This window comes from Sphingobium sp. FW306-1B-F04DB (genome assembly GCF_058781925.1).
In genome coordinates this window covers 205963-319580 of the sequence record NZ_JBYSXE010000001.1, presented here as the reverse complement: position 1 = coordinate 319580, position 113618 = coordinate 205963, and the positions used below count along the sequence as shown (strand labels likewise).

Annotated in this window: 103 protein-coding genes and 4 tRNA genes (2 of these 107 only partly in view); 51 read left to right on the top strand and 56 right to left on the bottom strand. The window is 64.0% G+C overall.

Translation table 11 applies throughout. From position 1 onward, the window contains the following. The 4 genes in view from AC3WJD_RS01520 to AC3WJD_RS01505 are tightly spaced (at most 55 nt apart) and all read left to right on the top strand, a layout consistent with a single transcriptional unit that may run on beyond the window. A protein-coding gene (locus AC3WJD_RS01520) for a DUF6766 family protein (RefSeq protein ID WP_492743865.1) crosses the window boundary here: on the top strand, window positions 1-454 show its 3' portion. 203 nt of this gene lie to the left of the window's left edge; the window shows 454 of its 657 coding nt (coding positions 204-657); the start codon falls outside the window, past its left edge; it ends in the stop codon at window positions 452-454. Window positions 455-509: 55 nt separating this feature from the next. Beyond that, complete coding sequence (locus AC3WJD_RS01515; protein ID WP_492743863.1) at window positions 510-1679, top strand: bifunctional 2-C-methyl-D-erythritol 4-phosphate cytidylyltransferase/2-C-methyl-D-erythritol 2,4-cyclodiphosphate synthase; 1170 nt, start codon at window positions 510-512, stop codon at window positions 1677-1679. Continuing rightward, window positions 1676-2233, top strand: a complete 558-nt coding sequence (locus AC3WJD_RS01510; protein ID WP_492743861.1) for a hypothetical protein — start codon at window positions 1676-1678, stop codon at window positions 2231-2233. Before AC3WJD_RS01515 ends, AC3WJD_RS01510 begins: the two co-directional genes overlap by 4 nt. A 5-nt stretch (window positions 2234-2238) precedes the next feature. Continuing rightward, entirely contained in the window at window positions 2239-2754 is a 516-nt protein-coding gene (locus AC3WJD_RS01505; protein ID WP_492743859.1) for a CinA family protein, read from the top strand. Here the strand turns inward: AC3WJD_RS01505 and AC3WJD_RS01500 are convergent. Together AC3WJD_RS01500 and lipA are read right to left on the bottom strand one after the other, a co-directional pair. Then, on the bottom strand, window positions 2700-3176 hold the full coding sequence (locus AC3WJD_RS01500; protein WP_492743857.1) for a type II toxin-antitoxin system RatA family toxin: 477 nt from the start codon (window positions 3174-3176) through the stop codon (window positions 2700-2702). The two genes, AC3WJD_RS01505 and AC3WJD_RS01500, sit on opposite strands and share 55 nt — an antisense overlap. A gap of 1 nt (window position 3177) precedes the next feature. After that, window positions 3178-4110 carry a lipoyl synthase gene (gene lipA / locus AC3WJD_RS01495; protein WP_492743855.1) on the bottom strand — a complete coding sequence of 311 codons (933 nt, stop codon included), beginning with the start codon at window positions 4108-4110 and terminating at the stop codon, window positions 3178-3180. 68 nt (window positions 4111-4178) lie between these two features. Here lipA and AC3WJD_RS01490 point away from each other — a divergent pair, with 68 nt between their 5' ends. Together AC3WJD_RS01490 and AC3WJD_RS01485 are read left to right on the top strand one after the other, a co-directional pair. Continuing rightward, window positions 4179-4811 (top strand): carbonic anhydrase, encoded by a 633-nt coding sequence (locus tag AC3WJD_RS01490; RefSeq protein WP_492743853.1) that lies wholly within the window; start codon window positions 4179-4181, stop codon window positions 4809-4811. Window positions 4812-4950: 139 nt separating this feature from the next. Continuing rightward, window positions 4951-5238, top strand: coding sequence for a hypothetical protein (locus AC3WJD_RS01485; protein ID WP_492743851.1), 288 nt, complete (start codon window positions 4951-4953; stop codon window positions 5236-5238). Between the two features lie 79 nt (window positions 5239-5317). On the opposite strand, the gene ettA is transcribed toward AC3WJD_RS01485, so the two are convergent. Beyond that, entirely contained in the window at window positions 5318-6997 is a 1680-nt protein-coding gene (ettA, locus tag AC3WJD_RS01480; RefSeq protein WP_492744081.1) for an energy-dependent translational throttle protein EttA, read from the bottom strand. 222 nt (window positions 6998-7219) lie between these two features. Between ettA and AC3WJD_RS01475 the strand changes: the two genes are divergently transcribed. From AC3WJD_RS01475 to AC3WJD_RS01465, 3 genes are all read left to right on the top strand, one after another. Continuing rightward, the gene (locus AC3WJD_RS01475; RefSeq protein ID WP_492743849.1) at window positions 7220-8575 is read left to right on the top strand and encodes a M20/M25/M40 family metallo-hydrolase; all 1356 of its coding nucleotides are present in this window, start codon (window positions 7220-7222) and stop codon (window positions 8573-8575) included. Between the two features lie 103 nt (window positions 8576-8678). Further along, window positions 8679-8930, top strand: a complete 252-nt coding sequence (locus AC3WJD_RS01470) for a hypothetical protein (RefSeq protein WP_492743848.1) — start codon at window positions 8679-8681, stop codon at window positions 8928-8930. A gap of 242 nt (window positions 8931-9172) precedes the next feature. Continuing rightward, window positions 9173-9460, top strand: coding sequence for a response regulator transcription factor (locus AC3WJD_RS01465; protein ID WP_492743846.1), 288 nt, complete (start codon window positions 9173-9175; stop codon window positions 9458-9460). Between the two features lie 648 nt (window positions 9461-10108). Here the strand turns inward: AC3WJD_RS01465 and AC3WJD_RS01460 are convergent. The 4 genes from AC3WJD_RS01460 to AC3WJD_RS01445 form a co-directional block, all read right to left on the bottom strand. After that, entirely contained in the window at window positions 10109-10738 is a 630-nt protein-coding gene (locus AC3WJD_RS01460; RefSeq protein ID WP_492743844.1) for a hypothetical protein, read from the bottom strand. 90 nt (window positions 10739-10828) lie between these two features. Continuing rightward, window positions 10829-10905, bottom strand: a tRNA-Pro gene (locus AC3WJD_RS01455). A 357-nt stretch (window positions 10906-11262) separates the two neighbouring features. Continuing rightward, a tRNA-Ile gene (locus AC3WJD_RS01450) sits at window positions 11263-11338 on the bottom strand. 80 nt (window positions 11339-11418) lie between these two features. Beyond that, window positions 11419-13071 carry a sensor histidine kinase gene (locus tag AC3WJD_RS01445; protein WP_492743842.1) on the bottom strand — a complete coding sequence of 551 codons (1653 nt, stop codon included), beginning with the start codon at window positions 13069-13071 and terminating at the stop codon, window positions 11419-11421. Between the two features lie 150 nt (window positions 13072-13221). On the opposite strand from AC3WJD_RS01445, the gene AC3WJD_RS01440 reads away from it, so the two are divergent. Next, window positions 13222-13701: an Lrp/AsnC family transcriptional regulator gene (locus AC3WJD_RS01440; protein ID WP_492743840.1), complete on the top strand. Its 480-nt coding sequence runs from the start codon at window positions 13222-13224 to the stop codon at window positions 13699-13701. Between the two features lie 78 nt (window positions 13702-13779). Here the strand turns inward: AC3WJD_RS01440 and AC3WJD_RS01435 are convergent, their stop codons facing one another. After that, complete coding sequence (locus AC3WJD_RS01435) at window positions 13780-15042, bottom strand: hypothetical protein (RefSeq protein WP_492743838.1); 1263 nt, start codon at window positions 15040-15042, stop codon at window positions 13780-13782. Between the two features lie 190 nt (window positions 15043-15232). On the opposite strand from AC3WJD_RS01435, the gene AC3WJD_RS01430 reads away from it, so the two are divergent. From AC3WJD_RS01430 to AC3WJD_RS01410, 5 genes are all read left to right on the top strand, one after another. Further along, window positions 15233-15991, top strand: a complete 759-nt coding sequence (locus AC3WJD_RS01430; protein ID WP_492743836.1) for a YaaA family protein — start codon at window positions 15233-15235, stop codon at window positions 15989-15991. Further along, window positions 15988-16623 carry an SDR family oxidoreductase gene (locus tag AC3WJD_RS01425; protein WP_492743834.1) on the top strand — a complete coding sequence of 212 codons (636 nt, stop codon included), beginning with the start codon at window positions 15988-15990 and terminating at the stop codon, window positions 16621-16623. The genes AC3WJD_RS01430 and AC3WJD_RS01425 overlap by 4 nt, the downstream gene beginning before the upstream one ends. Before the next feature lie 115 nt (window positions 16624-16738). Next, on the top strand, window positions 16739-19471 hold the full coding sequence (gyrA, locus tag AC3WJD_RS01420) for a DNA gyrase subunit A (RefSeq protein ID WP_492743832.1): 2733 nt from the start codon (window positions 16739-16741) through the stop codon (window positions 19469-19471). Next, entirely contained in the window at window positions 19468-19809 is a 342-nt protein-coding gene (locus AC3WJD_RS01415) for a DUF952 domain-containing protein (RefSeq protein ID WP_492743830.1), read from the top strand. The genes gyrA and AC3WJD_RS01415 overlap by 4 nt, the downstream gene beginning before the upstream one ends. A 442-nt stretch (window positions 19810-20251) precedes the next feature. Beyond that, entirely contained in the window at window positions 20252-21058 is an 807-nt protein-coding gene (locus AC3WJD_RS01410) for a cyclase family protein (RefSeq protein WP_492743828.1), read from the top strand. A gap of 6 nt (window positions 21059-21064) precedes the next feature. Here the strand turns inward: AC3WJD_RS01410 and AC3WJD_RS01405 are convergent, their stop codons facing one another. The 3 genes from AC3WJD_RS01405 to AC3WJD_RS01395 all read right to left on the bottom strand — a co-directional run bounded on the left by AC3WJD_RS01405 (window position 21065) and on the right by AC3WJD_RS01395 (window position 22781). Continuing rightward, window positions 21065-21721 carry a lysoplasmalogenase family protein gene (locus AC3WJD_RS01405; protein WP_492743826.1) on the bottom strand — a complete coding sequence of 219 codons (657 nt, stop codon included), beginning with the start codon at window positions 21719-21721 and terminating at the stop codon, window positions 21065-21067. A 224-nt stretch (window positions 21722-21945) separates the two neighbouring features. After that, window positions 21946-22335, bottom strand: coding sequence for a VOC family protein (locus tag AC3WJD_RS01400; RefSeq protein ID WP_492743824.1), 390 nt, complete (start codon window positions 22333-22335; stop codon window positions 21946-21948). Between the two features lie 14 nt (window positions 22336-22349). After that, entirely contained in the window at window positions 22350-22781 is a 432-nt protein-coding gene (locus AC3WJD_RS01395; protein ID WP_492743822.1) for a DUF488 domain-containing protein, read from the bottom strand. A gap of 141 nt (window positions 22782-22922) precedes the next feature. Here AC3WJD_RS01395 and trmFO point away from each other — a divergent pair, with 141 nt between their 5' ends. Then, complete coding sequence (gene trmFO / locus AC3WJD_RS01390; RefSeq protein WP_492743820.1) at window positions 22923-24242, top strand: methylenetetrahydrofolate--tRNA-(uracil(54)-C(5))-methyltransferase (FADH(2)-oxidizing) TrmFO; 1320 nt, start codon at window positions 22923-22925, stop codon at window positions 24240-24242. Here trmFO and AC3WJD_RS01385 read toward each other — a convergent pair whose 3' ends face one another. Further along, window positions 24243-24719 (bottom strand): EF-hand domain-containing protein, encoded by a 477-nt coding sequence (locus AC3WJD_RS01385; RefSeq protein ID WP_492743818.1) that lies wholly within the window; start codon window positions 24717-24719, stop codon window positions 24243-24245. 59 nt (window positions 24720-24778) lie between these two features. Further along, the gene (locus AC3WJD_RS01380) at window positions 24779-25450 is read right to left on the bottom strand and encodes a squalene/phytoene synthase family protein (protein ID WP_492743817.1); all 672 of its coding nucleotides are present in this window, start codon (window positions 25448-25450) and stop codon (window positions 24779-24781) included. Between the two features lie 135 nt (window positions 25451-25585). Between AC3WJD_RS01380 and AC3WJD_RS01375 the strand changes: the two genes are divergently transcribed. From AC3WJD_RS01375 to AC3WJD_RS01365, 3 genes are read left to right on the top strand one after another with little or no spacing between them, the layout of a single operon-like run. After that, window positions 25586-27580, top strand: coding sequence for a pilus assembly protein (locus AC3WJD_RS01375; RefSeq protein ID WP_492743815.1), 1995 nt, complete (start codon window positions 25586-25588; stop codon window positions 27578-27580). A 53-nt stretch (window positions 27581-27633) separates the two neighbouring features. Continuing rightward, a complete protein-coding gene (locus AC3WJD_RS01370; RefSeq protein ID WP_492743813.1) occupies window positions 27634-28167 on the top strand; it encodes a TadE family protein in 534 nt (177 codons plus the stop codon). Then, the gene (locus AC3WJD_RS01365) at window positions 28164-28823 is read left to right on the top strand and encodes a TadE/TadG family type IV pilus assembly protein (RefSeq protein ID WP_492743811.1); all 660 of its coding nucleotides are present in this window, start codon (window positions 28164-28166) and stop codon (window positions 28821-28823) included. The genes AC3WJD_RS01370 and AC3WJD_RS01365 overlap by 4 nt, the downstream gene beginning before the upstream one ends. Here AC3WJD_RS01365 and AC3WJD_RS01360 read toward each other — a convergent pair whose 3' ends face one another. The 4 genes from AC3WJD_RS01360 to eno all read right to left on the bottom strand — a co-directional run bounded on the left by AC3WJD_RS01360 (window position 28824) and on the right by eno (window position 33077). Then, on the bottom strand, window positions 28824-30218 hold the full coding sequence (locus tag AC3WJD_RS01360; protein WP_492743809.1) for a pyruvate dehydrogenase complex E1 component subunit beta: 1395 nt from the start codon (window positions 30216-30218) through the stop codon (window positions 28824-28826). It abuts the gene before it with no gap. After that, on the bottom strand, window positions 30218-31273 hold the full coding sequence (gene pdhA, locus AC3WJD_RS01355; RefSeq protein WP_492743807.1) for a pyruvate dehydrogenase (acetyl-transferring) E1 component subunit alpha: 1056 nt from the start codon (window positions 31271-31273) through the stop codon (window positions 30218-30220). The genes AC3WJD_RS01360 and pdhA overlap by 1 nt, the downstream gene beginning before the upstream one ends. Before the next feature lie 95 nt (window positions 31274-31368). Further along, a complete protein-coding gene (locus tag AC3WJD_RS01350; RefSeq protein ID WP_492743805.1) occupies window positions 31369-31680 on the bottom strand; it encodes an FtsB family cell division protein in 312 nt (103 codons plus the stop codon). A gap of 122 nt (window positions 31681-31802) precedes the next feature. Beyond that, window positions 31803-33077: a phosphopyruvate hydratase gene (gene eno / locus AC3WJD_RS01345; protein ID WP_492743803.1), complete on the bottom strand. Its 1275-nt coding sequence runs from the start codon at window positions 33075-33077 to the stop codon at window positions 31803-31805. 151 nt (window positions 33078-33228) lie between these two features. On the opposite strand from eno, the gene AC3WJD_RS01340 reads away from it, so the two are divergent. The 5 genes from AC3WJD_RS01340 to AC3WJD_RS01320 all read left to right on the top strand — a co-directional run bounded on the left by AC3WJD_RS01340 (window position 33229) and on the right by AC3WJD_RS01320 (window position 35426). Further along, window positions 33229-33810 (top strand): hypothetical protein, encoded by a 582-nt coding sequence (locus AC3WJD_RS01340; RefSeq protein WP_492743801.1) that lies wholly within the window; start codon window positions 33229-33231, stop codon window positions 33808-33810. A 27-nt stretch (window positions 33811-33837) separates the two neighbouring features. Further along, window positions 33838-34194 carry a phage holin family protein gene (locus tag AC3WJD_RS01335; RefSeq protein ID WP_492743799.1) on the top strand — a complete coding sequence of 119 codons (357 nt, stop codon included), beginning with the start codon at window positions 33838-33840 and terminating at the stop codon, window positions 34192-34194. Beyond that, window positions 34191-34553: a hypothetical protein gene (locus tag AC3WJD_RS01330; RefSeq protein WP_492743798.1), complete on the top strand. Its 363-nt coding sequence runs from the start codon at window positions 34191-34193 to the stop codon at window positions 34551-34553. The genes AC3WJD_RS01335 and AC3WJD_RS01330 overlap by 4 nt, the downstream gene beginning before the upstream one ends. A 3-nt stretch (window positions 34554-34556) precedes the next feature. Continuing rightward, a complete protein-coding gene (locus AC3WJD_RS01325; protein ID WP_492743797.1) occupies window positions 34557-35108 on the top strand; it encodes a hypothetical protein in 552 nt (183 codons plus the stop codon). 81 nt (window positions 35109-35189) lie between these two features. Further along, complete coding sequence (locus AC3WJD_RS01320) at window positions 35190-35426, top strand: DUF4170 domain-containing protein (protein WP_492743796.1); 237 nt, start codon at window positions 35190-35192, stop codon at window positions 35424-35426. Between the two features lie 38 nt (window positions 35427-35464). On the opposite strand, the gene AC3WJD_RS01315 is transcribed toward AC3WJD_RS01320, so the two are convergent. The 5 genes from AC3WJD_RS01315 to carA form a co-directional block, all read right to left on the bottom strand. After that, window positions 35465-36094, bottom strand: coding sequence for a rhomboid family intramembrane serine protease (locus AC3WJD_RS01315; protein WP_492743794.1), 630 nt, complete (start codon window positions 36092-36094; stop codon window positions 35465-35467). A gap of 8 nt (window positions 36095-36102) precedes the next feature. Further along, entirely contained in the window at window positions 36103-36579 is a 477-nt protein-coding gene (greA, locus tag AC3WJD_RS01310; RefSeq protein WP_492743792.1) for a transcription elongation factor GreA, read from the bottom strand. A gap of 83 nt (window positions 36580-36662) precedes the next feature. Further along, window positions 36663-40001 carry a carbamoyl-phosphate synthase large subunit gene (carB, locus tag AC3WJD_RS01305; RefSeq protein WP_492743791.1) on the bottom strand — a complete coding sequence of 1113 codons (3339 nt, stop codon included), beginning with the start codon at window positions 39999-40001 and terminating at the stop codon, window positions 36663-36665. A 3-nt stretch (window positions 40002-40004) separates the two neighbouring features. Beyond that, window positions 40005-40547 (bottom strand): hypothetical protein, encoded by a 543-nt coding sequence (locus AC3WJD_RS01300; RefSeq protein ID WP_492743789.1) that lies wholly within the window; start codon window positions 40545-40547, stop codon window positions 40005-40007. Between the two features lie 39 nt (window positions 40548-40586). Then, a complete protein-coding gene (gene carA, locus AC3WJD_RS01295) occupies window positions 40587-41750 on the bottom strand; it encodes a glutamine-hydrolyzing carbamoyl-phosphate synthase small subunit (protein ID WP_492743787.1) in 1164 nt (387 codons plus the stop codon). A gap of 130 nt (window positions 41751-41880) precedes the next feature. Here carA and AC3WJD_RS01290 point away from each other — a divergent pair, with 130 nt between their 5' ends. The 6 genes from AC3WJD_RS01290 (at window position 41881) to AC3WJD_RS01265 (ending at window position 50390) form a co-directional block, all read left to right on the top strand. Further along, window positions 41881-42333: a GatB/YqeY domain-containing protein gene (locus tag AC3WJD_RS01290; protein WP_492743785.1), complete on the top strand. Its 453-nt coding sequence runs from the start codon at window positions 41881-41883 to the stop codon at window positions 42331-42333. 10 nt (window positions 42334-42343) lie between these two features. Continuing rightward, window positions 42344-44197: a DNA primase gene (gene dnaG, locus AC3WJD_RS01285; protein WP_492743783.1), complete on the top strand. Its 1854-nt coding sequence runs from the start codon at window positions 42344-42346 to the stop codon at window positions 44195-44197. Window positions 44198-44216: 19 nt separating this feature from the next. Then, window positions 44217-46250, top strand: coding sequence for an RNA polymerase sigma factor RpoD (rpoD, locus tag AC3WJD_RS01280; protein ID WP_492743781.1), 2034 nt, complete (start codon window positions 44217-44219; stop codon window positions 46248-46250). A 212-nt stretch (window positions 46251-46462) separates the two neighbouring features. Continuing rightward, complete coding sequence (locus tag AC3WJD_RS01275) at window positions 46463-48607, top strand: TonB-dependent siderophore receptor (protein WP_492743779.1); 2145 nt, start codon at window positions 46463-46465, stop codon at window positions 48605-48607. Between the two features lie 156 nt (window positions 48608-48763). Next, window positions 48764-49435, top strand: a complete 672-nt coding sequence (locus AC3WJD_RS01270) for a DUF6975 family protein (RefSeq protein ID WP_492743777.1) — start codon at window positions 48764-48766, stop codon at window positions 49433-49435. Between the two features lie 103 nt (window positions 49436-49538). Next, window positions 49539-50390, top strand: coding sequence for an AAA family ATPase (locus AC3WJD_RS01265; protein ID WP_492743775.1), 852 nt, complete (start codon window positions 49539-49541; stop codon window positions 50388-50390). Between the two features lie 6 nt (window positions 50391-50396). Here AC3WJD_RS01265 and AC3WJD_RS01260 read toward each other — a convergent pair whose 3' ends face one another. Together AC3WJD_RS01260 and AC3WJD_RS01255 are read right to left on the bottom strand one after the other, a co-directional pair. Continuing rightward, window positions 50397-51050, bottom strand: a complete 654-nt coding sequence (locus AC3WJD_RS01260; protein WP_492743773.1) for a glutathione S-transferase family protein — start codon at window positions 51048-51050, stop codon at window positions 50397-50399. Window positions 51051-51138: 88 nt separating this feature from the next. After that, window positions 51139-52548 (bottom strand): methyl-accepting chemotaxis protein, encoded by a 1410-nt coding sequence (locus AC3WJD_RS01255; RefSeq protein WP_492743771.1) that lies wholly within the window; start codon window positions 52546-52548, stop codon window positions 51139-51141. A 107-nt stretch (window positions 52549-52655) separates the two neighbouring features. Here AC3WJD_RS01255 and AC3WJD_RS01250 point away from each other — a divergent pair, with 107 nt between their 5' ends. Beyond that, on the top strand, window positions 52656-53837 hold the full coding sequence (locus AC3WJD_RS01250; RefSeq protein ID WP_492743769.1) for a vWA domain-containing protein: 1182 nt from the start codon (window positions 52656-52658) through the stop codon (window positions 53835-53837). Window positions 53838-53949: 112 nt separating this feature from the next. Next, window positions 53950-54261 carry a hypothetical protein gene (locus tag AC3WJD_RS01245; RefSeq protein WP_492743768.1) on the top strand — a complete coding sequence of 104 codons (312 nt, stop codon included), beginning with the start codon at window positions 53950-53952 and terminating at the stop codon, window positions 54259-54261. Window positions 54262-54319: 58 nt separating this feature from the next. On the opposite strand, the gene AC3WJD_RS01240 is transcribed toward AC3WJD_RS01245, so the two are convergent. The 3 genes from AC3WJD_RS01240 to AC3WJD_RS01230 are packed head-to-tail and all read right to left on the bottom strand — an operon-like array spanning window position 54320 to window position 57331. Then, the gene (locus tag AC3WJD_RS01240) at window positions 54320-55579 is read right to left on the bottom strand and encodes a M24 family metallopeptidase (RefSeq protein ID WP_492743766.1); all 1260 of its coding nucleotides are present in this window, start codon (window positions 55577-55579) and stop codon (window positions 54320-54322) included. Window positions 55580-55592: 13 nt separating this feature from the next. Next, window positions 55593-56795, bottom strand: a complete 1203-nt coding sequence (locus tag AC3WJD_RS01235) for an exo-beta-N-acetylmuramidase NamZ family protein (protein ID WP_492743765.1) — start codon at window positions 56793-56795, stop codon at window positions 55593-55595. 5 nt (window positions 56796-56800) lie between these two features. After that, the gene (locus AC3WJD_RS01230) at window positions 56801-57331 is read right to left on the bottom strand and encodes a DOMON-like domain-containing protein (RefSeq protein ID WP_492743763.1); all 531 of its coding nucleotides are present in this window, start codon (window positions 57329-57331) and stop codon (window positions 56801-56803) included. Between the two features lie 141 nt (window positions 57332-57472). Here AC3WJD_RS01230 and AC3WJD_RS01225 point away from each other — a divergent pair, with 141 nt between their 5' ends. The 8 genes from AC3WJD_RS01225 to AC3WJD_RS01190 all read left to right on the top strand — a co-directional run bounded on the left by AC3WJD_RS01225 (window position 57473) and on the right by AC3WJD_RS01190 (window position 65273). Beyond that, on the top strand, window positions 57473-58264 hold the full coding sequence (locus AC3WJD_RS01225; protein WP_492743761.1) for an SDR family NAD(P)-dependent oxidoreductase: 792 nt from the start codon (window positions 57473-57475) through the stop codon (window positions 58262-58264). A gap of 71 nt (window positions 58265-58335) precedes the next feature. After that, window positions 58336-59571 (top strand): tyrosine--tRNA ligase, encoded by a 1236-nt coding sequence (gene tyrS / locus AC3WJD_RS01220; protein WP_492743759.1) that lies wholly within the window; start codon window positions 58336-58338, stop codon window positions 59569-59571. Further along, the gene (locus AC3WJD_RS01215) at window positions 59568-60398 is read left to right on the top strand and encodes an agmatinase family protein (RefSeq protein ID WP_492743757.1); all 831 of its coding nucleotides are present in this window, start codon (window positions 59568-59570) and stop codon (window positions 60396-60398) included. The genes tyrS and AC3WJD_RS01215 overlap by 4 nt, the downstream gene beginning before the upstream one ends. Continuing rightward, complete coding sequence (locus tag AC3WJD_RS01210) at window positions 60385-61557, top strand: BaiN/RdsA family NAD(P)/FAD-dependent oxidoreductase (RefSeq protein WP_492743755.1); 1173 nt, start codon at window positions 60385-60387, stop codon at window positions 61555-61557. The genes AC3WJD_RS01215 and AC3WJD_RS01210 overlap by 14 nt, the downstream gene beginning before the upstream one ends. 202 nt (window positions 61558-61759) lie before the next feature. Beyond that, on the top strand, window positions 61760-62482 hold the full coding sequence (locus AC3WJD_RS01205; protein ID WP_492743754.1) for a class I SAM-dependent methyltransferase: 723 nt from the start codon (window positions 61760-61762) through the stop codon (window positions 62480-62482). A gap of 146 nt (window positions 62483-62628) precedes the next feature. Beyond that, entirely contained in the window at window positions 62629-64353 is a 1725-nt protein-coding gene (locus tag AC3WJD_RS01200; RefSeq protein ID WP_492743752.1) for a DEAD/DEAH box helicase, read from the top strand. After that, window positions 64350-64793, top strand: coding sequence for a YaiI/YqxD family protein (locus AC3WJD_RS01195; RefSeq protein ID WP_492743751.1), 444 nt, complete (start codon window positions 64350-64352; stop codon window positions 64791-64793). Before AC3WJD_RS01200 ends, AC3WJD_RS01195 begins: the two co-directional genes overlap by 4 nt. 90 nt (window positions 64794-64883) lie before the next feature. Continuing rightward, the gene (locus AC3WJD_RS01190; protein ID WP_492743749.1) at window positions 64884-65273 is read left to right on the top strand and encodes a PilZ domain-containing protein; all 390 of its coding nucleotides are present in this window, start codon (window positions 64884-64886) and stop codon (window positions 65271-65273) included. Here AC3WJD_RS01190 and recG read toward each other — a convergent pair. Further along, window positions 65225-67285 carry an ATP-dependent DNA helicase RecG gene (gene recG / locus AC3WJD_RS01185; protein WP_492743747.1) on the bottom strand — a complete coding sequence of 687 codons (2061 nt, stop codon included), beginning with the start codon at window positions 67283-67285 and terminating at the stop codon, window positions 65225-65227. The two genes, AC3WJD_RS01190 and recG, sit on opposite strands and share 49 nt — an antisense overlap. Window positions 67286-67361: 76 nt before the next feature. On the opposite strand from recG, the gene AC3WJD_RS01180 reads away from it, so the two are divergent. Further along, on the top strand, window positions 67362-67628 hold the full coding sequence (locus tag AC3WJD_RS01180; protein ID WP_492743746.1) for a succinate dehydrogenase assembly factor 2: 267 nt from the start codon (window positions 67362-67364) through the stop codon (window positions 67626-67628). Continuing rightward, window positions 67625-71086 carry a transcription-repair coupling factor gene (gene mfd / locus AC3WJD_RS01175; protein ID WP_492743744.1) on the top strand — a complete coding sequence of 1154 codons (3462 nt, stop codon included), beginning with the start codon at window positions 67625-67627 and terminating at the stop codon, window positions 71084-71086. The genes AC3WJD_RS01180 and mfd overlap by 4 nt, the downstream gene beginning before the upstream one ends. Here the strand turns inward: mfd and AC3WJD_RS01170 are convergent, their stop codons facing one another. After that, the gene (locus AC3WJD_RS01170) at window positions 71087-73105 is read right to left on the bottom strand and encodes a putative bifunctional diguanylate cyclase/phosphodiesterase (RefSeq protein WP_492743743.1); all 2019 of its coding nucleotides are present in this window, start codon (window positions 73103-73105) and stop codon (window positions 71087-71089) included. A 127-nt stretch (window positions 73106-73232) separates the two neighbouring features. Here AC3WJD_RS01170 and moaA point away from each other — a divergent pair, with 127 nt between their 5' ends. The 3 genes from moaA to AC3WJD_RS01155 all read left to right on the top strand — a co-directional run bounded on the left by moaA (window position 73233) and on the right by AC3WJD_RS01155 (window position 75175). Then, the gene (moaA, locus tag AC3WJD_RS01165; protein WP_492743741.1) at window positions 73233-74252 is read left to right on the top strand and encodes a GTP 3',8-cyclase MoaA; all 1020 of its coding nucleotides are present in this window, start codon (window positions 73233-73235) and stop codon (window positions 74250-74252) included. Then, window positions 74249-75025 carry an NAD kinase gene (locus AC3WJD_RS01160; protein WP_492743740.1) on the top strand — a complete coding sequence of 259 codons (777 nt, stop codon included), beginning with the start codon at window positions 74249-74251 and terminating at the stop codon, window positions 75023-75025. Before moaA ends, AC3WJD_RS01160 begins: the two co-directional genes overlap by 4 nt. A 75-nt stretch (window positions 75026-75100) precedes the next feature. Further along, a tRNA-Asn gene (locus AC3WJD_RS01155) sits at window positions 75101-75175 on the top strand. A gap of 9 nt (window positions 75176-75184) precedes the next feature. Here AC3WJD_RS01155 and AC3WJD_RS01150 read toward each other — a convergent pair. From AC3WJD_RS01150 to tmk, 6 genes are all read right to left on the bottom strand, one after another. Beyond that, entirely contained in the window at window positions 75185-75781 is a 597-nt protein-coding gene (locus tag AC3WJD_RS01150) for a retropepsin-like aspartic protease family protein (protein WP_492743738.1), read from the bottom strand. Then, window positions 75781-76545 carry an MBL fold metallo-hydrolase gene (locus AC3WJD_RS01145; protein ID WP_492743737.1) on the bottom strand — a complete coding sequence of 255 codons (765 nt, stop codon included), beginning with the start codon at window positions 76543-76545 and terminating at the stop codon, window positions 75781-75783. Before AC3WJD_RS01145 ends, AC3WJD_RS01150 begins: the two co-directional genes overlap by 1 nt. Then, complete coding sequence (locus AC3WJD_RS01140) at window positions 76542-77318, bottom strand: TatD family hydrolase (RefSeq protein WP_492743735.1); 777 nt, start codon at window positions 77316-77318, stop codon at window positions 76542-76544. The genes AC3WJD_RS01145 and AC3WJD_RS01140 overlap by 4 nt, the downstream gene beginning before the upstream one ends. Window positions 77319-77321: 3 nt before the next feature. After that, on the bottom strand, window positions 77322-78902 hold the full coding sequence (metG, locus tag AC3WJD_RS01135) for a methionine--tRNA ligase (protein WP_492743733.1): 1581 nt from the start codon (window positions 78900-78902) through the stop codon (window positions 77322-77324). A gap of 397 nt (window positions 78903-79299) precedes the next feature. Beyond that, window positions 79300-80283: a DNA polymerase III delta subunit-related protein gene (locus AC3WJD_RS01130; RefSeq protein ID WP_492743731.1), complete on the bottom strand. Its 984-nt coding sequence runs from the start codon at window positions 80281-80283 to the stop codon at window positions 79300-79302. Beyond that, window positions 80280-80954, bottom strand: a complete 675-nt coding sequence (gene tmk, locus AC3WJD_RS01125) for a dTMP kinase (RefSeq protein WP_492743729.1) — start codon at window positions 80952-80954, stop codon at window positions 80280-80282. Before tmk ends, AC3WJD_RS01130 begins: the two co-directional genes overlap by 4 nt. Window positions 80955-81143: 189 nt before the next feature. Here tmk and scpC point away from each other — a divergent pair, with 189 nt between their 5' ends. Continuing rightward, a complete protein-coding gene (gene scpC / locus AC3WJD_RS01120; RefSeq protein ID WP_492743727.1) occupies window positions 81144-82658 on the top strand; it encodes a succinyl-CoA:acetate CoA-transferase ScpC in 1515 nt (504 codons plus the stop codon). Between the two features lie 22 nt (window positions 82659-82680). Here scpC and AC3WJD_RS01115 read toward each other — a convergent pair whose 3' ends face one another. From AC3WJD_RS01115 to AC3WJD_RS01105, 3 genes are read right to left on the bottom strand one after another with little or no spacing between them, the layout of a single operon-like run. Beyond that, the gene (locus tag AC3WJD_RS01115) at window positions 82681-83841 is read right to left on the bottom strand and encodes a D-alanyl-D-alanine carboxypeptidase family protein (RefSeq protein ID WP_492743725.1); all 1161 of its coding nucleotides are present in this window, start codon (window positions 83839-83841) and stop codon (window positions 82681-82683) included. 29 nt (window positions 83842-83870) lie between these two features. After that, window positions 83871-84620 carry a septal ring lytic transglycosylase RlpA family protein gene (locus tag AC3WJD_RS01110; protein ID WP_492743723.1) on the bottom strand — a complete coding sequence of 250 codons (750 nt, stop codon included), beginning with the start codon at window positions 84618-84620 and terminating at the stop codon, window positions 83871-83873. Further along, a complete protein-coding gene (locus AC3WJD_RS01105) occupies window positions 84604-85647 on the bottom strand; it encodes a lytic murein transglycosylase (protein WP_492743721.1) in 1044 nt (347 codons plus the stop codon). Before AC3WJD_RS01105 ends, AC3WJD_RS01110 begins: the two co-directional genes overlap by 17 nt. Before the next feature lie 338 nt (window positions 85648-85985). Between AC3WJD_RS01105 and AC3WJD_RS01100 the strand changes: the two genes are divergently transcribed. Further along, a tRNA-Ser gene (locus AC3WJD_RS01100) sits at window positions 85986-86075 on the top strand. Between the two features lie 142 nt (window positions 86076-86217). Here AC3WJD_RS01100 and AC3WJD_RS01095 read toward each other — a convergent pair. The 9 genes from AC3WJD_RS01095 to AC3WJD_RS01055 form a co-directional block, all read right to left on the bottom strand. Continuing rightward, window positions 86218-87831, bottom strand: a complete 1614-nt coding sequence (locus tag AC3WJD_RS01095; protein WP_492743719.1) for an RNA-directed DNA polymerase — start codon at window positions 87829-87831, stop codon at window positions 86218-86220. 162 nt (window positions 87832-87993) lie between these two features. Next, window positions 87994-88836, bottom strand: coding sequence for a shikimate 5-dehydrogenase (locus AC3WJD_RS01090; protein ID WP_492743718.1), 843 nt, complete (start codon window positions 88834-88836; stop codon window positions 87994-87996). A 145-nt stretch (window positions 88837-88981) separates the two neighbouring features. Beyond that, on the bottom strand, window positions 88982-89656 hold the full coding sequence (locus tag AC3WJD_RS01085; protein WP_492743716.1) for an HAD family hydrolase: 675 nt from the start codon (window positions 89654-89656) through the stop codon (window positions 88982-88984). 23 nt (window positions 89657-89679) lie between these two features. Beyond that, window positions 89680-91137 (bottom strand): hypothetical protein, encoded by a 1458-nt coding sequence (locus tag AC3WJD_RS01080; RefSeq protein WP_492743714.1) that lies wholly within the window; start codon window positions 91135-91137, stop codon window positions 89680-89682. Between the two features lie 74 nt (window positions 91138-91211). After that, window positions 91212-93995: a TonB-dependent receptor gene (locus AC3WJD_RS01075; RefSeq protein ID WP_492743712.1), complete on the bottom strand. Its 2784-nt coding sequence runs from the start codon at window positions 93993-93995 to the stop codon at window positions 91212-91214. Window positions 93996-94154: 159 nt separating this feature from the next. After that, window positions 94155-95666, bottom strand: a complete 1512-nt coding sequence (locus tag AC3WJD_RS01070; protein WP_492743710.1) for a glycoside hydrolase family 32 protein — start codon at window positions 95664-95666, stop codon at window positions 94155-94157. Then, complete coding sequence (locus tag AC3WJD_RS01065) at window positions 95663-97039, bottom strand: sugar porter family MFS transporter (protein WP_492743708.1); 1377 nt, start codon at window positions 97037-97039, stop codon at window positions 95663-95665. The genes AC3WJD_RS01070 and AC3WJD_RS01065 overlap by 4 nt, the downstream gene beginning before the upstream one ends. Beyond that, complete coding sequence (locus tag AC3WJD_RS01060) at window positions 97032-98006, bottom strand: ROK family protein (RefSeq protein WP_492743706.1); 975 nt, start codon at window positions 98004-98006, stop codon at window positions 97032-97034. Before AC3WJD_RS01060 ends, AC3WJD_RS01065 begins: the two co-directional genes overlap by 8 nt. 187 nt (window positions 98007-98193) lie before the next feature. Then, window positions 98194-99288: an ROK family transcriptional regulator gene (locus AC3WJD_RS01055; RefSeq protein WP_492744079.1), complete on the bottom strand. Its 1095-nt coding sequence runs from the start codon at window positions 99286-99288 to the stop codon at window positions 98194-98196. Between the two features lie 239 nt (window positions 99289-99527). On the opposite strand from AC3WJD_RS01055, the gene AC3WJD_RS01050 reads away from it, so the two are divergent. Continuing rightward, a complete protein-coding gene (locus AC3WJD_RS01050) occupies window positions 99528-100799 on the top strand; it encodes a sugar porter family MFS transporter (protein ID WP_492743704.1) in 1272 nt (423 codons plus the stop codon). 73 nt (window positions 100800-100872) lie between these two features. Here the strand turns inward: AC3WJD_RS01050 and AC3WJD_RS01045 are convergent, their stop codons facing one another. Next, on the bottom strand, window positions 100873-101772 hold the full coding sequence (locus tag AC3WJD_RS01045) for a LysR family transcriptional regulator (protein ID WP_492743702.1): 900 nt from the start codon (window positions 101770-101772) through the stop codon (window positions 100873-100875). Window positions 101773-101960: 188 nt separating this feature from the next. Between AC3WJD_RS01045 and AC3WJD_RS01040 the strand changes: the two genes are divergently transcribed. Continuing rightward, window positions 101961-102800 (top strand): type 1 glutamine amidotransferase domain-containing protein, encoded by an 840-nt coding sequence (locus AC3WJD_RS01040; protein ID WP_492743700.1) that lies wholly within the window; start codon window positions 101961-101963, stop codon window positions 102798-102800. 118 nt (window positions 102801-102918) lie between these two features. On the opposite strand, the gene AC3WJD_RS01035 is transcribed toward AC3WJD_RS01040, so the two are convergent. After that, window positions 102919-103842, bottom strand: a complete 924-nt coding sequence (locus tag AC3WJD_RS01035; RefSeq protein WP_492743698.1) for an SDR family NAD(P)-dependent oxidoreductase — start codon at window positions 103840-103842, stop codon at window positions 102919-102921. A 32-nt stretch (window positions 103843-103874) separates the two neighbouring features. Between AC3WJD_RS01035 and AC3WJD_RS01030 the strand changes: the two genes are divergently transcribed. Further along, window positions 103875-104309 (top strand): MarR family winged helix-turn-helix transcriptional regulator, encoded by a 435-nt coding sequence (locus AC3WJD_RS01030; protein WP_492743696.1) that lies wholly within the window; start codon window positions 103875-103877, stop codon window positions 104307-104309. Window positions 104310-104378: 69 nt separating this feature from the next. Here the strand turns inward: AC3WJD_RS01030 and AC3WJD_RS01025 are convergent, their stop codons facing one another. The 7 genes from AC3WJD_RS01025 to AC3WJD_RS00995 all read right to left on the bottom strand — a co-directional run bounded on the left by AC3WJD_RS01025 (window position 104379) and on the right by AC3WJD_RS00995 (window position 112102). After that, on the bottom strand, window positions 104379-107282 hold the full coding sequence (locus AC3WJD_RS01025) for a ligand-binding sensor domain-containing protein (protein ID WP_492743694.1): 2904 nt from the start codon (window positions 107280-107282) through the stop codon (window positions 104379-104381). Between the two features lie 275 nt (window positions 107283-107557). Continuing rightward, window positions 107558-108019: an SRPBCC domain-containing protein gene (locus AC3WJD_RS01020; RefSeq protein ID WP_492743692.1), complete on the bottom strand. Its 462-nt coding sequence runs from the start codon at window positions 108017-108019 to the stop codon at window positions 107558-107560. A gap of 139 nt (window positions 108020-108158) precedes the next feature. After that, window positions 108159-108389, bottom strand: a complete 231-nt coding sequence (locus AC3WJD_RS01015; protein ID WP_492743690.1) for a helix-turn-helix transcriptional regulator — start codon at window positions 108387-108389, stop codon at window positions 108159-108161. Between the two features lie 282 nt (window positions 108390-108671). Continuing rightward, on the bottom strand, window positions 108672-109100 hold the full coding sequence (locus AC3WJD_RS01010; protein ID WP_492743688.1) for a hypothetical protein: 429 nt from the start codon (window positions 109098-109100) through the stop codon (window positions 108672-108674). Window positions 109101-109168: 68 nt separating this feature from the next. Then, window positions 109169-109768: a M17 family peptidase N-terminal domain-containing protein gene (locus tag AC3WJD_RS01005; protein WP_492743687.1), complete on the bottom strand. Its 600-nt coding sequence runs from the start codon at window positions 109766-109768 to the stop codon at window positions 109169-109171. Window positions 109769-109846: 78 nt separating this feature from the next. Beyond that, entirely contained in the window at window positions 109847-111487 is a 1641-nt protein-coding gene (locus AC3WJD_RS01000) for an FAD-dependent oxidoreductase (RefSeq protein WP_492744077.1), read from the bottom strand. A gap of 102 nt (window positions 111488-111589) precedes the next feature. Continuing rightward, window positions 111590-112102, bottom strand: a complete 513-nt coding sequence (locus tag AC3WJD_RS00995; RefSeq protein ID WP_492743685.1) for a Dps family protein — start codon at window positions 112100-112102, stop codon at window positions 111590-111592. 322 nt (window positions 112103-112424) lie between these two features. Between AC3WJD_RS00995 and AC3WJD_RS00990 the strand changes: the two genes are divergently transcribed. Next, window positions 112425-113618: the 5' portion of a sensor histidine kinase gene (locus AC3WJD_RS00990; protein ID WP_492743684.1), read on the top strand. It continues 354 nt past the right edge of the window; the window shows 1194 of its 1548 coding nt (coding positions 1-1194); it begins with the start codon at window positions 112425-112427; the stop codon falls past the right edge of the window.

The following is a 113618-nucleotide window of genomic DNA, read 5'->3' as shown; positions in this document are numbered from 1 at the left end:
GCAGATGTCGGCCTATGTCGTGCTCACCGCGATCCTCGTCCAGCGCGGATCCGCGGAATCGCGCGACCCCGACACGCCACCGCGCGATGCAGGGCTGGCGGCGCAGGCGCGCAAGGCCGGTGCGCCCGCCATATTGCGCGCGGGTGCCTTGTGGCGCTGGCTCTACGCGCGCTCGCTCGGGATCGCGCTCTTCCTGCTCTTCATCGCCTCGTTCATACTGCACTGGACCTACAGCGCGCGTGCCGCCGCCGAGGAAGCGATGCTGCACGGGGCCGCACCCGAGCCGTTTTCCGCCTATCTCTTTTCGGCGCAGCTCTGGTTCGAATCCTTCCAGAACTGGCAGAGCGAGTTCCTGTCCACCGCGATGCTGGTCGTGCTGTCTATCTTCCTGCGCCAGCGGGAATCGCCCGAGTCAAAGCCCGTCGCGGCGCCGCATGCGCAAACCGGGGCATGACCGCCGATGACGCGGAGTGTTTGCAGCGCGGGCAATTTGGCCTAGGCGCGCGAACATGGAAGCGAAGAAGCAGATAGTCGCGCTGATCGTCGCCGCAGGGCGTGGCGAACGCGCGGGCGGCGCGGTGCCCAAGCAGCTGACGGTGCTGGGCGGCAAGCCCGTTGTCGCGCACAGCGTCGACGCCTTTCTGGCGCATTCCGCGATCGACGGCGTCATCGTGGTGACGGGCGCCGGGCACATGGGGGCGATGGAGGCTGCACTCGGTGGACGTCAGGTCGCCGCGATCGTCGCGGGTGGCGCCACGCGCCGGGAATCGGTCCTTGCCGGGCTGGAGGCGATCGCCGCGGCCGGCGGCACGACGCATGTGCTTATCCATGATGCGGCGCGCCCTCTCCTTCCCCATGCGGTGATCGACCGGCTGCTGGCGGTGCTCGACACATCGGCAGGCGCGATCCCCGCCCTCCCCGTCGCGGATACGCTGGCGCTGGGGGATGGGGCGCTGGGCGATATCGTGCCGCGCGCGGGGCTCGTTCGCGTGCAGACGCCACAGGCCTTTCATTTCGATGCGATAATGGACGCACATGCGCGCTGGCCCGCGGAGCAGGAGGCGACCGACGACGCCCAGATCCTGCGCGCCGCGGGTCATGATGTCGCGATCGTCGAAGGAGATCCGATGCTGGAAAAGATCACGCAGCCCGAGGATTTCGCGGGGGCCGAGGCGCGGCTGGGCGCGCGTACGGGGTTTCGCACGGGCATGGGCTATGACGTCCATCGGCTGGTTTCGGGCGAGGAATTGTGGCTCGGCGGCGTGCAGATCCCCCACGACAAGGGGCTTTCGGGGCACAGCGATGCCGATGTCGCACTCCACGCGCTCACCGACGCGCTGCTCGGCACGATCGGCGCGGGCGATATCGGGATGCATTTCCCGCCCTCCGACCCGCAATGGCGGGGTGCCTCGTCGGACCGTTTTCTCGAACATGCCGCCGGGCTGGTGGCGCACGCGGGTGGCGCGATCGAGCATGTCGATGTCACGATCATCTGCGAGGCGCCCAAGATCGGCCCGTATCGGGATGCCATGCGAAACCGCATTGCGGCGCTGTTGCGGGTGGATATGACGAGGGTTAGCATCAAGGCGACGACGACCGAGCGGCTCGGCTTCACCGGGCGTGGCGAAGGCATCGCAGCGCAGGCGGTTGCGACGATCAGGATGGTGGAGGCAGTATGAAGCGTGCTCGGACAGCGATCCTCGGCGGAACGATTGCGCTACTTCTGGCCGGGCAGGCGCATGCCGCCAAATCGAACCAATGCATGACCCCCGCCGAGGTGGAAAGCGTGGCTCTGGTGCTGCTTCCCGACATCCTGCGCGGGATTGCGAAGAGCTGCGCTGCGCACCTTCCCGCCGATGCGTTCCTCGGCGATGGCGACGCGGCAATGCTCGCCCGCTACGATGCCGAGGTCGAGCGTGCCTGGCCGGGCGCGCGGGACGCGCTGCTCAAGATGACGGGGACCGGCGACAAGGCAGCCGTGCAGGCGATGTCCGATGCCAGCGTTGCCCGGCCGTTGCTAGCTGCCTTCATCGTTCCAGGGCTTACCGCGGGGATCAAGCCCGAGCAGTGTGGCACCGCGAGCCATATGATCGAACTGTTCGAGCCGCTGCCCGCGCGCAATGTGGCGGGAATCTTCTCGGCCATCCTGCAACTCGCCGAAGCGGACAAGGGGGACAAGCCGAGCAAGGACGACTTTCCCATCTGCCCGTTGCCAGCGCTGGCGGGAGGATGAGCGGCATGGATTTCCTGCTCCCCGACGAACTCGTCAGCGCGGCGCGCAGGGTGGTCGACGCCAATCGCGCCGCGGGGCGCACGATCGCGCTCGCCGAAAGCTGCACCGGCGGGCTGGTCAGCGCCGCACTGACCGAAATTCCGGGATCGTCCGATGTGTTCGGCGCGGGCTATGTCACCTATTCGAACGAAGCCAAGATGAGCATGCTCGGGGTCAGCCTCGACGTGCTCGACACCTTCGGCGCGGTGTCGATCGCGGTGGCCTGGGCGATGGCGCGCGGCGCGCAGGAGCGCTCGGGCGCTGATGTCGCGGTGGCGATCACGGGCATCGCGGGCCCCGATGGCGGCAGCGAGAAAAAGCCCGTCGGCACCGTCGTCTTCGCGCGCGCCGACAAGGATGGCGATTCGGAAGACGTTGTCGCGGACAAGCGCGAGTTCGGCGATCTGGGCCGCGCAGGCGTAAGGCTTCAGGCGGCGCTCGTCGCGCTCGAACTGCTGATGCCCGGGTCCTCGCCGCCGTAAAGCGCCTTGGCGCGTTCCTCGAACGCCCCGATCATCTTGCGCAGCGCACGGTCGAACATCTGCCCCGCGAGCCGCTCGAAGATCGCCGAGCGAAACGCGAAATCGACGCTGAAATCGACGAGCGTCCCGCCCCTGCCATCGGCGCGGAAGCCCCAATGGTTGTGGAGATGCTTCAATGGGCCATCGACATAGTCGACCTCGATCCGGCTCGGACGCTGCTTGTTGACGCGCGAGGTGAAGCTCTCGCGCAGCGCCGAGAAGCCGACGATAAGATCGGCGACCATCTCGGTCGCGGAGTTTGAACGCACGCGGACCGCGCTCACCCAGGGCAGGAATTCGCCATAGCGGCCGACATCAGCCACCAGGTCGAACATCTGCTCGGGGCTGTAGGGCAGGTTCCGCGTTTCGGTGTGGCGGGGCATATCAGCCTCTCGCGAGCTTGGCCTCGCGCGCCGCGCGCAGGCGCTCGAAATCCTCGCCAGCATGATAGCTCGACCGCGTCAGCGGCGACGAGGCGACGAGCAGGAATCCCTTGGCGCGCGCGATCGCGGCATAGGCGTTGAAGGCCTGCGGCGTCACGAAATCCATCACCTTGGCGTGTTTGGGCGTGGGCTGGAGATACTGGCCCATGGTGAGGAAATCGACATCGGCCGAGCGCATGTCGTCCATCACCTGGTGCACCTCGAGTCGTTCCTCACCCAGGCCCAGCATGATGCCCGACTTGGTGAAGATCGAGGGGTCGTGCCGCTTCACCGATTCGAGCAGGCGCAGCGATGCATAATAGCGCGCGCCCGGCCGGATCGTCGGGTAAAGCCGCGGGACGGTCTCGAGATTGTGGTTATAGACATCGGGGCGCGCCGTGACGATTGCCTCGACCGCGGCTTCCGCCTTGTTGCGAAAATCGGGGGTGAGGATCTCGATCGTCGTCTTTGGCGTCGTACGACGGAGCGCCTCGATCACCTTGACGAACTGGCTGGCGCCGCCATCGGGCAGATCGTCGCGGTCGACCGAGGTGATCACGATATGCTCGAGGCCAAGTTCGGCCGCAGCATCCGCTGTGTGCTGCGGCTCGAGCGGATCGACCTTGCGCGGCATCCCCGTCTTGACGTTGCAGAATGCACAGGCGCGTGTGCAGACGTCGCCCAGGATCATCACCGTCGCGTGCTTCTTGGTCCAGCATTCGCCGATATTGGGGCACGCCGCTTCCTCGCAGACCGTGGCGAGGTTGAGGCGGCGCATCAGCGCCTTGGTCTCGGCGAAGCCGACGCTGGTCGGCGCTTTCACGCGGATCCAGTCGGGCTTGCGCTGGCGTTCAGGACGGGGCTGGGGCACGGAAATGGGATCGGCTTCGCTCATGCACGCGCAGATAGCGATTTACGCGCGCTGTTGCCACCCCTGCCCTGTACGGATTAGGGGACGCGCTCATGGCAGACTTTTCCGATCTGATCGCGGGCTATCGCCGCTTCCGTTCCACCGGCTGGTCCGAGCAGCGCGAGCGCTGGGCCGAACTGGCCGAAGGACAGAGCCCCAAGGTCATGGTGATCGCCTGTTCGGACAGCCGGGTCGATCCCAGCCAGATCTTCGACACCTCGCCGGGTGAGATGTTCGTTGTGCGCAACATCGCGAACCTCGTCCCGCCCTTCGAACTGGGCGGTGGACGTCACGGCGTTTCGGCTGCGCTCGAATTCGCGGTGACGCAGCTCGAGGTGCCCGAGATCATCGTCATGGGGCACGGCTCGTGCGGCGGCGTCCATGCCGCGCTGTCGCGCCGCTTCGAACACGCCCCGCCGGGCGCAGGCGGCTTCATCGCGCACTGGATCGATCTGCTCGACGAGGCACGCGACCGCGTCGAGCACGAGCATGGCGACGGTCCCGAGGCGATCCGCGCACTCGAGCTCGAAACCGTCAAGGTCAGCATCGCCAACCTCAGGACCTTCCCGTGCATCCCCGAGCGCGAGGGCGCGGGCAGGCTCAGAATCCACGGCGCCTATTTCGCGATCGCCGATGGCGTCCTCCACCTGCTCGACGAAGCGACGGGCAACTTCCGCCCGGCCTGACGCGGTCCGCGCGCCGACATTCGAAGCCTGTCCACCGCGATCCCAAGAAAACTTTTTCCGCAGCGCACAATTTTTTACTGTTTGCGTAAACGTCAATCGGGCAAAGGGGCGCGGATTTAATCTGCGAAAGGTCCGTACAATGCGTCTGTTCGTTGCATCCGCCGCCGCGATTCTCGCGCTTTCCGCCCCCGCCGTCGCTGTCGCACAGGACGCTGCCGCTGCGGCCGCGCCGTCGCGTGTCAAGAACGGCGTCACGCTCTATTCGGCCGACGGCAAGCGCCTTGGCAAGATCAATCGCGTCAATGACGACGTCGTGACGATCATCTTCGATTCGCGCTTCGTCCGCTTGCCCGTGAGCTCGGTCAGTGAAGCCGAGGGCAAGCTGGTGACCAGCCTCGATTACGCTGCGGTCCGCAAGATCAAGTAATCGGCCGGCGCGTCCAGCGCTGATACAAAAAGGGCCGGCGCCTCGCGGTGCCGGCCCTTTTCATTTGGGTATAAGAAACTCAGCGCGTGAGCTTCTTGTAGGTCATGCGATGCGGACGGTCGGCCTCGTCGCCAAGGCGACGGCGCTTGTCCTCCTCATAGGCCTCGAAATTGCCCTCGAACCATTCGACATGACTGTCGCCCTCGAAGGCGAGGATGTGCGTGGCGAGACGATCGAGGAAGAAGCGATCGTGGCTGATCACCACCGCGCAGCCCGCGAAGCTCTCCAGCGCCTCTTCGAGCGCGCGCAGAGTCTCGACATCGAGGTCGTTGGTCGGTTCGTCGAGCAGCAGCACGTTGCCGCCCTGACGCAGCATCTTGGCCATGTGGACGCGGTTGCGCTCACCGCCCGAGAGCTGGCCGACATTCTTCTGCTGATCCGAACCCTTGAAGTTGAATGCGCCGACATAGGCGCGGCTCGCGACGTCGTGCTTGCCGAAGGTGAAGATGTCGACGCCGTCAGACACTTCCTGCCAGACGTTGTTCTTGGGATTGAGCGCATCGCGGCTCTGATCGACATAGCCGAGCTTCACCGTGGGGCCGATCTTGAGTTCGCCGCCATCGGGCTGTTCCTGGCCCGTGATCAGCTTGAACAGCGTGGTCTTGCCCGCGCCGTTGGGGCCTATCACGCCGACGATGCCGCCCGGGGGCAGGTTGAAGTCGAGATTCTCGAAGAGCAGCTTGTCGCCGTAAGCCTTGGTAAGCCCCTTGGCCTCGATCACGCTGCTGCCCAGCCGCTCGGGCGTCTGGATGAGGATCTGCGCCTTGCCGGGCACGCGGTTGGCCTGCTTCTCGACGAGCTCGTCGAACGCCTTGATACGCGCCTTGGACTTGGTCTGGCGGGCCTTGGGCGATTGCCGGATCCATTCGAGCTCGTCCTTGATCGCCTTCTGGCGACCGGCCTCCTCGCGGCCCTCCTGTTCCATGCGTTTCGCCTTGGCTTCGAGCCACGCAGAGTAGTTGCCTTCGAAGGGCAGGCCCTTGCCGCGGTCGAGCTCGAGCACCCAGCCGACGACATTGTCGAGGAAATAGCGGTCGTGGGTGACGAGGATGACGTTGCCGGCATAGTCGACAAGGTGCTTTTCGAGCCACTGGACGCTTTCGGCGTCGAGATGGTTGGTCGGCTCGTCGAGCAGCAGCACCTCGGGCTTTTCAAGCAGCAGGCGGCACAGCGCGATGCGGCGCTTCTCACCGCCCGACAGGCTTTCCACGCTCCAGTCGCCCGGCGGGCAGCGCAGCGCTTCCATTGCGATCTCTAGCTGGTTGTCGAGTGTCCAGCCATCGACCGCGTCGATCTTTTCCTGAAGCTCGCCCATTTCCTCCATGAGCTTGTCGAAATCGACGTCCTCCGGCGGATCGCCCATGATGTTGGAGATCTCGTTGAAGCGCTCGACGAGGTCAGCGACGGGGCGGACGCCGTCCATCACGTTTTCCTTGACCGTCTTCTTCGGGTCGAGCTGCGGTTCCTGCGCCAGATAGCCAACGCGGATGTTCTCGCCCGGCCACGCCTCGCCCGAGAACTCCTTGTCGTAACCCGCCATGATCTTCATCAGCGTCGACTTGCCGGCGCCGTTGACGCCGATGATCGCGATCTTCGTGCCCGGGTAGAATTGCAGGTTGATGTTGTCGAGAACGGGCTTGGGCTGGCCCGGGAACGTCTTGGTCAGGCCCTTCATCACAAAACTGTACTGCGCGGCCATCGGCACGTGACTCCGTCTTTAATCGAATGCGGCTGAAATTTGCGCGACGCCCTAGCCGAGCGCCCGCTGCTTGGCAAATATGGGATGCACGCGCGGGCGATTCCAGAGTCCGGCGTGAACCATAAGCGCGGCGTGCCGACCGATAAGGAAAAACCGGGTTTCCGATGCGCGCCGGAATGATACAGCCTGCCGCTCTGTATTCGCAGTCCGGAAAGCAATCCCATGAAAAAATTCGTACTTCTGGCGTCCGCAATCCCCACGCTCGCATTCGCCGCGCCCGAGAAGACCGCCGGGTTGCGCGACGCGGCGCTCAAGGATGAGATCGCCTGGGACATCACGGAGGGGCTGACCACCGAGGTCGGCCAGCGCATGCCCGGCACCGAGGCAGAGGCGCGTGCGCGCGACTGGGCGGTGAAGAAGCTCAAGGCACTCGGCTTCAGCAATGTCCGCGTCGAGCCCTTCGACATGCCCGTCTGGGTGCGCGGCGCCGAGAAGGCCGAGATCACGCCTCCCTACGCGCAGCCGCTCGTGCTGGCGGCGCTCGGCAATAGCGGCGCGACGCCCGAGGCGGGGCTCGAGGCCGAGGTCGTCTATTTCCCTTCGCTTGATGATCTCAAGGCAGCGCCCGATTCGGCGGTGAAGGGCAAGATCGTCTTCGTCAGCCATGCGATGAAGCCGACGCAGGACGGCTCGGGCTATGGCTATTATGGTCAGGCGCGCTTCACCGGCCCCAATATCGCGGCGAAGAAGGGTGCTGCGGCGATCGTCATCCGGTCGATCGGCACCGACGACCACCGCAATCCGCACACCGGCAACACCAATTTCGAGGCGGGCGTCACGCCGCTTCCCGCCGCCGCGCTCTCCAACCCCGATGCCGACAATCTGGAGCGCATCTTCGCGCGTGGCAAAACGGTACGCATGAAGCTGGTCCTAACACCCCGCAATATCGGCGTTCGCCAGTCGGGCAACGTCATCGCGGAGGTTCCCGGCAGCGATCCCGACGCCGGAATCGTGCTGATCGGAGGCCATCTCGACAGCTGGGATCTCGGCACCGGCGCGATCGACGACGCATCGGGGGTCGCGATCACCGCCGCGGCGGCAAAGCGCATCATGGATGCGGGGCGTCCGCGGCGCACGATCCGCGTCGTCTGGTTCGGCGCCGAGGAAGTGGGTGTGTTTGGCGGCAAGGCCTATTTCGAGCGGCACAAGGCCGACAATCACGCGATTGCCGCCGAATCCGACTTCGGCGCAGACCGGATCTGGCGCTTCGAGGTAAAACTGCCTGAAGGCGCGAAGCCCGTTGCGGACAGGCTCGCCAACGCTCTGGCCCCGCTCGGCATCACGCGCGGCAAAGGCGAGGCCGGCGGCGGCGCCGACGTCGGTCCGGTGATCCGTGCGGGGGTCTCGGCGATCGACCTCAATCAGGACGGTACGCGCTATTTCGACCTGCACCACACCCCCGACGACACGCTCGACAAGGTCGATCCCGAAGCGCTGCGTCAGAACGTCGCGGCATGGACCGTGATGCTCTCGATCGTTGCCGATGCGCCTGAGAATATTTCGTTCGGGCGACCGTAAACTTCAATTTATCGTTGACCGTACAGGATTCGCCGCTATCTGAAGGGCTCGCGAACGGCATTCGGGCCGGTACGCGAAATTTTTTTGCTTGGGAGCAAATCGAATGAAAAAAGTCACTTTCGTTCTCGCTGCCGCCGGCCTGATGACCCTGGCCGCCTGCGGTGAAAAACCGGCTGAAACCAACGTTGAGAACGCTGTCGAGAACGTCGAAGCCGCTGCTGAGAACGTCGAAGCCGCTGCTGAGAACGTGACCACCGACGCGACGAACGCAACCCTCAACGCGACCGACAACGCTGCAAACGCTGTCGAGAACGCTGCGAACGCCGTCGAGAACGCGACGACCAACGCGCAGTAATTCGCATCCCTGCCCGCTCCGGCGGTCAGGATGCAAAAAGGAAAACGGACGATCCGCTGCGGATCGTCCGTTTTCTTTTGTCTACCGAATTGGTCGGTGAGTCGCGCAAATTGCTTGAAAAATGGGAAAAATGCGACGTCGCTTCCCTGCAAGCCAAAGCCACCCCTTTCCACTAGCCTTTTTCGCAGTGGCCGTACGATCGGCCGACAGGGTCACATCCTCCTGATGCGAAGAGGGTGTTCATGCAGTTTTCGAGTACGCACAGCCTGACCGCGCGTGAGCGCGAAGTGCTTCAGCTGGTGTCGCACGGCCTGTCGGCCAAGGCGATCGCCCGCAAGATCGCGATCGCGCCGCGCACCGTGGAGCGACACATCGACAATCTCCGCCTCAAGTTCGGCGCGCGCAACCGCGCGCACATGATCACGCGCGCCTGGGCGAGCGGGCTGCTCGTCATCACGCGCCAGAGCCACGGCCACTCCGACGGCGGCAGTCTGGGATCACCGCCGTTGGCGCTGTCTGGCCTGTATTGATCGAAATATGGTCGGGGAGACAGGATTCGAACCTGCGACCCTCTGCTCCCAAACCAAAAAACGTATCAGATTTATCGCGTATTTTCAGTGCGTTATGCGATTTACTGTAGCACTTTTATCGCAAAATGTAGCACTTCTAGCCATATGGCGGGAGCTAAGTGCTTGAAAACCCCGGCGGCACTAAAAAGTGCCGCCGGGACGGCTCAGCGAACGAGCCAAAGCAAAACCACCAGCCATTTCGGCGGCATTGATCTGAGCATTCACCGTAACCTTGCACCGGATCTTCATTGCTGAAACTCCGGGGCGTGGCGCCACAACCCCTAAGAGTCGTGAAACGTTCCTGTGCAACCGTTAAGGGGCGGTTGCGGGCAATCTCCCCACCCTTGGCGTTCTAGAACCACTTCAGGAGGTTGTCGCTTGGCTCCTCGCCAAAGCGGCTTGCCCGTCTCCGGGGCCGCTGAGGGTCAGCGCGACGTGCCGGGTCCTTGCTGGGCCTATTGCCAATAAGCTGCGAGGCTGGTCCGACATCGACATCGTGTGCGTAATGAATTGAGGTGTCGAGTCTTTTTGCGCAGGGTGTGACGCCAATCGAAGGCGCGTTAATCGGCAACCACCTCTCTGTGAGGCCGCAAGCGCAGGAATTATGATTCAATCGCGGGACTTTTTGATGCGCGTGGATGGTAGAGGACTGAGGTTACGCAGCACCAACGGATCGGGTTGCTCCAATTTGTGCGGCAAAGGAAATTTGGCCGGCCATCGCGATTTCTGTGTCCAGTTGTGGCGACGGGAGTGAACGGCGGACTGCATCCGGTCGAGATGTCGGTTGAATCTTTCAAGCGTAGCAACTTGACCTTGCAACGTTCGTAGCGACGCCACGGAATGCGCAGCCTTTCCAGGACTTCTACTGGGCTTCATCCATGTCACCATGGATGGCTTCCCCGCGTAGATGAATCGGGAGTGGACGAGGGCGTTCCGATTCTCATTCAAAATGGAGAAGGCTGGAGTGATCGCCTCGACCCTCTCATCGAGTTCGGGACCAAGCGGAAACTGATTGGCCATATACCGAAGCATGACGACGCGATCACGGTTGGGCAGCTTGGCGATGAGGTTATGGACGGCCCGCGAATTAGGAACTCGCTTATTTTCGCCATCGTCGGTGAGGATAAAGCTCCCGATCAGCATATCCATCTCAAATTCGACGGTGTTCCAAAGGTATGTGATTTGGCCCAAAAGGGAGAAATGCCGTTCCAATTCCGGCAGATAGTTACGTATCGACATGGCATCCCCCCGAGCGACGATACGACAATTGCGCCGCGGCACGTTAAGTGCATACAGCGAAGGGTAATTTTTCCAATGTCTTGATTGAGTTGGTCGGGGAGATAGGATTCGAACCTACGGCCCTCGCGTCCCAAACGCGATGCGCTACCAGACTGCGCCACTCCCCGACGCCGATGTCCTGTATCGCCTTCGTACGGAATTTGCCAACATAGAATGAGCGGCAGTCGCAAGTTATCTGGCTGGCCGGTTTCGAATGGTCGCCCATGACCCGCTAATCGCGAAATCCCCAAAATCGGTAGGGGGCCGCAGTCAGAGTGTAGCACTAGTGTAGCACTTTTGGCGGCATTTATGAGCTTTTGGATGCCCTTAATCGCCGTTTTTGACGACCGTCAATGTGGCCGAAAGCCGCAGAAATGCTAGGGTTTTGGGGTGATTTCGGGGGTCGGTCTTGTATGCTCCCAAAGCAGATGCGCTACCAGACTGCGCTACTCCCCGACATGATCGGCGTCGAACCGTGCCGTCGCTGGTGGGCCCGGCAGGACTCGAACCCGCAACCTAGCCGTTATGAGCGGCCAGCTCTAACCGTTGAGCTACAGGCCCCGCCATGCGTGCGCACCCGATAGCGGACGGAGGTTGCGCATGGCAAGGCCAATGCGACGCCCGCGCGCGACCAAACGAGGTCAGCCGTTCCCCTCGCCCGCGCCCGCGCGCCCTACCGCGCCCGGCAGGATCAGCGCAAAGGCGTCGTTGCGGATGATGAAGCGCCCGCCTGCGGCCTCGGCAAGGTTGCGGACGAGCCGCAGCGCAAAGCCCAGCCCGAGCAGCGGCGCATCGGGCCAGTCGCCATCGGGGCTGTAGCCGGGATCGAGCAGCGCGCGCTCGTCCTGGTCGATCAGCGCCCTGGGCCGCGCGACATGGAGCGCGACCTGCCCGCGCGCCTCCCCGGCGAGCCGGACCGACAGTGCCTCGCCATTTGCGGACACCGCGATCACTGCCGAGAGCAGACGCGAGAACATGCGCTCGAGCGCGATCGGATCGACCGTCATTTCGGGGAGGTCATGTGCGACCGCGATGTCGAGCGACACGCGGCATTCGCCGGTCAGTGGCGCGAGATCGGTGCAGATGCGCGCAAGCATGTCCGAGCCGTCGACATGGCTCGAGCGCAGGCGCAATGCGTTGCTGTCGACGCGCGCGGCGGTATCGAGATCGTCCACCGCGCCGAGCAGCTTGCGCGCCTCGCCCACGATATCCATCGCGCGCGCACGATAGTCCTGTGCCGCGGGGCCAAGCATCTGGCCGTCGATCATCTCGGCAAAGCCCATGATCGCGTTGAGCGGGGTGCGCAGCTCATGGACGAGCTGGCGCAGCGATTCGGGGCGGAGCGCGGATCCGTAGAGGCCATCGGTGCTTGCGGTGCGCGCGATCTCGTCGACGCGCGGTCTGCGCGCTGTGCCGCGATAGCCCGTGAATCGCCCGTCATGCGAATTGAAGAAGGGTACCGCCGAAATCCGCCACTCGCCCGATACCTCCCCGGTGCCGGGAATGGTCAGTCGCGCGTCGCGAAAAGGTGCGCGGCGCCGGAATGCGCCTGCGACATAGCCGTCGACGCCGTGGTCGGGACGGTCGGCCGGGGTCGCGATCGAAAGCCCCACCAGCGGCCCGCGCGCGGCGCCGTCGATCCAGATCAGCACGCCGTCGGTGCCGGTTTCGAAGCGAAAATGGTCAGCCTGTTCCGGTGGGCGTGCCTCGGGCGATGGCGCGAGCGGACGCTGCGCGGGTCGATGGCGGCGATACGCCTCGATACGGTTGACCAGCTCGCGAATCTGCGCGCCGCCGCCCATCGGCGCAGCCTCGTGTTCGGGTACCGGGTGCGGCGCGGCGGGGGCCGCGGCGGGTTCCGGCGCCGCGATCACATGATCCGAGGGGCCGAAGCTGGCGAGCGCGCGCCGGGTTTGCGAATCAAGGTCCTCGCGATGACGCAGCAGCGCGCGCACCGGGATCGGCAGTCGCGGCAGCAGCGCCTGCCATTCGGTGGGCGTGAACCGGGTGCTGCGCACCAGCGGGGCCGCCACCGAAAGCGCATCGCCCGTGAAAAAGGTGAACAGCGCGACGGGAATCGGTCGGCCGACGAGCGATTCGGCGGCGAGCCGACGCCTTTCGATCGGAACGTGCGACCGCCATTTGCGGAGCACCACATAAAGCGCGTCCGGATCCTCGGAATCGCCACGCCGTTGGGCGGCAAGGTCGACGAGCTGGTGCCAGGCGATGGCGCGCGCTTCGGGGCTTGCGCCGGCACGCGCAATCACCGTGGCGGCCATGTCGTCGAAGCGCAAAGCTCTGTCTCCCGGGGTCCTGGTGGCCCTCGATAGCCAAGCCCGCCGGTGATAGGAAGCGCTGAATCACGTGCGTTGCAATGTGGGACAATTGCATTCCGCAGTAATTAAATTATAAGCCGATGCAGTTTTGAGTATGGATGTTCCTACATGGCCCAATTGACCATCGACGATATTGACCGACAAATCCTTGCCCATCTTCAATCCGACGGGCGGATGACCAATGTGGAGCTTGCCTCCAAGATCGGGCTGACTGCTCCGCCCTGCCTGCGCCGCGTGCGCAGCCTCGAGGATGCGGGCGTCATTCAGGGCTATAATGCACGTCTCGATCAGGCGGCGCTCGGCTATGGCATCACGATCTTCGCGATGGTGAGCCTTAAGAGCCAGGCCGAAGCCGATCTCCAGGCCTTCGAAAAGCACATCGCCGAGCTTCCCGAAGTGCGCGAGTGCCACATGCTCAACGGCGAGATCGACTTCCTGCTGAAGATCGTGGCGAAGGATCTGCAGAGTTTTCAGGATTTCCTGACGTCCAAGTTGACCCCCGCACCCAATGTGTCGAGCGTGAAGACCTCGCTGACCATCCGGCGGTCGAAATTTCAGCCCGGCGTGCCGATCGAGGACGTCGAGTAGCGCAACGCAACATCTGGACATGAAAAAGGGCGGCGGTGCCACTGGCCCCGCCGCCCTGTTTCCTTTCGGCTGTGGCGATCAGGCCGCCGGTGCCGCACCCTGGTTGAGGAAGGTCAGCCAGAATTGCGCAACACCCGTGCGGGCCCCCTTCACGTTCGCGAAGGCCTTCTTGGCCTCTTCCTTCTGGCCCGACATGGCGAGCGCAATGCCGAGGCGCGTGTTGACTTCATCGGCGTCGACGCCACCCTTGCTCAGCGCGGCCTGGAGAAGCGGCACTGCCTTGGCATATTCGCCATAGCCAAGATACGCATTGCCGGTGCCCGCGGCGAGCACGCCATTGGGCATCGACGTCGCGCGCTTTTCTTCACCGGAAAGGCTCGCCTTGTCCGCCGAAATCTTGCCGGAGACCTCGGTATAGAGCTCGTTGATGTTGCGGTTGGACACCGCACCCTTGGACTTCAGCAGGTCGATCGCGCTCTTGGCTTCGCCCGGCAGGCCGTCCTGGTTGGCTAGATAGGCATAGTCGTAGAAATCGCGCTCGCCCGCGAGCGATTGGGTCGCGCGCATCAGGCGATAGAGATCGAGCTCCACCTTGCGGCCGAGCTGCGCGCTGTCGCGATAGAGGACGAGCGCCTGGCGCCAGTTCTCGGGCGTGGGGTTGGCGGCGAGCTGCATCGACGACCATTTGGCAGTCGCGGTCATGTCCTTGCTCTTGTACGCTTGGCTGACGCCGAATGCGTACCAGTCCGCGGGAACCGCCTGGCCCGACGCCTTCTGTGCGGCAATCGCCTTTTCGAGCGAGGCGAGCGCCTGCGGCGTCTTGTTCAGCTTCGAATAAACCTGCGCCTGGGTGATGTGGAGCTCGGTCGTGTTGTACCCGCTGGTAGCGGCGGTGTTGAGCGCGGCTTCGGCCTTGGCAAGGTCATTCGCCTGATAGGCGAATTTGCCCGAATAGAACTGGAGCTTGGAAACCTCGCCCGCGGGGACGAGACCGGTTGCGAGCATGCCGTCGACGGCCTTGGACTGTTCGGCGGCGTTCTGCGTCTTGACTGCAGCGTCGAGCCGGTACTGGTTGACGACATATTTCTCGTCGGGGGTGGTCGCGCTTGCCTCGACGCCCGCGAGCGCGCTCAGCACGCCCGCCGGATTGTTTGCCTTGGAAGCCGCATCGACCGGCGCCATCGCGGTGCGGAATTCCTTGCTTAGCTTGAGCGACGGGCCCTTGCTGGCAGCTTCCTTTTCCTTCTTGTCCTTCTGCGCCTGCGCGGGAAGCGCGGCCATCATCGAGACCGAACCAAGCGCGAGCGCAAGACCGAGCGTCGCCTTCGATACCACCTTCATCGATCAATTCTCCTGCTGCAACCGAGGCTTCGCGTTCTGCACGCGCGTTCACGCGTGCCTAGTCGCGCGCGACCCGACACACAAGCCTCACAACCACCGGTGGACCCTGCGGTTCCCGCGCTGAACGCGCGTTTAACGATTTTCCCGCTAACGCTTTGCCTCGCGGCGGGGCTTCGGCTAACGGGCGCCGATGCTTGCCTTTTTGTCCCCCGCCAAGACGCTCGATTACAAGTCCGCAATCCCGCCCTTGATCGAGACTTCGCCCCGCTTCGAGACCGAATCGATGATCATCGCGGGCGCGGCGTCGGAATTGTCGGCCGCGCGCCTGCAGGCGATCATGGACATTTCGGAGAATCTGGCGGTGCTCAATGCCGAGCGCTACGCCAATTTCGAGAATCTGCCGACGCGCGCCGCGCTCTTCGCCTTTGCGGGCGACGTCTATACCGGTTTCGAGGCCAAGAGCCTCCCCGACGAAGCGATCGCCTTCGCGCAGGATCGTGTGCGCATCCTTTCGGGCCTTTACGGCCTGCTGCGTCCGCTGGACGGCATTCGACCCTATCGCCTCGAAATGGGAACGCGCTGGGCGCCTGCGACGGGCGATCTCTATGGCTTCTGGGGCAACCGCATCGCTGACCTCGCGGTCTCCGACCTTGAGGCCGAGGGCGGCGACACGATCGTCAACCTTGCCAGCCAGGAATATTGGGGCGCGATCAAGGGCCGGCTGCCCGAACATGTCCGCGTCATCACCATCGACTTCCGCGAGATCGGGCCCAATGGCGACCTGCGCTTCAACAGCTTCGCCGCCAAGCGCGCGCGCGGGATGATGGCGCGCCATATCTGCGAGCATCGTCTGTCCGATCCGGAATCTCTCAAGGGCTTCGACAGCGACGGCTATGCCTTCGATGCGGAAGGATCCGAAGGCGATCTCTGGCGCTTCGTCCGGCGATGAGCGGCTCTGCGGTCGTCATCGGCGCATCGGGCCGGATCGGCGCGGCGCTCGAGGCGACGCTGGTCGACGAGGGCGCATATGATCGGGTCTATGGCTTCGCGCGCAGCCGCAGCGGCACCGATCATATCGACATCCTCGATGAAGCCAGCATTGCCGCCGCCGCAGCGCGCGTCGCCGCCGGTCCGGCCCCCTCGCTCGTGATCGTCGCGACCGGCCATCGCGACGCCGGCGAGGCGTCGATCGGCGATCTCGATCATGATCGCCTCGCCCGGAATTTCGCGGTCAACGCGATCGGTCCCGCGCTTGTCGCCAAGCATTTCGTGCCACTGCTGGACACAGCGGGCACACCCGTCTTCGTCGCACTTTCGGCACGTGACGCCAGCTTCACCGACAATCGCCTGGGCGGCGCCCCCGCCTATCGCGCGTCCAAGGCGGCGCTCAACATGCTGATAAAGACGCTGGCGATCGAAAACGCGCGTGACAAGCGCCGCGCGGTGATCGTGGCGATCGATCCCGGCAACGCGCCCGATCCCGAGCGCGCGGCGCTGCAATTGCTCGACGCGATCGACGGTCTGGGCGTGCGCGACAGCGGCTCGTTCCTCGGCTGGGACGGCACCGAAATCGCACCCTGAAGGCCGCAATCTCCCGCGTGCGCGTACGCGCGTGCCCGCGCGCGAGGGCTGGCATTGATCGCCCCCATGCTCTAGGGATGTTCGATCATAGGAATCACTTTCTGAAAGCAGCACCTTGAGCACCGACGAGACGATCCTCGCCGATCCTTCGGACATTACGCCCATCAACATCGTCGACGAGATGAAGTCGAGCTATCTCGACTACGCCATGTCGGTCATCGTCAGTCGCGCGCTGCCCGATGTGCGCGACGGCCTCAAGCCCGTGCATCGCCGCATCCTCTATGCCTGCCACGAGGCGGGCTATGTCGCGGGCCGGCCCTATCGCAAGTGCAGCCGCATCGTCGGCGATGTCATGGGTAAGTACCACCCGCACGGCGACAGCGCGATCTACATGGCCCTGGCGCGTCTCGCGCAGGACTGGTCGATGCGCGTCATGCTCATGGACGGCCAGGGCAATTTCGGCTCGATGGACCCCGACGAGCCCGCCGCGATGCGTTACACCGAGGCGCGCCTCGCCAAGGTCGCCAACAGCCTGCTCGACGATCTCGACAAGGACACCGTCGACTTCACACCCAACTATGACGCGTCGGAAAGCGAGCCGCAGGTCCTCCCCGCGCGCTTCCCCAACCTGCTCGTTAACGGCGCCGGCGGCATCGCGGTCGGCATGGCGACCAACATCCCGCCGCACAATCTGGGCGAAGTCATCGCTGGCTGCCTCGCGATGATGGAAAATCCGGCGATCACCACCGAGGAGCTGATCGGGATCATCCCCGGCCCCGACTTCCCCACGGGCGCGACGATTCTCGGCCAGGCGGGCGCGCGCAGCGCCTATCACACCGGCCGCGGCTCGATCATCGTGCGGTCCAAGTACGAGATCGAGGAAGGCCGCGGCGATCGCCGCTCGATCGTGCTCACCGAGATCCCCTATCAGACGGGCAAGAGCGGGCTGGTCGAGAAGATCGCCGAAGCCGCCAAGGACAAGCGGATCGAGGGCATCAGTGACATCCGCGACGAATCCAACCGTCTGGGCGTGCGCATCGTCATCGACCTGAAGCGCGACGCGACCCCCGAGGTCGTGCTCAACCAGCTCTGGCGCCACACGCCCGCCCAGTCGAGCTTCCCCGCGAACATGCTCGCGATCCGCGGCGGCCGTCCCGAGACGCTGGCGCTCCGCGACATCATCGATTCCTTCGTCAAGTTCCGCGAGGAAGTGATCACCCGCCGCTCGAAGTTCGAGCTCAAAAAGGCGCGCGAGCGTGCGCATATCTTGCTCGGCCTGGTCATCGCGGTCACCAATCTCGACGAGGTCGTCCGCATCATCCGCGGGTCGTCGAGCCCCGCCGAGGCGCGCGCCAGCCTGCTCGCGCGCGAATGGCCGGTTTCGGAGATCGCGCCCTATATCCGGCTCGTCGAGGCGGTGGAGCATGAGGTCGAGGGCGACACGTACAAACTCTCCGACGCGCAGGTGCGCGCCATTCTCGATCTGCGCCTGCACCGGCTGACCGCACTCGGCCGCGACGAGATCGGCGGCGAGCTTCAGACGCTCGCCTCCAGCATCGCCGAACTGCTCGCGATCCTCGCCGACCGCGTGAAACTCTACGCAGTGATGCGTGAGGAACTCGAGGCCGTCCGCGACGAATTCGCCACCCCGCGCAAGACGATCATCGCCCCCGCTGCCGACGGCATCGACGACGAGGACCTAATCGAGCGCGAGGAGATGGTCGTTACCGTCACGATGCAGGGCTATATCAAGCGCACTACGCTCGACACCTTCCGCGCCCAGGCACGCGGCGGCAAGGGCCGCGCGGGCATGGCGACCAAGGACGAGGATGCCGTCACCAACCTGTTCGTGACCAGCACGCACACCCCGGTGCTGTTCTTCTCGACACACGGCAAGGTCTACCGCATGAAGGTGTGGCGCCTGCCCGAGGGCGGGCCGGCCACGCGCGGACGCCCGCTCATCAACCTGCTCCCGCTCGCCGCCGGCGAGACGATCTCGACCGTGCTGCCGCTCCCCGAGGACGAGAATGAATGGGGCAAGCTCCACGTCATGTTCGCCACCGCCAAAGGTTCGGTGCGCCGCAACTCGATGGACGCGTTCACCAACGTCCCGTCGAACGGCAAGATCGCGATGAAGTTCGAGGGCGAGGACGAGGACGATCGCCTGATCGGCGTCGCGCTGCTCGACGAGAATGACGACGTCCTTCTCGCCACGCGCCAGGGCAAGGCGATCCGCTTCCCCGGCGACGATGTGCGCGAGTTCCAGAGCCGCAACTCGACGGGCGTGCGCGGCATCCGCCTCGCCGCCGGCGACGAGGTGATCTCGCTCTCCATCCTGCACCGCGCCGGCGTGCAGGATCAGGAGGAGCGCGAGGATTATCTCCGCTTCGCCCCGTGGAAGGCCGAGAAGGAAGGTTCGCCGCAAATGGCGCCCGAGCGCTTCGCCGAGCTTCAGGAGCGCGAGCAGTTCATCCTGACGGTCTGCGCCAATGGCTATGGCAAATTGAGCTCGGCCTATGAATATCGCCGCACGGGCCGCGGCGGTCAGGGCATCACCAATATCGACAATATCGCGCGCAACGGCCTTGTCGTCGCCAGCTTCCCGGCCGTACGCAGCGACCAGCTGATGCTCGTCACCGATCAGGCCAAGCTGATCCGCATGGGGCTGGATTCGCTCCGCGTCATCGGCCGCAACAGCGCGGGCGTCCGACTGTTCAACGTCGCCGACAACGAACATGTCGTCTCGGCCGCCAAGATCGAGGAAAGCGACGAGGAAGAAGCGGAAGGCGAAGCTGGCGCCGAAGCGGTCGAGGGCGCGGCGCCCGAGGCTCCCGCCGCCGACGAATGAGCGCCGTTGCTTACAAGATCCTGACCGCCGATGAGTGGACGGAACTCGAGAGCACCGGCCGCTTCAAGGGCGCGCCGGTGGACCTCGCTGACGGCTATATCCATATGTCGACGGCCGATCAGGTGCGCGAGACCGCCGCAAAGCACTTCGCGGGGCAGGACGGGCTCGTGCTCGCCACGGTCGACCTCGCCGCGCTCGGCGACGGCGTGAAATGGGAACCCTCGCGCGGCGGCCAGCTCTTTCCACACTATTACGGGGTGCTGCCGCGCAGCGCCGTCATTGCAGCAGCGCCTCTGCCGCTCGACGCGCAGGGAAGCCACGTCTTCCCTACGCTTTGAAAACGCGCGATACCGCGGGTATCTTTAGGCGCAAGAACCACAGGACGCGCAAGGGCGGCGGGCAACATGGCGCCTTCCATCTGCCCGACGGCCGCCAGTGCGAGAAATGGGCGCCGTTCCGCGACAAGCAATGCGTCGCGCCCACGGACGAGGTTACCGGTTAGCAGGAAAGTCCAAGGTGGGGTGAGAAGCGGTCGTTCCAGTTCCTCCCCGGCACGGGGAGGGGGACCATGCGAAGCATGGTGGAGGGGCTGGTACGACACCGTCGCTTCAGCGCAGCCCCTCCGTCAGCCCTACGGGCTGCCACCTCCCCGTACCGGGGAGGATTATCGCCCACAACGGGGTCGAAAGCGGACATCGCAAACGGCACGTCCGCTCTCCGCTCCTCCGCTGTCCCTGAACGCTTCGGTCCGCTATTCTCGTCGGATACGCGGAGGCATCGATGAAACTCCGATATCGCTGGATGGGCTGTGCGATTGCGGTGGCCTCGCTTGCGGGCTGCGGCGCCGCTCCTGCGCCGGCCGATGGCGGCACGATCGACGAGAACCGAATCGTCGATCTGACCTACAGCTTCGACGACAAGACGATCTATTGGCCCACCGCCAGGGCATTCACATGGGAAAAGGAAAGCTGGGGGCCAACGCCGTCGGGCTTCTGGTACACCGCCGCACGCTACGGCGCGAGCGAGCACGGCGGCACGCATCTCGACGCCCCGATCCATTTCGCCGAGCGCGGCCAGACCGCGGATGAGATCCCGCCCGCCAAACTCGTCGGGCCCGCGATGGTGATCGACGTCACCGAGGCGTGCCGCGACAATCCCGACTATCTGCTCACGCTTGGCGACATCACGCGATGGGAGGCCCGGCATGGCCCCCTGCCCGACCAGTCGATCCTGCTCGTCCGCACCGGCTGGGGCCGGTTCTGGGGCGATCGCAGGCGTTATCTGGGCACCGACAAGCCCGGGGATACCGCCAATCTGCACTTCCCCGGCATCTCGCGCGAGGCGGCCGAGTTTCTCGTCAACCAACGCAAAATCGACGCGGTCGGCATCGACACCCCCAGCCTCGATCACGGCCCTTCGAAGGATTTTCGCGCGCATCGCGCACTTGCCGCCGCGAACATCTACGGGCTCGAAAATGTCGCCAACCTCGACCGGCTCCCGCCCAAGGGGGCCACGCTGATCGCGCTGCCCATGAAGATCAGGGGCGGCACCGGCGGCCCGACACGGATCATCGCGATCCTGCCATAGGCGGGGTCAGCCCGTCGGCGCCGCCGCGTTCGATTGCAACGTTCGCGCCACCCCAAGGAAGATCAGCAACTGCCCGACATAATAGAGCAGCCAGATTGCCAGCCCGAGCCATGCTGCGCCCTCCAGTGCCCCCATCCGTGCAAAGATCAGCAGGTCCGAGGCGACGAACATCATCGCGCCGATGCCGGTGCGGTAGCGCGGAAAGCGGCTGGTCCATGCTGCCGCCGCCATCGCGGCCACGAACAGCGCATAGACCGCAATGCCCGGCGCCTGCGCGCGGTCGGCAGGGAGTGTCCAGGCGATGAACACCGAGGCGGGGATGACGAGCATCGCCAGCGCCTTCTGGCTCGTCGACAGCGCCTCGCGCCGGTTGCGGAGATAGAGCCAGATCGCGAGCGCATGGCCGATCATGAAGGCGATCGCGCCGATCGTCATGCTGCCCACCAGCAGCACATCGCCCAGCGCGCCGAAGCCGAGCAGCCCGACTAGCAGCCAGCCGTCGCGCCCGCGCGCCTCCATAGCCGCGGCCAGCGCGAGCAGTGCCACGCCCGCGCCCTTCCAGGCGGTGCTCGCCGCCCCGGGCCAACCGAGGTCCCAGACCAGCGGATAGCTCAGTCCGAAGAACAGGCTGGCAATCACCAGCCAAAATGCGGTCCTCCCCAAAATGTACCCCCCTGCCTCATCGTCATTCCGGGGCCTAGACGAACCCGAAAACCGACGGTTTTCGCTGGTTCGGCTTGGAACCCGGAATCCATGAACACCGAGTTTCGATGTTCAGGCTCCGTGTTCATGGATTCCGGATCGCAAGACTTGCCGACGAAAAACCTGGAGGTTTTTCGGTCAAATCTAACGTCCGGAATGACAGTGTTGATCGTTTTTCATTGCTCTCACTCCGGACTATGGCACACCGCCTCGACGTTGATCCCGTCGGGATCCCTCACGAACGCGCCATAGTAATCGGGATGATAATGCGGCCTCAGCCCCGGCGCGCCATTGTCGGTGCCGCCCGCCGCCAGCGCCGCGTCGTAAAAGGCGTGGACCTCGGCGCGGGTCTTCGCGGTGAAGGCGATATGCGTCCCCTCCCCCACGCGCTCATTGTCGCCGATCCAGAAATAGGGCTTGCCGTTGCTGCCGAAGCCGAACGCGGTGCCGCCCGCCTCGGTCAGGTCGGGCCCCACCTCCATGATGAGCGTGATGCCCAGCGGCGCCAGCGCCTTTTCGTAGAAGGCGCGCGAGCGCGTGGCGTCCGAAACCGCAAAGCCGACATGATCGAGCATGGTTCCTCTCCTCTTCAGGCGAAGAGATCAACGACTTCGGCGACGTCCGCAACCCTCTCCAGCAGCACGGTGCGGTGGCAGATCGCGGGATCGCGCTCGAAGCAGAGCAAGGCGCTCGGCTTTTCCGCCGCGAGATCGCGCATCATCGCGGCCTCGGCGATCGCCTCGGGCTGTTCGAGCTGCCCGGCATAGACCGCCTCCATCGTCGCGCGGTCGCCCTTGCGCGCGGCATAGCGCCCTGCGGGCGGCGTTCCGAGCGCGCGTAGATGGACATAGTCGATCCCCGCCTCCTGCAACGCACCCGAGAGCGCGGTCTTGGAAAAGCCCGGCTTGCGCGACAGCGGCACCGCCCGGACATCGATCAGCCGCTCGACGCCCGCCTGCTTCAGCGCCGCAATCAGTTCGACCTGCGTGGCGCCCTGATAGCCGATGGTGAAGATCCGCATGACTGCAAGCCTAGCGCAAAGCCACGGGCTGTCCTACAGCCGCCACTTTCGGTATTCTCGTCGCGAAGGCGTGCATTTCGCTCCCGTGACGGGCGCATTTTTATCGCCATGTGCGAGAAGTTTGTGAAGTTAAGGACCCCAGTGACACATCAGATCCACATCATCGGCGGCGGACTCGCCGGCTCGGAAGCGGCGTGGCAGCTCGCCAATGCAGGGGTGAAGGTCCGGCTGTCCGAGATGCGCGGTTCGGGCACGATGACTCCCGCACACCAGACCGACCATCTCGCCGAGCTCGTCTGCTCGAACAGCTTCCGCTCGGACGACGCCGAGCGCAATGCGGTCGGCCTGCTCCATGCCGAAATGCGGGCATTGGGCTCGCTGATCATGGCCAAGGGCGACGCGCACAAGGTGCCCGCGGGCTCGGCGCTCGCGGTCGACCGTGACGGCTTTTCCGAAGCCGTAACCGCCGCGCTCGCCGCGCATCCTAATATCGAGATCGTGCGCGAACGGGTGGATACGCTGCCCGAGGGGCCCGCGATTATCGCCACCGGCCCGCTCACAGCCGAAGGCCTCGCCGCCGCGATCGGCGCACAGACCGGCGAGGACTCGCTTGCCTTTTTCGACGCGATCGCGCCGATCGTCCACCGCGACAGCATCGACATGGACATCTGCTGGTTCCAGTCGCGCTGGAACAAGGGTGAAGGGCACGACTACATCAACTGCCCGATGGACAAGGAGCAGTATGTCGCCTTCCATCAGGCGCTGCTCGACGGCGAAAAGGGCGAATTCAAGGAGTGGGAGAAGGACACGCCCTATTTCGAGGGGTGCATGCCGATCGAGGTGATGGCCGAGCGCGGGGTCGACACGCTGCGCTATGGCCCGATGAAGCCCGTCGGGCTCGATGATCCGCGCACCGGGCGCTGGCCCCATGCCGTCGTCCAGCTGCGTCAGGACAATGCGCTGGGGACGCTTTGGAACATCGTCGGCTTCCAGACCAAGCTCAAATATGCCGAGCAGATCCGTATCTTCCGCATGATCCCCGGGCTAGAGAACGCCGAGTTCGCGCGGCTGGGTGGGCTGCACCGCAACACCTTCATCCAGTCGCCCAAGCTGCTCGACGGCCAGCTCCGCCTCAAGTCGCGACCCAACATCCGCTTCGCGGGGCAGATCACGGGATGCGAGGGCTATGTCGAATCCGCGGCGGTCGGCCTGCTCGCGGGGCGCTTCGCTGCAGCCGAGCTGCTCGGCAAGGAAATGGACAGTCCGCCGGTTACCACCGCGCTGGGCGCGTTGCTCGGCCACATCACCGGCGGCGCCGAGGTCGAGAGCTATCAGCCCATGAACGTCAATTTCGGCCTGTTCCCGCCGATCGAGGGGCGCACCAAAAAGGCCGATCGCAAGCTGCTCTACACTGCGCGTGCGCGCGAGGCGCTCGACGAATGGGTCAGCGAGCTCGCCTGATCACGCGTCCTCGTCCTCGCCTCTTGGCGCGGGCGGCGGTGGGCAATCGGGTTTGGCCTTGGGCTTGCGAACCGGAGCCGTCGTCGCGAACTCTGCGCGCGACAGCGCCCGTGAACGGTCGGCGTCGGCCTTGGCGAATTTCTCGCGCGTCTTGATCGCCCATTCGTCGAAACTCAGCCGCCCGTCGCCATTGGCGTCGAGCTTGCCGAAGGCCTTGCGGCGGCTCGCAAAATATTCCTCGGTGCTGACAGCGCCGTTCCTGTCCTTGTCCGCACGTCCGAAGCGCCTTTCCTCGCGCGATTGCGCGCTGGCCTCAGGAGGCGCGGGGAGCGGGTCTCCGGGCAGTGGCAGGCCCGCCGACTGCACCGCCGGTGCATTGGGCAGCACGGGCTCGCTCTCCGCCCGGCTCTGCCACCAGAATATGCCCGCCGTGGCCAGCAGCAACGCCGATCCCACGCCTGCCAGGAAACGCCCCATATCGTCCTCCCGCCTCCAATGCGGCGAGGCTAGGCTCGTTTCGCCTCCGATATCAAGTCTCAGCGTCCGGTGAGGCGATGGCGGAGCATCCGCAGCGCCCGGCCCGGCGAACCGGGGCGGCGCGCGGCGTCGAGCCCGGCCTCGGCATCGCGCAACGCCAGATGCGCGAGCATGCCGAGCGGTCGCGCTGCGCGTGGCCAGCGAGTCGACAGCGCTCCTCGCAGCATTGGGCCGGCAAGCGCAAGTGCTGCTTCGGCGGTCTTGCGGTCGCTGCAACGAAATGCGAAATCGACCAGCGCCCAGCCCGCGCCTGCGGTTTCGAGCCCGGCAGTATCGGTCGCGCCCAGCACGCGCCCGATCTCGGCAAAAAGCACCCCGCCGCGCTGCCGCGCATAATCTTCCAGCACGGCGGTCGGGAGCGGCAGCGGATCGAGCAGCGCAATCCAGCCTTCGGCCATGTCGGCGAGCCGCCCCGTGCCCTCTCCGCCGGCAACCAGCGTTTCATGCAGCCGTTGCAGCAGCGGTTCGGCGGGGGGCCCCCCGCCTGCCAGCGCGCCGATCGCATCGCGCCACCAGGTCAGCCGCATCGCGCCGATCATCGGTTCGGTCGTGGAACGAATTATGCCCGCCAGCTGCGCGTCCAGCGCCCATATGGTTTCCAGCGCCGCGCGCCGCGCGGGCGGCGCATAAGCCATCGAAAGCGCGATTTCGGGATCGATCGAAGGCGTCACGCCACTTCCTCGTAAACCAAACTCATTCATGGAAAATGGGCGATTAACCACGCCCCGTCAGCTCTCATTAGCCGCGCCGTGGCACGGTGCAGGCTGTCGCGCAATCTATGCAGCGCTTGGGGGTAAGGCCAGAGCATGAAAACGGGACATAAAGCAAAGGGTTGGAGCCGCGGGCAACTCGCGAGACTCGCCTGTGACACCGCCGGCAACACGATGCTGATGATGGCCGCCGCGATGTTTCCGATCATCGGCATCGCGGGCTCCGCGTTCGACATGGGCCGTGCCTATATGGTCAAGTCGCGCTTGCAGCAGGCTTGCGACGCCGGTGCGCTTGCCGGACGCCGCGCGATGACCGCAGCGGATTTCGATGACGATACTGTCGCGAAGGCCGAAGCGAGCAAATTCTTCAATTCAAACTATCCGCAAGGAAGCTTCGGCTCGACGGGCGCGGCCTTCACTCCGACGGGTACCGACGATGGTCAGGTCACCGCGAGCGCAACCGCCACGGTCCCCATGACGCTGATGCGGCTGTTCAACGTGCCCTCGCTCGCCATGACGGTAGCTTGCGATGCGCGCCTCGAAATCGCCAATGCCGATATCATGTTTGTCCTCGACACGACCGGATCGATGGACTGGGACGCGGCGGGCAACGACGTGAACGGCGGGTCGACGTCGCGCATCGTGGCGCTGCGCTCGGCGGTGATGGGCTTCTACGACGTTCTCGATTCGGCGATGAGCGACACTGCGCGGGTGCGCTACGGCTTCGTGCCGTTCTCGTCGGGCGTCAACGTTGGTGGCTTGCTCCAGGCCAACTGGCTGAAAGATCAAACGAAATATCAATCACGGCTCGCCAACTACAATACGCCAGACTACACCGTCGGTTCCACGGCGACGCTGACCAAGGAGACCTACGCGGACGGATCGGGCAACCCGATCTCGATCTCGCAGAACAATTGTTCGAAATATGGACGCAACGAGAGCTTCAGTGGCTTCAATCCTGCGCAGACGGGGAATCCGGTGCAGACCGGTGGCGGACCGCCGCCTGCAGCAACTACGCACATCACTTATTCGAACGACTCGGATGCGGGCGATGACTGGGGCTGGACGGACACCGGCATTGACAGTTCGGGCGGCGACCGCAGCTGCCGCCGCAAGCGCGTCCAGCACGTGCAGAATTACACGGGAAGGTACAAGTTCACCAACTGGACCTTCAAGAAAGAAGTGCCGTACGACACCAGCCAGTTCAAGACGGGCGGCAGCGTTACGATGGCCTTCGGCAAAGACGGCACGATGCCGGCCGCGGGGCAGTACAACCCGCTGGAACTCGCGCAGCAGGGGACCGGCGTCACAACCACCTCGGTGAACTGGTCCAACAAATGCATCGAGGAGCGCAAGACGCTCGAGGGGCAAGCGACTTTCCCCGACAACGCCGATGATCTCAAGACCTCGCCCTATAACCAGGCATGGGATCTGGACATCGACATGATCCCGACGTCCGATCCGGATACCCGCTGGGCGCCCGCCTGGTCGCGCGTCGTGTTCAACCGCAACAGCTATGCCGATGTGAACAGCTCCAATGACGGGTCGAACCCCACCACCTACTGCCCTGCGGCTGCACGCAAGCTGGACGTGATGACGCGCGGCGATGTGCAGACCTATGTCAACGCACTCAATCCTGTCGGCAGCACCTATCTCGATCTTGGCATCATCTGGGGTGGGCGGCTTGTATCCCCGACCGGCCTGTTCGCGGCTGATAACGCGACCGCACCCAACCGGCGCCAGATCAACCGCCACGTCATTTTCATGACCGACGGCGCCATGCAGCCCAACTCCGCGCTTTATGGCACCTATGGCTATGAAAAGCTGGACCGCCGGATCACCGGCCCCGGCCAGGATCCGGACAATAATGACCTGGCGCTGCGGCACCTCGAGCGTTTCCGCGCCGTGTGCGAAGCGATCAAGGCGCGCAACGTCATGGTATGGACCGTGTCCTTCGCCACTGCGCAGACGCCCGAGATGGTAGCCTGTGCGAGCCCGGGCAAGGCACTGGCAGCCACCACCACCGAGCAGCTCAAACAGCGCTTCAAGGAAATCGCGACGCGCATCGCGGAACTGAGATTGTCCAAATGATCGCCTTGCGCCCCGCCAAGCGGCGTCTCGCGAATGATCGCCAGGGCGCTACCGTGGTCGAGTTCGCGATCATCGCGCCAATCATGCTTGTGCTTACCATGGGCATGATGGAGCTTGGCTATCAGGCCTATGTCCAGACGGTGCTCGAAGGCGCTCTCAACAAGGCGGGCCGGGACTCCACGCTGGAATCGGGCGCGGCTAAGGCATCCGAGATTGATGGAGCCGTGCAAGCCATGGTTCGGGGAATCTCGAAGCAGGCGACCTTCACATCGACGCGCAAGAGCTATCGTTCATTCAGCCGCATTGGTCTGGCAGAGGAATTCACCGATACGAACGCCAATGGCATCCATGATACCGGCGAATGCTTTGTCGATACCAACGGCAACGGACGTTGGGACGCCGAGCAAGGTGCCGATGGCCAGGGCGGCGCCGACGATATCGTCAGCTACAAGATGACCGTGAGCTACCCGCTGCTCTTCCCGCTCGGCAAGTTTCTCGGCTGGCCCAGTCACCGGGAGGTTTCGGCCACCACGATCCTGCGCAACCAACCTTTTGGCGCCCAACAAGCGGAGGCGGTATGCGCATGATCCGACAGCTGCGGCGCGTATGCAACGCACTTCGCCGCGACACGTCCGCGGTCGCCTATGTCGAATTCGCCTACACGTTCCCGGCGGTGCTCGCGATGGGGCTGTACGGCATCGAAGCGACCAATCTGGCACTTTCGCACCAGCGCATCAGCCAGATCGCGCTTGGCATGGCCGACAACACGTCGCGCATTGGCGAGGACAATCCGCTGGCGCTCACCCAGATCCGAGAAGTTGATGTCAACGACAGCCTTGTAGCGGCCAAGCTTCAGGCGGGACGGCTCAAGCTGACCGAGCGCGGCCGCATCGTCATTTCGAGCCTGGAGCGCAATGCGGATGGCGGCCAATGGGTCCACTGGCAGCGTTGCTTGGGCTTGAAGAATTACGATTCAAGCTACGGCGTTCAGGGAACCGGCGCGACGGGGACGAGCTTCCCGGGCATGGGGCCAGCCGGTACGCGCGTTACCGCCCCGGCCAACAACGCCGTGATGTTCGTCGAGATCACGTACGACTATGAGCCGATCGTCAGCTCGGCGCTCTTCGGCACGCCGCGCATCCGCTATACCGCGGCTTATCTCGTTCGCGACGAGCGCGACCTTGCCCAGATATACAATCCGGGCAACGCACCGGTCGCCTCGTGCGCGAACTATACCAGCTGATCAGCGATAGGTGACCTTCTTGACCGCCGTCACCACGCGGTCTGAGTCGATGAGTGCCAGTTTTTCGAGGTTCGCCGCATAGGGCAGCGGGACGTCCTCGTTCGTCACGCGCATGACGGGGGCGTCGAGATCGTCAAAGCCCTGCTCCATTGCCACCGCGACGATCTCGCTCGAGATCGAGCAGACCGGCCAGCCTTCCTCGACCACGACCATGCGGTTGGTCTTCTTGAGGCTCTGCAGCACGGTCGCGGTGTCGAGCGGGCGCAGCGTGCGAAGGTCGATCACCTCGGCATCAATCCCCTCGGCTGCGAGCTTTTCAGCAGCGTCGAGCGCAACGCCCACGCCGATCGAATAGCTGACCAGCGTCACGTCCTTGCCTTCGCGCATGATCCGCGCCTTGCCGATCGGGAGGACGTAATCGTCGAGCTTGGGCACCTCGAAGCTGCGACCGTACATCAGCTCGTTCTCTAGGAAGACGACGGGATCGTTCGAGCGGATCGCGGCCTTCAGGAGCCCCTTGGCATCGGCGGCGTCATAGGGCGCAATGACGATCAGGCCGGGGACCGAGGCGTACCAGGGGCCGTAATTCTGGCTGTGCTGCGCTCCGACGCGGCTCGCGGCGCCGTTGGGACCACGGAACACGATCGGGCAGCGCATCTGTCCGCCCGACATGTAGTTGGTCTTGGCGGCCGAGTTGATGATGTGGTCGATCGCCTGCATCGCGAAGTTGAAGGTCATGAACTCGACGACCGGTCGCAGCCCCGCCATCGCCGCGCCCGTGCCGACGCCCGCAAAGCCATATTCGGTGATCGGCGTGTCAATCACGCGCTCGGCTCCGAACTCCTCGAGCAGGCCCTGCGTCACCTTGTACGCGCCCTGATATTCGGCGACTTCCTCGCCCATCACGAACACGCGTTCATCTGCGCGCATTTCCTCGGCCATCGCGTCGCGCAGCGCCTCGCGCACCGTGGTCTTTACCATTTCGGTGCCCGCAGGGATCGCGGGGTCGGCCACCTGCGCCTTAGCTTCTGACGCCAGCTTCTGCGTACCGCTTTCGGCCTTCTTCGCGCTGCCGGCCTCGCTCTCGGGGAGAGTCGCGGCGGGAGCGGGTTCGGCTGCCGTCGGCGCCGGGGCGGGCGTCGCGGCCTCCTCCCCTTCTCCGCCGATCAGCGCGATCACCGTGCCGACCTTCACGCCATCGGTTCCTTCGGCGACGAGGATCTTCGCGATCGTGCCTTCGTCGACCGCCTCGAATTCCATCGTGGCCTTGTCGGTCTCGATCTCGGCGAGAATGTCGCCCGATTTGACCTCATCGCCTTCCTTGACGAGCCACTTGGCGAGCGTGCCTTCCTCCATGGTGGGGGAAAGCGCGGGCATCTTGAGTTCTACAGCCATCAATATTGATCCACCAGCACGTCGGTATAGAGTTCGGAAGCGTCGGGTTCGGGCGACGTTTCCGCGAAATCGGCAGCCTCGCTGACGACCTTGCGGATTTCCTTGTCGATGTCTTTCAGCGCATCCTCGCTGACGCCGAGCTTCTCGAGCTCGCGCTTCGCCGCTTCGATCGGGTCGGACTTGTCGCGGACCGCCTGCACCTCATCACGCGAACGGTATTTGGCGGGATCGGACATGGAGTGGCCGCGATAGCGATAGGTCTTGAGCTCGAGCAGGATCGGGCCCTTGCCCGAACGAACCCATTCGACCGCCTCTTCGGCAGCACCACGCACGGCGAGCACGTCCATGCCGTCGACCTGGATGCCGGGAATGCGGAAGCTCTCACCGCGGCGATAAAGCTGGTCTTCGGCCGAAGCGCGGTTGACCGAGGTGCCCATCGCATACTGGTTGTTCTCGATCACGAAGATGATCGGGAGCTTCCAGAGCTCGGCCATGTTGAAGCTCTCATAGACCTGGCCCTGGTTGGCCGCGCCATCGCCGAAATAGGCCATCGCGACGCCGCCGTCCTTGGAATATTTGTGCTTGAAGGCGAGGCCCGTGCCCAGCGACACCTGCGCGCCGACGATGCCGTGGCCACCGTAGAATTTATGCTCGACCGAGAACATGTGCATCGAGCCGCCCTTGCCGCGGCTGATGCCCGCCTCGCGCCCGGTCAACTCGGCCATGATCACCTTGGGATCGATGCCATAGGCGAGCATGTGGCCATGGTCGCGATAGCCCGTGATAACGCTGTCGGTTTCCCCGTTCAGCGCCGACTGAAGGCCGACGGCCACGGCCTCCTGGCCGATATAGAGGTGGCAGAAGCCGCCAATCAGGCCGAGGCCGTAGAGCTGGCCTGCCTTTTCCTCGAAGCGGCGGATGAGCAGCATGTCGCGGTAGAACTGGAGCAATTCTTCCTTGCTCGCCTTGTAGCGCTCGGGTTCGCCGGGCCGCTCGCGATTGGTTAGCGGGGCCGGCGCACTCTTGGACGGTTTCGCTGATGATGCTCTTGCCAAGTCGTTCACCTAGGGAGGGAGGAAAGGAACGAGGCGTCTATAAGCGCGCCGTCACGGATTCCGCAACGGCAAGCCGCAAAATCGACCTCAAAAAATCAATTGAGCGGAACGATCACTTCGTCGGGATGCGCAAGCCCGAGTTCGCGACGGATCAACTCGTCCGCCATATCGGGATTGGCCTTCTTCGGATCAAGCAAAGCGACGCGGTTCTGCAGCAGATCGCGCTGCTTCTCGAGCTTGGCGAGCTCGACGCGCTGCTGATCGAGCTGGCGGCTATAATCGCCCCAGGCGAGCACGCCATTCTTCCCCACCACCGCATAGCCGCCGAAGATCGCGATCACGAGCATCATGATCGCAGTCGGTGCGGCCGAACGAAGCAGGGAAAGGGCGGAAATCGCGCGTGTCATCGTGATTCCTTGAATCACAGCCGATTCGCCGACGCAAGCCGTTTTTGTGCCGCCGCACGCCTTTTGCGACGTACGGCGGCACAAAAGCCGATTCCGGGCAGTATCGAGCGGCTTTCGCTACCTCAGCCGAAGATCGCGCGACCCGCATAACGCGCGACGGTGCCCAGCTCCTCCTCGATGCGGATGAGCTGGTTGTACTTGGCGAGCCGGTCCGAACGCGCAAGGCTGCCCGTCTTGATCTGGCCGCAGTTGGTCGCGACCGCGAGATCGGCGATCGTCGAATCCTCGGTCTCGCCCGAACGGTGCGACATCACCGCGGTGTAGCCCGCGCGGTGCGCCATGCTGACCGCCTCGAGCGTCTCGGTGAGCGTGCCGATCTGGTTGACCTTGACCAGCAGCGAGTTGGCGAGATCCTTGTCGATGCCCATTGCAAGGCGCGCGGGGTTGGTGACGAACAGGTCGTCGCCGACCAGCTGAACCTTGCCGCCGATCTTGTCGGTCAGGATCTTCCAGCCCTCGAGATCGTCCTCGGCCATGCCGTCCTCGATCGACAGGATCGGATAGCGTGCGCACAGGTCGGCGAGATAGTCGGCCATCTCGGCGGGCGAGAAGGTCTTGCCCTCGCCCACCATCTGATAGGCGCCGTTTTTGAAGAATTCGGTCGAAGCGCAGTCGAGCGCGAGCACGACGTCGTCGCCGGGCGTGTAACCTGCCTTCTCGATGCTTGCCATGATGAAGTCGAGCGCGTCGGTGGTCGACGCCAGATTGGGCGCGAAACCGCCTTCATCCCCGACCGCGGTCGACAGGCCCTTTTCGGACAGGCCCTTCTTGAGCGTGTGGAAGATCTCGGCGCCGTAGCGCACCGCTTCGGCGATGCTGTCGGCGCCGACGGGCATGACCATGAATTCCTGGAAGTCGATCGGGTTGTCGGCATGCTCGCCGCCGTTGATGATGTTCATCATCGGCACGGGCAGCATGTGCGCCGAAACCCCGCCGACATAGCGATAGAGCGGGAGGCCACGCGAGTCCGCCGCGGCCTTTGCCGTGGCGAGGCTGACACCGAGGATCGCGTTCGCGCCGAGCCGGCCCTTGTTCTCGGTGCCGTCGAGGTCGATCATCACTGCGTCGACTTCGCTCTGGTCCTCGGCATCGAGGCCGAGGATCGCCTCGGCGATCTCACCGTTCACCGCCTCGATCGCCTGGGTGACACCCTTGCCGAGATAATAGCCCTTGTCGCCGTCGCGCTTCTCGACCGCTTCATGCGCACCCGTCGAGGCACCCGAGGGCACCGCAGCGCGGCCGAAGCTGCCGTCTTCCAGATGGATGTCGACCTCCACGGTCGGGTTGCCCCGGCTGTCCAGGATCTGGCGTGCGTGAACGTCGATGATCGCGGTCATGTGTCTCGCTTTCTTGGGTGGGTGGGAAAGGTTGCGGGCCTCCTATCGGGGAAGCCATGCAAAGGCAATTGCCCCGAAAGCCTTGCGGAACCCGTTCGCAATCGCGATTGTTGTAGCTGTGAATCGAATTCCGCAGATGGGAGACATGTTCATGGCTGAAGGCACGACCCCCAAGAAGACCGCGGCAAAGAAGCCGGCTGCCAGGAAACCCGCGGTACCGAAGACGGCAGCGAGCGCTGCGCCGAAGCCCATCGCCAAGAAGGCGGAGCCTGTGAAGAAGGCGGCGACCCGTGCAGCGCCCAAGGCCAAGGCCAAGGCCAAGCCCTCGCCGCTCAAGGCCAAGGCCAATGAGGCGACCGCGGCGGTGAAAAAGGAAGCGAAGGCGCTCAAGCAGCAGGCGAGCGAGCGTGCACACGAGCTTGCGGCACAGGGCAAGGATCGCGCGACAGGCGCGCTCGATAATGTCGCAAAACTGATCGGCGACGCCGCGGGAACAGTCGACGAGCGCGTCGGCGCGCAATATGGCGACTATACGCGCAAGGCGGCTGAAGCGGTGGCCAGCTTCGCGACGACGCTGAAGGGCAAGGATGTCGACGCACTCGTCAAGGACGCGGGAGATTTCGTGAAGAAAAGTCCCGCCGTCGCGATAGGCGCGGCTGCAGCGGTCGGCTTCGTGCTTGCGCGCTTGATCAAGGCGGGTTCGGATGACTCCGGATCGAACAAGAAGGCCTGAACTTCACCGACGTGAGGGGAGCCAGCGGTGAGTGATCAGCGTGTGGAGCAGGAGGAAGAGGGCATCGGCGATCTGCTTGGGCAGCTCGTCGATGACGCCGAAACCTTTGTAAAGGCCGAAATCAAGCTCTATCGAGCACAGGCGCTGCATCGCCTGGCAGGCTATCGCAAATATATCGTCTTTGCAGCGATCGGCGCGCTGCTCGGGCTATGTGCAACGATCTTGCTGCTGATGGCCGCGGTGTTTGCGCTGGCACCCTTTATCGGGGTTGTGGGGGCGGCGCTGCTGATCGCGATCCTGGCGCTCGCCGTCATGGCTTTGTTGTTCAGCATCGTGAGCGAAAAGGTCCGCAACGACCTGGACGAATTCGGGGCGGGCAGATGAGCCGAACCGAACGCGAACTTGTTCTTGCGCGCGAGGAGGCGGCACGTGCACGTCAGCAACTGACCCAGCTGCTTGTAGAGATCCAGGGGCGGCTCAAGCCTAGCGCACTGATCGAGGAAGCCGTGGAGGAACTGCGGGAAAAGGTGGAGGAACTCGCACAGGAAGGCATTGCGCTGGTGAAGGAGCGTCCCGCGGTTGCGGCCGGCGCGGTGGCGGCGGTGATAGCCTGGTTCTTCCGGGGGACGCTGTGGAATGTCGTCGCTTCGGCCTTTTCGCGCCCCGAGGCAACTGCCCCCGCCCCGCAAGAGTTACACCCAGGCACAAGGCGCCCGCCTAGCGCCCGCCGGAATGGAGGATGAAACATGACGAACCCGATCAGCGACAATGCCCGCAAGGTTTCGGCGCTGGCGAGCGAGAAGCTTGGCGTTGCGAGTGAGCAGGTGAAGGAAAGCGCGCACGCCGCACGCGAACGCGCCGAGGCGGCCTATGCCAGCGGCCGCGCCAAGGCGTCCGAAGCCCTGGAAAGCAGTAAGGCGAAGGCACGCAAGGCCTATTCCAGCGCCGAGCAGGGCGCCAGGGCCGCCAAGGCCAAGACGAGCCAACAGGTGCAGGATAACCCCCTCGCCTTCCTCGTCGGCGGCATTGCGCTGGGAGCACTGGTCGGTTCGCTGCTGCCGCGCACCGAGCGCGAGACCAAGGCGCTGGGAGCGACCGGCAAGAAGATCAATCAGAGCGCGTCCACGGCGGCGAAGGCGGCGAAGAGTGCGGGGCAGAAGAAGCTCGACGCGCTTGGCATCAATGCCGACGCAGCCAAGTCACAGCTCGGCCAGTTTGTCGGCGCAGTGGTCACCGCGATCGAAGAAGCCGGCTCGGCCGCGGGCAAGAGTGTCGGCGGATCGGGCAAGAAGGGCTGATTTCCGCTACGTCAAGATTGACGGCGAGGCGCAGCCTGCCTAGGGACCACCGCAAATCCCAACAGATTTGGTGACACCTTCATGAGCAAACTGCACCTCGTCTTCGGCGGTCGCGTCAGCGATCCGCAGACCCTCGATTTCGACGATCTGAAATCGATCGATATCGTCGGCGTTTTTCCCGACTATGCCAGCGCCGAAAAGGCGTGGCGCGCGGCGGCACAGCGCACCGTTGACGACGCCGAGATGAAATATGTCGTCGTCCATCTGCACCGCCTGCTCCAGCCCGACCTGATCGCGCCGGCGAACAAGGGCGCATAAGCATTGACAACGCGCTCGGCGAGAGCCGGAGCGTGCCATCACGCCTTGCGGTAGCGCCAGAGCAGCAGCGGGCGCGCGAGCAGCAGTCCCACGATGAAGCCGCCGATATGCGCGGCGATCGCAATGCGCGTCATCGAACCCCATGTCGCAATGCCGAGCAGTGCCTGAATGACGATCCAGGCGACAGCCAGCCAGGCGATCTGGATCACGCGCGCGGGAATTGGACCCAGCGGCCGGATCCTGTTCTGGCCGAACAGCATCGCATAGCAACCGAAAATCGCGGATATCGCCCCGCTGGCGCCAATCATCGGCGCGACATTGCCCGGATCCCAGAAATATTCGGCGCCCGCCGATACATAGGCGCCGGCGAGATAGAGCACGCCCAGTCCCCAACGACCAATCGCTGCCTCGACGAACCGGCCGCAATAGAACAGCATCAGCATGTTGAAGGCGAGGTGGAACAGATCGGCGTGAAGCAGCACCGCCGAAAGTGGCGTCAGCCAGGCGGGCAGCGCCCCTTCGAGCGCTAGCGCCCCCGACAGTCGTGCGGGGAAGAAACCCCCGATGCCAACCGCCAGATCCTCATAACCCGTCAACGTCAGCAGCAACCAGATCGCGCTGGTGGCGATCACCAGCGCGTTGGTCACCTTACCCTGCGGGATACGCATCCCGGCGATCAGATGAATTCGATCTTGGACACCAGATAGTAGCGGTCGCCCGAGGGCACCGAAACCTCGACCTCGTCGTCGACCTGGCGCCCGATCAGCGCGCGGCCGAGCGGCGAGTTGTACGAGATGCGGCCCACCTTGGCGTCCGCCTCGGTCTGGCCGACAATCTGATACCTGACGGGCTTTTCGTCCTCGTCGAGCAGCGTCACGGTCGCGCCGAAGATCACCTTGTCGCCCGACAGCGTCGTGGGATCGATGATCTGCGCGCGGCTGAGGCGGTCCTCGATATCCGCGATCGACGCCTCGATCTGGCCCTGCCGTTCCTTGGCGGCGTGATATTCCGCGTTTTCCGACAGGTCGCCGTGCGCGCGCGCTTCCTCGATCGCATCCACGATCTCCGGGCGCTCGGCCTTGAGGCGGCGGAGACCTTCCGTCAGCTTCTCATAGCCCTCTGCCAGCATCGGCAATTTTTCGACGGTCGCCATCCAACTGTCCTTTGTCAAAGCTTCCCCCAAGCGGCTTCACCCCTGAAGTGAAAAGCCGCCCGCCACGCTATAATTTGTCGGGATCAGGCGTGTGAGGCTGAATAATAGGATTGCAGCGACCGCACTTCAAGGCTCTGGTTCCGAAGCGCTTCGATCGCGCGTGCCGAAGCGACGCTCGCCGTCGCCGTCGTATAGTATGGAACCTTGCCCAATAGTGCGGATACGCGGATCGACTGCGAATCCTTGTGCGACTGCCAGCCCTCGGTGGTGTTGAAGATCAGGTCGACTTCGCCATCCTTGATCCGATCGACGATATTGGGGCGCCCCTGCGCCACCTTGTTGACCCGTTCGACCGCGATACCGGCGTCTTCGATGAAGTCGGCGGTGCCGCCCGTCGCGAGAATGCTGAACCCCATTTCGGAAAGCAGGCGCACGCCCGGCAGCACGACGAGCTTGTCGGTATCCTTGACCGACACGAACACCGTGCCTTCGAGCGGCAGGTCGTCGCCCAGGCCAAGCTGCGACTTGGCGAAGGCGATTGCGAAATCCTTGTCGATTCCCATCACTTCGCCGGTGGATTTCATTTCTGGTGACAGCACCGGATCGACGCCGGGGAAGCGCGCGAACGGGAAGACCGCCTCCTTCACCGCGACATGGTTGATCGCGTGACGGTCGATCGTCGGCAGGTCCTTCAGCTTCTCGCCCGCCATCACGCGCGCGGCGATCTTGGCGATGGGCTGGCCGATCGCCTTGGCCACGAAGGGCACTGTGCGGCTGGCGCGCGGGTTGACCTCGATCAGAAAGACCTTGCCGTCCTTCACCGCGAACTGGATGTTCATAAGGCCCTTCACCTCGAGCGCGTGCGCAAGCAGCTCGGTCTGGCGCTCGATCTCGCTGATGATGTCCTGCGGCAGGCTGTAGGGCGGGATGGTGCATGCGCTGTCGCCCGAATGGACGCCCGCTTCCTCGATATGCTGGAGCACGCCCGCGACCACGACATCGTCGCCGTCGCAGATCGCGTCGACGTCGACCTCGATCGCGTCGCGCAGATACTGGTCGATCAGGACAGGGCTGTCGCCCGACACCTGCACCGCGGTCTGGATATAGTCCTCGAGCTGCTGCTGGCCGTCGACGATCTCCATCGCGCGCCCGCCGAGCACATAGGAGGGGCGGATCAGCACGGGATAGCCGATGCGCTCGGCGACCGCGATTGCTTCCTCGCGGCTGCGTGCGATGCCGTTGGCGGGCTGGAGGAGCTTGAGCTTGTTTACGAGCGCGGCGAAGCGCTCGCGGTCTTCGGCAAGGTCGATCGCGTCGGGGCTGGTGCCGAGGATCGGGATGCCCGCATCCTCAAGCGCCTGGGCGAGCTTCAGCGGCGTCTGGCCGCCGAACTGTACGATTACGCCGGCAAGCGTGCCGTTCTGCTGCTCGACATGCAGGATCTCGAGCACGTCCTCCGCGGTCAGCGGCTCGAAATAGAGCCGGTCCGAGGTGTCGTAATCGGTGGAGACCGTCTCGGGATTGCAGTTGATCATGATCGTTTCATAGCCCGCCTCATCGAGCGCGAAGCACGCGTGGCAGCAGCAATAGTCGAACTCGATCCCCTGCCCGATCCGGTTGGGGCCGCCGCCGAGGATGACGACCTTCTTGCGGTCCGTGGGCTGGGATTCGCACTCGGGCTCGCCGAAGGCGGGCGCCTCATAGGTCGAATACATGTAAGGCGTCTTCGCCTCGAACTCGGCGGCGCAGGTGTCGATGCGCTTGAAGACGGGGCGCACGCCGAGCTTGTGGCGCAGCTTGCGCACCTCCTGCTCGGTCACCCCGCCCGTCATCGCGACCACCGCCTCGCGGATCAGCCCCGACCCGCGCGCGACCGCACGGTCCATGCCCTTGGCCAGATGCGCCGATTGCAGCGCAAGCCAGGCGAGCCGCTTGTCCGAGAAGCCCATCGCCTTGAGGCGGCGCATGCTCTTCGTCTCACGCGGCAGACCGTTTTCGATCACCTCACGCTCCGCGGCGATGATCTCGGCCATGCGCTCGAGGAACCAGCGATCATATTTGGAAATCTGATGGATTTCCTCGACGGTCAGCCCCTCGCGCAGCGCCTGCGCAGCGATCAGCAGCCGGTCAGGCGTTGCGCGTGACAGCGCCGCCACGATGTCGTCCTTGGGCGCGCCGATCAGGTGGTCGATGGTGTTGAAGCCCGAAAGCCCGGTCTCGAGCCCTCGCAGCGCCTTCTGTATCGATTCATGCATGTTGCGTCCGATCGCCATCACCTCGCCCACCGACTTCATCGCGGTCGAGAGGATCGGCTCGGAGCCCTTGAACTTCTCGAAGGCGAAGCGCGGGATCTTGGTGACGACATAGTCGATCGTCGGCTCGAAACTCGCGGGCGTCGCGCCGGTGATGTCGTTGTCGATCTCGTCCAGCGTGTAGCCGACCGCGAGCTTCGCCGCGACCTTGGCAATCGGGAAGCCCGTCGCCTTGGAGGCGAGCGCCGAAGAGCGCGACACGCGCGGGTTCATCTCGATCACGATCAGGCGGCCATCCTTGGGATTGACCGCGAACTGCACGTTCGAACCACCTGTTTCGACGCCGATTTCACGCAAGCAGGCGATGCTCGCGTTGCGCATGATCTGGTATTCCTTGTCGGTCAGCGTCAGCGCGGGCGCGACGGTGATCGAGTCCCCGGTATGAACCCCCATCGGATCGACATTCTCGATCGAGCAGATGATGATCGCGTTATCCTTGCGGTCGCGCACCACCTCCATCTCATATTCCTTCCAACCGAGGAGCGATTCCTCGATCAGAACCTCGGTCGTCGGCGAGGCTTCGAGCCCGGTCGTAACGATGTGGACGAACTCGTCCTTGTTATAGGCGACGCCGCCGCCGGTGCCGCCCAGCGTGAAGCTCGGGCGGATGATCGCGGGCAGGCCGACGAATTCGAGCGCGGCCATCGCGTCGTCCATCGAATGCGCGATCCGCGAGCGCGCGCTTTCAAGGCCGATCTTGTCCATCGCGTCGCGGAATTTCAGTCGGTCCTCGGCCTTGTCGATCGCCTCGGCATCGGCGCCGATCATCTGGCAGCCATATTTTTCGAGCGTGCCGTCGTTGAACAGCGTGAGCGCGGTGTTGAGCGCGGTCTGCCCGCCCATCGTCGGCAGCAGCGCGTCGGGGCGCTCCTTCTCGATGATCTTGGCGACGATCTCGGGGGTGATCGGCTCGACATAGGTCGCGTCCGCCAGATCGGGATCGGTCATGATCGTCGCGGGGTTCGAGTTGACGAGGATGATGCGATAGCCCTCCTCGCGCAGCGCCTTGCACGCCTGCGTCCCCGAATAGTCGAACTCGCACGCCTGCCCGATGACTATTGGACCTGCGCCGATGATGAGGATGGAGGAAATGTCAGTGCGTTTGGGCATTATTTATCCTCGAATTGCTGCCACTATCGCAGCTAGACACGTTGCTACCTGAACTATATTTGCGAATGCAGGATCTCGAACCAATGCGATGAGGCCCTGCCGCGGAGGATTTGGAAGGTCGATCAAGATTTCCAACGCCCGAACAAGTCCAATTATTTGCGACCTAACTTCATTGTCCGTGATATTTTCGCATATATCTTCAATTTCACTGACTATATTCAAAACCTGTTCAATTTGAACAGGGCTAACAACACCTGTCCAATTTGCGCTATTAATCCTATTCACTGGCTCAAGAATATCTGAATTCAGCGCGCGAATGCCTTTGGGACTCAGTCGGAAGAACTGAATTCTACCTTGCTGATTAAGCTCAACAAAACCCCAATCAGTAAGCCTCCTAAGCGTCTGCCGCGTTGGCAAGCTTTTGCTCTTCAGAATATGCCTGACGTGCGAACTAGTGGTCCATCCATCGTCGAGAATCGACGGAAACTCATGTGACAAACGAACGTGCTGCTTATCGATAGAGTCTAGCGTCTTGAGGATATCCACCTCCCACTCGCTAAGCGATCCCTGCTCTGACATATGCAGCTAGCGTAGCCTCTTCACGAACTTCTCGAACAGATAGTGGCTGTCCTGCGGACCCGGGCTCGCCTCGGGGTGGTACTGCACCGAGAACACCGGCTTGTCGGTAAGTTCGAAGCCGCAGTTGGAGCCGTCGAACAGCGAGACATGCGTCTCGCGCGCATTGGCCGGCAGGCTGTCCACCTCGACCGCGAAGCCGTGGTTCATGCTGGTGATCTCGACCGCGCCGTCGTCGAGGCGCTTGACCGGATGGTTCGCGCCGCGATGGCCCTGATGCATCTTGATCGTCTTGCCGCCGACCGCGATCGCGAGGAGCTGGTGGCCGAGGCAGATGCCGAAGATCGGCTTGCCGACTTCCAGCAACTCACGGATCACGGGCACCGCATATTCGCCAGTGGCGGCGGGGTCGCCGGGGCCGTTGGAGAGGAAGATGCCGTCGGGGTTGAGCGCAAGCACCTCCTCGGCGGTCGCGGTCGCCTTCACGACGGTCACGCGCGCGCCCGCGGCAACGAGGTTGCGCAGGATATTGCGCTTGAGCCCGTAATCGATCGCGACGACATGCGGGCGGTCGTCGGTCGCCTCGTTGAGGCGATAGCCGTCCTTCAGCGTCCAGAGGCCGTCGTGCCATTGATAGCTCTGGAGCGTCGAGACCTCCTTCGCGAGGTCCATACCCTCGAGCCCCGGCCATTCGCGCGCCTTTTTCAGCAGCGCGTCGATATCGAATTCGCCCCAGGCATTGTGCGCGATCACGCCGCTGGGGGCGCCCTTGTAGCGGATGCGGCGGGTGAGCGCGCGCGTATCGATCCCGGCGAGGCCGATCCGGCCATTGGCCTTCAGCCACTCGTCGAAATGCTGGATGTTGCGGAAGTTGCTGGGGGCGGTCACGTCCTCGCGGACGATCAGGCCGAGCGCATGCGGGTTGGTCGCCTCGACATCGTCGCGGTTGGTGCCGACATTGCCGATGTGGGGAAAGGTGAAGTTGATGATCTGCCCCGCATAGGACGGATCGGTCATCACTTCCTGATAGCCCGTCATCGCGGTGTTGAAGCAGACCTCGCCGACCGCTTCGCCGCTGGCGCCGAATCCCCTGCCCCACAACACCGCACCGTCAGCCAAAACCAAGACCCCCGTCGCTCCATCGGGCGCGCGTAGGGATTTGGCGTCGGCCATGACAATGTGCTCCTGGGCTGTCGGTTAAACGGCCGCGTCACTAGGTGCCACGCCCGGCCGGGTCAATCTATTAAAATCCGCGTGGGGCCGCTAAGCTGTTCCTTTCCGAAAGTTCAGCCGAAAGCACCCCATGATTCGCGACGAGATCAAAGCCGCGCAGATCGCCGCCATGAAGGCCGGCGACAAGGAAACTACCGCCGCCGTGCGCCTGATCCAGGCCGCGCTCAAGAACCGTGATATCGAAGCGCGTACCGGCAAGGCGCCCGATGACGACGACGCGCTGGTGGTCGAGGTCCTGCAGAAGATGGTCAAGCAGCGCCGCGAATCGATCGAACTCTATGAAAAGGGCGGTCGCGCCGAGCTGGCCGAGGCCGAGAAGGTCGAGTTGACGGTGATCGAACGCTTCCTCCCAGCGCAGATGAGCGAGGACGAAACCCGTGCCGCGATCGAGGCAATCAAGGCGGAGACGGGCGCCGCGTCGGTCAAGGACATGGGACGCGTGATGGCGGTGCTCAAGGAGCGCCATGGCCCGCAGCTCGACATGAGCAAGGTCAGCGGGCTGGTGAAGGCGGCGCTGGCGTGATCGGGAGAGGATGAGCCTCACCCCTCAATTCCTCGACGAACTCCGCGCGCGGACGCTGCTGTCCGCGCTGATCGGCAAGACCGTAAAGCTCCAGCGCGCGGGGCGCGAGTTCAAGGCGTGCTGCCCGTTCCACAATGAGAAGACGCCCAGCTTCTACATCAACGACGAGAAAGGCTTTTATCACTGCTTCGGCTGCTCGGCGCATGGCGATGCGATCCGCTGGCTGACCGACCAGCGCGGGCTGCCCTTCATGGATGCGGTGAAGGAGCTGGCGCAGACGGCGGGCATGGACGTCCCTGCCCCCGATCCGCATGCGCAGGAGCGCGCCGAGCGCGCGACCGGACTCCACGCCGCGATGGAGCGCGCGCAGCTATGGTTCGAGGAGCAGCTCACGGGCATGGAAGGGGCCGAGGCGCGTGCCTATCTCAAGAAGCGCGGCGTCTCGGAGAAGACGCGCAAGGCGTTCGGCTTCGGCTTTGCCCCCGACTCGCGCGGCAAGCTGAAGATCGCACTCAAGGATTTTGGCGTCGAGACGCTGATCGAGGCGGGATTGCTGATCGCGCCCGAAGGCGAACGCGAGCCCTATGACCGTTTCCGCGGCCGTCTGATGATCCCGATCCGCGACCAGCGTGGGCGCGTGATCGCGTTTGGCGGGCGGATACTCGGCGCGGGCGAGCCCAAATATCTCAATTCGCCCGACACGCCGCTCTTCGACAAGGGGCGCACGCTCTACAATCTCGACCGTGCTGCGCCCGCAGTACGCAAGGCGGGGCGCGTCATCGTCGTCGAAGGGTATATGGACGTCATTGCGCTTGCGCAGGCGGGGATTGAAGAAGCCGTCGCGCCGCTAGGCACCGCGCTCACCGAGATGCAGATCGAGCGGCTGTGGCGGATGACCGAGACGCCCATCCTCTGCTTCGACGGGGACAATGCGGGGCAGAAGGCTTCGATTCGCGCAGCCGAACGCGCGCTGCCGCATCTCGAGCCGGGACGTTCGCTCAAATTCCTGACGCTGCCCGCGGGGCAGGACCCCGACGATCTGGTGAAGTCCGGCGGACGCCAAGCCTTCGAGGCGCTGCTCGCCAGCCCCGAAGGTCTCGCCGACCGGCTGTGGCGGCACGAGCATGAGGCCGAGCCGCTCGATAGCCCCGAGGCGCGCGCGGGCTTGCGTCGACGGCTCAACGCGCATGCCAAGGCAATTGGTGACGGCGATGTCCGCGAGCAATATTTCGCCGAGTTCCGCGAGCGTTTCGATGCGCTCTACAACCAGCGCCGCGATTTCCGGCCGCAACAAGCCTTTCGCCCCCGCCCGGGCGGGCGTTGGCAGCCGCCCGAACGGCCCGTTTCCGGCATTGCGCGCACGGTTAGCCGGGAGGGCACCGATCCTGCCATGGCACGGCTCGTTTTCGCGGGTCTGCTCGATCACCCAAGCGTGATCGCGCCGCACGCGGAGGCGATTTCCGCGCTGCAACTCGGCGATCCCGCGCTAGAGCAATTGCGCGCGATACTGATCGATGCCGGGCTTACGATCCCGCATCTTGATCGGGCGCTGCTCGACCCCATATTGGCCGCGGCGGGCCTGGAGGCGCTTGCCAAACGGCTGCGCACGACAAACAGGCTTGCCTTTTCCGCGAAGCGAAGCAATGCCGATCCGGATATAATACGGCGTGATCTGGCTTTGACTATAGAGGCATTGGCAATCCGCCCCGAGCTCGACGCCGCATTGGCGGCCGCGACGGCACGGCTGGAACGCGAGACGGATGACGATGTTTTTGAAGAGTTGCGCCGCTTGCGCGCGGCGCGCGATGAGGCAGAAGCAAGGCTCGCGGCGCTGACGCAGGGCGACGATGATGCCGGTGGGTGACTTGGGACAAGGCGAATACATGGCAAAGACGAACGCGGCGGAGACCAATGAGGCGACCGAGGGTGGGGATGCACCGCTTATCGACCTCAACGAGGCTTCGCTCAAAAAGCTGATCGCCCGCGCCCGCAAGCGCGGCTACATCACCTATGACCAGCTCAACGAGGCGTTGCCGCAGGATCAGATGTCTTCGGATCAACTCGAAGACATCATGGCCGCGCTCAACGAAATGGGCGTCAACATCGTCGAGAACGAGGATGCTGGCGAGGACGGCGAGGAACAGCCTGACCAGGACGACGAGGTCGAATCGGTTGATTCGGGTGACGGCAGTTCGGGCAATGTCGCCGAGAAGAAGCGCGAGACGGTCGATCGCACAGACGATCCCGTGCGCATGTATCTGCGCGAGATGGGCGCGGTTGAACTGCTCTCGCGCGAAGGCGAGATCGCGATCGCCAAGCGCATTGAGGCTGGCCGCGACACGATGATCCTCGGCCTGTGCGAAAGCCCGATCACCTTCAATGCGATCATCGACTGGTCCACTGCGCTCAATGAGGGCACGATGCAGCTGCGCGAGATCCTCGATCTCGACGCAATGCTTTCCAAGGATCCCGCGCCCGAAAGCCTCACCGACGAGGATGAGGAAGGCGACGGCGAGATTTCCGAGAAGACCGCGGGCCCCTCCTACAAAGAGGAAGAGGACGTCGAGGAAGAATCCGCCGACGGCGATGACGAGGATTCGATGACCGAGCGGCGCGCCAAGCGCCCCTCGGATGACGAGGAAGAAGACAACACGCTCAGCCTCGCGCAGATGGAAGAGACGCTGAAACCCGCGGCGCTCGAGAAGTTCGCGAACATCACCTCGCTCTACAAGAAATTCTCCAAGATTCAGGCGGCGCGCCTGGAGGTGCTCGCGGTCGGCAACGAATTCTCGGCGAACGAGGAAGCCAAGTATCAGAAGCTGCGCGAGGATCTGACCGCCGAGGTCGAGAGCGTGCAGTTCCACGGCGCCAAGATCGAGTATCTTGTCGACCAGCTCTATTCGTTCAACCGCCGCCTGACCGCGCTTGGCGGCCAGATGCTGCGTCTCGCCGAGCGCCACAAGGTGCCGCGCAAGGCCTTCCTCGACGAATATGTCGATCACGAGCTCGAAGACGGCTGGATGGACCGGGTTGCGAAGATCGACAAGAAATGGGCGGCGTTTGCGGACAACGAGGTCGATGCCGTCGACCGCATCCGCAGCGAGATCGGCGAGATCGCGCAGGCGACCGGCATGTCGCTCAACGAGTTCCGCCGCATCGTCAACATGGTGCAAAAGGGCGAGCGTGAGGCACGTATCGCGAAGAAGGAGATGGTCGAGGCCAATCTCCGCCTCGTGATCTCGATCGCCAAGAAATACACCAACCGCGGACTGCAGTTCCTTGACCTGATTCAGGAAGGCAATATCGGCCTGATGAAGGCGGTGGATAAGTTCGAATATCGCCGCGGCTACAAGTTCAGCACCTATGCGACCTGGTGGATCCGTCAGGCGATCACGCGCTCGATCGCGGATCAGGCGCGCACCATCCGCATCCCGGTCCATATGATCGAGACGATCAACAAGCTGGTCCGCACCAGCCGGCAGTTCCTCCACGAGCAGGGCCGCGAGCCCACGCCCGAGGAAATGGCCGAACGGCTGTCGATGCCGCTCGAAAAGGTGCGCAAGGTGATGAAGATCGCCAAGGAGCCGATCAGCCTCGAAACGCCGATCGGCGACGAGGAAGATTCGCACCTCGGCGATTTCATCGAGGACAAGAACGCGATCATCCCCGTGGATGCCGCGATCCAGGCGAACCTCAAGGAAACCGTCACCCGCGTGCTCGCCAGCCTGACCCCGCGCGAGGAGCGCGTGCTGCGCATGCGCTTCGGCATCGGCATGAACACCGACCATACGCTCGAGGAAGTTGGCCAGCAGTTCAGCGTGACGCGCGAGCGTATCCGCCAGATCGAGGCCAAGGCGCTGAGGAAGCTCAAGCATCCCTCACGCAGCCGCAAGATGCGCAGCTTCCTCGACCAGTAAGCGCGCGCAGACGATGATATCGGGGCGGCGACTGCCAGTGCAGCGCCGCCCTTTTCGTGCGCGCCCGCCACCGTTCTCCCTTGATGCGCGGAACAACTCGCTCTAGCGCGGGCATACATCACACATTCATCTTCCATTCCGGAAACCGCCCAGCGCCCGCGTGCCAAGGCGTCTGGGGGACAGTCACGACCATGTCGAAATGCCGCATGCCGATGGCCCTGTTGCTGGCCTCGACCGCATTGCTCGCGGCGACCGCGCACGCGCAGGACATGGCGGCGGAGGATGATCCAATCGCTGCCGAGGCCGTTGCCGAAGGCGAAGACGACCTGCCGATCGTCGAAACCGCACAATCGACGAGCGTCATCACCGTCGACCGTTTCGAGGCGATGGGCGCGCTCAATCTGCAGGATGCACTGCGCTACGCGTCGGGCATCCGCACCGAAGCCTATGGAATCGACACGCGCGGGGATTACGGCTTCATTCGCGGCATCGAGGCGCCAATCTATCAGGACGGGCTGCGTCGCCCCTTCGGCTATCCCTTCAGCCCGCGCCCGGAAATCTTCACGCTCTCGCGCATCGAGGTCCTGCGCGGACCGTCGCAGATGCTTTATGGGCAGGGATCGACGGGCGGGCTGCTCAATCTGGTCACCAAGCGCCCGGAATTCGAAACGCAGGGTGAGCTTTTCGCATCCTATGGCAGTTTCGACACACGCGAATTCGGCCTTGACCTGACCGGCCCGATCGCAGGGGATCAGCTCGCTGGCCGCGTGATCGGATTATGGCGCGAGGGTGATTCCCAGACCGATTTCGTGAGTGAGCGCCGGTGGATGCTCAACGCATCGCTGAGCTGGCAGATCGGCGAGGATACCAGCCTCACCTTGCTCGGGCTGGCCCAGGACGACGACAGCGGCTGGGCCGGGCAGTTCCTGCCGCTCATCGGCACGCTCTACGACGCGCCCAATGGGAAATTGCCGTGGAGCACGCAGCTCGGCGAGCCGTCGACCGACCGCATCGATGTCGACACGCAATGGGTCGCCGCCGATTTCTCGCACCAGTTCTCGCACGTCGTCGAGTTCCGTCAGAAGCTGCGTTACGAATGGTTCAACACGAACCAGACGCTCCACTACGCCGATGTCTATTCTGATCCCGCAAATCCCTATGTCGATGCATCCGATCTCTATCTGAACGTCTGGTTTCCTGAATATGCGGCGCGCGGCGATGCGCGTATTCTCAACCGTCGCGCCTTTGGCGAGGTTTCGCGATCAAAGGCCCTGAGCAGCGACAGCCAGTTCCAGTTCGATTTCACCACCGGGGATTTCACGCACAAGCTGCTCGCGGGTGCCGATTATCTCCGCAACAGCACGAGGCTGCGCAGCGCGGGAGGCTATTCCGGCGCCGGCGCCTTTGATGCCAACGGCATGCCGATGCTCTCGCTCGCGCCCTCGACGACGCCGATCGATGCCTATGACCCCGTCTATGGGAACGTCCTGCAATTCGATTTCGTGGCGGACGCGCAACAACAGGTGCAGACGCAATTCGGGTTGTATCTACAGACGCAGACGCGTGCCTTCGATACCGCGATCATCCAGTTCGGCCTCCGCCGCGATCGCGTCGAGGATCGGGCGACGGGCGGCAAGACGGTGATCCATAACGCAACCACGGCGCGCGCCGGCTTGATGGTGGATCTGGGGTATGGCCTGATGCCCTATCTGGGCTATTCCGAATCGTTCCTGCCGATCAACGCGCGAGACGCGGCGGGCGGCGCCTATCTGCCGCAACGGGGCAAGCAGTTCGAGGTCGGGTTGAAATGGCAACCCGACACGGCCACGCTGGTCACGGTCGCGACCTATGAGATGAAGGATCGCAACAGGCTGCGGACCGATCCGTTCAACCCCTTTGGCGCGATCCAGGCGGGCGAGGTCCGCACCCACGGCTACGAGTTCGAGGCGTCGAAAACGATCGCCGACAAATTCGATATCATCGCGAGCTACAGCTATGCGCGTGCCAGGGATCGTTCCAACGGCAATCTGCAGGTGGAAAGCGTGCCGCGTCACCTCGCCTCGATCTGGGGGATGACGTATCTGCCCGTGAACGACGTGCTCGGAGTCCAGCTTGGCGCCGGGGCGCGCTACGTCGACGAGAGCATTTCGCGGAATGCCGCGGGAGGTTTCCTCGTCTCCAGCCCCGATTATGTGCTGGCCGACGCGCTCCTGGCGCTCGATCGCCGGCCCTGGAATTTGGCGATCAACGCCACCAACCTGTTCGACAAGAAATATTACACCACCTGTCTCGGCCGCGGCGACTGTTTCCTCGGGCTTCGCCGTACCGTGACCGCGACGCTCGGCTTCAGTTTCTGATCCGACACGATGCGCGCCCGGCGGTGGCTGCCGCAATTTCTAACTAGCGCCCTAACGCGAAATAAACCGCGTCTTTACGCCCCCGTCGTACAACGGCCGCGAGATTGAATGATTGCGCGCTTCGGTGCGCGATCCACAGGCTTTGAGGAATAGGGAATGGCGATACAGGCTATTCAGACCGCACGTACCGGGGGCGTTTCCGACATGCTCGCGGCGCTGGTCGAAGCGGACGGCTCGGGCGCGCAGGGCTATGCGCATTCGGTCGATCTACTGTCGGGGCGGCACGCCACGCGCAACCTGGCCGACGCCGTGCACTATCTGTGCGTGCTCCACGGCCGGCATCCCGGTGTGATTGATCTCGCCGCGACCAAGACCGTTCACGCCGCGTCGCGCGGCTGGCTGATCGAGGCGGCGGACGGTTTTGCGCGTGAGCGCGGCTATCTGACGCGCCTCACCGTGGCCGCCGGGCCTATCCCAAGCACGCCTGGCCAGGCCGAGTGCGAGGCGGCGGTGATGGGGCAACGTCACGCGCTCGAAATGCTCGCACAATCCGATCGTGTCGGCTGTGCGCTGGGCGCCGCGATTGCGCTGATCGTGGACTGGAAGGCGATCCGCCGCGTGCTCGATACCGCCGCAGAACGTCTTGGTATCCCCGTCCAACCCGCGCGTCTTCCCGACGAGCGCGAGACGCGCACCGTTGCGATGACCGTCGCTGAGACGCCCAGCGTCGAACGCGCGCTCGGCTTCGGCGCACAGCAGATCCTCGCGCAGCACCGCGGGCTCTGGGACGTGCTCGAGGCGCGCAACGCGGCGCGCGCCGACTACTGATCGCCCCGCATCATCGAACTTCCGCGGAATCGGGCCTTGCGTCCGCCGCGTCGCCACCCTATCGCTTACCTTAACGTAAGGTGGAAGCGAAGAGGATCAGCGCATGCGTTTCAGCGGAACCGACAGCTACGTCGCAACCGACGACCTGAAGGTTGCGGTCAACGCAGCGGTCACGCTCCGCCGCCCGCTCCTCGTCAAGGGCGAGCCCGGCACGGGCAAGACCGTGCTGGCGCAGGAAGTTGCCGATTCGATCGGCGCGCCGCTGATCGAATGGAACATCAAGTCGACCACCAAGGCGCAGCAGGGCCTGTACGAATATGACGCGGTCGCGCGGCTTCGCGACGGCCAGCTCGGTGACGAGCGTGTCCACGACATCGCCAACTATATCCGCAAGGGCAAGCTGTGGGAGGCTTTCACCTCCCCTACCCTGCCCGTGCTGCTGATCGACGAGATCGACAAGGCCGACATCGAATTCCCCAACGACCTCCTCCAGGAGCTCGATCGCATGGAATTCCATGTTTACGAGACCAAGGAGACGGTGAAGGCGGCTGAGCGCCCGATCGTCATCATCACCTCGAACAACGAGAAGGAACTGCCCGACGCGTTTTTGCGCCGCTGTTTCTTCCACTATATCAAGTTCCCCGAGCGCGACACGATGCAGGCGATCGTCGATGTGCACTTCCCGGGAATCCAGAAGATCCTGGTCCATAAGGCGATGGACATCTTCTACGAGGTCCGCGACGTCCCCGGGCTCAAGAAAAAGCCGTCGACGAGTGAACTGCTCGACTGGCTCAAGCTGTTGCTCGCCGAAGACATGCCGCTCGACGTGCTGCAGTCGCGCGATCCGACCAAGGCGATCCCGCCGCTCCACGGCGCGCTGCTCAAGAACGAGCAGGATGTGATGCTGTTCGAACGCCTCGCCTTCATGGCGAAACGCCAGCAGGGCGGCCGCTGACGGCGGTCAGGCGGGCACGGTCTCGCGCTCAAACACGGCCATGTGATCGGCCAGTGCCTTGCGATAGGCGGGCCGGGCGAAACAGCGCTCCAGATAGGCATCGAGCACCGGGCGCTGCGTAACCAGGTCGGTGTGGCGGAGTTCCTTGAGCGCGGTCGCCAGCAATATGTCGGCCACCGAGAATTCGGCGCCCGTCACATAGTCGCGTCCATCGAGCTTTGCCGCGAGCAGATCGAGGCGCGCCGCTGTCCGCTCCAGCGCGGCCGGGCGACGTTGCTTTGCCCAGTCCTCGTCGGCGTGGAACAGGTCGATATCGATCAGTTCGCCCAGATAGGGCTCGATCGAGTTGAGCGCGACAAAGGCCCATTGCTGTACCTGGGCACGAACTTCGGGAGTCGGCGGCGCCAGTTTTTGCGACTTTTCGGCGATGTAGAGCACGATCGCGCCTGACTCGAAGAGCGCGAAACCGTCATCCTCGATCGCCGGAACCTGCCCGAAAGGCTGGTGCGTGCGGCGATAGTCGTCGCGCTCGATGTCTTCGCCGACGAAGCGTACCCGATAGGGCAGCCCGGCTTCCTCCATCGCCCAGCGCACGCGCAGGTCGCGAACCAGCCCCTTCGCGAAATCGGGAACGGCACCAAAAGTGTAGCAGGTGAGCATGGCATCGACTCCAAATAGCTAACCGATAGGTTAACTATTAACCGCGACGACGACAGGGTGCAAGCCCCCGGCCAATGTCCCGATCAGGTCAGTCGACGAACGCCATCTCGAAATTGCCCCAGCGGCGCCCGTTGAAGCTCAGCGGTACGAACACGCTCTTGACCGCGCGGAAACGCCCCTGCCCGAGATCCTGACAATAGGTGTTGAGGATGAAATCGCCCTGAAATGCGACGGCGCGCCGGGTCGAATCGTCGAAGAACACACGCTTGTTGCGGCAGTTGAGCGCGTTCCATCCGGGATCCCCGGGGCGCTGCGGCTGCGATTTCCACGACATGTGCGTCGGCAGGTAACCGTTCAGGTCGGTGATCGCGAGGCCAAGGATGCGCTGTTCGTCGAGCCTGGCGATCCGGTCGAGCACGGGCTGGATGTGCGCGTCGGCAAAGGCGTTGAAGCGGTTGTCCCACTGCTCGGGATCGGAGCCCGGAACCGGCACATAGTCTGTGTCGAACACGTCGAGCGGCGACACCAGATGCTCGTTGAGCGCGTTCTCGACGATCGAGCGGACTTCCTTCATCCCGTCGATCGACAGGTCGATGAAATGGCTGTCGGCGATGCGGATGCCGCTGTGCGCGAGCTGGTCGAGCATTTCGTTGGACAGCAGCTCGAGCCGTGCAAGGCGTTCCTGCGCGTTGACGAGTTGCCCGCCATTCTCGCGCGCATCAGTCGAAAACAGCGTCAGCCCTTCCTGTACGCGCGCGACGCTGTCGTGGATCAGCGCGGTCGAGCGCGCGATCCCCTCGCTCTGCTGGTCGACCTGCTCGACGATTTCGGTAACGTCGCGCACGGTCTGGTTGATCGTCGCGAAACCGCGCTGTGCGGTGCGGCTCTTTTCGACGCCCTGGTTGATCTCGGAAATGACGGTGCCCGCCTCGTGCGTCAGCGACGCCATCGTCGTGGTGATCTCGTCGGTGGCGGCGCGCGTTTCCTGCGCCAGCTTCTTCACCTCGTCCGCGACCACCGCGAAGGTGCGCCCCGCGTCGCCCGCGCGTTCGGCCTCTATCGTCGCGTTGAGTGCGAGCATGTTGGTTTTGCGCGCGATCACATCGATGCCCGCGGAGACACGCTGAACCTGCTCCATCGCTGCCGCGAAACTGGTCATGTGCGCGCCGAGCCGCGTCACCAGGTCGGTAAGCCCGCCGAATTCGGCAATCGCGCTGCCGATAAGCTGCGCGCCGCGCTCCAACTTGTCATGGGCCTGTTCGGAGAGCAGCCGCGCCTCGTCGGTCGAGTCCGCGACGCGGCGCTGATCGGCCTCGAGCGCGGCGGTGACCTCTTCGAGCGCCGACAGCATTTCGAGCTGGCGCTTGATGCGCACCGCAACGCCTTCGACATAGCCCGCCGCATCGCTGCAACCGACCGCAACCTGACCACAATTGCGCGCGACATCATCGATCGCGCCGCTATCGCCCAACCCCGCCGCAAGTGCTTGCGTTGCCATGAGCATCCCCCTTTTCGACCCGCGATCGCTGATAGGCGCAATTGGTTGAAGCGCGGTTAACCACGCACGGGATTGCCGGCGGCGCCCAAGCTGCTAGGCTCGGCGGCATGTTCTTCAACCTTCTCGACGAGCTCCGCCACGCGGGCATTCCGGCCTCGATCAAGGAGCATCTGACGCTGCTCGAGGCACTCGACCGCGAGGTCATCGAGCGCAGACCCGAGGAATTCTACTATCTGGCGCGCGCCACCTTCGTGAAGGACGAGGGGCTGCTTGACCGTTTTGACCAGGTTTTCGCCAAGGTCTTCAAGGGCATCGAGACGAGTTTTGACACCGGCGCCGCCGAGATACCCGAGGATTGGCTGCGCAAGGTCGCCGAGCTTTACCTCACACCCGAGCAGATGGCTGAGATCGAAAAGCTCGGCTCGTGGGAAGAAATCATGGAGACGCTCAAGAAGCGGCTCGAAGAACAAAAAGAGCGCCATCAGGGCGGCAACAAGTGGATCGGCACCGGCGGCACCTCGCCCTTCGGCGCCTATGGCTACAATCCCGAAGGCGTCCGGATAGGGCAGAATGAAGGCCGCCACGGCCGCGCGGTCAAGGTCTGGGACAAGCGCGAGTTCAGGAATCTCGACAGCACCAAGGAACTCGGCACACGCAATATCAAGATCGCGCTCAGACGCCTGCGCCGTTTCGCGCGCGAGGGTGCTGCCGACGAACTCGACATCGACGCGACGATCGACGGCACCGCGCGCCAGGGCTGGCTCGACATCCATATGCGGCCCGAACGCCACAATGCGGTCAAGCTCCTGCTCTTTCTCGACGTCGGCGGCTCGATGGACCCGCACATAAAGCTCTGCGAGGAACTGTTTTCGGCCGCGACCAGCGAGTTCAAGAACCTCGAATTCTTCTACTTCCACAATTGCATCTATGAAGGCGTGTGGAAGGACAACCGCCGCCGTTTCACCGAGCGCACCCCGACTTGGGACGTGCTCCACAAATATGGCCATGACTACAAGCTGGTCTTTGTCGGCGACGCGGCGATGAGCCCCTATGAGATCACACACCCGGGCGGATCGGTCGAGCATTTCAACGAGGAAGCCGGCGCCACCTGGATGCAGCGGATGACGCATGTCTATCCCGCCGCGGTCTGGCTGAATCCGACGCCGGAGCAGCATTGGAGCTATTCGCAATCGACCAAGGTCATGCGCGAACTGATGAATGACCGCATGTATCCGTTGACGCTCGACGGGCTCGACGACGCGATGCGCGAACTGACCCGCAAGCACTGAGCGCAATTCGACGGGGGCGCAACGTCCTGCGAATGCGTCGTTTCACCCGAATCGACGCATCCTTTTTCGTTCGCCCCGGGTTGTCCCGTCGAGTTAGCGAAGGAGAGTCAATATGCGTAGGAATTCAGTCTTTGCCGGTGCGCTTGCCGGTATGTTGCTGATCGGCGGGGCCGTGCCGGCCATCGCACAGGATCAGGCCGCGCCGGACAGCGAAAAAGCGGCTGCGGTCGGCGTTGGTGCGACCGTAGTCGACAGCACGGGCGCGCCCGTCGGTACTGTGGAATCGGTTGCCGACAATATGGCGGTGATCTCCACGGGTTCGGCCAAGGTGCGCGTGCCCGTGTCGGCGCTTGCCCAAGGTGAAAAAGGTCTGACGATCGGCATCACCAAGGCCGAGCTCGAGGCACAGGCCAAGCCGCAATAAGAGCGGTCCCCCGACCGCCATGGGGCGCGTCGTCGATCGACGGCGCGCCCTTTTTTCCTCAGCCAAATGGATTGTCGATGGACGGCGGCGGGCTGGAAAACCAGCGCGGCCCGGTAGCGGTCATGTAGAAGCAATCCTCGAGCCGGATGCCGAATTCGCCCGGCATGTAGATTCCGGGTTCGTTAGAAAAACACATGCCGGCCGCCAACGGCGTCTTTTCGCCACGGACGAGGTTGACGGGTTCGTGCCCGTCTAGCCCGATGCCGTGACCCGTGCGGTGCGACAGGCCCGGGAGCTTGTAATCGGGGCCATAGCCAAGCTTGGTGTAATAGGCACGCACCGCATCGTCGACGCTGCCGGCAGGTGCGCCGGGTTTCGCGGCCTCGAACGCGACATCCTGCCCCTTGCGCATGATCGCCCAGACGTCACGCTGCTTCCTGGTGGCTTCGCCGTAGACGAAGCTGCGCGATATATCGGACTGATAGCCCTGTACCGTGCATCCGCAGTCCATCAGCACAACCTCGCCGTCGCGCACCGCTTGCGGCTTGCCGGATCCGTGCGGATAGGCGCTCGCCTCGCCCAGCAGGATCAGAGCGAATTCCGGGTTGCCGCCCAGAGCGCGCGTCGCGCCATTCATGATCGCGCCGATATCGCCAGGCGTCATGCCTCGCTCGATCCGCGGAGCCGTATAACGATAGGCGGCAATGGTGATGTCCGCGGCGATCTGCATCAGCGCGATCTCCCCTGGCGATTTGTGCATGCGGCAGCCGCGCACCACGCCCGCGCCTGAGGCGATCTGCGCGTCCGGTAGCGCCCGCTTGAGGCCATCGACCGCGAAATAGCGGACGGTTTCCTCCATCCCGATCTTGCCGCTCGGGAGCTTGCGTTCCTTCAGCCAGTCGGCGACCAGCTTGAGCGGATCCTCATGCTCGTTCCAGGTCCGGAAATCGCCGGCCACGGCGAGCGTTTCGCGCACCGAGGGTTCCTCGAAGAATGGCGTGACGATCAGGATATCGCCCTCGACGGGCAGCACTGCGGCGGTCAACCGCTCGCTGCGCCACCATTGGATGCCGGTGAAATAGACAAGGCTCGATCCCGGTTCGATCAGCAGCGCCGAAAGCCCCTGCGCGCGCATCAGACCCTGCGCCTTGGCAATGCGCGCCTTGCGTTCCTCGACGCTGATCGGGGCCGCCTTGTCGGCGAGCGACTTGAGCCCCTCAACGGGTGCCGGTGCGGCAAGGACGCGTCCGGGCAGGCTCGCCGCGATCGCGGCGGTGCCCGCCATGCCGAGGAAATGTCTGCGGCCCATCATCAGCATCGGCTCTTTCCCTTCAGTAGCGCAGATAAGATTGCCGCTGGTCCGACCACGCGGCCTCGTCGGGCAGCGTCAGCGCATCGAGGTCGGCGGGCGTCGCGGCAGCGTCATCCACCCATTCGCGCAGGCTTGGGCCGCCGTTGATGACGTCGATCGCGAGCTTGCCCAGCTCATACTCGTAAGGAAAATCGCGCCAGAGCAGATAGTCGGGATACAGCCGCCGGATCGCCTTGAAGCCGAGTGCCTGCAGACGCCACGGCCTGAACTCCGCATGATCATAACCGGCACCCTCGGCATGGATCTGCACGCCGCTGCACAGCTCGCCGACATGCTTGTGAAAGGTCGGTTCGAACCAGCAATCGCGCAGGGAACAGCCCTGAAGCCATTGGGGCGCAAGCGCACGCATCTCGGCGATCACCGCGCGCGCATCGATGTCGGGTGCCCCGAACAGCTCGAGCGGTCGCGTCGTGCCGCGCCCTTCGGAAAGCGTCGTGCCCTCGAGCATAACGGTGCCCGCATAGGCTCGCGCCATGTTGAGATTGGGCGCATTTGGGCTGGGATTGATCCAGATCCGCTCGGCGAGCGGCCAGCCAAAGCCGGGCGCCGCGTCGGGCACATAACCTTCCATCTCGATGACGCGATAATCGACGTCGAGCTTGAAATGGTCAATGAACCATTGCCCCAGCTCGCCCAAGGTCAGCCCGTGGCGCATCGGGATCGGGCCGGCGCCGACAAAGCTTTCCCAGCCCGGGCGCAAGGTCAGCCCCTCGATCGGCCGCCCCGCGGGATTGGGGCGATCGAGCACCCACACGCTCTTGCCATGCTCCGCGGCCGCCTCGAGCATGTAGAGCAGCGTCGTGATGAAGGTGTAGATGCGGCAGCCCAGGTCCTGCAGGTCGATCAGGACCACGTCGAACGTGCCCATCGACTGCCCGGTCGGTCGCCGCACCTCGCCGTAGAGGCTGAACACCGGGATACCGTGGACCGGGTCGTTGTAGTCGGGCGACTCGACCATATTGTCCTGCTTGTCGCCACGCAGCCCGTGCTGGGGCCCGAAGGCGGCGGACAGCCTGATGTCGTCGCAAGCGGCAAGCGCATCGAGCGAATGGGTCAGATCGGCTGTTACTGATGCCGGGTGCGCCACCAGCGCCACGCGCCTGCCTTTGAGCAGCGCGCGGAGCGCGGGTTCGGCCAGAAGTCGATCAATGCCAAATTTCATGGTGTTCACTGTCCAGCGAGTTGGTGCGCGAAGCAATCGGGGTGATGGAAATCGGGCTTGCCGGGCGCATGCGCCAGTGCCCAGTAGGATTTGTTGCCATCGGACTCCTCGATCACCGCCGACAGGCCGAGCTCCCACGCGCCGCTCTCCGCGGCGGGCAGGTCGACGAACGGCAGCGAAACGCTCACCGCAATCATGTCGTCGCTTGCGCCCAGCATGATCGGCGGTGTCGCGATATCGAGGTCGCGCATGCCCGTACGATAGCCACTGAAGCCGTAAGCCGCCCATTCGGTCGATGGCGCGAAGTTGAATTCGTGATAGGCGCCGCCCGTCGCGACAAAGGCCTCGAAGCACATGTGCTGCCAAAGACCGTCGCGGCGCGCGGGCGTCACCGGTGCGGGCACGCGGAGATCGGCGATGCGTCCCGTCGCCCGAAAGTCGAGCGTCAGCGCATCCGTGCCGCGCGTGACGTCGACCTCGATCTGCGTGATCGCCCGGCACCGGGATTCGGGATGAAGCTGCAATGTCAGACGCATGCGCACGTCCTGATTGCTGCGACCATCTTCGTCAAGGCGAAGCCATTTGTTCCGGCGGGGAAAGGGTGATGTGCCCCGCCCTCATCTAGTATCCTCCCCCGGCCCAGCCCAATTCTGCGACACCCCCAGCAGGAGACTGACGTGAACATCGATCTTTCAGGAAAAACCGCCCTCGTCACGGGCTCGACCGAAGGCATCGGCTACGCAATCGCGCAAGGCTTCGCCGGTGCGGGCGCGACGGTCATTATCAATGGCCGCACTCCGGCCAAGGTCGAGGCCGCTGCAGAGCGGCTTCGCGCTGACCACCCCGATGCGAATATCCGCGGCGTCGCCGCCGACCTCTCGACCGCCGAAGGCGCGGCCGCGCTCGTTGCCGCCGCGCCCGATATCGACATTCTCGTCAACAATGCCGGCATCTTCCGCCCGCTCGACTTTTTCGAGGCTGACGACGAGGTGTGGGATGCGCACTGGCAGATGAACGTGATGTCCGCCGTCCGCCTTTCGCGGGCCTACCTGCCGGGCATGGAGAAGCGCGGCTGGGGCCGCGTCATCTTTCTCGCCTCGGAATCGGCGTTCAACATTCCCGTCGAGATGATCCACTATGGCGTCAGCAAGACCGCGGACGTCGCGGTTGCGCGCGGGCTTGCCAAGCGCATGGCGGGCACCGGCGTCACCGTCAATTCGGTGCTCCCGGGCCCCACGCTGTCCGAAGGTGTCGCCGAAATGCTCAAGGATGAGATCACGCGCTCAGGCAAGTCGGCCGAGGAAGTTGCGGGCGCGTTTGTGCGGCAGCACCGTTCGAGCTCGATCATCCAGCGCGCCGCGACGGTCGAGGAGGTGGCGAACATGGTCGTCTATGTCGCATCCCCCCTCGCCTCCGCCACCACGGGCGCGGCGCTGCGCGTCGACGGCGGGGTGATGGACACGCTCTGATGCGTCCATGGGCGCGGCGGGAAACGGATTTCTGGAAACCCGCCGCGTCGCATGCTAAGCGCCCGCGCGCTATGACCCAATTCCAGTCCGATTTCCTCAAGCTGCTCGACGAACGCGGCTATATCCACCAGGCCACCGATGCCGAGGGCCTCGATACCCTTGCGGTGAAGGAGATCGTGCCCGGCTATATCGGCTTCGATCCGACCGCGCCCTCGCTCCATGTCGGCTCGCTGGTGCAGATCATGATGCTCAGGCGTCTCCAGCAGGCCGGCCACAAGCCGATCGTGCTGATGGGCGGCGGCACCGGCAAGATCGGCGATCCGAGCCTCAAGGAGGAAGCGCGCAGCCTGTTGAGCGAGGAGACCATCCGGGCCAACGTCGCGTCGATCAAGCGCGTCTTCGAGAATTTCCTGACCTTCGGCGACGGACCGACCGACGCGGTGATGGTCGACAATGCCGACTGGCTCGACAAGCTCGAATACATTCCCTTCCTGCGTGAGATCGGCCAGCATTTCTCGGTCAACCGGATGCTGAGCTTCGATTCAGTGAAGATGCGGCTCGATCGCGAGCAGTCGCTCAGCTTCCTCGAATTCAACTACATGATCCTGCAGGCCTACGACTTCCGCGAACTCGCGCTGCGCCACGGCTGCCGCCTGCAGATGGGTGGCTCGGACCAGTGGGGCAATATCGTCAACGGCATCGAGCTGACGCGCCGCAAGGATGGCGCGCAGGTCTACGGCCTCACCACCCCGCTCATCACCACCGCCGACGGCGGCAAGATGGGCAAGACGATGGCGGGCGCGGTCTGGCTCAACGCCGACAGCTTGAGCCCCTATGATTACTGGCAGTTCTGGCGCAACACGCAGGACGCCGATGTCGGGCGCTTCCTGCGCCTCTTCACTGACGTGCCGCTCGACGAAGTCGCCGAGCTGGAAAAGGCCGAAGGTGCCGCGATCAACGAGGTCAAGGTGCGCCTGGCGAACGAAGCCACCGCGATGTGCCATGGTCGCGAGGCCGCCGAGGCTGCCGCCGAGACCGCGCGCAAGACCTTCGCCGAGGGTGCGGCGGGCGACGACCTCCCCACGCTCGAGGTGCTGGGCGACGAGATCGCGATCGTCGACGCGCTGGTCGGCCTCGGCCTAGCGGCGTCAAAAGGCGAGGCGCGCCGGCTGATCAAGGGCGGCGGCGCACGTGTTGATGGCGAAAAGGTCGAGGACGAGGCGCTGATAGTGCGCGTCGGCGCCGATCCCGTGCGTGTATCGTCGGGCAAGAAGAATCACGGCGTCCTCAAGCAGGCGAGCGTGTGACCGCGCCCGTTCCCATCCATCTGATCGGGCTGCCGACCGACTGTCATTCCTCGTTCCTGCGCGGCGCTGCAAAGGCGCCCGCGCACATCCGTGCCGCGCTCAACAGCGATCACGGCAATCCCGCGAGCGAGCGCGGAACCGAACTTGGCGTGGAGATCGACCTGCTCGACTGCGGCGACCTCGCGCTCGAAGAGGACGCACATGATGACGATCGCATCACCGGCGCCATCGCCGCTGCGATCGAACGCGGCGCGATCCCGATCAGCATGGGCGGCGATCACGCGGTCAGCTATCCGATCCTGAAGGCGATCGCTGCGGCGCACGGCCCCGTGACGATCCTCCATTTCGACGCGCACCCTGATCTCTATGACGAACTCGGCGGCGACCGGCGCTCGCACGCCTCGCCCTTCGCGCGGATCATGGAGGACGGGCTGGCGAAACGACTTGTCCAGGTCGGAATCCGCACGATGAACCGCCATTGCCGCGAGCAGGCAGCGAAGTTCGGTGTCGAGGTGATCGAGGCACGGCACTTCAGCCCCAGCTGCCTGCCCGCGCTCCAAGGTCCGCTCTATATCAGCATCGATCTCGATGGTTTCGACCCCGCCTACGCGCCCGGCGTTTCGCACCACGAACCGGGCGGGCTGGCCGTGCGCGACGTGACCGACATATTGCTCAACCTCGAAGTCCCCATCGCGGGCGCCGACGTCGTCGAACTCAATCCCGATCGCGATATCAACGGGATGACCGCGGTGCTCGCCGCCAAGATGGTCAAGGAACTCGCCGCGCTCGCCACCGCGCATCCGGGGCGCGCGCATGGAGCACTTTGACGCCATAATCCTCGGCGCGGGTGCTGCGGGGCTCATGGCCGCGCTCACCGCGGGCCAGCGCGGGCGGCGCGTGCTGCTGCTCGATCATGCCGATCGTCCGGGCAAGAAGATCCTGATCTCGGGTGGCGGGCGCTGCAACTTCACCAATATCCAGGCCGTGCCCGAACGTTTCCTCTCGTCCAACCGGCATTTCGCCAAGTCGGCGTTGGGTCGCTATACCGCGCAGGATTTCCTCGATCTCGTCGAGCGCCACCGCATCGCCTGGCACGAAAAGACGCTGGGCCAGCTCTTCTGCGACGGCTCGTCGCGCCAGATCGTCGAGATGCTGCTCGACGAATGCGCGCACGGCAATGTCGATGTCCGCTGCGAACATCGCATCACATCCATCGAAAAACCCGGTGATTTTCACGTCACTACCGATCGCGACATCTTCGCCGCGCCGTCGGTGGTAATTGCCACGGGCGGCCCCTCGATCCCCAAGATGGGCGCGACCGGCTTTGGCTATGACGTCGCGCGCCAGTTTGGCCTCAAGGTGGTCGAGCCCCGCCCCGCGCTCGTGCCGCTGACGCTTGCGGGCGAGGACATGGTGTTCCGCGGCCTTTCTGGGATCGCGGTCGACTCGATCACGCGCTGCAACGGCGCGCACTTTCGCGAAGCTTCGCTGTTCACGCATCGCGGCCTTTCCGGCCCCGCCATCCTCCAGATCTCGTCCTATTGGCGGCACGGCGACACGATCGTGATGGACATGCTCCCTGATCGCGATGCGGCCGCGCTTCTCCTCGAAACCAAGCGTGCGCGCCCGCGCGTTCAGATCCACACCGTGCTTGCCGAACTCCTCCCCGATCGCCTCGCCGAACTGCTCCGCGAGCCCCTGGGTCTGAATGGCGACCTCTCGAACATCCCCGACAAGGCGCTGCGCGCCGCAGGTGAGCGCCTCAATCGCTGGAATTTCGTCCCCAATGGCTCGGAAGGCTTCGCCAAGGCCGAGGTGACCGTCGGCGGCGTCGATACCGCCGGCCTCTCCTCGCAGACGATGGAAGCGCGCAAGGTACCGGGTCTCTATTTCATCGGTGAGGCGGTCGATGTCACCGGCTGGCTCGGTGGTTACAACTTCCAATGGGCATGGGCGAGCGGGGTGGCAGCGGGTCAGGTCGTCTGACGGACTGGCCGCCGCTGCGTAGATTTTCGTCACGCGGAACGCGCTCGCACTCGGCGAGTTGTTCGCGCAGCACATTCCGTGCGCAAAAGGTGCGGACGATGAAGCACTACATCCTTGAACCCGTCCAGTTAATCTCGATGCTTACGGGTTTCGGCGTCGCGAAGTCGTTTATCTAGCACGTCGAGAGCGTCGGGAGGTGAATATGCTAAGGTCCTGGGCGCGGATCAAAGCGGCTGGTCAGAATGTGAACTATGCCCGGAAAGTCTGGCAGCGGCTGAATGGCGTCTATCCGCGCGAATGCAATATCTGCGGCTATGCGGGTATGTTCAAGGCAGCCGGCCTGCCACCCCGGTTCGATGCGCGCTGCCCCCGTTGCCTTTCGCTGGAACGACATCGCCATCAAGCCCTCTGGATCAGCGGCAATGAACATGCGCTGCGGAACAAGCGCATCCTGCATTTCGCAGCCGAACCGATCCTGCGCAAAATCTATAGCGGTCTCGCGGCAACATATGCGTCGGCGGATATCAGGGGCGATGGCGCCGATCTGACTCTGAACCTGGAGCGGATCGATCAGCCCGACGCATCATGGGACGTCATCGTCGCCAATCATGTTCTCGAGCACGTCGACGACAGCAAGGCGCTCGCCGAGATACACCGCGTGCTGGCCCCGGGCGGACTTGCGATCCTTTCGTTCCCGATCGCACCGCTCTACGAAAAGACCTACGAGAACCCGGCTATCATTTCGAAAGCCGACCGCGATCTGCATTTCGGGCAATGGGATCATGTCCGTTATTATGGTGCCGATGCGGCGGATCGTATCGCCGCGGCCGGATTCGATGTCACGACCTTCTCGGTCGGCGAGCCTTATGTTCATCGACACGGCATCACGAGAATTACACGCGACTTCCTAGCGCGCAAGGTTTGACCTTCGAAACTCTCTTTCACGATCCAAAGGAAAAGTGCGAACGCAAGCGGATCGGGGCACGGTGGCGCTGAGGTCGTTCTGGTGTTATAGGCCGCCCTCCCGTCGGGATTCGCTTCGCGTCCGGCGCATTCAAAACTGGAATTCAGATGCCTTTCTCTTCGCTGCCCGCCACGATTGGCGAGGCGCTGGCCGAGCGCGGTTATGCCGCGCCCACCGATGTTCAGGCCGCCATCATCACACAAGAAACCGCAGGTCGCGATCTGCTCGTCTCGGCGCAGACCGGCTCGGGCAAGACCGTCGCCTTCGGCCTCGCCATGGCCTCGGACCTGCTCGGCGAGCAGGCACGTCTCTCCTATGCCGTCGAGCCGCTGGCGCTGATCGTCGCGCCCACGCGCGAGCTCGCAATGCAGGTCCAGCGCGAATTGAGTTGGCTTTATGGCAAGGCAGGCGCACGCGTCGCCTCGTGCGTCGGCGGGATGAACATCCGCCAGGAACAGCGCGCGCTCCAGAGTGGTGCGCATATCGTCGTTGGCACACCGGGCCGTCTGCGCGACCATATCGAACGCGGCAGCCTCGCCACCGGCAGCATCAAGGTGGTCGTGCTCGATGAGGCCGACGAGATGCTCGATATGGGCTTTCGCGAGGAAATCGAGGAAATCCTCGACGTCACGCCCGCGGATCGTCGCACGCTGCTCTTCTCGGCGACGCTGCCCAAGCCGATCGCGATGCTGGCAAAGACCTATCAGCGCGATGCGCTGCGCATCCAGACGATGGCGTCGGGGCAGGCGCATGCCGATATCGACTATCGCGCGATCGCGGTGCCACCCTCGGCGATCGAGAATGCGGTGGTGAACGTGCTGCGCTTTTATGAAGCCGATGGCGCGATGGTGTTCTGCGCCACGCGCGAGAATGTCCGCCGCCTCGCCTCGAGCCTGACCGAACGCGGTTTCTCCGCGGTCGCGCTGTCGGGCGAACTGAGCCAGAATGAGCGCAACCATGCGCTTCAGGCGCTACGTGATCGTCGCGCGCGCGTTTGCGTGGCCACCGATGTCGCCGCGCGCGGCATCGACCTGCCCAATCTGGGGCTGGTCGTCCACGCCGAACTGCCAATCGATGCCGAAACGCTCCAGCACCGCTCGGGACGCACGGGCCGCGCGGGGCGCAAGGGCACCTGCATTATGGTCGTGCCCTATCAGCGCCGCCGCCGCGCTGAAGGGCTGCTGCGCGCCGCCAACGTCAAGGCGCAGTGGGTCGACGCACCGAGCGCCGACGATATTCGCGCGCGCGATCAGGAGCGGTTGCTCGAAACCATCGTTCCGGGCGAGGTTGCCGAGGACGATCTGGCGATCGGCCGTACATTGCTCGAACGCCATAGCGCCGAGCAGATTGCCGCCGCACTCGTCCGCGCACACCGTCGCGAACTGCCCGAACCCGAGGAACTGCTCGGCAGCGGTCCCGAGGATCGCGGGCAACGCACCGATGGCAAGCGCGACGGCTTCGAGGATGTCGTCTGGTTCCGCATGAGCATCGGTCGCAACGACCGCGCCGATGCGCGCTGGATCCTGCCGCTGATCTGTCGTCGGGGGCACATCACCAAGAACGAGGTCGGCGCGATCCGGATCGGCGATCGCGAAACGATGTTCCAGATACCGCGCGCTGTTGCCGACCGGTTCGCGCACGCGGTGCGCAAGACCGCGACCGAGGACGAGGACGTCCAGATCGAGCATTCCAGCGACGGGCCTCCGCCGATGCGGGGCGGTCGCCGGCGCCCGAATGGCCCGCCGCCGCCCAAGCGCTATGCGCCCAAGCCTTATCATCGTGGCAAAAAGCCCGGTCCCGGGGCAGGAACGGGCCCGGGCCGCCGCGGATGATCCTCGTCGATGGCGACGCATGCCCGGTGAAGGAGGAAATCTACCGGGTCGCGCGTCGCTATGACATGCCGGTCAGACTCGTCACCAACAGCTTCATCCGGGTGCCGCCCGAGCCGCTCATCGAGCGCGTGCTCGTGGATTCCGGTTTCGACGCGGCGGACAACTGGATCGCCGAGCACGCCACGGCGGACACGATCGTGATCACCGCCGATATCCTGCTCGCCGATCGCTGCATCAAGGCGGGAGCGGCGGTACTCGGCCCCACGGGCAAGCCGTTCGACACCCATTCGATCGGTGCGGCAGTCGCGACGCGCGCGCTGATGGCCGATCTGCGCGCGATGGACGAGGTACGCGGCGGCCCGCCGCCTTTCAGCAAGGCCGACCGCTCGCGCTTCCTTTCCGCGCTCGATACTGCAGTGGTGAAATTGAAACGGCGGTAAACCGGGGCTTAACCCTGTCGCTTAGCCACATCTTGTATCGACGGCGTCACCATTCGCCGTTCGCGAACCAGCGTGGGGATTAATACAGCAATGGCGTGGCCGCTCGCCCGGCAGATCAATGGCATCGATCAGCGCCGCGCCGACCGGAGCATGCTCGGCGTGTCGACGCTGTTCCGCCGTCGCTCGCCGCCGATAACGGCCGCCGAGCCCGCGCTGCTCGTCAACCTCTCGCGCTTCGGCTTCCTCGTCCGCACCGACTTGGTAATCATCGACGGTGCGCTGGTCTCGGTCGAGTTGCCGCTGCTGGGCGAAGTAAAAGCGCGCACGATCTGGTCGATGGGACAGGATGTCGGCGCCGAGTTTTTCGCCCCGATCCCGCCGCAGCACTATGAGACGATTCTCGCAGCCCTGGAATCTCATCACGGATTGATTCAACCCGAGCGCAGCAGCTCCACGCCGGCCTCGCGCTCGAACAGGTAGAGCGCGGTGCGCGCGGCCTGCCCGCGCTCGCCCTGCAGCCCGCCGTCACGATCGACCAGCAGGCGCGCATCGTCTGTGGCGACGGGCAACAGCGTCTGGATATGCTCGGGGGTGGCAAGCCGGAAACGTGCCTCGCCTGACTGTTTGGTGCCCAGGATCTCGCCCGCGCCGCGCAGCCGCAGGTCCTCCTCGGCGATGCGGAATCCGTCATTGGTCTCGCGCATCAGCGCCAGCCGCGCGCGCGCGGTCTCGCTGAGCGCCGAGCCGCGCAGCAGCAGACAGACCGAACGCCCCTCCCCCCGCCCGACGCGCCCCCGGAGCTGGTGGAGCTGTGCCAGACCAAAGCGGTCAGCGCCTTCGACGATCATCAACGTCGCATTGGGGACATTCACGCCCACCTCGATCACCGTCGTCGCGACGAGAAGCTGGGTCTGGCCGCGCTGGAACGCGTCCATCACCGCGTCCTTTTCAGGACCCTTCATCCGCCCATGAACGAGGCCGACCTTGTCGCCGAAACGCAGCTTGAGCGCGGCTGCGCGCGCCTCCGCCGCGGCCTGATCGCTGGTCTCGCTTTCCTCGACCAGCGGACAGACCCAATAGGCCTGACCGTCATTCGAAAGATGCCGCGCAAGTCCGTCGACGACCTCTGATAGCCGTTCGTCGGAGATGACGCGCGTCTCGACGGGCTGGCGCCCGGGCGGCATCTCGTCGAGACGGCTGACATCCATCTCGCCATAATGCGTCAGTGTCAGCGTGCGCGGGATCGGCGTTGCGGTCATCACCAGCAGGTGCGGCGGGTGCTCGGCCTTCTGCGCCAGCATCAGTCGCTGCGCGACGCCGAATCGATGCTGCTCGTCGACCACGGCAAGGCCGAGACTCTTGTAAGCAACCGCCTCCTGAAAGATCGCATGCGTTCCGATCAATATGTCGATCGAACCGTCGGCGAGCCCCATCAGCGTCGCCTCGCGTGCCCGTCCTTTGTCGCGCCCGGTGAGGATCGCAACGTTGACGGGCATGCCCACAAGCTCGCGCGAGATCGTCTCGAAATGCTGGCGCGCGAGGATTTCGGTGGGCGCGAGCAGCGCGCCCTGTGCTCCCGCCTCGACCGCGGTCAGCAGCGCCATTAGCGCGACCAGCGTCTTGCCCGATCCGACATCGCCCTGCAGCAGCCGCAACATCGGCTGTTCCTGCTGCATGTCCCCCTCGATCTCGGCGATCGTGCGGCGCTGTGCGTCCGTCGGCGCATAGGGCAGCTTCAACGCATCGCGCAGGCGCCCGTCACCCTTCAGCGCCCTGCCCCGCCGCCTGCGTGTCGAGGCGCGCACCAGCATCAGCGCAAGCTGGTTGGCGAAGACCTCGTCATAGGCCAGGCGCTCGCGTGCCGCCTTGTCGGCGGGATTGGCGTGGATACGGATCAGCGCGTCGCGCCAGTCGGGCCAGCCATGGCGTGCCTTCAGGCTCGGTTCGATCCATTCGGAAAGCGCGGGCGCGCGTTCGAGCGCCTGTTCGGCGAGTTGCGCCACGCGTTTCCCCGTCAGTCCTTCGGAGAGCGGGTAGACCGCCTCGCGTTCGGGAAGGCTCGCGCCCTCGCCCGGTGCCAGCACATAATCGGGATGAACGATCTGCAGTTCCTGCCCGTAATTTTCGAGCTTGCCCGAAACGATGCGCGGCTCGCCCAAGGGCAACAGCTTCTTCGCCCAGCCGGGATTGCCGCCGAAATAGACGAGGCTGACATAGTTGCCGTGCTGGTCGGTGGCATGGACGCGAAAGGGGCTGCGCGGTCCTCCGCTGCGATAGTCGACGGGGGTCAGTTCGATCGTGATGACGCGCCCGGTATCCGCCATGCGCAGCTCGTCGACGCGCAGGCGGTCGATCCAGCCCGTGGGCAGATGAAAGGCGACATCGACGGCGCGGGCAAGCCCCAAGCGCTCCAAAGGCTTTGCGAGCTGCGGCCCGACGCCTTTCAGTGCCGTTATTTCGGCGAAGATCGGATTGAGAATATCGGGTCGCATAGCTATCTGGGCACCGCTTATAGCTTAGCCGACAGGCGCCGCCAGCGCCTGTGGGCTTATTTCTATTGGGGAAATCATGGAAGTCGAAACCCGCCTCAAACGCCTCCGCTTCCGTGCCTGGCACCGTGGCACGCGTGAAGCCGACATGCTAGTGGGCGGGTTCTTCGACACCTATTCGGCTCGATGGAACGCCGAGGAAATCGATCTGTTCGAGGTGCTGATCGAGGAGCCGGATGCCGACATCCTCGCCTGGGCGATGGACATGGCGGATGTGCCCGAACGCTATCAGGGACCGATGATGGCGGCGATGCAGAAGCTCGACTATATCGCGGTGCCGCGTTGACCGATCTTGCGCGCATCCTGAAGGCGAGTTCCCCGCTTACGCTCGCGGGTGCTCCCACGGGCTTTCTGCCGTGGCTCATGGCCGATCTGGCACGTGCGGCAACGGGACGTGCGGTGTTCATCGCCTCGGACGATGTCGCGATGCGCGGGCTTGTCGACACCGCGCATTATTTCGCGCCCGAACTCGAGATCCTGTCCTTTCCCGCGTGGGACTGCCTTCCCTATGACCGCGCCTCGCCCTCGTTGCGCGTGAGTTCGGAGCGGCTTGCGACGCTGCACGCGCTGCAGAAAAAGCCGGCCAAGCCGCAATTGCTCGTGACGACGCTCAATGCCGTCGCGCAGCGCACGCTTACGCCCTTCCGCGTCCGCCAGCTCGTCGCGCGCCTCGCGCCGGGCGAGCGAATCGAACGCGACGCGCTCGCTACACTGCTTCAGGCCAATGGCTATGTCCGCGTCGAGACCGTGGCGGATGCGGGCGAGTTCGCGGTCCGCGGCGGGCTCGTCGACCTTTTCCCTTCGGGTGAGGAACAGGCGCTGCGCCTCGACTTCTTTGGCGACGAGATCGAGAGCGTGCGCCGTTTCGACCCCGCCGATCAGCGCACCACCGGACGAATCGACGGCTTTACGCTGCTCCCGGCGTCTGAAGCGCTGCTCGATGAAGAGAGCATCAAGCGCTTTCGCAGCCGTTATCGCGAGATCTTCGGTGCCACTGCAACGGGCGACCCACTCTATCAGGCGATTTCCGAAGGCCGCCGTCTCGCGGGCATGGAGCATTGGCTGCCGCTGCTCGAGGAGCGGATGACGACGCTGTTCGATCATATCGGCGACGATGCCGTGATCGTGCGCGACAGCGGATCGACCGGTGCAGCCGAGGCGCGCTTCGAGGCGATCGCTGATTATCACGCCAATCGCGAGCGCGCGCGGACGAGCGATCCGGGCAGCTATCGCCCGATCGACCCCAGGCTGCTCTATCTCGACGCGAACGAATGGGCAGATTCGATCGCCGAACGGCCCATCCACCTCACCTCGCCCTTTCATGAGCCCGAAAGCGTGAACGTGATCGATTTCGACGTGGAAGGTCCCCGCGATTTTGCGCCCGAACGCGCGCAGAACGCCAATGTCTATGAGGCTGTCGCCGCGCATGCAGCGTCGCTCAGGAAACAGGGCAGGAAGCTGGTGCTCGCCAGCTATTCGCAAGGCGCGCGTGAACGCCTGGGCGGGCTTCTCGCCGATCATGGCCTGAAGGGCGGCCGCGCCGCGGAAAGCTGGCAGGAGGCGCTCGGCACCGCGGGCTCTGGCATCGCATTTATCGTCTTGCCGCTGGATCACGGCTTTACCGCGCCCGATGTCGCGCTCCTCACCGAGCAGGACATGCTCGGCGACCGGCTGGTCCGCCGGCAGAAGCGCAAGAAGAGCGCCGACGCCTTCCTTGCCGAACTGGCGACGCTCAGCCCCGGCGATCTCGTCGTCCATGTCGACCACGGCATCGGGCGCTATGAGGGGCTGACTTCGATTCCCGTGGGCCAGAGCCCCCACGATTGCGTCTGGTTGACCTATGCGGGCGGCGACAAGCTGTTCGTGCCCGTCGAGAATATCGACGTCCTCTCGCGCTACGGCGCCGATGGCGAGAATGCGACACTCGACAGGCTGGGCGGCGAGGCCTGGCAGCGCCGCAAGGCGCGGATGAAGGAACGCATCCGCGAGATTGCGGGTGAGCTCATCGCGACCGCGGCCAAGCGCGCGCTGCGCCCGGCGCAGGTCGCCGAGCCCGACACCGGCGGCTATCCCGCATTTGTCGATCGTTTTCCCTATCAGGAAACCGACGATCAGGACCGCGCGATCGCCGACGTCATCGACGATCTTGGCGCGGGCAAGCCGATGGACCGTCTCGTCGTGGGCGATGTCGGCTTCGGCAAGACCGAGGTCGCGCTGCGGGCGGCGTTTGTGGCGGCGATGGCGGGGATGCAGGTTGCGGTCGTCTGCCCGACGACGCTGCTTGCGCGCCAGCACCACATGAACTTCCGCGATCGCTTTCAGGGTTTCCCGCTCAATGTGGGAAGGCTCTCGCGGCTCGTGCCCGCGGGCGAGGCCAAGGCGGTCAAGGAAGGCCTTGCCGACGGCACGATCGATATCGTTGTCGGCACGCACGCGATTCTTGCCAAGGGCATCGATTTCAAGCGCCTCGGCCTTGTCATCGTCGACGAGGAACAGCGTTTCGGCGTGACGCACAAGGAGCGTCTGAAGGCGCTCAAGACCGACGTTCACGTGCTGACGCTGACCGCGACGCCAATCCCGCGCACGCTGCAGATGGCGATGTCGGGGCTCCGCGAGCTTTCGGTGATCCAGACCCCGCCCGTCGACCGGCTTGCCGTGCGCACCTATGTGATGCCCTGGGACCCCGTGGTGTTGCGCGAGGCGCTGCTGCGCGAACATTATCGCGGCGGGCAAAGCTTCCTCGTCACCCCGCGCATCTCCGACCTGCCCGAGATCGAGACGTTTCTCGCCGAGGAGGTCCCCGAGGTCCGCTATGTCGTGGCGCACGGCCAGATGGCGCCCGGACTCGTCGAGGAGCGGATGTCGGCTTTCTACGACAAGCGTTACGAGGTTCTCGTCTCGACCACGATCGTCGAAAGCGGCCTCGACATTCCGAGCGCCAACACGCTGATCATCAACCGCGCCGACCGTTTCGGCCTGGCGCAGTTGTACCAGCTGCGCGGGCGCGTCGGACGATCCAAGACGCGCGCCTATGCCTATATGACGACCGCGCCCGAGCGGCTGATGACCGAAGCAGCGGAAAAGCGGCTCAAGGTACTCTCCGATCTCGACAGTCTTGGCGCGGGTTTTCAGCTTGCGAGCCACGATCTGGATATTCGCGGCGCGGGCAATCTTCTCGGCGACGAGCAGTCGGGGCATATCAAGGAAGTCGGCTTCGAACTTTATCAGTCGATGCTCGAGGACGCGATCGTCGAGGCGCGCGCGGGCGGCGCTGGTCTCGAGGTGCGGCGTGAGGAATTCTCGCCGCAGATCACGATCGACGCGCCGATCATGATCCCCGACGATTATGTGCCCGATCTCGATCTTCGCATGGGGCTCTATCGCCGGATGAACGAGCTCGAGAATCGCGAGCAGATCGAAGCATTTGCTGCCGAGCTGATCGACCGTTTCGGCAAGCTGCCCGACGCCACCGAGAATCTGCTGCGCGTCATCGAGATCAAGCTCAACGCGAAGCAGGCGTCGATCGCCAAGATCGATGTGGGTCCGCGCGGTGCGCTGGTCAGCTTCTTCAACGACAGTTTTCCGAACCTGTCCGGTCTGCTCGCCTATGTGCAGCGGCTCGATGGCGTCGCGAAGCTGCGGCCCGACAGCAAGCTCGTCATCAACCGTGCCTGGGGCGATCCCAAGGCCAGGCTCAACGGCGTGTTGCAGCTGTCCAAGGGGCTGGTGAAGGCAGCCGCCTGATCATCCGAGCAGTGCTTCGAGACCCGCTGCGTCGAGCGGCTCTGAGCACAGATAGCCCTGATAATAGTTGCAGCCTTCGCGCGCGAGCAGTGCGAGCTGTTCTTCGGTCTCGACGCCCTCGGCGACCACCGAAAGGCCAAGCGACCGCGCCATTTCGATGACGCCGCGCACCACGATACGGTCGCGCGTCGATCCGGCGATGTCCTCGGCGAGCTTCTTGTCGATCTTGAGATAGTCGAGCGGCAGAGCCTTGAGATAGGCGAGGCTCGAATAGCCCGTCCCGAAATCGTCGATGGCGACGCGGCATCCCGCTGCGCGCAGGTCGGCGAGCAGCGCGGCGGCATCGCCGAGGTCGCGGATCAGGCCCGATTCGGTGATCTCGACGGTCAACCGGCTGCGCGGAAAGCGGCTTTCGTCGACCATCGCCAGCAGCCGCTCGGAAAAACCCGGTGCCGCAATATCGGCCGCGGTCACGTTGATCGACAGCCGGAGCCTCGACAGTGATTCGGGCCAGCCCGCGGCGATCGCGACCGCGCGACGCTGCACATGCTCGGAGAGCTGCGCGACATAGTCCGAGCGCTCGGCCGCGGCAAAGAGCGTCACCGCGCCCAGCTCACCCAGATCCGGATGGTTCCAGCGCGCGAGCGCCTCGACGCCGACGATCGCGCCCGTCGTCACCGAGACCTGCGGCTGGAAGACGATATCGACCTCGCCATGGTTGAGCGCGCGGCGAAGATCGATCTGCAGCCGGCCGTGCAGCGCCACATCACCGGTGTCGGTGCGGCTCAGCACATGCACCGCGCCCGATTCTGTTGCCTGCGCCTCGGCCAGCGCTGCGCTCGCGCGGCGGAGGACCACCGTCGCATCTGTTTCGCCCTCGTCCGCAATGGCCATGCCGATGCGACAGGCAAGCGGGACCATGTGTGCGCCCGAGATGAAGGGGCGCGCGATCGAGCGCGAGAGCTCTTCCGCCAGAAAGCGCGCCTTCTCCTCGGTCACTTCATGGTCGAGGCCCACCGCGAACTCGGCGCCCGCGATCCGCGCGATCAGCGCCCTGCGACCCGCTGCCCCATTGACCAGCGATTCGATCCGCCGTGCGACCGACCGCAGCAGCGCGTCGCCCGTCGAGCGTCCAAAGGCCGCATTGATCATGTCGAAGCGGCTGATCGACAGCAGCAGCAATGTGACGGGACCACCGCCTTTCAGGCGCGTCTCGATCCAGCGGCGCGTGGCAACGCCGTCACGCAATCCCGTCAGCGAGTCGCGATGGCCGCGCTCGGGCTGCTCATCGAGTTCACCCAGCGTATCGAGCGTTTCGATGCTGCCGGTGATTCCGACACCCGAGAGGTCGACATGCAGATGATGGGCGACGCGTTCGCCGCCGGGGTCGGGCATGTCGTGCGCAAAGGCGGTGGCGCGCGAACCCGCACGCAGCCGCCGGATCGCGCCGCGTGCGGCCTCACGCCCTTCGATCCCGAGCATCCTGTAGAACCGCGGCAGCGCCATCGGTGCGTCGGTGTCCAGTGACAGACGCGTGCGCAGCGGCGCGCCGATCCGGACGCCGCTGGCGGGGTGATAATGCCAGCCGAGCATGTCATCGACCGCGAGGCGTCCGCGTTCATCGGCCTCCGCGCCGCCGGCGAGCCTTTCGGTGAGTCGCTGGGCGAAGCGCAGCGCCTGCGCGAATTCCGCATCGCCAAAGGGACTTGCAAGATAGTGCGTCGCGCCCGCTGCAAAGACCGTGTCGAGCGCCGCGACGTCGTTGCGCGACAGCAGAACCAGCAGTGAACCAGCATTGGCTTCGACGGGATCGGCGAGCGCCTTTACCGCCGCAAGTCCCTCGGTGAGTGCGCCGCGTGCGTCGATCACCGCCACCGTTGCGCCGCTGACGATGAAGCGCCGTTCGACACCGTCGGCCCGCCGTGCTGCGATCGTGCGCCAGCCCGCGGCTTCGGCTGCGGCGGCCAGTTCGTCACGCTGTCGGAACGAAAGCAGGAAGAGCGGCGTCGCCTGACGCATGCTCGATCGCTCTTGGCTATCTGTGGCCACGCATCCCCCCCATCGCGCCGCGCATGCTAGCCGTTGATGAGCCCCGCGCAAACGGGTTTATCTTGCTCCAGGCCCTTGCTGCGCCTAGCTAAAGCATATGCAGAGCACGCGCGAACCCGCTCAGCCCGCACTGACCGACGGTCTCGGCCGGCGCATCACCTATTTGCGGCTGTCGGTCACTGATCGCTGCGATCTGCGGTGCCGCTATTGCATGGCCGAGCATATGAGCTTTCTGCCGCGTGCGGCGATTCTCTCGCTCGAGGAGATGGCGGCACTGGCGGACAAATTCGTCGCGCGCGGCATCCGCAAGATCCGGCTGACGGGTGGTGAGCCGCTGGTACGGCGTGGCCTCGAGGGCCTGGCGCGCGCGATCGGACGGCACATCGAAACGGGTGCGCTCGACGAGCTGACGCTGACAACCAACGGCACGCGCCTCGACGAGATGGCGACGTCGCTGTTCGAGGCAGGGGTACGCCGGATCAACGTCAGCCTCGACAGCCGCGATCCCGAACGCTTTCGGTACATCACGCGGCACGGTGATGTGGACAAGGTATTCGCGGGCCTTCGGGCGGCCAGGGCTGCGGGGCTTGCGATCAAGATCAACATGGTCGCGCTCAAGGATTTCAACGAGGATGAGATCGAACCGATGCTGCACTGGTGCAGCGAACAGGGTTTCGATCTCAGCCTCATCGAGACAATGCCGCTCGGCCATATCGACGAGGATCGCGTCGACCGCTTCCTGCCGCTGACGCGGGTGCAGGAGCGGCTCGGCGAGCGGTTCACATTGCGACCGCTCGACTACAGCACCGGCGGTCCCGCCCGCTATTGGCGCGTCGAGGAGCTTGGCGTCCGGCTGGGACTGATCTCGCCGCTGACGCGCAATTTTTGCGATGGATGCAATCGCATCCGGCTCACCGTTTCGGGGCGGCTCTATATGTGTCTGGGGCATGATGATCGCGTCGACCTCAAGGCGGCGCTGCGCGAAGGCGGGATAGACGCGGTCGACCCGCTGATTGACGAGGCGCTGCGACTGAAGCCCGCGCGTCACGATTTCCACATCGACCAACGCGATGCCGCGCCCGCGGTCGAACGGCATATGAGCGTAACCGGCGGATGAATCCCGAACCGACGCGGGGGCTGATTGCTTCCCCCACTCCCGCAGCCCAGGAAGCCGCGGCGCAGCTGCGCGAGATGTACCAATGGGTCGAGCCGGAGCGCGCCGACATGATCGTCGTGCTGGGCGGCGACGGCTTCATGCTCCAGACGCTGCACGCGATGCTCGAGCGCCGCAGGATCGTGCCCGTCTTTGGCATGAACCTCGGCACAGTCGGCTTTCTGATGAACGAGTGGCGCTCCGATCTGCTGGAGGACCGGATTTCGCGTACAAGGGCCTTCGCGGTGACCCCGCTGCGTATGGACGCCGAGACGATCGAGGGTGAGCGATTCTCGATGCCCGCGATCAACGAGGTCTCGCTGCTGCGCGAGACGCGCCAGACCGCCACGATCGAGGTCATGGTCAACAAGCACGTCGTGCTGCCCGAACTGGTGTGCGATGGTGTCCTCGTCTCCACGCCCGCGGGGTCGACCGCATACAACTTCTCGGCACAGGGGCCGATTCTTCCGCTCGGCTCAGCCATGCTGGCGCTGACCCCGATCAGTCCCTTCCGCCCACGCCGCTGGCGCGGAGCGATCCTGCCTGAAAAAACGCGCTTCACCTTCAGGGTCCTCGACCCCGCCAAGCGCCCGGTCAGCGCGGTGGCCGACCAGCGCGAAATCCGCGACGTCGTGCGCGTCGAGATCGCGATCGATCCTTCCGCCACGCTGACGCTGATGTTCGATCCCGAGCATGCGCTCGACGACCGGATCGCGATGGAACAGTTCGCCATCTGAGGCGAAAAATGTGCAGTGGAGTGCTTGCCAAGCCGCGAAAGCCGCTGCTATAGGCGCGCCTCGCTTTGGCGATATTCCCCGGTAGCTCAGCGGTAGAGCATCCGACTGTTAATCGGACGGCCGCCTGTTCGAATCAGGCCCGGGGAGCCATCTCTTCCTTCAAGGCTCAAGAATCAGCGTTCGTCCCTCGACGCGCCAGCTCCTCAGGCTCGACAGGAAGTTCATTCCCAGCAGGTTCAGATCGCCCAGCTCGGGCGATACCGTCGCGCCGAGGTCGCTGCGGGTGATCGATCCGATCTCCAGCCTCGCAATCCGGCCGCGCCGTGCCTCGACCATGCCGTTCGCGGTTTCGACAACGACGGGAAAGCCGCTCTGGTCGATATCGACGCCCGCCGCCTCGGCGGTTTCGCGCGACAGTGCCGTAGTCGTCGCGCCGCTGTCGATCAGGAAGCGCGCAGAATGGCCATTGATCGTGCCGTTGGCCCAGAAATGGCCGTCCTCCGACATGGCAATCCGGAGCGGCGCGCCGGGCGCTTCGGCGTGCTGGCCGAGCGCCGCGAGCTTCACCTGCCCCCAGGCGATTCCAAGTTCATGACGAAAGGCGAAGACGACGAACATCGCCGCGAAAATCGCGATCCAGCCCAATGCCATCTTGAGCGTGCTTCGGATGGGCATTCGGCGCGCGAGCAGCGAACTGCCGACAAGAACCAGTGCGCCGACACCCCAGATGAGATTGATGCTCTGATCGTCGGTCATCATGTCTCCAGCTCAAGCCCGTCCCAGCCCGGTACGACGCCGCTGGGAAGCTCCGCGCACAATGTCGCATAATCCATCGACTGGTCCATATGCGTGAGCACCGCGCGCCCGGGCTTGAGTGCGGCGATCCATCCCAGCGTTTGTGCCAGATGCGGATGCGTCGGATGCGGGCGGTAGCGTAGCGCATCGACCACCCAGATATCCACGCCTTCGAACAGCCTGGCCATATCATCGGTCAATATGTTGAAATCGGTAGAATATCCGATCGTTCCATCGGGACCCTCAAAGCGCAACCCCGCCGATGTGATGCTGCCGTGTGGCTGATCCACCACGCGAATCCGGATATCTCCCAACTGCCAGTCTTCGGCCAGCATGTGGCCGGTAACCGTCGGCGGATAGCCGTCCTTGCCGTCGAAGGCATAGGCGAAGCGACTGCGCAGCGAGTCAAGCGTTTCGGCGCACGCATAGCCGCTGACGGGCCGTCCGCGTGCGTGGAAGAGCTGGCGCAGATCGTCGATGCCGTGGCAGTGATCGGCATGGTCGTGCGTCCAGATCACGGCATCGACATCCGCCACATCGGCATCGAGCAGCTGCTCGCGCAGATCGGGCGAGGTATCGACAAGGATCCGCGTCGTTGCGCTCTCTACGAGGATCGAGGCGCGACGCCGGCGGTTCTTTGGATTGTTCGGATCGCAGTCGCCCCAGTCATTGCCGATCCGCGGCACGCCCGAGGATGTGCCGCAGCCCAGTATCCTGACCTTCACGCAGTCGCCTTGGTGAAGAGCGCGCGGAAGTTGCGCGTGGTCTGCTCGGCCAGCGCCTCGACGCTCTCGCCGCGCAGATCGGCGAGGAAGCGCGCGGTATCCGCGACATAGCCCGGTTCGCAGGTCTTGCCGCGATGCGGCACGGGCGCGAGGAAGGGCGAGTCGGTCTCGATCAGCAGCCGATCAGCGGGTATCCGCGCCGCGGTTTCCTGCAGATCCTTCGCGTTTTTGAAGGTCACGATCCCCGAGATCGAAATGTAGAGGCCAAGCTCCATCGCGATATCGGCGAATTCTCCGCTGGCGGTGAAGCAGTGGATCACGCCCGGATAGGCGCCCTTCCCCATCTCGTCGCGCAGGATATCCGCGGTATCAGCCTCGGCGTCGCGCGTATGGACGATCAGCGGCAGCTCGGTTTCGCGCGATGCCGCAATATGCGCGCGAAAGCTCTTCTGCTGCTGGCCGCGGTCCGAATGGTCGTAATAATAGTCCAGCCCGGTTTCACCGATGCCGATGACGCGTGGGTGCGCTGCCTTGGCGACCAGCTTGGCGGTATCGACATGGGGATGCTCGTCGGCCTCGTGCGGATGGATACCCACCGTCGCCCAGACATCATCCTCGCGCTCGGCGGTGGCGATGATGTCGTCCCATTCGCGCTCACGCGTCGAGATATTGAGCATCATGCCAACGCCCGCGGCGCGCGCACGATCGAGCACCGCCGCCTGATCCTCGATCAGACCCTTATAGTTCAGATGGCAGTGGCTATCGACGAACATCGGTCATTCCCCGGCGGGTAGCTCAAGCCTCGGAAAGATGGGGCTCGGCGGCGCCAAAGTGAAGCCCGACGCCGCGAGCCGGTCATACCAGCCAGCATCGGCCAGCGCAGAAAAACTGCGCTCGTCCGCGGGAATGCCCATCTGGTCCAGAAGTCTTGTGGCGGACGCCGGAATGACAGGTTGGATAGCAATTGCCAAATCGCGGATACAAGTAAACAAGGTTGCCAAGACTTTGGCCATAGCTTGCGGATCTGATTTACGAAGCGCCCAAGGCGCTAGTGCGTCGACGTACTGGTTGCACGCATAAACGGCTCCAATCCAGGCATTGATCCCCTCGCTCAGCGCGAGCCTCCCAAATGCTTCCGGAACAACATCCGCAGATGCCTGGCGTACCATATTTCTAAGCTGGAAGCCGTGAAGTTCGCCTTCATTCGCAGTGTCTTCGCCCTGTGGCCTTTCTGTCAGGCGGCCATCTAGGTTCTTGTAGATCATCGACAGCGTGCGCTGCGCAAGATTGCCGAAGCTGTTCGCAAGGTCGGCGTTGCAGCGCGTGACGATCGCTTCCTCGCTATAGCTGCCGTCATTGCCGAAGGTGACCTCGCTCAGCAGGAAATAGCGCAGCTGATCGACGCCGAAGCGCCCGGCATAATCGATCGGATCGACTACATTGCCCAGCGATTTGGACATCTTCTCGCCGCGGTTGAGCAGGAAGCCGTGGCCGAACACCTGCTTGGGCAGCGCGATGTTTGCCGACATCAGGAAGGCGGGCCAGTAGACCGCGTGAAAGCGGACGATGTCCTTGCCGATGATGTGATAATCGGCGGGCCAGTATTTGCGGAACTCGGCGGTGTCGCCCGGATAGCCGACGCCGGTCAGGTAGTTGGTCAGCGCGTCGAGCCAGACATACATGACATGGCCCTCGCTGTCGGGCACCTTCACCCCCCAGTCGAAGCTGGTGCGCGAGACCGATAGATCCGCCAGCCCGCCCTCGACGAAGCGCAGCACCTCGTTCCGCCGGCTTTCGGGGCGGATGAAATCGGGGTTCGCCGCATAGTGCTTCAGCAGCGGTTCCTGATATTTGGACAGGCGGAAGAACCAGCTTTCCTCGGCGGTCCAGGTAACGGGCGTGCCCTGAGGCGACAGCTTTTCGCCGCCCTCGCCCTCGACCAGTTCCTTCTCGTCGTAAAAGGCCTCGTCGCGAACCGAGTACCAGCCCTCATAGCGATCGAGATAGAGGTCGCCATTGGCCTCGAGTGCCTTCCAGATCGCCTGACTCGCGGCGTGATGATCGGGCTCGCTGGTCTGGATGAAGCGATCATAGGAGATGTTTAGAACATCATCCATCTGCTTGAAATAAGCCGACATTTCATCCGCGAGCGCGCCGGGTTGCATATCGCGGTCGCGCGCGGTCTGCGCCATTTTCAGCCCATGGACGTCGGTCCCCGTCATGAAGAACACGTCCCGTCCCATCAGCCGCTGGAAGCGTGCGATCGCGTCGGTGGCGACCGCCTCATAGGCATGGCCGATATGCGGGCGGCCATTAGGATAGCTGATGGCGGTGGTGATATAGAAAGGCTGGGACATGGCAGTGGCTTTAGGGCGGAATCGGTTCGAATCAAATAGGTGCGTGGCAGTGGGCGGAGACTGTGGCTTTCATCCCGATTGATCGATTTCATTCATTAATAGGTGCGAAATTCACACCGTTCAAAGGTCGGAAAAACCTGCACTTTGCCCCCGGCCACAGATCGATTTTTTCGATCAGTGGCGATCGAGCGAAAGCGGGGCCAGGATGTTCGGTGCAGCGCATGGTTTCGAGCGTGACAGACGAAATCCTACATTTGAAGAGGTTTGATGTGCGTGGCGCCTTCGGCCACGCAGGCGTACGCTGAGTACCCCGGCGAAGGCCGGGGCCAGGACTCACACACGCGGTCTTGTCACATTGGACCCCGGCCTTCGCCGGGGTACTCGGGTGCACGGCCCCTCAGCGCTCGCTTCGCGCCGGCGCCAGCCCTGCGATCAGCGTGCCGATCTGGAAGACCACGGTCTGCGGATCGAGCGAGAGGCCAACCGCGCTCGATGCGAGGGTGCGGCATTCTTCCCATCGCACGATGGCGTCGGCGAGCGCCTGCCCCTGGCGTCGCTCGGCAGCGCGCGCGATGAAGCCGGGCGCGCGCTGGAGGAACGCCTCGTAGCGCAGCTGGGCGGGCTTGGCCGAAAGGCTCTTGGCGAGCGCGATCCGCGTCGCGTTGCCGGGGTCGCCGCTTGCCGCCAGATAGTCCATCGCCTCGTCAAGCCCGGCGATATCGAGCCCGGCAAAGCCCAGCGCGCGGCCCGGCGATCCCTCGCCTGCGCGCACGAGCGCTGCGATCTCGCCCTCATCGGCGTCGGGGAGTTCTGCGCGCAGCACGCGCCCCATCTCGGCCGCCCCGAGCGCGGAGAAGCGCAGCAACCGGCAACGCGACCGGATCGTCGGCAACAGACGCCCCGGCGCATGGCTGACCAGCAGGAACACCGTGTCCGCGGGCGGTTCCTCGAGATTCTTGAGCAACGCGTTGGCCGCGGCGCGTTCGAGATCGTCGATCGCGTCGATCACGATCACGCGGCGCGACGACATTGAGGGGGTGGTCATGAACATCGCCTGCAGCGTGCGCACCTGCGCGATCGGGATGTTGCGCGCCAGTTCGCCGGTGCCGTCCTTTGCCAATCGTTCAAGCCGCTTGAAATCGGGATGGCTGCCCGCTGCAACCAGCTTTGCGGTGGGGTGGTCGGGGCTCACATGGAGCCCTTGCCCGCCGGGTGGCGGCCCCGCTGCTTCGGCGAGCAGGCGCAGCGCCGCCATGTCGGCGAAGCGCGCCTTGCCGATACCCTGCGGGCCAGCGAGCAGCCATGCATGATGGAGTTTTCCGCTCGCCATTGCGTCGCAAAACGCAGCGATCTGAGCATCATGGCCGAGGAGTGACGTCATGCCGTCAAAGCCTCCAGACGTGCGAGTACCCGCGCCACTGAATCGATACGGACTTCATCGGCCGCGCGGGAAGCATCGATCACGAGCGTGCGCGCGGCGTCGCGCTTCGCCTGATCAAGGAACCCCGCGCGCACGCGATCATGAAAGCCGATGTCGAGATCCTCGAAGCGGCCTTCGTCGATGCCGGCGTCGCCCAGTCGCGCGCGGCTGCGTGCCAGCCCGGTGCGGGGATCGACGTCGAGCAGCACCGTGATGTCGGGCCAGATATCCTCGACAAGGTCGCGATGCAGATTGCGGATGAGTTGCTCGGAAATGCCGCGGCCGGCGCCCTGATAGGCCAGCGTGGAGCCGACAAAGCGGTCGCACAACACGATCCGGCCCGCCTCGAGCGCGGGGCGGATTACGCGCTTGACGTGCTGGATGCGCGCTGCTGTCATCAGCAGCAGCTCAGCACCCTCGTCCCAGACCGCGCCCTGCGCCGAAAGCAGCAATTCGCGCAACTTCAGGCCTTCCTCGGTGCCGCCGGGTTCGCGCGTGACGATCGGGTCTTTGCCCGCACCGGTGAGCGCTGCAGAAAGCGCCTCGATCACCCCCCCCTTGCCCGATCCGTCGCCGCCCTCGACAACGATGAAGCATCCGCGCGCGTGCGCGTCGTCCGCCTTTTCAGCCATGGGTTCGGGTTTTCGTGCTCGGGTGCATTGCGCCTACTATCCGGTTTTTCCCTTTGACAACAAGGAGACACTGGCTGCCTCGCTGAAAGGGCCGATTTGAGCCGTTTTTCCGGGTGTTCCTCGCTCTCGGCGCGTTCTATGACCCCGGCCCGACCAAAGCGGAATCATATCTCTCCAAGGAAGAGGTCGATGGAGCACAGCCGGATCAGGAACGCATCGCTGCGCGGCAGGGTCACCAGCGCGGAAGGAGCCGCGGCGATGATCGCGCGCGACACCGCGGTCGGCATGAGCGGCTTTACCGGTTCAGGCTATCCGAAGGCGGTGCCGCTCGCGCTCGCCGCGCGGATGGAGGCGGAGCATGCGGCCGGAAACCCATTCCGGCTTCGCGTCTGGACCGGCGCCTCGACCGGGCCCGAGCTCGACGGCGCGCTGGCCAGGGCCGATGGCGTCGAATTCCGCCTGCCCTACAACTCCGATCCGATCTGCCGCGAGAAGATCAACCGCGGCGAGATGGAATATCTCGACATGCATCTGAGCCAGGTCGCGCCGATGGCGTGGCAGGGCTTTCTGGGGGCGCTCGACACCGCGGTGATCGAGGTGACCGCGATCCGGGAGGACGGGGCGCTCGTCCCCTCCTCCTCGATCGGCAACAACAAGACCTGGCTCGATCGCGCGCGGCAGGTAATCCTTGAGGTGAACAGCTGGCAGAACCCCGCGCTGGAGGGGATGCACGACATCTATTACGGCACCGCGCTGCCGCCCGATCGTGTGCCGATCCCGCTGGTTCGCCCGGAGGACCGGATCGGTGAGACCTGCTTCCGCGTCGATCCCGACAAGATCGTCGCGATCGTCGAAACCAACATTCCCGATCGCAACGCACCCTTCACCCCGCCCCACGACACAGCGCGACGCATTGCGGGGCACCTGCTCGAATTCCTGAAGCATGAAGTGAAAATGGGGCGGCTGCCCCCGCATCTGCTGCCGCTGCAATCTGGCGTCGGCAACATCGCCAATGCCGTGCTGACCGGGCTGGTCGACAGCCCCTTCGAGAACATGACCGCCTATACCGAGGTGATCCAGGACGGCATGCTCGACCTGATGGTTAGCGGGCGGCTGCGCTTCGCATCGGGCACCGCTTTCTCGCTGAGCCCCGAGGCTGCCGCGTCGCTCAACGCACGGATGGATTCGTTCCGCGACCGGTTGCTGCTGCGCCCGCAGGAGATCAGCAACCATCCCGAGCTGATCCGTCGTCTCGGCTGCATCTCGATGAACGGACTGATCGAAGCCGACATCTACGGCAACGTCAATTCGACGCATATCATGGGATCGCGTATCCAGAACGGCATCGGCGGATCGGGCGATTTCGCGCGCAATGCCTTCCTCTCGATCTTCATGACCCCTTCGACCGCCAAGGGCGGCAAGATCTCGGCGATCGTGCCGCATGCCTCGCATGTCGACCATATCACGCAGGACGTCGCGGTGATCGTGACCGAACAGGGACTCGCCGATCTGCGCGGGCTCAGCCCAAAGCAGCGCGCGCAGGTGATCATCGAGAATTGCGCGCACCCCAACTACCGGCCGCTGCTCGCGGACTATTATGCGCGCGCGCTCAAGGAGTCCTACGGATTGCAGTCCCCGACGATCCTGCCCGAAGCACTGTCCTGGCACCAGCGCTTCGTCGAAACGGGGTCGATGCTGCCATAGCGCCGACCCCGCGGATCATGGCCTAGCCGAAGAGCGACATCAGCCCCGTCCAGGCGCGGCCGAAAAAGCCTGCCTCGCCGACATCGCTCTCGGCGACGAGCGGCATGGTCTGGGGCGGTGTGTCGGGTGTCGTCACCACCAGGTCGGCAATGTGCTGGCCCTTCTTGATCGGCGCCTTGATCGGGCCGTTATAGACCACCGACACCTTCATGTTCGACGCCGAACCGCCGGGCAGCGTGACCGCGATGTCGCGCGGCGCGATCAGCCCGATTTCGCTCTCGTCGCCCAGCTGGACCTCGGCGGTCTGGACGCGCTTGCCCTTGGACACGATCTGCTTGGCGGTCCACGCCCTGAAGCCCCAATCCATGAAGCGCACCGATTCCTCGATACGGCCGTTGAAGCTGGTGAGGCCCGAGACGACCATGACGATGCGCCGGCCGTTCTGCTGCGCCGAGCCCGTGAAGCCATAGCCGGCCTCTTCGGTGTGCCCCGTCTTGAGACCGTCGGCGCCGGTCACGCGGCCGAGCAGCGGATCGCGATTGGCCTGCGTGATCGTCTTGCCGTCGGACAGCGTCCGCGTGTAATCGGCCTGGCTGTAAAAGGCCTTGTAGAGATCGGGGAACTCCTCGACCGTCGCCTTGGCGAGCTTCGCAAGGTCGCGCGCAGTGACATAGGTCACACCCTCGTCTGGCCAGCCGTTCGAGTTGCCGAAATGGCTGTTGGTGAGGCCGAGCTTCTTCGCGGCGTCGTTCATCCGCTGCGCGAACGCGGCTTCGGTGCCCGCAATGCCTTCGGCGAGCACGACGCAGGCGTCATTGCCCGACAGCGTGACGATGCCGTGGAGCAGGTCCTTCACGCTCACCTGCTCGCCGGTCTCGAGGAACATCGTCGAGCCCGCGGCGGGGCCGTGCCACTGGCGCCAGGTCTCGGGGCGGACCATGTACTTCTGGTCGAGCTTCAGTTCGCCGCGCTTGATCATGTCGAAGGCGACATAGACCGTCATCATCTTCGCCATCGATGCGGGCGGGATGCGCTGGTCGGCGCCCTTGGAATAGAGCACCGCGCCCGAGGACAGGTCTTCCATATAGGCGATCGGCGCCGCCGACTCATAGGGCGGGGCGGCCGCACTGACGGGAACGGCAAGCGCGAGCGCGAACAGCGAGGGAAGAATAAGGGGTTTCATCGGAGCCTTTCGGTGGGGCGTGGTGAAATTCATGGCGCGGAATCCGGCAGAATCTGTGCTTCGGGATAGCCCTTTGCCGCCACGTCGCGCAACGCCTGTTTGGCACCCGCTTCGTCAAGGAACGGTCCGAAACGCACCCGGTACACCGCACCCGCGCGATCGGCGCGTGCACCGATGCGACCTGCCATGGCGCGGGCACGCTCCCGACTCGCAAAGGCCGCCACCTGCACATAGCGTGGCACGCCCTCGGGCGCGGGGCGGGAGGCCGGTCGCGCCGGACCTGGGAGGGCACTCGCAGGCATTGCCCGCGCCTCACCGGCATGCACGCGCCGTATCCGCACGCGCGCATGACCATCGCCCGAAATGCCGAGCCGGCGCGCGGCGCCATGCGATAGATCGACCAGCCGGTCGTTGGAAAACGGTCCCCGATCGTTGACGCGTGCGACGATGCGCCTTCCCGTGTCGAGCGCGGTCACCTCGACATAGCTCGACAGTGGCAAGGTCCGGTGCGCCAGAGTGAGCCCGTCGGGATCGAACGCCTCGCCGCTGGCGGTGGGGCGGCCGCGCAGTTCGTCGCCGTACCAGCTTGCATAGCCCGTCGCTTCGTAGCGCGGCACGAATTTGACGGGCTTTGCCAGAACGGCCGTCGGAACGAACGCTGCCTTTTTGACCACGGCTTCGGGCGTACGCCCTGTCCCCGGTGTGGCTGCAGGCCCGCACGCCGCGAGCAGCAGCACGGCCGCCAGCGCGGCAAGGGTGGCGTCAGCGCGCCACTTCATCCGCGAGCAGCCCCACCGACAGCGCGTAGAAATTGGAGCAGTTGTAATCGAGGATGACCCGGTAGTTTCCGGTGAGCAGATACGCCGTCTGGCCCGGGCCGTCGGGCTCGAGCAGCGATGCAAGCTCGGTCTCGCGCGGCGCGGGATAGCCGATCGGCGTTACGCCCAGGCGCTTCCACTCTGCCATCGTCTTCCACTGGCTGTGCCGATCATGCACGCGCGCGCAGCGTGGCGAGACCAGCTTCGACCGGATGGCGGAGCGGTCCAGGCTCGCGGGAACACGCACCGCCACGCCCCAGGGGACATTGGGCCGCCAGCCCGCATTGACGAAATAATTGGCGATCGAGGCGAGCGCATCGGATTCGCTGGTCCAGATATCCTTGCGCCCATCACCGTCGCCGTCCCTGGCGAGGCGGAGATAGATCGAGGGCAGGAACTGTGGATAGCCCGTGGCCCCCGCCCAGCTTCCGACCAGCCGATTGCGCGGCACGCCCTGATCGATCATCTTGAGTGCGGCGAGGAATTCGGCGGTGAACAGCGCGCGGCGACGCCCTTCATAGGCAAGGCTCGCCAGCGCGCGCAGCAGGTCGAAATCACCCGTATAGGCGCCGTAGTTGGTCTCGTGGCCGTAGATCGCGACCATGATCGCCTCGGGCACGCCCGTCTCGCGTTCGATTCGCGAAAGATTGCCGCGCAATTGCTGATATTTGGCGCGGCCGCGATTGATCCGCGCGGCGTCGACATGGCGCGCCTTGTAGGGAGCGAAGGCGGGAATCGGCGCATTGGCCGCGCCCCCGGGCTGCGCGCGATCGAGTTCGATCACGCGCGGATTATAGCTCAGCGTCGGCAGCACGCTGTCCAGCGTCTGACGGCTGATCCCCTGGCGCTCGGCCTGGCCGCGCAATCCGGCGAGGAACGACTGGAAACCGTCCTCGCTTTGCGCAAGCGCCGGCGTCACTACAAGATTGCTGCTCTGGGGTACCACGGCGGAAACCAGAAGAGCGGCAGAAAACAGAAAATAACGCATCGTCTTCCCCCTAGCCTCTTGGATGCCATAGCGACGGCGGTACGGGAATCCCTTTTCGTCTCACCAGCAGCACCACAGGTCGATGACGTAATGATGGATGCGGTCACGCGGCCCCTTCCCCTCGCCGCGGACCGGCGATATGGCCGAGCCACAGCGGACAGGTGGCCGAGTGGTTTAAGGCAGCGGTCTTGAAAACTGGCAAGGGTAAAGTCGGGGAACGGCGAAAGGTAATAAATTAGACCGATATTTCAATAGCTTCCGGTCTTGCGGTGATCGGGTCGGGAAGCGAATAAAATCGTTCGTAAGCATATAGTAAGCAGTTTACGGGCGATCGGTATGGAAGCGTGGCCGAGTGGTTGATGGCTCTGGTCTTGAAAACCAGCATGCGGGAAACCGTATCGTGGGTTCGAATCCCACCGCTTCCGCCAACCCTGACGATTACTGAATGACACCAAGCAGGCTAACGAAACTGGGCGTTAACCGCCCGGCGGCTTCAAGGCTTCGATTCTCGGACAGCTGCCGTTTCGCGAAATCTTGGCCGAATTAGAAAGCAACCTTTGGTTCCCTGCGTTACAGCGAAGTGCATACCGGTCGCTGTGGTTCCGATAGCATCGCAAACAGCTTGCCGTGATTGTCTCGCAACCATGTCGTGTAGGTCGATGCGAAGGGCATCGCGAGCTGATCAACCGCGCTGGAAAGCCAAGTCTTGTATTCGTCGAGCGGCAGGCACATCGCCGCCATCAGCGCCGCTGGCTTGTCCCATTCGCTGAGTGAACCGAGCTGGGTCTTCAGCGCTCGGAAATATGAGCGGTCGTTGGCAAGCCCACGTAGAAAGAATTGTGCGCGACGCTCGATGATGCTGCGGCTAAAATCATAGGTCTGCCAGTCGGCGAGCGACACCGGCAAGGTGCCATCAACAAACAGATTGAGCAGCCAAGATCTGACATAGGCAAGATCGGTGAACGGTGGGAGAGCGAGGAGCTCGATCACGCGCTTCTTGACGACCTCTGCCGGGAACTCCTTCTGCTTCGACGCCGCGTTCAGGACCATGCAGAACTCGCGCGGCACATAGTAGAGTAGATCGGCATGCTTCTCGATTAGGTTAAGTGCATCTACATCGGGCAAGAAGCGAAGCGCCCGCAGTATCGCCTTGAACACCGACAGATCGATACCGCGTTTGTCACCGATCGTATCCAATCGCTCCTGCAGGATGGCAGCGGTCAGGAACGGGTTCGAGATTGCATCCTCTTCCGGCGGATCGTCCTCATCATCACCGTAGCTGAGCGAGATGAAGGCCTGCATCCGCTCCATCTCGACCGAAGTGAAGACATCCTGCAGCCGCGACTTCGAGCCCCTCTCGATCTCCGAGACACTGGTGAGCTTCGTCTTGGTAACGTTGAGTGACAGCCCCTCAGTCACCATTAAATGCTCGGCGATCCGGCACAGTATCGAATGAGCCTCCATCCCGGGCGGGACGGCGATCCTGAAATCGTCGACATAGCGCGTGAACTTGACGCCCATATTTTTGAGCAGCATGTCGGTGTCGTGCAGAAGGCACTCAGCCAGTAGGCGGGAGGCCGCGGTCCCCACCGGGAGCCCGTAGGATTGGCGCGCACGCGATGTCTTGATGATCTTCTTGATAAGGTCGGAGGGCGCCTTCGGGCAGCCGGCGTCCTGCAGCACATTCTCGATACGGTGGAAGTAGATGCGCTGATAGAAGTCGGAGATATCGGAGATGATCGCCGGGCGATCCTCAGCGAACGGGTTCTCCGGACCTCCAAAGTCTGACAGGTGCGCGAGCCACTGGTGGTAACCGCGCGCCGGCTCGAAAATCCGTATCGCCTCCCCTTCGGCGAAGCGATACGCGAAGGCTTCATTGTCCTCCTTGGGCAAACGCGCTGCCTCCAGCATCGGCGCGCAATCCAAAAGAGCCGCGAGGTAAATGACATTGTCTGCGGCGGTGAGCTGATGGGCGATCCTGAAGCCCAGCCAGGATTTTGGCGTCAGCGTCTCCACCGGACCGGTCGGCGTATATTGGCCGATGTTGAGCTTCTCAAAATCCTCTGCGATTGCGCCCGGTCGCTCGAGGAAGCAGCGCATCTCCGGCAGACGCGGGAACAGGTCCGTGTCGCCAAGGGCACCGAGGTGATCTATCGCGCGCCGGACGCTTGCTTCCGTTATCATTCAAACTCCACCCATCATACTGCCTGCACGATAAGCGGCGTCCGAAGGGATGCGCGCCGAAATTCCTGCGATACCGGACATAGTAAACGAACGGCAGGAGCTGAACACCCAGTCGCTCCTCCAAATTCGCGCAACTGCCTTCCTCACCGCCGAAGAGGCGTCTTAGCCGCTCAATCGCGCAGCGATCGCCTCGCCGTGGGCGAAGGCTGCAGCGGCACGAATCTGCTCGTCCGACGGGCGAACACCGGTGTAGAGGGCAAACTGCTCCACGGCCTGCAGGACGATGACTTCTGCGCCTGAGATGATCATCTTGCCTGCCCCCTGCGCCGCTTTGAGGAAGGGCGTATCCGCAGGTTGTGCCACCACGTCAAAGGCGATCGAGCTCGCGTCGATCTGCTCTGCTGGGAACGCAAGCGATTCGCTCTCCGCCCCCTCCATGCCGAGCGGCGTCACGTTGATCAAAAACGGCACGTCGTCGCGGGGAAGCTCGCTCGCCCAATCATAGCCATAAGTCGCGGCGAGCGCCGGACCAGCTTCAGTGTTCCGAGCCACCACAGTCCCCTTGCGAAAGCCGGCATCGCGAAGGGCCGCAACGACGGCTTTGGCCATGCCCCCGCTGCCCCGCAGGAGAAAAGGTGTCGTCGGATCGATCCGCCGGGAGACAAGCAACTCGCGCACCGCGACATAGTCGGTGTTATAGCCAGTGAGAACTCCGTCGTCGTTGACGATGGTATTGACGCTGTCGATCGCCTCGGCCGATGGCTCGAGGCCATCGAGCAGCTGGATGACAGCCTCCTTGAACGGCATCGAAATGGCGCAGCCGCGAATGCCGAGCGCACGGATTCCGCCGATCGCAGCTGGCAGATCCTTTGTCGAGAAGGACTTGTAGACATAGTCGAGCCCGAGCGCTTCATAGAGGAAGTTGTGCAATCGCGAACCGGCATTGCCCGGTCGGGCCGAGAGCGACATACAAAGCTTGGTGTCCCGACCAATGGGCGGCTTCATACAATGGCTCCTTTCTCTTGAAGTTCAGGCTGGAGCTGCGGGCGATCAGGCCTCCGGTGAGGGCGGCCCTTGCTGCGGGATAGCCGAAAAGGCGTTGCTGATCGAAGCCGTGCGCAGCCCCCTGCCATCGATCATCGATAGCGGTTCAGCGCCGGGCGGCGACCTCATCGATCTTCCGTAACAGATCGGCAGGATCATCATAGACGCGAATCGCGCCCGCCTGACGCAGTTCGTCAGCGCCATAGCCGCCGCTGAGCAGGCCCACGCCCAGAGCGCGGCACCTGGTCGCCGCCAGCATGTCCCAAATGCTGTCTCCGATGACCAGCGCGTTTTCGATCGGCACGCCCAGCCGTTCCGCTGCCGCCAGAAACAGGTCAGGATCTGGCTTGGCGTACTTGACCTGGTCCCGCGTCACGACGGGAATCCGGGCCGGATCAACACCGAGAATCTCGAGATTGACCGCCGCCGTCTCCATCCGCCCGCTCGTGGCGATCGCCCAAGGGATCCCGGCATCGGTGAGATAGCCGAGAAGCTCAGGCGCGCCGGGGAGTGCCCGCACGCTACCGGCGTGCCGCTTATAGGCGGCCGCATGCCCTTCGCGCAGCCGGTCGACGATCGCTTCGCTGATCTCGATACCGGTCTCCCGGAGTAGCTGGTTGGTGAACAGACCACCGCTCATGCCGATGTTGCGATGGATGCGCCATACGGCGAGCTCGATCCCCTCGGTGTCGAGCGACTCCTTCCAGGCGAGCACATGCTGGTAAACGCTATCGACGAGCGTGCCGTCGAGATCGAATAGAAAGGCGGATTCAATGCGCATATGCTTCTCCGGGTTGGGCTGTGTCATTTCGTGCGTACTTCGCCATCGAGCGCGACAAAGCCGCCATCCGCATAGAAGGCCGGCGCGGTTCCGTTCAAACCATAATAACGAAAACTCAGTGCACGAAAGCGGTTGATATAGAGGATGCCAAAGCCCTGACGGGGGTCGAGCAGCAGGTCGATGCGGTAGCGACCATCGGCGCTCGCCGGAAAGGCGACCCGAGGCGCATCGGCGGTCCGGCCACCCACAACGACGCGTGCTTCCTGCGCGCCGGTGTCGATTTCCGCGACCGCGTCTGCGCGCGCGCCCTTGATGAAGCGGACGCCAAACCGGCTGCCGGGCCGCACCGTCACATCGGCCGTCACGCGCGCGCCGCGGGCGATCGCATCGCCCTGCGGAGCCGTGAGCAACAGTCGTCCGGCGACGTTGGCGAACTGCCGCGCCACGGGCTCGGCGATATCGACCGCGAGCGCGCCTTCGTCCGTGCGGCGAATCGCATGCGCCACCAGATCGCCGCCCCATTCGAAGTCCGCATCGTCATGCTTTCCGCGGCGATGGGCGACCCAGCCGAACAGCAGGCGGTTCGCGCCCGTGCCTGCCGTCTTGCCGGCATAGAAGCCGCGGCCATCCAGCGCATCATAGGTGCCATAGGCATAGGGGCCGGCCGAAGTTGCGGCCTTCAGATAGCGAGTCTGACGCGAGGCATCGCGCTGATCCGAATAGAGCAGGAACCAGTCGTCCCCTTCCCGGAACAGGTCGGGCACCTCCAAGTTGAGCGGCGACGCCTCGGCATAGAGCGGCGGCGCGGCCGTCCAACGATCGAGATCGGGCGAGGTGTAGAGACCGATCACCGCCTGCCCGCCCTTGCGCGTGGTCAGCAGCATCCACCATGCCTTCGCCTCATCGTTCCAGAAGACGAAGGGATCGCGGAAGTCCCAGCGGTCGTAGTCCGGGAGACCGGAAAAACGCGGCGTCGCGAGCTTGGTCCATGGCCCCGTCAGGCTGCTTGCGCGCGAGGCCATGACGATTTCCTTCGGATCCCCATCGGGCAGGTGACCGGTATAGAAAATCCGATAGCCGCCGGCAGGATCAGCGACGACGCTACCACTACCGGTCCAGTAATCTGGCGCGCCGGCCGGTCCCACCGGCACCGCCTCGATCGGCGCCGACCAAGCGGACAGATCGGTGGACGAGGAAACCCGCCACGGGTGGCGGCCCTCGTTCTGGAGGTAGAAGACGTGGTAGCGCCCATTCTCGAAAAAGAGGTTGGGATCGCCGATCCCGTTCGCTTCGAGGCCGAAGAAGACCGGTGCGGCGGTAGCACCCGGATTGGGCGGCGGCGGCGAAGAAGAGGGTGCCGGCGTCGGCACGGTGACGACGGGGCCGGTCTCCACCTCCGGAAGCGATTGGCCGCAAGCGGCGACGAAAGGGGTGCCGAGAAGGGCAAGTGGCGTCACCACGCGAGCGCAGATGTTACGCATCGTCAAACTCCCGAACAGAATAGCGACAGAGTTCGATATCCCGCCAGTGCGCAGGCACCGGCGGGACGTGGGGTTCACATCTTGAAGCGTAGGCCAAGGCTGAAATACCGGCCCTCGACGCGCAGATCGCGCGGGAAGTACTGGGTCTCGTTATAGTAGCGGTAGTTGTTGAACGGCTCGCCCAGGATGTTGCTGACGTTGCCGACCAGCGTCAGGCCCGGGGTGAAGTCGTAGGACACCGAAAAGTCGAGGCGCGAGATGGGGCGGGTCAGCTCGCCCGCATATTGCACCTCGTTGGCGGTACGGTTGTAACTCGTCACGAACTCCGAGCGGCGATTGTAGGAGAGCCGCGCCGAAATGCCGTGCTTCTCGTAGAAGCCGGTGAGGTTGTAAGCCCAAGTCGAGAGCCCGGTGAGCTTCACCTGACGTCCCCCCTCGCCCAGCGCTAGCGGTAGCGCGTTGGTGCCATCGAGATAGGTGACGTTGGCCTGCGCGCCGAAGCCCGAGAGCCAGCCCGGCAGGAAGTCGAAGAAGGTCTGGACCGACGCCTCGACGCCCTTGATGCGCCCCTTGCCGGCATTTTCCGGCCGGTTGATCTGGATTAGGCCATAGACCGGATCGACGACATCGCGGGTGTAGTTGCTGATGAACCCATCGAGATCGCGATAGAAGGCCGCGATTGAGGCCGAGCCGTTCTTCGAGAAATAATATTCGAGCGTCGTGTCGTAGTTCTTAGAGGTCAGCGGCTGAAGATCCGGGTTCCCGCCGCTGCCGAACGCCGCATAGCGCGGCGGGGAACCATCGGGTCCGGGATTGTTGCGGGTGATGTTGAGCGAGGGGTTGAGCTGCCCGAAGCCGGGGCGCGTCCGTGTTTCGGTAAAGGCAAGGCGCATCTGCAATCGCGGGCTGAAGCGGAAGCGCGAGAGGAAGGAGGGCAGCACGTCGACATAATTCTGGCGTGCCACCTGCGCGACCGGAAGGCCGTCGACCCGCGAAAAGCCCGAATAGGTGCCGTCGGTATTGACGACGCGGACGCCGAGCGTCCCGTCGACCTCGACCCCGCCGAGATCGAACGCATATTTGCCCTGCGCATAGGCGGCGTAGCTCGACTCCTTGGCCCTGAACCCGTTGAATGGATCGAACGGAATTTCGGCGGTCGCGAACTTGCCCAGCGCCTCGCGGATGCCGCCGTCGTTCGGGAACAGCAGCACGAGTTGCTGTAGCGATGAATAGGACAGCTGGCGCAGCGGCTCGACATTGTCGCGGATCGCCCCGCGCGGCGCAGCAAGCCAGTTCTGGAAGCGCTGCGGATCGCCGCGATAGCCATCGGTGATAAGCTCGAGTTGTCCGGTCGGCAGGCTGTCGAGCCGCAGGCCAAGCCCGGCAGTATAGGCATAGCGGTTGTTGTTCTGCGCCATCGACGTGCGATCCGTCGCGCGAATACCGAACTGGAGCCTTGGCAGCCAGTCGATGTCGGTTTCGAGATCGAGGTCGACGCGGCCCTGATAGCCGTCGCCCTTGGTGACGAAATCGCGCTGATAATAGCCGCGCCAAAGCGTATTGGCGGGATTCTCGATGTCATATCCGCCAAGGTCGAAAATCGCCGAGCCGCGGACATCCCAGTCGACATTGATCGTCGGCGCGGTGGCGAGCTGCGCGTCGACGCTATCCTCCTGCGCCTCATATTTGCTGTAGGTATAGGCGAAATCCCCCGACAGGGTCGCGCGTCCCGTCTCCCACTTGAAGCCGAGCGCCGCCTGATAGGTGTCGGTGCGGTCATCCTGCGTCGAGCGGAAGAATTCGGGAACATAGCCGCCGCTCTTGGTGAAGCTCTGCGCCTTCAATGGCTCGCCCGGCACGAGCACGACGTTGGAGATCGTCGGTAGCACGCCGCTGGCACTGCGCCGTTCGAAATTGACGTTGAACGCGTCACGCATCACGTCGCCGCGATAGGCCTGCCACAACCCTTCGGCATAAATTTCGAGGTCAGGCGTGGGCCGCCACTGGATCGTGCCATTGATCGCCGGGCGATGCCGGACGCCCTTCTCGTAGAAATTGCCGGCGTTGGCGGGGAAGCGGAAATTGCCAAGGCCCGGCGTCGTGACCGGAATGTCGTCGCCCGGGTCGCCGATGTTGAAGCGCTGCGGGCTGATCACTGCCGAATCCGCATAGCGATCGGCATTGCGATAGGTGGTGCGGACATAGCTGAAGTTGACCAGCGCGCCGATCTCACCGATCGGGGTTTCCCAGCGCTTGGTGAGAAGGAGGTTCCCCGCGGGATCGAAGGACCGCGACTGGTCATTGTACGAGGCGCGGATTTCGCCCGCGATCTCCATATCCTTGACGTCGAACGGTCGGCGCGAGCGCAGGTTGACCAGACCGGCAAGGCCCGGCTCGATCAGGTCGGCAGTGCCCGACTTGTACACCTCGATCCCCGCCGCGACGCCTGCGGGGAAATCCTGCAAATGCAGCTTGCGATCGTCCGCAGTGAAGAATTCGCGGCTGTTGAAGGTGGTCGTCACATCGGGAAGGCCGCGCACCAGAATGTCGCCGGCCTCGTCATTGTAGCGAAGCACGGTCACGCCGGTGACACGCGCGATCGATTCCGCGGCGTTATTGTCGGGCAGCTTGCCGATATCCTCCGACACGATCGCGTCTACGATCGAGTCAGAGTTGCGCTTGATCGCCGCTGCCGAGCCGAGCGCAGCCCGATAGCCGGTCACCACGATATCGTTCGCCGCGGGCTCCTCGGCCTCCTGCGCCGCGGCCGGAGGCGTGTCCTGCGCCGCGGCCGGGGTGGCAATCACCAGCGCCGTTAGCGAGGCAGTGGCCAGAAATCCGATCATCTTCTCAGTCATCCAAACTCTCCCCGTTCGTTTCTTGTCTTCATTCGAATTTCACCTGGCGTCGGCACGCGCTTCCCCAGCGCTGGCGGCGCGGTGCCGGCAGCGGGCCGATGGGTTCCTGGATGTTCAGTGCCGCGAGGGCGGCCTCAGTTCAGCGTGTCCGCAATCGATTCATTTACGGCTCCCGATGTTGCGCATCGGCCAGGCGGTGAGGTTCATCACCGCCTTCCCTCCGCGCGCCGTTGCGCTCCACGTCAGCGCGCCGCCACCGCGGTAGAAGCGGTCGGTGATCGTCTGCTGGCCGTCATTGACGAACACCTCGACGATCGATTCATCGGCAAGCACGCGCAGCTTGACCCTGCGGCTCTTGAGATCGACCGGCGCGACATGCCGGTTGGCGAACCCGTCATGGAAGTGCGGACCAGAGCGCGTCCGGTCGACGAACACCTCGTTCGCCGCGGGATTGACCCCGATCCGCGTCTGCCAGCCCTGGCCGTCGGTCAGCGCGATCGACACCTGATTGGCGGTGCCGGTGTCGAGTTCGAACTCGATATCGCTCTTGCCGCCCTCGATCGGCAGCGGGACCGGCGTCTCCGACAGAGCCAGCGCTGATGCGCGGCGCGGTTCGCCGCGAAGCGTTTCAAGCTCGCGCACCGGCGTCTGGAGGATGTGGTAGCCCTCCCCCATCTTGCGCAGCGAAACCGTGCGCGCCACCGTCATGATCCCGCGTGCGGGCCAGGTCGGGATCCATTCTGCATAACGCCAGTCATTGGCCCACCCCATCCAGACCCGGCGCGGGTCGCTCTTGGGCATGTCGTTCCACGAGATGGTGGCATAGAAATCCGCGCCATAGTCCATCCACTGGGCAGTAGACGGCCATCCCGGCACGGGCGTGAATTTCTCACCGTCGAAGTCGCCGACGAAATACTGTCCGCCCGATCCGCCACCAACCGCATTGTCGCCGAGATTGATGCTGAGCACCCAACGCTTCTCGCCCGGCGCGCCGCCCTCGACGGGCAACTCGAACAGGTCGGGGCATTCCCAGAATTTGCCGCGGCCGCCCGCAGGGCCGAAGCTGCTGCGATGGGTCCACTGCTTGAGGTTGGGCGACGTGTAGATTTCAGCAGTGTTCGCGGCGGCCTTCAGCACCACCATCACCCAGCGCTTAGTCGGCGCGTGCCAGAACACCTTTGGGTCGCGGAAGTGCTTTTCGTCACCGAGCGCCAGCACTTCGCCATGGATGGTGAAGGTGCGCCCGCGATCGTTGCTGTAGGCGAGATACTGGGACTGCCGCTCCGTCTTCGGGTTGTGCCCGGTATAGATGGCGATCATCGGCGGCTTGCCGTTCTTGCCGAAGCCGGTCGTGTTGTTCCAATCGATGACGGCAGTGCCCGAAAACGCCATCACGTCGGTCTCGGGGATCGCGACGGGAAGCTCTTCCCAGTTCACCAGATCGCGGCTGACCGCATGGCCCCAGTTCATATGTCCCCAGCGGTCGCCATGGGGGTTGTACTGGTAGAACAGGTGATACTCGCCGTCATAATAGACGAGGCCATTGGGATCGTTCATCCAGTTCTGCGCGGGACCATAGTGATAGCCGGGCCGTGGATCCGCCTGCTGCGCCAGCGCCGCCGTCGAGGTGAATGCCGCCGCCGCGGCAAGAATGATGGCCAGCCGTTTCATGCGCGCACGCTCCCCAAATTCATGTCTTCCAATGCGATGCCGTTGGTTTCGGGCATGAACTTCCAGGTCCACACCAGCTGGAGCATCATCATCGCGCCGAAGAAGGCGAAGACCCAGCCGCCGACGCTGGCGGCAAAGACCGGGAAGGCCCAGGTGATCGCGGCCGCCATCACCCAATGCGTCGTGCTGCCCAGCGCCTGCCCCTTGCCGCGCACCCCGCTTGGGAAGACTTCGGAGATGAATACCCAGATCACCGCCCCCTGCGACATCGCGAACGCCGCAATGAAGCCGAGCAGGCCGAACAGGATCAGCGTGCCGTCGGGGTTGGCGCTTTCGAGCTGCCAGCCGACCAGCAGCAGCGTCGCGGCACAGATCACCGATCCGACAAAGAGCAGCGGCCTGCGCCCGAAGCGGTCGATCAGGAACAGCGCGCCGACGGTGAAGACGAGGTTGGTGCCGCCTACGGCGATCGACTGAAGCAGCGCGCTGTCGACGCCGGCGCCGGCAAGCTCGAAGATGCGCGGAGCATAATAGAGCAAGGCGTTGATGCCGGAGAGCTGGTTGAACATCGCGATCGCGATCGCGCAGGCGACCGGGGTGAAATGCGAGCGCTGGAACAGCCGGGGCTTGCCCGCCGCTTCCTCCCGCGCTTCGGCGAACTCGATACGCGCCAGTTCGGCACGCGGATCGGCAAAGCCCAGCCGCTGCATCACGGCCTTTGCGCGATCGGCATGCCCATGGATCGCCAGCCAGCGCGGGCTTTCGGGCAGCAGCAGCGTGACCGCGAGGAAGATCGCCGACGGCACCGCGACGATGCCGAACATCCATCGCCATGCGACATCGTGCGGGACCAGCCCGGCGATGACGTAGTTGGACAGGAAGGCGATCAGGATGCCGAGCACGATATTGAGCTGGTTCATCGCGACGAGCCGCCCGCGGAACCGCGCAGGCGAGACCTCTGCTATATAGATCGGCGTCACTACCGACGCCGCGCCGATCGCCAGCCCGCCCATGAAGCGGAAGATGAGGAAGGTGTTGAGATCGGGCGCAAGACCCGTACCGAGCGACGAGACGACATAGGCGATCGCCACCGTCAGCATCACCGCCTTGCGCCCGAACCGGTCCGCCGGCGCGCCCGCGACGAGCGAACCCAGCACGGTGCCGATCAGCGCCGAGGCGACGGTGAACCCGAGCATCGCATCGGTCAGGCCGAACTGCGCCTGCAATGCCTGGGTGGCGCCGGAGATGACCGCTGTGTCGAAGCCGAACAGCAATCCACCAAGGGCAGCGCCGGCGGCGCTGAGGACGATCGCTACGGAGGCGCGCGCCTCATCATTGGGCGCCCCAGCGAAGGAAGCGGACACGTTATGCATTTGCGAACTCCGTGGTCGAGGGGGCCATGAGCGAGGCCGTGGTCGCCCAGTGCATCGGCCACTGTCGGGTGACGATGCGGTAAGCGAGGGCGAAGGCGCCGGTCAGCCCAGCCGAAGATCCTGCGGTGGGCGGTACGACATATTCGTCCATTTCGAGGCTGCGCATGCTCGCGTCGTAGCCGGCGAGCTTGGCCACCAGCGCACGGCGCACGCGGGCGTGCATCTGATGCGAATCCATGACGCCGCCACCAAGGATGATGCGGTCGGGACGGACAATGTAGGTGAGCGTTGCGCAGAGCCCCGCGAGATAGTCAGCCTCGATATCCCAGCCCGGATGGTTGACGGGAAGCGTCTCAGCTGCTGCGCCCCAGCGCGCCTTCATCGCCGGCCCGCTCGCCAGCCCTTCGAGGCAATCGCCGTGGAATGGGCAGATGCCGGGAAAATCATGGTCGCCGGGCGCGCGCGGCAGACGGATATGTCCTGCCTCGGGATGATTGGCGCCGCCATGCGGGGCACCGCCTACCAGCAAGCCTACGCCGATGCCGGTGCCCACAGTCACGTAGCAGAAGGTGTCCAGCCCCTGCCCGCTCCCAAACAGCCGCTCCCCCACCGCCGCACAGTTGACGTCGGTGTCGAGGGCCATCGGTACATCGATCGTGCGGCGGAAATAGCCGAGCAGATCGACATCCTGCCAACCCGCCTTCGGCGTCGAGGTGATCGAGCCATAGTCGGGTGCGATCGGGTTGAGCGACAGTGGCCCGAAGCTGCCGACCGAGAATGCCGACAGTGTTCCGTGGCGCGCGATATTCTCGGCGAAGAAGGCGGTTGCCGCGCCCAGCGTCTCTGCGGGCGTCGTGGTCGGGATTCGGGCCTGTGCCAGCACCGCGCCGTTACGGTCGGCGACCCCGCACAGAAACTTCGTGCCGCCTGCTTCGACGGCACCGATCAGGAAGGGCGCCTCAACCATGGCGCGCCTCGCGAAGCCGGCACTCCGACCTGGCCCTGTCCGCAGGCCGCACGAATCGATTCGAGACAGAACGCCTTGTCATACCTCTCCCCTGATACGGACGTGTCTTCACGCTCCGGGATTTGACTAAATCTACTAGTGTGATTTAATCGCGTCAATCAGGGAAATGGCAGATCTGCACAATCTCTCAGGCCCCGCCTGCGGCAGGCCCCTTCACCAGCGCGGCCAGATCGGGCGTATAGCTGGCGTGCAGTGGAAGCAGTCCGGCACCGGTCGCGGCGGCCGAGTCGCCGAGCACACCCTGACGCACCAGCGGCACGAAAAAGTCGGGCGGCACATCGCTGCGAAGCCGCTGCTCGATCCCCTCCACGATGACACCGAGCATCGCCGCAGGCAGGGCGCCGTCGATGATCACCGCCTCGAGGTCGAGCAGGCTGTTGGCACCCACCACGGCGAAATGCAGCGCATCGCAACAGCGCTCGAGCCACGCAGCGCGGGCAGCCTCGCCCTCCGTCGGCAGGGCGTAGAGCGACGCATGATGGATCAGATAGTCGCTGGCGCCGCCGGCGCAGACCGGCATCGAGGCGAGCGCGCCGGCATTGCCGTGTCGGCCCTGCACGACCCGGCCACCCATCACCAGGCCGCCGCCGACGAACGTGCCGAGGTTGATGTGCAGGAAATCCTGAAGATCGAGCCCCGCGCCGCACAGCAGCTGAGCCAGCGTGGCCGCGTTTCCGTCATTCTCGAAGAAGGCCGGCCAGGCGATGCCCGCGCGCAGGCGCCCCTCGACCGCGGGGTCGCGCCATTCGTTTGCCTGATCCTCGGAGATGCCGGTCTCCTCGCGCCATTCGCCGAGGAACCAGGGCATGGCGATACCCACACCGAGCAAGGACTCTTCACCGGCACCGGCGGGCAAGACGGCGCGGGTGAAGCGATCGATCTCGCCGAGCACCGCATCGACCGCGGGAAAGGCGGCGGGCGTCCGCTCCATCGCCTCACAGGCGCCGTCGAAATCGAGGAGCGCGAGCGTCAGGCCGCTGCGACCCACCTCCACGCCGACCGTATAGCCGCGCTTGCCGTTGATGCGGTAGATCGTCGCGGGCTGCCCCATCCCGCCGGTGCGCTTGCCCGTCTGGAGCAGAAAGCCCTCTGCCTCAAGCTCATCGACGATCCGCACCACGGCCTGGGGCGACAGCGCCGTCATGCGCGCCAGTTCGGCCTTGGAGGCGCCGTTCGTCCGGCGGACCGCCGACAGGATCAGCCGCTCATTGTAGCGCCGCAAGCCGCTCGCATTGGTGCCTGTGCGCATGCTGTGCATCGATTGCCTGTCCTGATTGTGGTCGCACCCAGCCCATCCATAAGAGTGTCAGCTGGGTTATGCCACCGCGTTACGCGCGGCTCTGGATTATGTGGGTGCGGCATCCCGTAGACGCGCCGCGGTCCGCCTGGCGAGCCGCATGCCTTCGGGACGCCGCGGCAAGCAACGGCCGGCATGTCGAAAATTGGAACAAGGTGAAAATCATGAAAATCTGGCTGCTTGCGGCGGTTGCCGCCTTCGGCATGACCCTGGCGGGGTGGGATACCGGAATCGTGGCGAGCGCGATGGCGACCCTGACCGGCGATTTCGCGCTATCGCCGGTTGAGCAGGGTATGGTAGTTGCCGTGGCGCTGTGCGGAGCAGGCTTAGGCTCGTTCCTGTGCGGCCGTCTCACCCGTGCGTTCGGTGCGCGGCGCACAATCATCGGCCTTGGCTGTGCTTATGCTGTGCTGGCCCTGGCCTCGTCCATAGCGCCTAGCTTTGCCGCCTTGCTTGTCTGCCGGCTCGCCATCGGCCTGGTGTTTGGCGCAACCGCGGTGGTTCCAGTCTATGTCGCGGAGATCGCGCGCCCGGAGAAGCGCGGTGCGATGGTCTCCTTCGCGGCGATCTACACCGCGCTCGCGATCCTGCTCGCCTATCTGGCTGGAAAGGCGATCATCGATGCTGGCGGCGGATGGCGCCCGATGCTGGCGACCGGCGCGGTGCCGGGCCTGCTCACCGCGCTCGGCCTGTGGGTGCTGCCCGAGAGCCCGCGCCAGCTCCTCAGCTGGGGAAAGGATACGCATGCGGTGCGCGCCGCCCGCTATCTTGGCCTCGAGGTGCCGGCCATGTCCGGCGACATGCCACCAGCGAACGTCCCGCCCCTCCCCTGGCGCCATATGTTCGCGCGGCCCGCGCTTGGGCTCGTCCTTGTCGGCATCGGCACGACCTTCTTCCAGCAAGCCTCGGGCATCAACGCGGTGCTCTATTTCGCGCCGCGCCTGTTTGCCGGGGCAGATGGCGTGAACGGGCAGATGGCGGCGACGATCGGCATCGGTCTGATTAACCTGCTCGCCACGCTGGTGGCGACCGTGCTGGTTGACCGGGCCGGGCGGCGCAGCCTGTTGCTCTGGGGAACCACCATCATGGACCTGCTGCTCGTCGCAACGGCCCTCGGCTTCTGGGCTGACGCACCTGTCGGCGTTCTAGCCCTGCTGCTGTGCGGTTTCGTCGCTGCCTATGCCGTTGGCCTTGGTGCGGTGCCCTGGATACTGCTCTCCGAGTTCTATCCGCTGGCGTTGCGCGAACGCGCCATTGGCCTCGCTGTGCTGACCTTGTGGGGCACCAACCTGATGGTCACCGGTGCCTTCCCTGTTCTTGCGAGCGCGCTCGGCGCGGCGGGATCGTTCCTTCTCTTTGCCGCGCTGAGCGCGCTGGGCGTCGTCTTCATCGCCTGGTGCGTTCCCGAGACCAAGGGACGCGCATTGGGTGAATGATGAACCGGAAATATTGGCGCTGCCCCCGGCGCTCTCGAATATCGCCCCGCCATTCCCGGCGCCATCGCTCGGCTCAAGGAGGGCTGAGGTGATCGATCAGCGCCCGCGTCGCGGCAGAAAGACGGCGATGGGGAGCGAAGATGAGGGAGAATGGGCGCGAGCGCCCGTGCGCGGTCTGCAACACCTCGACCAGTCGTCCCTGCTCAATTCGGTCACGGACGATGAAATCGTAGGTCTGGCAGATGCCGAGGCCGCTCTCGGCAAGCGATAACACGCCCAACACGTCATCGTAGACGCGGACATGGCTGGGTGGCGTCCATTCTATGTCGCGCCCGTCGATCCGAAACAGCCACGGCGCGCAGCGGCCGGTGCTCGGCATGACAAAGGGCAGGCATAGGTGATCCGCCAAACTTTCGATCGACTGCGGGGCACCCTTCCTCTCGATATAGACCGGAGCAGCCACGAGCCGCAGCGGCGCGTCCTCCAGCTTCCGCGCGATCATGCCGCTGTCGGGCAAGGGCCCCAGGCGTATGGCCAGATCATAGCCCTCGGCGACGAGATCGACATTGCGATTGGTGATGCTCAGTTCGATCTGGACCTGCGGGTGCGCAAGGGCGAAGCTGCACAGCAGCGCCGGCAGTCTGTAATGGCCATAGGTCGTCGGGACACTCAGGCGCACATGGCCGGTCAATTGCTCTGCGTCCTTGCCCTGGATCGTCCGCTCCGCATCCTCGATCAATGAGAACGCCGCCCGTGCCTGGTCGAGATAAGCACGGCCGGCATCGGTCAGGCTGAGCCGCCGGGTTGTCCGTCGCATCAACTGGGCACCCAGACGCGTTTCCAACCGGGTAATAGCCCTGCTCAGAACGGAAGCTGTAGTCGAAAGCGCAACGGCCGCCTTGGTCATCGACCCTTGTTCGGCGACGGTCATGAACACTTCAAGGTCGCCAAGATGATTGAATCGCCGACCCATTTTTGCCTCTTTCGAACAAATGAATTGTCAGCGCCGACCTTTATCGTCCCGATGGGACGAAATAAATCTCCTTTGAATCGCGATCCCTTCGCGACCTTCTCGCCGTGCAGAACTGACAAATTCGACAACACGCCACAGTCCTCAAACTGCCGCGCGCACACGGGACGGCCTTGGCCCGGAGAATAGCAATGAAACTCTTACGCATCGCAGCCACCGTTCTGGCGCTCAGCCTGAGCGTCGTTAACGCCCATGCCGGGAACGTCCTGATCGTCCTTTCGGATTCCGATCACCTCGAACTGAAGGGCGGCAAGGTCTACAAAACGGGCTTCTTCCTGAATGAACTGATGCAACCGGTGAAGGCGCTTTCGGATGCGGGCCATCACATCACCTTTGCGACGCCAAACGGCGCGGCGCCGACGCTGGACGAGTCCTCAGCAGACAAGATGTATTTCGGCGACGACGAAGGCGCGATGCGTGCGAGCAGCGCCTTGCTGACCCAGCTCAAGCTCACATCGAAGACCGAGTCGCCGGTCATCAGCCTCGAGCGTGTGGCGCAGATCGGCTATGACCATTTCGACGCCGTCTACATCCCGGGCGGGCATGCGCCGATGCAGGATCTTCTGGTCAGCCGCGAGCTGGGCAACCTGCTCTCGGACTTTCATGCGAGGGGCAAGATCACGGCGCTTGCCTGTCACGGACCGATCGCCTTGCTGTCGGCGATGACGGATGCTCAGGGCTTCGTTCGCGGACTTGAAACCACGGGCTCTGCAACACCGCAGAACTGGATCTATGCCGGCTACCGGATGACGGTGATCAGCAACCAGGAGGAGGAACTCGCAAAGAGCCAGCTCGAGGGCGGGGAAATGAAGTTCTATCCGCAGACCGCACTTCAGAGCGCTGGCGCCAGCTACGTTAGCAACCAGGCTCCCTGGACGTCGAACGTCGTCGTCGACCGCGAGTTGATCACCGGCCAGAACCCCGCTTCGGCGCCCGCCGTCGCGAAGGAACTGCTGCGACGCCTCAAATAGCAATGGCGCGGCTGAACTGCGCAGAGACCGGCGCGATGTCGAGCGCGGTTCAGCCTACGACGCTTCACACTGGCCGAGCGTTGATTGCATTGAAGGTCACTGAGCGGCGAGAGGGTGATCAGCTGAAGCGAGAAAGGACCTCGGCTGTCTTTTCCCACAAACGCCGCCGTGTATTCTCGCTATCCGCCGGCGCGGCAGGCGTCAAAGGGCGCGCGTTCTTCACCGACACATAAGCGCCGGTCTGCTGGCCGAAGACCAGATCTGTCGCAAGCCGCACGATGATCCCCGCTCCCCGCTCGGGATTGCCGACGCCAAGCCGGTTCAGCACTCCGGCGAGCGGACGAGCGAAACCCAGTTCGCGGCCAAGCCCGGTGACATTGAAGCCTGGACACAAGCAATTGACGGCAACGCCCGTACCCTCGAGCTGTCGGGCCAGTTCGAGCGAGAACATGATGTCGAGGAGCTTGGTGCGGCCATAGATCCTTGACGATCCACGGGCGGTGAAGGGCGCGGTGTCGAACAGGTCCTTTTCGATGTCGAGGCCTCCGCTCTGGCGAGAGGCCTCCGAGCCGACGGTGACGATGCGCGATGGCGCGGAGCTCACCAGGACTTCCCGCAAGACGTTCGTCAGCAGCCATGGGGCGAAATAGTTGACTGCGATCATCTCTGCATAGCCATCGCTCGTGATGCGCTGCTGGAAAGCGTGCAATCCCGCATTATTGACCAGCACATCGATGCGCGGATGCCGTGCTGCGATTGCCTTACCCGTCGCAACGACGGCGGAGAGGTCCGTGAAATCCACATAATATACATCGATCCGCGTGCCGGGAGCCGCGGTTTCGATCGCAGCGAGAGTCTCGCCGGCTTTGGCCTCGCTGCGCGCAGTGAGGATGAGATGCGCTCCGCGCTGGGCCAGTTCGATGGCCGCGAGTCGGCCGATGCCGTCGGTGGCGCCAGTAACAAGGATTTTCGGACGCATAGACGCAACACCATTTAGTTGATATATGTCCATTAATCCTATTGGTTGATATATGTCAAACATTTCTGGTATGCGGCGTCTATCGGAGGATATGAATGGATGAGAGGCGCAGCGAGCTTGCGAGGGAACTGGGTGTTGAGCTCAGCACCCTGCTCGTGGCCTCCCGCGCCGTCATGGCCGCTTCGGCGGCCCTGTTTCACCCGGATCTTCAGCCGGCCGCATATCAGCTTGCGGCGACGCTCCACGGCCATGGCCCGGCGAAGGCGGGACGCCTCGCAGAACTGATCGGCATGGACAAAAGCGCCGTCAGCCGGCTGGCAAGATCGCTCTGCGACAACGGATTGGCGCAAGCATCAACCGATCCCGACGACGGGCGGGGAATCGTCTACAGCCTGACAGACAGCGGTCATCGAAGGGTCGAGGCCGCAAGCGTGATGAAATCGAGCGCCTTCTTCTCTCGCCTCGAGGGATGGGGTGAAGTCGAACTCGCTCAATTCACCAGCTTGATGAGAAAGTTCAATCGAATCTGAAGGCGCTGGATGCAAGGCTGCCATCCAAGGGGCGGCACGCCCCGATCTTCATATCCAGCCGACCTCAGATCATTGATAGGCGATCCGCGCGGGTATCGTCATACGGATTTCCGTGCCGCCCTTCGGCCCGGCAAGGATATCGAGTGTTCCGGTCAAACGCTGCGCGCGCTCGCGCATTCCAACCATCCCGTAATGCCCTTCCCTCTTGCCGGTTTCCCTAACGACGGACGGGAGCCCAATGCCATCATCGATGACCGAGAGCGTAAATTTGTCCGACGCATGGCGGATGAGAATGACGATGTTCCTTGCGTCGGCGTGGCGTATCGCGTTGCTGATTGCTTCCCGCACGATGCGACTGATTTCATCAGCAACCGGGGCACAGATCAGGCGAGCGGCGCCTTCTTCTTCCACACCCCATGCAAGAGAGTCCGGCACCATCTCTTGCAGCATGACAGACAGGTGTCCGGCAAGCGCGACCGGTTCCAGCTCCTCGCGCAACGCATGCACGCGTTCCCGGCTCTCGATCAGAACATCTTCGGCTCTGTCCAACGAACTTTCCAGTTCGACCCTGGCCCGATCGCCGCGAGGAAGCAGTTCGACGACCGCTTGAAAACGCAGCATCAATCCCTGAAAGCCCTGCAACAGCGTATCGTGAAGCTCGCGTGCGATGCGTTCGCGTTCGGCCAACTGCGTCTCTACCCGGCTACGTGCACGATCGGCGACGATGCGCAGCCGCCGACGATAGAGCAGCCAGATCCCTCCGCCAAAAATTGCTAGCCCGAGGAGCAAGAACCAGCGGGTCTGGTAGAATGCGGGTGCGATCTCGAAAGTGAGACTGGCCCCCCGCTGATTCCACACCCCGTCATTATTGGCGGCGATAACCCGGAACTCGTATTTTCCAGGACCGAGATTGGTAAAAAGTGCCTGTCGTTCGACGCCAGCATCGAACCACTCGCCACCCGCGCCACTCAGCCGGTATCGAAATCGGTTTGCAGGTGCATCGGAGAGGCTGAGAGCCGTGTAATCGATCTGCACCCGACCGGTATGAGCCGGAAGCTGGATCGTCCGGCCACTATTTTCATAGGTCGCACCGTCAACGCGCAAAGAGCGGATAACCACAGGCGGCGCGCGTTCGTTGCGCGCCAACCGATGCGGGTCGATCCACGCCAGGCCGCTATTGGTGGCGAACCAGAGCCTTCCCGATGGATCCTGTGCAATATCATTCGCATCGAAGAGGTTCGATCGCGCCCGATAATCCGCTTCATGGCCGACGCGCTGATATGGCATTGGCGTGCCTGGATTGGCGAATGCCTCGTCCAGAACCTTGTTTTCAATTCGCACGATCCCGGTCGCGCCGATCAACCAGGTCCAGCCATCGGAAGCCCGATGGATCCCGGTGATCCCCGCAAGATAGGGATAGGTTCGCTCGGTCAACGCTGTCACCTTGTGGTTGCCGAGCAAAGCAATCCCCTTCTGACCGCCGACAATGCGACGCTGGCCATCGCTTGCGATCGTCGTCAACGCGCCGATGGCGAGTGCCGCATTGGACAGGAGCAACTTCTCGGCCCCATTGTCTATCTGAATGAGGCCGCGGCGGCTTTGAGCGGCCAGCAATCCTCCCCCATCGTCGGCACGCAGCATCGTGACGGTTCCGCGGGGCTGGCCCGCGGGACCGGCCGCCTGCACCAGTTTGCTGCCGACAAGGCGGTACACCCGGTCCATACCCGTCCAGAACACGCCCTGTTTATCGAGCGCGCAACTGACCGATAATGGCCCTGCAACCGGCGTCGTCCGGGAGACGTCATCACTTTTGTCGAGGTCCAGCAGAAAGGCGCCGTCGAGACTGATCGCCAGCAGACGCCGGGCGTCGCCGCACAGCACCCCGATATCGGACTTTCGAAAGATGAGCGTGGGGGATGGCGCATTGCGGCTGGCGCGATACACGCCGGCAAGGCCAGCAAAGAAGATGTTGTCCGAATTTGGCGGGGCGACGAAACCCGTGACCAGTGCTTCGCCGCTGGTCGCGCGAACGACATTGGCCGGCGAATACCGGTCGAGGCCCGCTTCCGTCCCGATCCAGACATTGCCTTCGCGATCTTCGAGCATCGACAAGGTCAAGGTGGCGGAAAGGCCGTGCCGTGCCGAGACTTGTTCAATGGCATGGCTGGCCTGGCCGTCCTTCGTTCGCAGACGGGCGAGGCCGCCATTCTGCCCGGTAATCCACAGTGCGCCATCGCGATCGCTGGACAGGTGCCGCGTAACATAGGGGGTGCTGATCTGGTCCAGCGTGATCCTCGCCGCGCCCCTTCCAATGGGGCGCAGGCCGCTGTCATCGGCGAGCCAGACCAGGCCTCGCGCGTCCTGAGCCAGAGCCGCAAAGGGCGAGACCTTCCCGTTCAGCCGGTCAAATCGCCCTGCGCCGGGCGCGAGCCGCAGGAGCGTCGGGGGCAAGGCGACGTAGATGCTGCCGTCCGACGCGGCGAGAAGCGGCCCCATCAGTCCGTCGACCAGTCCCTGCTCCTGGCCGTAGCGCGTCCAGCGCCCCCTCTCATGGCGAGAAAGAAGCATTTTCCCGCGGGCTTCCGCCGCAACCCAGATCGCGCCGTCGCGCGCTTCGACGATGGCGCCGACCCCGCCCTGGGGCGTCCAGGGATTGGCATCGGTCAGGCGGCCGTTGCGATAGATCCCGATCCCACCGAAGTCATAGCCGACCCAGATGTCCCCATTGCGGGCCGCCAAAAGGGCGGTCACCTGAAGCGAGCGCCGCGGGTTCTCCTTGTCGGGAAGGATGCGTTCGAAGCGAACGCCATCGAACCGGTAAAGCCCGGTTGACGACCCGAGCCACAGGAAGCCGTCCCTGCCCTGCGCCAGCGCCCGGATGTTTCCCGGTGCTCCGTCCCTCAGCGTCCACCGCGTGTGGCGCAACTGGTCCAGCGACCGGTCGGGATCGAGCGCGAGGGCCTGCCCCGGCATTATTGCGGCCAGCATGGGGAGAGGGATCAGCCACCGTTTCGCGGAAAGCGCCGGCAGTCTCAATCGCCAAAACTGCAGGCTCCCAGGCGCGGATCGCGGGCATGCAGCGCAGATCAAGACCTTCGCCGCTCTGAATATCCAGCGAATCTCTCTCACACGCATCAGGCTTTCGCCCCGAACGGCGTCAGCGTTTCGGCTTGCTCATTTGCTCGGCGAGCATGTCGTCCATGCGCATGACGGTAAGCTGATGGTGGAGGAGAATCCGGCATGGAGATTTATTCGAGCAGGTAAGCAAGGTTCTTCAGCGAGGATTCCATGCCCTTGCGATGATCCGCCTCGTTGATGCCCGAAGGCACATTCTCGGCGAGGAAGCTCACCTTGGTGCCGCCGGTCACCGGTCTCATTGTGGTGGTGAGCGTCATTGTTCCAGCAAAAGCAGGACTGTCGCTTTCGAAGATGATGCTCTCGACAATCTTCTCGTCAGGCTCGATCTGCTCGAAACGGACCTGAACGACGTCGCTATCCGCGTTGGCCTTTCCGGGCTGTCCGGCAGCATCGCAATGGGTCAGCACCATACAATAGCCGCCGCCGGGCCGCGGATCGAAGGCCTGGAGCCGTGCCTCCATGCCATCAGGCGCGCGCCAGTTCACAAGCGATTCAGGGTCGAGGAACGCCCGGAAGATGGCACGTGGGCTGGCGAGGATGATGCGCGAGGCGTTGTGAGAGGACGATGTCATGGCTGACTCGCTCGTAACGCGCCTCGAAGCTTCCGCCAATGCCGGACCGACCGCCACCTAATGCTTGGGCGAACTGTCATACCGGAATGGCGTTCACCGTCTATCGGGCCAGAGGCCTGGATTGACGGCATGCGTGCGTTTAATCAGTGGTTGCTTGCGCGGCATAGCCGCTGGTGCTGCGGTACTTGTGCCGGGCAATCCAAGCCAGCACGTCATCTTCGTCGTAGACGACACCGGACTGCTTCGTCTCGCCAAGCTTGACGAACCGAGGGCCCTTCCCTTTCACGCGCCAGATCTTGAGCGTGATCGGCTTTATGCCGATCAATGCGGCAACTTCGTCATTGCGCAGGGGGCGCCGGACATCGGTCACCCGCGATCCTCCATCGAGATCGTCGACAGGTCGCGCATGCCGCCGCTGGCGTCGGCAAAGCGCGTGCCGGGAAAATGCCACGGTCCAGGCTCTCTGTCGTTGGTGTCCATGCGGCGACTGTGCGCTATCGGTGACAGCGGTCCAACCAGAAAATGGATCGCGTAGCAAAGCGGCGAAGTCCGGCGATGAAGTACTTTCTTTGTCGCAGTAGACTGGCGCAGCCATTGTTCGCCCCGCCAGCTTCGGCCCGCAATCCGATACGCGGGATCGCGGCAACCAAGGCTAGGGATGTTTTGTCACTTCTGCGTCTTTTGTTGCCTCGCCCTCGACCGTAACCGTTCCATCCGGTCTGAGCACGACGCTGGCGCGCCGGTTACCATTGGCATCGATGAGCACGACGCCCGATCCTCCGCTGTTGTTCAGGAAGAGGTAGGACGAGGCTCCACCGGGCCGGTCAAGCTTCACATGGGCACCTTTGTCATCAATCTCGAGCAATGCCATGGGTCCGTCGGCAGCGCGATTCTGAAGCTTGACGGAAGGCCGATCATCCTTGTCGAGCTGGATCTTCAAAGCCGCGCCCGCATCCCGGCAGAGCAGGTCGATCGATGGTGCACCGCCTCGCGCTGACAACAGAATGCGTGGGCGACCGGCATCGTCGACCACCTGAATCTCCCGCGTGACGATTTGAGGTTGAGGTGGCGGCCGTTCCATTCTTTTCTCTTTTCTCTCAAGGGATGGGAGACGAGATGAGGCCTGCGATAACAGACCTGTGCAATTGGTCAGTGGCGCTCAAGTGCTGCCTGGAACTGCTCCACGGCTTGTTCGAATCGGGGTGCGCCGACATCGAATACCCATTGTTCGATGGCCAGGTTCGCGGCGAGCCCAAGTTGCCGTAGGCGTGCGTTCTGATTGAGCGCAGCCATGAGCCCCTCCACCATGTGAGCCGGAGCATTATGTGTCTGCGCGGGCACAAGGCCGCTATCGAGCATGCTCGGTGCAAATGCGGCGCTCCTTACCTGCAGGCCGAGTGCCATCTGGGCGGCTGCGGATACCGCGTTCGCCAGGACCGACCGCGTCGAGTTCAAGGGGTCGCCGAGCCCGACGATCAGCAAGGCGTCTGCAGCCACGGGTGTAGGAGGCGTCCCGATCAGCGCGATTTCTTCAGGTCGAGCGTCGAAATACCCATCCTTCCGCAGTGCCAGTAATTCACCCCCGAGAATCTTATCAAGGTGGGCGAGCCCGCCTTTCGGCGAGGCGTCGTCAACTTCGCTACTGAACATGGCGACACAGGAGAGCGATACATCCGCCTCCACGCCGTCCCAGGCCGCCACCTCGATCGAGACACCATGCTTCGTGCCAACACATTTCTTAAGCGTCATTTTGTTTCCAAAGCCTGGAGCGTCCGGCGTCGCCGTATAGGCCCGGCACGATCTCATCGATCAAAGGCTTGCAGATGCTTATGCCGCTTCCTTCGCAAGCTTGCTGAGGTAGCCGTGGATCTGTGCGATCGCCGCAGCTCCGTCGCCTACGGCCGCCGCGACCCGCTTCGTAGAGCCGGCGCGGACATCGCCAATGGCGAATACGCCCGGCATGCTGGTCTCGAGCAGCGATGCGCTTTCGCCGGTCAGGATGAAACCCTTGTCATCCGTTGCAACGGAGCCACACAGCCAGCGCGTATGTGGCCTTGCGCCGATGAAAAGGAACAGATGGCTGATATCGTAGCGCGTGATCGCGCCTCCGGCGCGATCGCGAACGACCGCACTGGTGAGCGTGGTTCCGTCGCAATCAAGCTCTACCAGGTCCGTCCCGATGTGAATTTCGACATTGGGAAGCGCTGCGATCCGGTCGATCAGATAGCGCGACATCGTTTCCGAGAGGGCCCGACGTACGAACAGATGAAGCCGCTTCACCTGGGGCGCCAGAAAGACAATGGCCTGGCCTGCCGAATTGCCGCCTCCGACGAGAGCTACGTCCTTTCCGGCGCATAGCCGCGCCTCGACGGTGGACGCCCAGTAGGAAATGCCCGACCCTTCAAACCGCGCCAGTTCAGGGATGTCGGGGCGCTGATAAGCGGCACCTGACGCGATCACGACCGTCCGGGCCACTATCGTCACGTCGCCCGAGAGATGGAGAAGGAACGTCTCGCCCTTGCGTTCGAAGCGCTCGACGCTGACGGGAATTGCGACCTCGGCTCCGAACTTCAGCGCCTGATTGAACGCACGGCCGGCAAGCGCCTGGCCGGAAATTCCGGTGGGAAATCCCAGATAATTCTCGATCCGCGATGATGCACCAGCCTGTCCGCCCATTGCGCGCTCGTCGAGAACGATCACCGAAAGCCCCTCGGAAGCGCCGTAAACCGCCGCAGCAAGGCCCGCAGGCCCCGCGCCGACGATTGCGATGTCATAGACTTTCGCCTCATCGATGTCGGGCAGTATCCCGAGACAGGCGGCCAGTTCCCGCTCGTCCGGACGCTTGAGGAGCTTTCCATTCGGACAGACGACAAGCGGCAGCTCGCCAGGCAGCAGCGCCATCCGCTCGACGAAGCCCTTCCCCTCCCCGTCGACATTGGGATCCATGACCAGGTTCGGATAGCCGGTTCGGGTCAAAAAGCTCTGCAGTCTGAGCAGTTGCGGGTCGTCAGGCGCTCCAATGAGGATGGTCCCCGAGCCACCCTGTTCAATCAATCCAACGCGCCGAAGAATGAGCGCGCGCATGATGATTTCGCCGATCTCGGCTGAACCGATCATCAGCGCGCGTAAGTCCGGAGGGTCAAAGGGCAGCAGCGTGGCACCGTCATGGCCAGCGCGCGCCGAGGCAAGCGAGGCCCGCCCATCGATCTGGCTGACCTCTCCGGTAAATTGCCCCGCATCATGCGTTGTGATCGGTGCCTCGTCCGCAAGTCCATCGCGCCTCAGGACGTCGATAGAGCCGTCGAGAACGAGCCAGACCGGAACGTCCCGGTCACCTGTGGCGTAGATGAGCTCGCCAGCGGCAAATCGTCGCGCCGGCCCGCTGGCAAAGCGGTGTGCCGTCTCGATCTGAAATGACGTGAGGGCCGGAAACATCTGATGCGTGCGGGGACCCACGCCGCCAACCATTTTATCCGTCACGCCGATAAACTCCTCCAGAACTGCTCGCCGCCGGCGATATTGGTATGTCGAGATCGCCGGCAGGAGATGTCAGGCAACAGCGGTAGGCGATCAGCGCGTCCGCGTCGCTTCGAAGAGAAACCAGCGGCGTCCTTCCGCTTCATCCATCCAGGTTTCAATTAGGCTGGCCGTGGCGATGTCGCCATGCTCGTCGCAAAGCCCATGAAGCTCATGGAGGCGCCTTGCGAGGTCGCCATTGTCGTCCCTCAACTCGGCCAGCATGTCGAGCGGATCGACATAATCAGCGTCGTTATCGAGCACGCGCTGGACGCGAGCGATATGGCCGATCGATCGGATGGTCGTCCCCCCGACCTTGCGAACCCGCTCGGCGATCGCATCGGTCGTTGCGAAAATCTGCGTTGCCTGATCGTCGAGCAGCAGATGATAGTCGCGGAAGTGCGGCCCTGAGATATGCCAGTGGAAGTTCTTGGTCTTGAGATAGAGCGCGAACATGTCGCCCAGCAGCGCTGTAAGTGCGGCAGAAATGTCGCGCGTTGCATTTTCCCCGAGGCCCGATGGCGTCGCAAGAGGGGCGAGGCGAGCGGCCTTCAGCTGGTTCGTCACATTCAAACTCCTTGAAAAGTGCAAGATCGATACCGGCACCCAGATTGGTGAGATGCCGGGCTCCGGAATTGTCGAATGCCCACCTGATTTGGATCGTGCGCCGGGATTGCACCCGTGCCGGCAGGAAAATGGGAGGGCACGGCGCGACTTGGGACGGCAACCGATACGGCAATCCGGACGCGCTGAGGCTCAGGCGATGTTTTCTCATGGGTGGGTGTGATATGCCCCCTCGAAAGAGGGGGTGACTTGGTCTCGCCTTGGGCTATCGCTTGAATGCCAGGCCGATCATCATGATCGCATGCCGGATGGAGCACACAGCGAAATGGTTTCGGTGGCCGGGCCGCCGGCCCTGTCGCCCGCCTGGTTTGCTGTTCTGCCGACTCCCAGGCAAATTATTGCTGCGCTTCTGGCCGCAGCCATATTTTGGGTGGACAGCTTCACGAGAATCGGCGGTGCGCCCGCGACGCTTTACGTCCTGGTGCTCTTGCTGGCCTGTGATCGGCAGGATCGTGTTCACCTGCTGGGTTGGGCAGTGCTCTGCGCCTTCCTTACGCTCACTAGCTATGTGTTCGTCCATGGCACTTCGGATGCATCAGATTCGACGATACGGATGTTCATCAGCCTCGGTGCGAATGTGGTCACCACGGGGATGCTGCTACATCGCCAGGCGATGGACCGGCGGGTTGAGCTGGCGGACCGGCGTCACGAGAATGTGTTGAATTCACTTGCAGTCGCCATTTGGGAGCATGATTTCAGACCAGTCGAAGCGGCAATAGCGGAGCTTCGCGCGGCGGGCGTGACGGACATGCGCGCCTATCTCGATGATAACCCGGCATTTGTCAGGTCCACACGCGCATTAGTGCAGATCACCGACGTCAACGAGACGGCACTCCAGCTTATGGGGGTTCCGTCCAAACAGGCATTTTTTCAGCATCTCAGCGACTTTCTGCCCGAGGAAGATGATAGCTTCGCCGATTGCATACTCGCGATCGATGAGCGACGGGACATGTTCCAGGCCGAGACCCGCGTTGTTTCGGCAAGCGGCGAACTGATCGACATTATCGTTGCGTTCAGCCTTTCGCCCGATCGCAGCCTCGACCGCGTGCCGGGAAGCATCCTCGACATACGTCAGCGCAAGCGGCTCGAGTTAACGATCGAGCAGGCACGCCAGGAACTCGAAAAGGTACATCGGACTGCCGCCATCGGCGCGATGTCCGCGTCGATCGCCCATGAGATCAACCAGCCCTTGTCCGCGATCCAGGGCTTCGCCAATTCGGCGACCCGCTGGCTGGAGCGGGACATTCCCGACCTTGGGGAAGTCCGCCAGTCGCTTGCCGGCCTGAATTGTGCGGTGACGAACGTCTACGAGGTCATGCAGCGTGTGCGAAATCTTGTGGGGAACTCACGGAGTGAGGCCGCGCCAATCAACCTTCGCGCCCTCATATGCGACACCGTAGCATTTGCGAGCCGTGACGCCGAACTTCACGGAGCGAAAATTGCGTTCGCCCATGCCTTG

Excerpts from the sequence above, each read along its gene's own strand:
- AC3WJD_RS01515 (WP_492743863.1), top strand. The coding sequence starts at position 510 with ATGGAAGCGAAGAAGCAGATAGTCGCGCTGATCGTCGCCGCAGGGCGT.
- AC3WJD_RS01510 (WP_492743861.1), top strand. The coding sequence starts at position 1,676 with ATGAAGCGTGCTCGGACAGCGATCCTCGGCGGAACGATTGCGCTACTT.
- AC3WJD_RS01505 (WP_492743859.1), top strand. The coding sequence starts at position 2,239 with ATGGATTTCCTGCTCCCCGACGAACTCGTCAGCGCGGCGCGCAGGGTG.
- AC3WJD_RS01500 (WP_492743857.1), bottom strand. The coding sequence starts at position 3,176 with ATGCCCCGCCACACCGAAACGCGGAACCTGCCCTACAGCCCCGAGCAG.
- lipA (WP_492743855.1), bottom strand. The coding sequence starts at position 4,110 with ATGAGCGAAGCCGATCCCATTTCCGTGCCCCAGCCCCGTCCTGAACGC.
- AC3WJD_RS01490 (WP_492743853.1), top strand. The coding sequence starts at position 4,179 with ATGGCAGACTTTTCCGATCTGATCGCGGGCTATCGCCGCTTCCGTTCC.
- AC3WJD_RS01485 (WP_492743851.1), top strand. The coding sequence starts at position 4,951 with ATGCGTCTGTTCGTTGCATCCGCCGCCGCGATTCTCGCGCTTTCCGCC.
- ettA (WP_492744081.1), bottom strand. The coding sequence starts at position 6,997 with ATGGCCGCGCAGTACAGTTTTGTGATGAAGGGCCTGACCAAGACGTTC.
- AC3WJD_RS01475 (WP_492743849.1), top strand. The coding sequence starts at position 7,220 with ATGAAAAAATTCGTACTTCTGGCGTCCGCAATCCCCACGCTCGCATTC.
- AC3WJD_RS01470 (WP_492743848.1), top strand. The coding sequence starts at position 8,679 with ATGAAAAAAGTCACTTTCGTTCTCGCTGCCGCCGGCCTGATGACCCTG.
- AC3WJD_RS01465 (WP_492743846.1), top strand. The coding sequence starts at position 9,173 with ATGCAGTTTTCGAGTACGCACAGCCTGACCGCGCGTGAGCGCGAAGTG.
- AC3WJD_RS01460 (WP_492743844.1), bottom strand. The coding sequence starts at position 10,738 with ATGTCGATACGTAACTATCTGCCGGAATTGGAACGGCATTTCTCCCTT.
- AC3WJD_RS01440 (WP_492743840.1), top strand. The coding sequence starts at position 13,222 with ATGGCCCAATTGACCATCGACGATATTGACCGACAAATCCTTGCCCAT.
- AC3WJD_RS01435 (WP_492743838.1), bottom strand. The coding sequence starts at position 15,042 with ATGAAGGTGGTATCGAAGGCGACGCTCGGTCTTGCGCTCGCGCTTGGT.
- AC3WJD_RS01430 (WP_492743836.1), top strand. The coding sequence starts at position 15,233 with ATGCTTGCCTTTTTGTCCCCCGCCAAGACGCTCGATTACAAGTCCGCA.
- AC3WJD_RS01425 (WP_492743834.1), top strand. The coding sequence starts at position 15,988 with ATGAGCGGCTCTGCGGTCGTCATCGGCGCATCGGGCCGGATCGGCGCG.
- AC3WJD_RS01415 (WP_492743830.1), top strand. The coding sequence starts at position 19,468 with ATGAGCGCCGTTGCTTACAAGATCCTGACCGCCGATGAGTGGACGGAA.
- AC3WJD_RS01410 (WP_492743828.1), top strand. The coding sequence starts at position 20,252 with ATGAAACTCCGATATCGCTGGATGGGCTGTGCGATTGCGGTGGCCTCG.
- AC3WJD_RS01400 (WP_492743824.1), bottom strand. The coding sequence starts at position 22,335 with ATGCTCGATCATGTCGGCTTTGCGGTTTCGGACGCCACGCGCTCGCGC.
- AC3WJD_RS01395 (WP_492743822.1), bottom strand. The coding sequence starts at position 22,781 with ATGCGGATCTTCACCATCGGCTATCAGGGCGCCACGCAGGTCGAACTG.
- AC3WJD_RS01385 (WP_492743818.1), bottom strand. The coding sequence starts at position 24,719 with ATGGGGCGTTTCCTGGCAGGCGTGGGATCGGCGTTGCTGCTGGCCACG.
- AC3WJD_RS01375 (WP_492743815.1), top strand. The coding sequence starts at position 25,586 with ATGAAAACGGGACATAAAGCAAAGGGTTGGAGCCGCGGGCAACTCGCG.
- AC3WJD_RS01365 (WP_492743811.1), top strand. The coding sequence starts at position 28,164 with ATGATCCGACAGCTGCGGCGCGTATGCAACGCACTTCGCCGCGACACG.
- AC3WJD_RS01360 (WP_492743809.1), bottom strand. The coding sequence starts at position 30,218 with ATGGCTGTAGAACTCAAGATGCCCGCGCTTTCCCCCACCATGGAGGAA.
- AC3WJD_RS01350 (WP_492743805.1), bottom strand. The coding sequence starts at position 31,680 with ATGACACGCGCGATTTCCGCCCTTTCCCTGCTTCGTTCGGCCGCACCG.
- eno (WP_492743803.1), bottom strand. The coding sequence starts at position 33,077 with ATGACCGCGATCATCGACGTTCACGCACGCCAGATCCTGGACAGCCGG.
- AC3WJD_RS01340 (WP_492743801.1), top strand. The coding sequence starts at position 33,229 with ATGGCTGAAGGCACGACCCCCAAGAAGACCGCGGCAAAGAAGCCGGCT.
- AC3WJD_RS01330 (WP_492743798.1), top strand. The coding sequence starts at position 34,191 with ATGAGCCGAACCGAACGCGAACTTGTTCTTGCGCGCGAGGAGGCGGCA.
- AC3WJD_RS01325 (WP_492743797.1), top strand. The coding sequence starts at position 34,557 with ATGACGAACCCGATCAGCGACAATGCCCGCAAGGTTTCGGCGCTGGCG.
- AC3WJD_RS01320 (WP_492743796.1), top strand. The coding sequence starts at position 35,190 with ATGAGCAAACTGCACCTCGTCTTCGGCGGTCGCGTCAGCGATCCGCAG.
- AC3WJD_RS01315 (WP_492743794.1), bottom strand. The coding sequence starts at position 36,094 with ATGCGTATCCCGCAGGGTAAGGTGACCAACGCGCTGGTGATCGCCACC.
- greA (WP_492743792.1), bottom strand. The coding sequence starts at position 36,579 with ATGGCGACCGTCGAAAAATTGCCGATGCTGGCAGAGGGCTATGAGAAG.
- carB (WP_492743791.1), bottom strand. The coding sequence starts at position 40,001 with ATGCCCAAACGCACTGACATTTCCTCCATCCTCATCATCGGCGCAGGT.
- carA (WP_492743787.1), bottom strand. The coding sequence starts at position 41,750 with ATGGCCGACGCCAAATCCCTACGCGCGCCCGATGGAGCGACGGGGGTC.
- AC3WJD_RS01290 (WP_492743785.1), top strand. The coding sequence starts at position 41,881 with ATGATTCGCGACGAGATCAAAGCCGCGCAGATCGCCGCCATGAAGGCC.
- dnaG (WP_492743783.1), top strand. The coding sequence starts at position 42,344 with ATGAGCCTCACCCCTCAATTCCTCGACGAACTCCGCGCGCGGACGCTG.
- rpoD (WP_492743781.1), top strand. The coding sequence starts at position 44,217 with ATGGCAAAGACGAACGCGGCGGAGACCAATGAGGCGACCGAGGGTGGG.
- AC3WJD_RS01275 (WP_492743779.1), top strand. The coding sequence starts at position 46,463 with ATGGCCCTGTTGCTGGCCTCGACCGCATTGCTCGCGGCGACCGCGCAC.
- AC3WJD_RS01270 (WP_492743777.1), top strand. The coding sequence starts at position 48,764 with ATGGCGATACAGGCTATTCAGACCGCACGTACCGGGGGCGTTTCCGAC.
- AC3WJD_RS01265 (WP_492743775.1), top strand. The coding sequence starts at position 49,539 with ATGCGTTTCAGCGGAACCGACAGCTACGTCGCAACCGACGACCTGAAG.
- AC3WJD_RS01260 (WP_492743773.1), bottom strand. The coding sequence starts at position 51,050 with ATGCTCACCTGCTACACTTTTGGTGCCGTTCCCGATTTCGCGAAGGGG.
- AC3WJD_RS01255 (WP_492743771.1), bottom strand. The coding sequence starts at position 52,548 with ATGGCAACGCAAGCACTTGCGGCGGGGTTGGGCGATAGCGGCGCGATC.
- AC3WJD_RS01250 (WP_492743769.1), top strand. The coding sequence starts at position 52,656 with ATGTTCTTCAACCTTCTCGACGAGCTCCGCCACGCGGGCATTCCGGCC.
- AC3WJD_RS01245 (WP_492743768.1), top strand. The coding sequence starts at position 53,950 with ATGCGTAGGAATTCAGTCTTTGCCGGTGCGCTTGCCGGTATGTTGCTG.
- AC3WJD_RS01240 (WP_492743766.1), bottom strand. The coding sequence starts at position 55,579 with ATGCTGATGATGGGCCGCAGACATTTCCTCGGCATGGCGGGCACCGCC.
- AC3WJD_RS01235 (WP_492743765.1), bottom strand. The coding sequence starts at position 56,795 with ATGAAATTTGGCATTGATCGACTTCTGGCCGAACCCGCGCTCCGCGCG.
- AC3WJD_RS01230 (WP_492743763.1), bottom strand. The coding sequence starts at position 57,331 with ATGCGTCTGACATTGCAGCTTCATCCCGAATCCCGGTGCCGGGCGATC.
- tyrS (WP_492743759.1), top strand. The coding sequence starts at position 58,336 with ATGACCCAATTCCAGTCCGATTTCCTCAAGCTGCTCGACGAACGCGGC.
- AC3WJD_RS01210 (WP_492743755.1), top strand. The coding sequence starts at position 60,385 with ATGGAGCACTTTGACGCCATAATCCTCGGCGCGGGTGCTGCGGGGCTC.
- AC3WJD_RS01205 (WP_492743754.1), top strand. The coding sequence starts at position 61,760 with ATGCTAAGGTCCTGGGCGCGGATCAAAGCGGCTGGTCAGAATGTGAAC.
- AC3WJD_RS01200 (WP_492743752.1), top strand. The coding sequence starts at position 62,629 with ATGCCTTTCTCTTCGCTGCCCGCCACGATTGGCGAGGCGCTGGCCGAG.
- AC3WJD_RS01195 (WP_492743751.1), top strand. The coding sequence starts at position 64,350 with ATGATCCTCGTCGATGGCGACGCATGCCCGGTGAAGGAGGAAATCTAC.
- AC3WJD_RS01190 (WP_492743749.1), top strand. The coding sequence starts at position 64,884 with ATGGCGTGGCCGCTCGCCCGGCAGATCAATGGCATCGATCAGCGCCGC.
- recG (WP_492743747.1), bottom strand. The coding sequence starts at position 67,285 with ATGCGACCCGATATTCTCAATCCGATCTTCGCCGAAATAACGGCACTG.
- AC3WJD_RS01180 (WP_492743746.1), top strand. The coding sequence starts at position 67,362 with ATGGAAGTCGAAACCCGCCTCAAACGCCTCCGCTTCCGTGCCTGGCAC.
- AC3WJD_RS01170 (WP_492743743.1), bottom strand. The coding sequence starts at position 73,105 with ATGCGTCAGGCGACGCCGCTCTTCCTGCTTTCGTTCCGACAGCGTGAC.
- moaA (WP_492743741.1), top strand. The coding sequence starts at position 73,233 with ATGCAGAGCACGCGCGAACCCGCTCAGCCCGCACTGACCGACGGTCTC.
- AC3WJD_RS01160 (WP_492743740.1), top strand. The coding sequence starts at position 74,249 with ATGAATCCCGAACCGACGCGGGGGCTGATTGCTTCCCCCACTCCCGCA.
- AC3WJD_RS01150 (WP_492743738.1), bottom strand. The coding sequence starts at position 75,781 with ATGACCGACGATCAGAGCATCAATCTCATCTGGGGTGTCGGCGCACTG.
- AC3WJD_RS01140 (WP_492743735.1), bottom strand. The coding sequence starts at position 77,318 with ATGTTCGTCGATAGCCACTGCCATCTGAACTATAAGGGTCTGATCGAG.
- metG (WP_492743733.1), bottom strand. The coding sequence starts at position 78,902 with ATGTCCCAGCCTTTCTATATCACCACCGCCATCAGCTATCCTAATGGC.
- AC3WJD_RS01130 (WP_492743731.1), bottom strand. The coding sequence starts at position 80,283 with ATGACGTCACTCCTCGGCCATGATGCTCAGATCGCTGCGTTTTGCGAC.
- tmk (WP_492743729.1), bottom strand. The coding sequence starts at position 80,954 with ATGGCTGAAAAGGCGGACGACGCGCACGCGCGCGGATGCTTCATCGTT.
- scpC (WP_492743727.1), top strand. The coding sequence starts at position 81,144 with ATGGAGCACAGCCGGATCAGGAACGCATCGCTGCGCGGCAGGGTCACC.
- AC3WJD_RS01115 (WP_492743725.1), bottom strand. The coding sequence starts at position 83,841 with ATGAAACCCCTTATTCTTCCCTCGCTGTTCGCGCTCGCGCTTGCCGTT.
- AC3WJD_RS01110 (WP_492743723.1), bottom strand. The coding sequence starts at position 84,620 with ATGAAGTGGCGCGCTGACGCCACCCTTGCCGCGCTGGCGGCCGTGCTG.
- AC3WJD_RS01105 (WP_492743721.1), bottom strand. The coding sequence starts at position 85,647 with ATGCGTTATTTTCTGTTTTCTGCCGCTCTTCTGGTTTCCGCCGTGGTA.
- AC3WJD_RS01095 (WP_492743719.1), bottom strand. The coding sequence starts at position 87,831 with ATGATAACGGAAGCAAGCGTCCGGCGCGCGATAGATCACCTCGGTGCC.
- AC3WJD_RS01090 (WP_492743718.1), bottom strand. The coding sequence starts at position 88,836 with ATGAAGCCGCCCATTGGTCGGGACACCAAGCTTTGTATGTCGCTCTCG.
- AC3WJD_RS01085 (WP_492743716.1), bottom strand. The coding sequence starts at position 89,656 with ATGCGCATTGAATCCGCCTTTCTATTCGATCTCGACGGCACGCTCGTC.
- AC3WJD_RS01080 (WP_492743714.1), bottom strand. The coding sequence starts at position 91,137 with ATGCGTAACATCTGCGCTCGCGTGGTGACGCCACTTGCCCTTCTCGGC.
- AC3WJD_RS01075 (WP_492743712.1), bottom strand. The coding sequence starts at position 93,995 with ATGACTGAGAAGATGATCGGATTTCTGGCCACTGCCTCGCTAACGGCG.
- AC3WJD_RS01070 (WP_492743710.1), bottom strand. The coding sequence starts at position 95,666 with ATGAAACGGCTGGCCATCATTCTTGCCGCGGCGGCGGCATTCACCTCG.
- AC3WJD_RS01065 (WP_492743708.1), bottom strand. The coding sequence starts at position 97,039 with ATGCATAACGTGTCCGCTTCCTTCGCTGGGGCGCCCAATGATGAGGCG.
- AC3WJD_RS01060 (WP_492743706.1), bottom strand. The coding sequence starts at position 98,006 with ATGGTTGAGGCGCCCTTCCTGATCGGTGCCGTCGAAGCAGGCGGCACG.
- AC3WJD_RS01050 (WP_492743704.1), top strand. The coding sequence starts at position 99,528 with ATGAAAATCTGGCTGCTTGCGGCGGTTGCCGCCTTCGGCATGACCCTG.
- AC3WJD_RS01045 (WP_492743702.1), bottom strand. The coding sequence starts at position 101,772 with ATGGGTCGGCGATTCAATCATCTTGGCGACCTTGAAGTGTTCATGACC.
- AC3WJD_RS01040 (WP_492743700.1), top strand. The coding sequence starts at position 101,961 with ATGAAACTCTTACGCATCGCAGCCACCGTTCTGGCGCTCAGCCTGAGC.
- AC3WJD_RS01035 (WP_492743698.1), bottom strand. The coding sequence starts at position 103,842 with ATGTTTGACATATATCAACCAATAGGATTAATGGACATATATCAACTA.
- AC3WJD_RS01030 (WP_492743696.1), top strand. The coding sequence starts at position 103,875 with ATGGATGAGAGGCGCAGCGAGCTTGCGAGGGAACTGGGTGTTGAGCTC.
- AC3WJD_RS01025 (WP_492743694.1), bottom strand. The coding sequence starts at position 107,282 with ATGCCGGGGCAGGCCCTCGCGCTCGATCCCGACCGGTCGCTGGACCAG.
- AC3WJD_RS01020 (WP_492743692.1), bottom strand. The coding sequence starts at position 108,019 with ATGACATCGTCCTCTCACAACGCCTCGCGCATCATCCTCGCCAGCCCA.
- AC3WJD_RS01010 (WP_492743688.1), bottom strand. The coding sequence starts at position 109,100 with ATGGAACGGCCGCCACCTCAACCTCAAATCGTCACGCGGGAGATTCAG.
- AC3WJD_RS01005 (WP_492743687.1), bottom strand. The coding sequence starts at position 109,768 with ATGACGCTTAAGAAATGTGTTGGCACGAAGCATGGTGTCTCGATCGAG.
- AC3WJD_RS01000 (WP_492744077.1), bottom strand. The coding sequence starts at position 111,487 with ATGGTTGGCGGCGTGGGTCCCCGCACGCATCAGATGTTTCCGGCCCTC.